Annotated in this window: 113 protein-coding genes, 1 tRNA gene and 1 pseudogene (2 of these 115 running past the window's edge); 55 read left to right on the forward strand and 60 right to left on the reverse strand. The window is 70.7% G+C overall.

Annotated elements, in window-relative coordinates; genetic code table 11:
- On the reverse strand, window positions 1–1,378 hold the 5' portion of the coding sequence (gene cdgB / locus ACH4SP_RS40775; protein ID WP_398423265.1) for a diguanylate cyclase CdgB. 281 nt of this gene lie to the left of the window's left edge; only the first 1,378 of its 1,659 coding nucleotides appear in the window; its start codon is at window positions 1,376–1,378; its stop codon lies beyond the left edge, outside the window.
- Between the two features lie 344 nt (window positions 1,379–1,722).
- Between cdgB and ACH4SP_RS40780 the strand changes: the two genes are divergently transcribed.
- Window positions 1,723–2,292 (forward strand): flavin reductase family protein, encoded by a 570-nt coding sequence (locus tag ACH4SP_RS40780; protein ID WP_398423267.1) that lies wholly within the window; start codon window positions 1,723–1,725, stop codon window positions 2,290–2,292.
- Window positions 2,293–2,433: 141 nt separating this feature from the next.
- Here ACH4SP_RS40780 and arfB read toward each other — a convergent pair whose 3' ends face one another.
- A complete protein-coding gene (gene arfB / locus ACH4SP_RS40785; RefSeq protein ID WP_398423269.1) occupies window positions 2,434–2,862 on the reverse strand; it encodes an alternative ribosome rescue aminoacyl-tRNA hydrolase ArfB in 429 nt (142 codons plus the stop codon).
- Window positions 2,863–2,972: 110 nt separating this feature from the next.
- Here arfB and ACH4SP_RS40790 point away from each other — a divergent pair, with 110 nt between their 5' ends.
- From ACH4SP_RS40790 to ACH4SP_RS40800, 3 genes are all read left to right on the forward strand, one after another.
- Window positions 2,973–3,650: a maleylpyruvate isomerase N-terminal domain-containing protein gene (locus ACH4SP_RS40790; protein ID WP_398423271.1), complete on the forward strand. Its 678-nt coding sequence runs from the start codon at window positions 2,973–2,975 to the stop codon at window positions 3,648–3,650.
- A 241-nt stretch (window positions 3,651–3,891) separates the two neighbouring features.
- Window positions 3,892–4,467, forward strand: a complete 576-nt coding sequence (locus tag ACH4SP_RS40795; protein WP_398423272.1) for a TerD family protein — start codon at window positions 3,892–3,894, stop codon at window positions 4,465–4,467.
- A gap of 458 nt (window positions 4,468–4,925) precedes the next feature.
- Window positions 4,926–6,509 (forward strand): M4 family metallopeptidase, encoded by a 1,584-nt coding sequence (locus ACH4SP_RS40800; protein ID WP_398423274.1) that lies wholly within the window; start codon window positions 4,926–4,928, stop codon window positions 6,507–6,509.
- Window positions 6,510–6,512: 3 nt separating this feature from the next.
- Here ACH4SP_RS40800 and ACH4SP_RS40805 read toward each other — a convergent pair whose 3' ends face one another.
- From ACH4SP_RS40805 to ACH4SP_RS40820, 4 genes are all read right to left on the reverse strand, one after another.
- Entirely contained in the window at window positions 6,513–7,994 is a 1,482-nt protein-coding gene (locus ACH4SP_RS40805) for a M1 family metallopeptidase (protein WP_398423276.1), read from the reverse strand.
- 79 nt (window positions 7,995–8,073) lie between these two features.
- Window positions 8,074–9,201: a hypothetical protein gene (locus ACH4SP_RS40810; protein ID WP_398423492.1), complete on the reverse strand. Its 1,128-nt coding sequence runs from the start codon at window positions 9,199–9,201 to the stop codon at window positions 8,074–8,076.
- A 14-nt stretch (window positions 9,202–9,215) separates the two neighbouring features.
- A complete protein-coding gene (locus tag ACH4SP_RS40815) occupies window positions 9,216–9,830 on the reverse strand; it encodes an ankyrin repeat domain-containing protein (protein ID WP_398423278.1) in 615 nt (204 codons plus the stop codon).
- A gap of 70 nt (window positions 9,831–9,900) precedes the next feature.
- Window positions 9,901–10,458, reverse strand: a complete 558-nt coding sequence (locus ACH4SP_RS40820; RefSeq protein ID WP_398423280.1) for a heme-binding protein — start codon at window positions 10,456–10,458, stop codon at window positions 9,901–9,903.
- Between the two features lie 466 nt (window positions 10,459–10,924).
- Between ACH4SP_RS40820 and ACH4SP_RS40825 the strand changes: the two genes are divergently transcribed.
- The 3 genes from ACH4SP_RS40825 (at window position 10,925) to ACH4SP_RS40835 (ending at window position 13,367) form a co-directional block, all read left to right on the forward strand.
- Complete coding sequence (locus ACH4SP_RS40825) at window positions 10,925–12,070, forward strand: sensor histidine kinase (RefSeq protein ID WP_398423494.1); 1,146 nt, start codon at window positions 10,925–10,927, stop codon at window positions 12,068–12,070.
- Window positions 12,067–12,705, forward strand: a complete 639-nt coding sequence (locus ACH4SP_RS40830) for a response regulator (protein ID WP_398423282.1) — start codon at window positions 12,067–12,069, stop codon at window positions 12,703–12,705. The genes ACH4SP_RS40825 and ACH4SP_RS40830 overlap by 4 nt, the downstream gene beginning before the upstream one ends.
- A gap of 158 nt (window positions 12,706–12,863) precedes the next feature.
- A complete protein-coding gene (locus ACH4SP_RS40835; RefSeq protein ID WP_398423283.1) occupies window positions 12,864–13,367 on the forward strand; it encodes a hypothetical protein in 504 nt (167 codons plus the stop codon).
- A 159-nt stretch (window positions 13,368–13,526) separates the two neighbouring features.
- Here the strand turns inward: ACH4SP_RS40835 and ACH4SP_RS40840 are convergent, their stop codons facing one another.
- A complete protein-coding gene (locus ACH4SP_RS40840) occupies window positions 13,527–14,204 on the reverse strand; it encodes a pentapeptide repeat-containing protein (protein WP_398423285.1) in 678 nt (225 codons plus the stop codon).
- Window positions 14,205–14,434: 230 nt separating this feature from the next.
- Here ACH4SP_RS40840 and ACH4SP_RS40845 point away from each other — a divergent pair, with 230 nt between their 5' ends.
- On the forward strand, window positions 14,435–15,448 hold the full coding sequence (locus ACH4SP_RS40845) for a zinc-binding dehydrogenase (protein ID WP_398423287.1): 1,014 nt from the start codon (window positions 14,435–14,437) through the stop codon (window positions 15,446–15,448).
- Window positions 15,449–15,457: 9 nt separating this feature from the next.
- Here ACH4SP_RS40845 and ACH4SP_RS40850 read toward each other — a convergent pair whose 3' ends face one another.
- Both ACH4SP_RS40850 and ACH4SP_RS40855 read right to left on the reverse strand, forming a co-directional pair.
- Window positions 15,458–15,928: a GNAT family N-acetyltransferase gene (locus tag ACH4SP_RS40850; RefSeq protein ID WP_398423289.1), complete on the reverse strand. Its 471-nt coding sequence runs from the start codon at window positions 15,926–15,928 to the stop codon at window positions 15,458–15,460.
- A complete protein-coding gene (locus ACH4SP_RS40855) occupies window positions 15,925–16,845 on the reverse strand; it encodes an aminoglycoside phosphotransferase family protein (RefSeq protein ID WP_398423291.1) in 921 nt (306 codons plus the stop codon). Before ACH4SP_RS40855 ends, ACH4SP_RS40850 begins: the two co-directional genes overlap by 4 nt.
- Before the next feature lie 321 nt (window positions 16,846–17,166).
- On the opposite strand from ACH4SP_RS40855, the gene ACH4SP_RS40860 reads away from it, so the two are divergent.
- The 3 genes from ACH4SP_RS40860 to ACH4SP_RS40870 all read left to right on the forward strand — a co-directional run bounded on the left by ACH4SP_RS40860 (window position 17,167) and on the right by ACH4SP_RS40870 (window position 23,397).
- Window positions 17,167–17,898, forward strand: a complete 732-nt coding sequence (locus tag ACH4SP_RS40860) for a rhomboid-like protein (protein WP_398423293.1) — start codon at window positions 17,167–17,169, stop codon at window positions 17,896–17,898.
- 1,322 nt (window positions 17,899–19,220) lie between these two features.
- Complete coding sequence (locus tag ACH4SP_RS40865) at window positions 19,221–20,624, forward strand: NAD(P)/FAD-dependent oxidoreductase (protein ID WP_398423295.1); 1,404 nt, start codon at window positions 19,221–19,223, stop codon at window positions 20,622–20,624.
- 250 nt (window positions 20,625–20,874) lie between these two features.
- Complete coding sequence (locus ACH4SP_RS40870) at window positions 20,875–23,397, forward strand: SdrD B-like domain-containing protein (protein ID WP_398423296.1); 2,523 nt, start codon at window positions 20,875–20,877, stop codon at window positions 23,395–23,397.
- 84 nt (window positions 23,398–23,481) lie between these two features.
- Here ACH4SP_RS40870 and ACH4SP_RS40875 read toward each other — a convergent pair.
- A tRNA-Thr gene (locus ACH4SP_RS40875) sits at window positions 23,482–23,555 on the reverse strand.
- Between the two features lie 204 nt (window positions 23,556–23,759).
- Here ACH4SP_RS40875 and ACH4SP_RS40880 point away from each other — a divergent pair.
- The 3 genes from ACH4SP_RS40880 (at window position 23,760) to ACH4SP_RS40890 (ending at window position 26,380) form a co-directional block, all read left to right on the forward strand.
- On the forward strand, window positions 23,760–24,899 hold the full coding sequence (locus ACH4SP_RS40880; RefSeq protein WP_398423298.1) for an ABC transporter ATP-binding protein: 1,140 nt from the start codon (window positions 23,760–23,762) through the stop codon (window positions 24,897–24,899).
- A 228-nt stretch (window positions 24,900–25,127) separates the two neighbouring features.
- Complete coding sequence (locus tag ACH4SP_RS40885) at window positions 25,128–25,544, forward strand: hypothetical protein (protein ID WP_362423401.1); 417 nt, start codon at window positions 25,128–25,130, stop codon at window positions 25,542–25,544.
- A 101-nt stretch (window positions 25,545–25,645) separates the two neighbouring features.
- Complete coding sequence (locus ACH4SP_RS40890) at window positions 25,646–26,380, forward strand: NDP-sugar synthase (RefSeq protein WP_398423300.1); 735 nt, start codon at window positions 25,646–25,648, stop codon at window positions 26,378–26,380.
- Window positions 26,381–26,487: 107 nt separating this feature from the next.
- On the opposite strand, the gene ACH4SP_RS40895 is transcribed toward ACH4SP_RS40890, so the two are convergent.
- From ACH4SP_RS40895 to ACH4SP_RS40930, 8 genes are all read right to left on the reverse strand, one after another.
- Window positions 26,488–28,158, reverse strand: a complete 1,671-nt coding sequence (locus ACH4SP_RS40895; RefSeq protein ID WP_398423301.1) for a DoxX family membrane protein — start codon at window positions 28,156–28,158, stop codon at window positions 26,488–26,490.
- 176 nt (window positions 28,159–28,334) lie between these two features.
- Window positions 28,335–29,291 (reverse strand): 23S rRNA (guanosine(2251)-2'-O)-methyltransferase RlmB, encoded by a 957-nt coding sequence (rlmB, locus tag ACH4SP_RS40900; protein ID WP_398423303.1) that lies wholly within the window; start codon window positions 29,289–29,291, stop codon window positions 28,335–28,337.
- A 130-nt stretch (window positions 29,292–29,421) separates the two neighbouring features.
- The gene (cysS, locus tag ACH4SP_RS40905; protein ID WP_398423305.1) at window positions 29,422–30,822 is read right to left on the reverse strand and encodes a cysteine--tRNA ligase; all 1,401 of its coding nucleotides are present in this window, start codon (window positions 30,820–30,822) and stop codon (window positions 29,422–29,424) included.
- A gap of 90 nt (window positions 30,823–30,912) precedes the next feature.
- Entirely contained in the window at window positions 30,913–31,317 is a 405-nt protein-coding gene (locus ACH4SP_RS40910; protein ID WP_398423307.1) for a PPOX class F420-dependent oxidoreductase, read from the reverse strand.
- 100 nt (window positions 31,318–31,417) lie between these two features.
- On the reverse strand, window positions 31,418–31,627 hold the full coding sequence (locus ACH4SP_RS40915; protein ID WP_398423309.1) for a hypothetical protein: 210 nt from the start codon (window positions 31,625–31,627) through the stop codon (window positions 31,418–31,420).
- A 23-nt stretch (window positions 31,628–31,650) separates the two neighbouring features.
- Complete coding sequence (gene ispF, locus ACH4SP_RS40920; RefSeq protein ID WP_398423311.1) at window positions 31,651–32,181, reverse strand: 2-C-methyl-D-erythritol 2,4-cyclodiphosphate synthase; 531 nt, start codon at window positions 32,179–32,181, stop codon at window positions 31,651–31,653.
- Window positions 32,171–32,950, reverse strand: a complete 780-nt coding sequence (gene ispD / locus ACH4SP_RS40925; RefSeq protein ID WP_398423313.1) for a 2-C-methyl-D-erythritol 4-phosphate cytidylyltransferase — start codon at window positions 32,948–32,950, stop codon at window positions 32,171–32,173. Before ispD ends, ispF begins: the two co-directional genes overlap by 11 nt.
- Before the next feature lie 270 nt (window positions 32,951–33,220).
- Complete coding sequence (locus ACH4SP_RS40930; RefSeq protein WP_003953493.1) at window positions 33,221–33,703, reverse strand: CarD family transcriptional regulator; 483 nt, start codon at window positions 33,701–33,703, stop codon at window positions 33,221–33,223.
- Between the two features lie 711 nt (window positions 33,704–34,414).
- On the opposite strand from ACH4SP_RS40930, the gene ACH4SP_RS40935 reads away from it, so the two are divergent.
- Window positions 34,415–35,146 carry a DUF461 domain-containing protein gene (locus tag ACH4SP_RS40935; protein WP_398423315.1) on the forward strand — a complete coding sequence of 244 codons (732 nt, stop codon included), beginning with the start codon at window positions 34,415–34,417 and terminating at the stop codon, window positions 35,144–35,146.
- Between the two features lie 80 nt (window positions 35,147–35,226).
- Here the strand turns inward: ACH4SP_RS40935 and ACH4SP_RS40940 are convergent, their stop codons facing one another.
- Window positions 35,227–35,907 (reverse strand): response regulator transcription factor, encoded by a 681-nt coding sequence (locus ACH4SP_RS40940; RefSeq protein WP_362423372.1) that lies wholly within the window; start codon window positions 35,905–35,907, stop codon window positions 35,227–35,229.
- Entirely contained in the window at window positions 35,904–37,238 is a 1,335-nt protein-coding gene (locus tag ACH4SP_RS40945; protein WP_398423317.1) for a sensor histidine kinase, read from the reverse strand. Before ACH4SP_RS40945 ends, ACH4SP_RS40940 begins: the two co-directional genes overlap by 4 nt.
- A gap of 227 nt (window positions 37,239–37,465) precedes the next feature.
- Here ACH4SP_RS40945 and phoU point away from each other — a divergent pair, with 227 nt between their 5' ends.
- Both phoU and ACH4SP_RS40955 read left to right on the forward strand, forming a co-directional pair.
- Window positions 37,466–38,137 (forward strand): phosphate signaling complex protein PhoU, encoded by a 672-nt coding sequence (phoU, locus tag ACH4SP_RS40950; protein ID WP_398423319.1) that lies wholly within the window; start codon window positions 37,466–37,468, stop codon window positions 38,135–38,137.
- Window positions 38,138–38,280: 143 nt separating this feature from the next.
- Window positions 38,281–38,427, forward strand: coding sequence for a hypothetical protein (locus ACH4SP_RS40955; RefSeq protein WP_398423321.1), 147 nt, complete (start codon window positions 38,281–38,283; stop codon window positions 38,425–38,427).
- Window positions 38,428–38,499: 72 nt separating this feature from the next.
- Here ACH4SP_RS40955 and ACH4SP_RS40960 read toward each other — a convergent pair whose 3' ends face one another.
- Window positions 38,500–39,261 carry a phosphoglyceromutase gene (locus ACH4SP_RS40960; protein ID WP_398423323.1) on the reverse strand — a complete coding sequence of 254 codons (762 nt, stop codon included), beginning with the start codon at window positions 39,259–39,261 and terminating at the stop codon, window positions 38,500–38,502.
- A gap of 203 nt (window positions 39,262–39,464) precedes the next feature.
- On the opposite strand from ACH4SP_RS40960, the gene ACH4SP_RS40965 reads away from it, so the two are divergent.
- Complete coding sequence (locus ACH4SP_RS40965) at window positions 39,465–40,811, forward strand: MDR family MFS transporter (protein WP_398423325.1); 1,347 nt, start codon at window positions 39,465–39,467, stop codon at window positions 40,809–40,811.
- Window positions 40,812–40,867: 56 nt separating this feature from the next.
- Here ACH4SP_RS40965 and ACH4SP_RS40970 read toward each other — a convergent pair whose 3' ends face one another.
- Both ACH4SP_RS40970 and mshA read right to left on the reverse strand, forming a co-directional pair.
- Window positions 40,868–41,374, reverse strand: coding sequence for a YbjN domain-containing protein (locus ACH4SP_RS40970; RefSeq protein ID WP_398423327.1), 507 nt, complete (start codon window positions 41,372–41,374; stop codon window positions 40,868–40,870).
- Window positions 41,367–42,716: a D-inositol-3-phosphate glycosyltransferase gene (gene mshA / locus ACH4SP_RS40975; RefSeq protein ID WP_398423329.1), complete on the reverse strand. Its 1,350-nt coding sequence runs from the start codon at window positions 42,714–42,716 to the stop codon at window positions 41,367–41,369. Before mshA ends, ACH4SP_RS40970 begins: the two co-directional genes overlap by 8 nt.
- A gap of 179 nt (window positions 42,717–42,895) precedes the next feature.
- On the opposite strand from mshA, the gene ACH4SP_RS40980 reads away from it, so the two are divergent.
- The 3 genes from ACH4SP_RS40980 to ACH4SP_RS40990 all read left to right on the forward strand — a co-directional run bounded on the left by ACH4SP_RS40980 (window position 42,896) and on the right by ACH4SP_RS40990 (window position 47,160).
- The gene (locus ACH4SP_RS40980) at window positions 42,896–43,744 is read left to right on the forward strand and encodes a class I SAM-dependent methyltransferase (RefSeq protein WP_398423331.1); all 849 of its coding nucleotides are present in this window, start codon (window positions 42,896–42,898) and stop codon (window positions 43,742–43,744) included.
- A 326-nt stretch (window positions 43,745–44,070) separates the two neighbouring features.
- Window positions 44,071–45,084 carry an NlpC/P60 family protein gene (locus ACH4SP_RS40985; RefSeq protein WP_398423333.1) on the forward strand — a complete coding sequence of 338 codons (1,014 nt, stop codon included), beginning with the start codon at window positions 44,071–44,073 and terminating at the stop codon, window positions 45,082–45,084.
- Window positions 45,085–45,645: 561 nt separating this feature from the next.
- Window positions 45,646–47,160, forward strand: coding sequence for a PP2C family protein-serine/threonine phosphatase (locus tag ACH4SP_RS40990; protein ID WP_398423335.1), 1,515 nt, complete (start codon window positions 45,646–45,648; stop codon window positions 47,158–47,160).
- On the opposite strand, the gene ACH4SP_RS40995 is transcribed toward ACH4SP_RS40990, so the two are convergent.
- The 3 genes from ACH4SP_RS40995 to ACH4SP_RS41005 all read right to left on the reverse strand — a co-directional run bounded on the left by ACH4SP_RS40995 (window position 47,142) and on the right by ACH4SP_RS41005 (window position 48,730).
- A complete protein-coding gene (locus ACH4SP_RS40995; protein WP_398423337.1) occupies window positions 47,142–47,483 on the reverse strand; it encodes a DUF2516 family protein in 342 nt (113 codons plus the stop codon). The two genes, ACH4SP_RS40990 and ACH4SP_RS40995, sit on opposite strands and share 19 nt — an antisense overlap.
- 126 nt (window positions 47,484–47,609) lie before the next feature.
- Window positions 47,610–48,233, reverse strand: coding sequence for a hypothetical protein (locus ACH4SP_RS41000; RefSeq protein ID WP_398423339.1), 624 nt, complete (start codon window positions 48,231–48,233; stop codon window positions 47,610–47,612).
- A 23-nt stretch (window positions 48,234–48,256) separates the two neighbouring features.
- Window positions 48,257–48,730: a helix-turn-helix domain-containing protein gene (locus ACH4SP_RS41005; protein ID WP_398423341.1), complete on the reverse strand. Its 474-nt coding sequence runs from the start codon at window positions 48,728–48,730 to the stop codon at window positions 48,257–48,259.
- 115 nt (window positions 48,731–48,845) lie between these two features.
- On the opposite strand from ACH4SP_RS41005, the gene ACH4SP_RS41010 reads away from it, so the two are divergent.
- The gene (locus tag ACH4SP_RS41010; protein ID WP_398423344.1) at window positions 48,846–49,589 is read left to right on the forward strand and encodes a hypothetical protein; all 744 of its coding nucleotides are present in this window, start codon (window positions 48,846–48,848) and stop codon (window positions 49,587–49,589) included.
- 73 nt (window positions 49,590–49,662) lie between these two features.
- Window positions 49,663–49,905 carry a hypothetical protein gene (locus ACH4SP_RS41015; RefSeq protein WP_398423346.1) on the forward strand — a complete coding sequence of 81 codons (243 nt, stop codon included), beginning with the start codon at window positions 49,663–49,665 and terminating at the stop codon, window positions 49,903–49,905.
- A gap of 107 nt (window positions 49,906–50,012) precedes the next feature.
- Here ACH4SP_RS41015 and rox read toward each other — a convergent pair whose 3' ends face one another.
- The 5 genes from rox to ACH4SP_RS41040 form a co-directional block, all read right to left on the reverse strand.
- The gene (gene rox / locus ACH4SP_RS41020; protein WP_398423348.1) at window positions 50,013–51,482 is read right to left on the reverse strand and encodes a rifampin monooxygenase; all 1,470 of its coding nucleotides are present in this window, start codon (window positions 51,480–51,482) and stop codon (window positions 50,013–50,015) included.
- 209 nt (window positions 51,483–51,691) lie between these two features.
- Window positions 51,692–53,053, reverse strand: coding sequence for an MFS transporter (locus tag ACH4SP_RS41025; RefSeq protein WP_398423496.1), 1,362 nt, complete (start codon window positions 53,051–53,053; stop codon window positions 51,692–51,694).
- A 301-nt stretch (window positions 53,054–53,354) separates the two neighbouring features.
- Window positions 53,355–53,900 carry a cupin domain-containing protein gene (locus ACH4SP_RS41030; protein WP_398423350.1) on the reverse strand — a complete coding sequence of 182 codons (546 nt, stop codon included), beginning with the start codon at window positions 53,898–53,900 and terminating at the stop codon, window positions 53,355–53,357.
- A 122-nt stretch (window positions 53,901–54,022) separates the two neighbouring features.
- Window positions 54,023–54,400, reverse strand: a complete 378-nt coding sequence (locus ACH4SP_RS41035; RefSeq protein ID WP_398423351.1) for a MerR family transcriptional regulator — start codon at window positions 54,398–54,400, stop codon at window positions 54,023–54,025.
- Window positions 54,401–54,604: 204 nt separating this feature from the next.
- A complete protein-coding gene (locus tag ACH4SP_RS41040) occupies window positions 54,605–54,952 on the reverse strand; it encodes a VOC family protein (protein ID WP_398423353.1) in 348 nt (115 codons plus the stop codon).
- 108 nt (window positions 54,953–55,060) lie between these two features.
- Between ACH4SP_RS41040 and ACH4SP_RS41045 the strand changes: the two genes are divergently transcribed.
- Entirely contained in the window at window positions 55,061–55,729 is a 669-nt protein-coding gene (locus ACH4SP_RS41045) for a histidine phosphatase family protein (protein WP_398423355.1), read from the forward strand.
- Window positions 55,730–55,753: 24 nt separating this feature from the next.
- On the opposite strand, the gene ACH4SP_RS41050 is transcribed toward ACH4SP_RS41045, so the two are convergent.
- A complete protein-coding gene (locus ACH4SP_RS41050) occupies window positions 55,754–56,392 on the reverse strand; it encodes a TetR family transcriptional regulator (protein ID WP_398423357.1) in 639 nt (212 codons plus the stop codon).
- On the reverse strand, window positions 56,389–57,168 hold the full coding sequence (locus tag ACH4SP_RS41055) for a TetR/AcrR family transcriptional regulator (protein ID WP_398423359.1): 780 nt from the start codon (window positions 57,166–57,168) through the stop codon (window positions 56,389–56,391). The genes ACH4SP_RS41050 and ACH4SP_RS41055 overlap by 4 nt, the downstream gene beginning before the upstream one ends.
- A 170-nt stretch (window positions 57,169–57,338) precedes the next feature.
- Between ACH4SP_RS41055 and ACH4SP_RS41060 the strand changes: the two genes are divergently transcribed.
- Window positions 57,339–58,337 carry an ATP-binding cassette domain-containing protein gene (locus tag ACH4SP_RS41060; protein WP_398423498.1) on the forward strand — a complete coding sequence of 333 codons (999 nt, stop codon included), beginning with the start codon at window positions 57,339–57,341 and terminating at the stop codon, window positions 58,335–58,337.
- Window positions 58,327–59,076, forward strand: coding sequence for an ABC transporter permease (locus ACH4SP_RS41065; RefSeq protein ID WP_398423361.1), 750 nt, complete (start codon window positions 58,327–58,329; stop codon window positions 59,074–59,076). Before ACH4SP_RS41060 ends, ACH4SP_RS41065 begins: the two co-directional genes overlap by 11 nt.
- Here the strand turns inward: ACH4SP_RS41065 and ACH4SP_RS41070 are convergent.
- The 4 genes from ACH4SP_RS41070 to ACH4SP_RS41085 form a co-directional block, all read right to left on the reverse strand.
- Entirely contained in the window at window positions 59,057–61,303 is a 2,247-nt protein-coding gene (locus tag ACH4SP_RS41070; protein WP_398423363.1) for a phosphotransferase, read from the reverse strand. The two genes, ACH4SP_RS41065 and ACH4SP_RS41070, sit on opposite strands and share 20 nt — an antisense overlap.
- Before the next feature lie 165 nt (window positions 61,304–61,468).
- Window positions 61,469–62,323: a winged helix-turn-helix domain-containing protein gene (locus tag ACH4SP_RS41075; protein WP_398423365.1), complete on the reverse strand. Its 855-nt coding sequence runs from the start codon at window positions 62,321–62,323 to the stop codon at window positions 61,469–61,471.
- A 313-nt stretch (window positions 62,324–62,636) separates the two neighbouring features.
- Window positions 62,637–63,389, reverse strand: a complete 753-nt coding sequence (locus ACH4SP_RS41080; RefSeq protein ID WP_398423367.1) for an HAD family hydrolase — start codon at window positions 63,387–63,389, stop codon at window positions 62,637–62,639.
- Window positions 63,389–64,276, reverse strand: coding sequence for a winged helix-turn-helix domain-containing protein (locus tag ACH4SP_RS41085; RefSeq protein WP_398423369.1), 888 nt, complete (start codon window positions 64,274–64,276; stop codon window positions 63,389–63,391). Before ACH4SP_RS41085 ends, ACH4SP_RS41080 begins: the two co-directional genes overlap by 1 nt.
- A gap of 186 nt (window positions 64,277–64,462) precedes the next feature.
- Here ACH4SP_RS41085 and ACH4SP_RS41090 point away from each other — a divergent pair, with 186 nt between their 5' ends.
- Window positions 64,463–64,654 carry a hypothetical protein gene (locus ACH4SP_RS41090; protein ID WP_398423370.1) on the forward strand — a complete coding sequence of 64 codons (192 nt, stop codon included), beginning with the start codon at window positions 64,463–64,465 and terminating at the stop codon, window positions 64,652–64,654.
- Between the two features lie 10 nt (window positions 64,655–64,664).
- Here the strand turns inward: ACH4SP_RS41090 and ACH4SP_RS41095 are convergent, their stop codons facing one another.
- Window positions 64,665–65,510: a winged helix-turn-helix domain-containing protein gene (locus ACH4SP_RS41095; protein ID WP_398423372.1), complete on the reverse strand. Its 846-nt coding sequence runs from the start codon at window positions 65,508–65,510 to the stop codon at window positions 64,665–64,667.
- 270 nt (window positions 65,511–65,780) lie between these two features.
- On the opposite strand from ACH4SP_RS41095, the gene ACH4SP_RS41100 reads away from it, so the two are divergent.
- Complete coding sequence (locus ACH4SP_RS41100; protein WP_398423374.1) at window positions 65,781–65,966, forward strand: hypothetical protein; 186 nt, start codon at window positions 65,781–65,783, stop codon at window positions 65,964–65,966.
- Window positions 65,967–66,132: 166 nt separating this feature from the next.
- On the opposite strand, the gene ACH4SP_RS41105 is transcribed toward ACH4SP_RS41100, so the two are convergent.
- From ACH4SP_RS41105 to ACH4SP_RS41115, 3 genes are all read right to left on the reverse strand, one after another.
- Complete coding sequence (locus tag ACH4SP_RS41105) at window positions 66,133–67,449, reverse strand: GNAT family N-acetyltransferase (protein ID WP_398423376.1); 1,317 nt, start codon at window positions 67,447–67,449, stop codon at window positions 66,133–66,135.
- Window positions 67,450–67,473: 24 nt separating this feature from the next.
- Entirely contained in the window at window positions 67,474–68,448 is a 975-nt protein-coding gene (locus tag ACH4SP_RS41110; protein ID WP_398423378.1) for an asparaginase, read from the reverse strand.
- 67 nt (window positions 68,449–68,515) lie between these two features.
- Window positions 68,516–69,136 carry an ABC transporter substrate-binding protein gene (locus tag ACH4SP_RS41115; protein WP_398423380.1) on the reverse strand — a complete coding sequence of 207 codons (621 nt, stop codon included), beginning with the start codon at window positions 69,134–69,136 and terminating at the stop codon, window positions 68,516–68,518.
- A gap of 147 nt (window positions 69,137–69,283) precedes the next feature.
- Here ACH4SP_RS41115 and dtd point away from each other — a divergent pair, with 147 nt between their 5' ends.
- Window positions 69,284–69,709 carry a D-aminoacyl-tRNA deacylase gene (dtd, locus tag ACH4SP_RS41120; protein ID WP_398423382.1) on the forward strand — a complete coding sequence of 142 codons (426 nt, stop codon included), beginning with the start codon at window positions 69,284–69,286 and terminating at the stop codon, window positions 69,707–69,709.
- A 48-nt stretch (window positions 69,710–69,757) separates the two neighbouring features.
- Window positions 69,758–70,471, forward strand: coding sequence for a hypothetical protein (locus ACH4SP_RS41125; protein ID WP_398423384.1), 714 nt, complete (start codon window positions 69,758–69,760; stop codon window positions 70,469–70,471).
- 23 nt (window positions 70,472–70,494) lie between these two features.
- Here ACH4SP_RS41125 and ACH4SP_RS41130 read toward each other — a convergent pair whose 3' ends face one another.
- From ACH4SP_RS41130 to ACH4SP_RS41140, 3 genes are read right to left on the reverse strand one after another with little or no spacing between them, the layout of a single operon-like run.
- Window positions 70,495–71,460 carry a YgfZ/GcvT domain-containing protein gene (locus tag ACH4SP_RS41130; RefSeq protein ID WP_398423386.1) on the reverse strand — a complete coding sequence of 322 codons (966 nt, stop codon included), beginning with the start codon at window positions 71,458–71,460 and terminating at the stop codon, window positions 70,495–70,497.
- Window positions 71,461–71,481: 21 nt separating this feature from the next.
- Window positions 71,482–71,922 (reverse strand): Fur family transcriptional regulator, encoded by a 441-nt coding sequence (locus tag ACH4SP_RS41135; RefSeq protein ID WP_398423387.1) that lies wholly within the window; start codon window positions 71,920–71,922, stop codon window positions 71,482–71,484.
- Window positions 71,923–71,968: 46 nt separating this feature from the next.
- Window positions 71,969–72,541 (reverse strand): FABP family protein, encoded by a 573-nt coding sequence (locus ACH4SP_RS41140; protein WP_398423389.1) that lies wholly within the window; start codon window positions 72,539–72,541, stop codon window positions 71,969–71,971.
- Between the two features lie 278 nt (window positions 72,542–72,819).
- On the opposite strand from ACH4SP_RS41140, the gene ACH4SP_RS41145 reads away from it, so the two are divergent.
- Window positions 72,820–73,182 carry a DsrE family protein gene (locus ACH4SP_RS41145; protein WP_398423391.1) on the forward strand — a complete coding sequence of 121 codons (363 nt, stop codon included), beginning with the start codon at window positions 72,820–72,822 and terminating at the stop codon, window positions 73,180–73,182.
- Window positions 73,183–73,197: 15 nt separating this feature from the next.
- Here the strand turns inward: ACH4SP_RS41145 and ACH4SP_RS41150 are convergent, their stop codons facing one another.
- From ACH4SP_RS41150 to ACH4SP_RS41185, 8 genes and pseudogenes are all read right to left on the reverse strand, one after another.
- A complete protein-coding gene (locus ACH4SP_RS41150) occupies window positions 73,198–73,458 on the reverse strand; it encodes a DUF3099 domain-containing protein (protein WP_398423393.1) in 261 nt (86 codons plus the stop codon).
- A 220-nt stretch (window positions 73,459–73,678) separates the two neighbouring features.
- Window positions 73,679–73,966: a DUF1416 domain-containing protein gene (locus ACH4SP_RS41155; protein ID WP_362423220.1), complete on the reverse strand. Its 288-nt coding sequence runs from the start codon at window positions 73,964–73,966 to the stop codon at window positions 73,679–73,681.
- Window positions 73,967–74,002: 36 nt separating this feature from the next.
- A complete protein-coding gene (locus ACH4SP_RS41160; RefSeq protein ID WP_398423395.1) occupies window positions 74,003–74,848 on the reverse strand; it encodes a sulfurtransferase in 846 nt (281 codons plus the stop codon).
- A gap of 217 nt (window positions 74,849–75,065) precedes the next feature.
- Entirely contained in the window at window positions 75,066–75,152 is an 87-nt protein-coding gene (locus ACH4SP_RS41165; protein WP_362423585.1) for a putative leader peptide, read from the reverse strand.
- A gap of 203 nt (window positions 75,153–75,355) precedes the next feature.
- Window positions 75,356–76,054 carry a DUF2993 domain-containing protein gene (locus ACH4SP_RS41170; protein ID WP_398423397.1) on the reverse strand — a complete coding sequence of 233 codons (699 nt, stop codon included), beginning with the start codon at window positions 76,052–76,054 and terminating at the stop codon, window positions 75,356–75,358.
- Window positions 76,055–76,171: 117 nt separating this feature from the next.
- A complete protein-coding gene (locus tag ACH4SP_RS41175; RefSeq protein ID WP_398423398.1) occupies window positions 76,172–77,542 on the reverse strand; it encodes a hypothetical protein in 1,371 nt (456 codons plus the stop codon).
- A gap of 8 nt (window positions 77,543–77,550) precedes the next feature.
- Window positions 77,551–77,805: a MoaD/ThiS family protein gene (locus ACH4SP_RS41180; protein ID WP_398423500.1), complete on the reverse strand. Its 255-nt coding sequence runs from the start codon at window positions 77,803–77,805 to the stop codon at window positions 77,551–77,553.
- 180 nt (window positions 77,806–77,985) lie between these two features.
- Window positions 77,986–78,873, reverse strand: a pseudogene (locus tag ACH4SP_RS41185) (alpha/beta hydrolase); the annotation flags it as partial.
- 295 nt (window positions 78,874–79,168) lie between these two features.
- Here ACH4SP_RS41185 and ACH4SP_RS41190 point away from each other — a divergent pair.
- From ACH4SP_RS41190 to ACH4SP_RS41215, 6 genes are all read left to right on the forward strand, one after another.
- Entirely contained in the window at window positions 79,169–79,972 is an 804-nt protein-coding gene (locus ACH4SP_RS41190; protein WP_398423400.1) for a winged-helix domain-containing protein, read from the forward strand.
- A 72-nt stretch (window positions 79,973–80,044) separates the two neighbouring features.
- On the forward strand, window positions 80,045–81,067 hold the full coding sequence (locus ACH4SP_RS41195; protein ID WP_398423402.1) for a LacI family DNA-binding transcriptional regulator: 1,023 nt from the start codon (window positions 80,045–80,047) through the stop codon (window positions 81,065–81,067).
- A 357-nt stretch (window positions 81,068–81,424) separates the two neighbouring features.
- A complete protein-coding gene (locus ACH4SP_RS41200; RefSeq protein WP_398423404.1) occupies window positions 81,425–82,495 on the forward strand; it encodes a S1C family serine protease in 1,071 nt (356 codons plus the stop codon).
- Between the two features lie 87 nt (window positions 82,496–82,582).
- Window positions 82,583–83,347 (forward strand): response regulator transcription factor, encoded by a 765-nt coding sequence (locus ACH4SP_RS41205; protein ID WP_398423406.1) that lies wholly within the window; start codon window positions 82,583–82,585, stop codon window positions 83,345–83,347.
- The gene (locus ACH4SP_RS41210; protein WP_398423408.1) at window positions 83,344–84,765 is read left to right on the forward strand and encodes an ATP-binding protein; all 1,422 of its coding nucleotides are present in this window, start codon (window positions 83,344–83,346) and stop codon (window positions 84,763–84,765) included. The genes ACH4SP_RS41205 and ACH4SP_RS41210 overlap by 4 nt, the downstream gene beginning before the upstream one ends.
- Window positions 84,766–84,960: 195 nt before the next feature.
- Entirely contained in the window at window positions 84,961–86,691 is a 1,731-nt protein-coding gene (locus tag ACH4SP_RS41215; RefSeq protein ID WP_398423409.1) for an SH3 domain-containing protein, read from the forward strand.
- A 105-nt stretch (window positions 86,692–86,796) separates the two neighbouring features.
- Here the strand turns inward: ACH4SP_RS41215 and ACH4SP_RS41220 are convergent, their stop codons facing one another.
- From ACH4SP_RS41220 to ACH4SP_RS41230, 3 genes are all read right to left on the reverse strand, one after another.
- Entirely contained in the window at window positions 86,797–87,162 is a 366-nt protein-coding gene (locus ACH4SP_RS41220) for a PH domain-containing protein (RefSeq protein ID WP_398423411.1), read from the reverse strand.
- Between the two features lie 103 nt (window positions 87,163–87,265).
- On the reverse strand, window positions 87,266–87,712 hold the full coding sequence (locus ACH4SP_RS41225; protein ID WP_398423413.1) for an ATP-binding protein: 447 nt from the start codon (window positions 87,710–87,712) through the stop codon (window positions 87,266–87,268).
- Window positions 87,709–88,005 (reverse strand): hypothetical protein, encoded by a 297-nt coding sequence (locus ACH4SP_RS41230; RefSeq protein WP_398423415.1) that lies wholly within the window; start codon window positions 88,003–88,005, stop codon window positions 87,709–87,711. Before ACH4SP_RS41230 ends, ACH4SP_RS41225 begins: the two co-directional genes overlap by 4 nt.
- Window positions 88,006–88,118: 113 nt before the next feature.
- On the opposite strand from ACH4SP_RS41230, the gene ACH4SP_RS41235 reads away from it, so the two are divergent.
- Genes ACH4SP_RS41235 through ACH4SP_RS41245 form a run of 3 tightly spaced genes read left to right on the forward strand, consistent with a single transcriptional unit; the run spans window position 88,119 to window position 89,349 of the window.
- Window positions 88,119–88,937 carry a Scr1 family TA system antitoxin-like transcriptional regulator gene (locus ACH4SP_RS41235; protein ID WP_398423417.1) on the forward strand — a complete coding sequence of 273 codons (819 nt, stop codon included), beginning with the start codon at window positions 88,119–88,121 and terminating at the stop codon, window positions 88,935–88,937.
- A complete protein-coding gene (locus ACH4SP_RS41240; protein WP_398423419.1) occupies window positions 88,934–89,122 on the forward strand; it encodes a DUF397 domain-containing protein in 189 nt (62 codons plus the stop codon). Before ACH4SP_RS41235 ends, ACH4SP_RS41240 begins: the two co-directional genes overlap by 4 nt.
- Before the next feature lie 32 nt (window positions 89,123–89,154).
- On the forward strand, window positions 89,155–89,349 hold the full coding sequence (locus tag ACH4SP_RS41245) for a DUF397 domain-containing protein (protein WP_398423421.1): 195 nt from the start codon (window positions 89,155–89,157) through the stop codon (window positions 89,347–89,349).
- Between the two features lie 65 nt (window positions 89,350–89,414).
- Here the strand turns inward: ACH4SP_RS41245 and ACH4SP_RS41250 are convergent, their stop codons facing one another.
- Window positions 89,415–91,250 carry a bifunctional metallophosphatase/5'-nucleotidase gene (locus tag ACH4SP_RS41250; RefSeq protein ID WP_398423423.1) on the reverse strand — a complete coding sequence of 612 codons (1,836 nt, stop codon included), beginning with the start codon at window positions 91,248–91,250 and terminating at the stop codon, window positions 89,415–89,417.
- A gap of 167 nt (window positions 91,251–91,417) precedes the next feature.
- On the opposite strand from ACH4SP_RS41250, the gene mshD reads away from it, so the two are divergent.
- The 13 genes from mshD (at window position 91,418) to pstB (ending at window position 105,805) form a co-directional block, all read left to right on the forward strand.
- Entirely contained in the window at window positions 91,418–92,365 is a 948-nt protein-coding gene (mshD, locus tag ACH4SP_RS41255; protein WP_398423425.1) for a mycothiol synthase, read from the forward strand.
- 97 nt (window positions 92,366–92,462) lie between these two features.
- A complete protein-coding gene (locus ACH4SP_RS41260; protein WP_398423503.1) occupies window positions 92,463–92,867 on the forward strand; it encodes a GntR family transcriptional regulator in 405 nt (134 codons plus the stop codon).
- Complete coding sequence (locus ACH4SP_RS41265; protein WP_398423427.1) at window positions 92,864–93,793, forward strand: ABC transporter ATP-binding protein; 930 nt, start codon at window positions 92,864–92,866, stop codon at window positions 93,791–93,793. The genes ACH4SP_RS41260 and ACH4SP_RS41265 overlap by 4 nt, the downstream gene beginning before the upstream one ends.
- Window positions 93,790–94,740, forward strand: a complete 951-nt coding sequence (locus ACH4SP_RS41270) for an ABC transporter permease (protein ID WP_398423429.1) — start codon at window positions 93,790–93,792, stop codon at window positions 94,738–94,740. Before ACH4SP_RS41265 ends, ACH4SP_RS41270 begins: the two co-directional genes overlap by 4 nt.
- A complete protein-coding gene (locus tag ACH4SP_RS41275; protein ID WP_398423431.1) occupies window positions 94,737–95,453 on the forward strand; it encodes a hypothetical protein in 717 nt (238 codons plus the stop codon). The genes ACH4SP_RS41270 and ACH4SP_RS41275 overlap by 4 nt, the downstream gene beginning before the upstream one ends.
- A complete protein-coding gene (locus tag ACH4SP_RS41280) occupies window positions 95,450–96,424 on the forward strand; it encodes an ABC transporter permease (protein ID WP_398423433.1) in 975 nt (324 codons plus the stop codon). The genes ACH4SP_RS41275 and ACH4SP_RS41280 overlap by 4 nt, the downstream gene beginning before the upstream one ends.
- 633 nt (window positions 96,425–97,057) lie before the next feature.
- Window positions 97,058–99,478: an RNA degradosome polyphosphate kinase gene (locus tag ACH4SP_RS41285; RefSeq protein WP_398423435.1), complete on the forward strand. Its 2,421-nt coding sequence runs from the start codon at window positions 97,058–97,060 to the stop codon at window positions 99,476–99,478.
- A gap of 100 nt (window positions 99,479–99,578) precedes the next feature.
- Complete coding sequence (locus ACH4SP_RS41290; RefSeq protein ID WP_398423437.1) at window positions 99,579–100,667, forward strand: CHAD domain-containing protein; 1,089 nt, start codon at window positions 99,579–99,581, stop codon at window positions 100,665–100,667.
- Entirely contained in the window at window positions 100,664–101,155 is a 492-nt protein-coding gene (locus ACH4SP_RS41295) for an NUDIX hydrolase (protein WP_398423439.1), read from the forward strand. The genes ACH4SP_RS41290 and ACH4SP_RS41295 overlap by 4 nt, the downstream gene beginning before the upstream one ends.
- Before the next feature lie 321 nt (window positions 101,156–101,476).
- Window positions 101,477–102,610, forward strand: coding sequence for a phosphate ABC transporter substrate-binding protein PstS (pstS, locus tag ACH4SP_RS41300; protein WP_398423505.1), 1,134 nt, complete (start codon window positions 101,477–101,479; stop codon window positions 102,608–102,610).
- A 312-nt stretch (window positions 102,611–102,922) separates the two neighbouring features.
- Window positions 102,923–103,924, forward strand: coding sequence for a phosphate ABC transporter permease subunit PstC (pstC, locus tag ACH4SP_RS41305; protein ID WP_398423441.1), 1,002 nt, complete (start codon window positions 102,923–102,925; stop codon window positions 103,922–103,924).
- Window positions 103,921–104,997, forward strand: a complete 1,077-nt coding sequence (gene pstA / locus ACH4SP_RS41310) for a phosphate ABC transporter permease PstA (protein ID WP_398423443.1) — start codon at window positions 103,921–103,923, stop codon at window positions 104,995–104,997. Before pstC ends, pstA begins: the two co-directional genes overlap by 4 nt.
- Before the next feature lie 31 nt (window positions 104,998–105,028).
- On the forward strand, window positions 105,029–105,805 hold the full coding sequence (gene pstB / locus ACH4SP_RS41315) for a phosphate ABC transporter ATP-binding protein PstB (protein ID WP_398423445.1): 777 nt from the start codon (window positions 105,029–105,031) through the stop codon (window positions 105,803–105,805).
- A 237-nt stretch (window positions 105,806–106,042) separates the two neighbouring features.
- On the opposite strand, the gene ACH4SP_RS41320 is transcribed toward pstB, so the two are convergent.
- Together ACH4SP_RS41320 and ACH4SP_RS41325 are read right to left on the reverse strand one after the other, a co-directional pair.
- Window positions 106,043–107,041 (reverse strand): anion permease, encoded by a 999-nt coding sequence (locus ACH4SP_RS41320; RefSeq protein WP_398423446.1) that lies wholly within the window; start codon window positions 107,039–107,041, stop codon window positions 106,043–106,045.
- 4 nt (window positions 107,042–107,045) lie between these two features.
- Window positions 107,046–107,666 (reverse strand): DUF47 domain-containing protein, encoded by a 621-nt coding sequence (locus tag ACH4SP_RS41325; protein WP_398423448.1) that lies wholly within the window; start codon window positions 107,664–107,666, stop codon window positions 107,046–107,048.
- 194 nt (window positions 107,667–107,860) lie between these two features.
- On the opposite strand from ACH4SP_RS41325, the gene ACH4SP_RS41330 reads away from it, so the two are divergent.
- Window positions 107,861–108,208, forward strand: coding sequence for a metal-sensitive transcriptional regulator (locus ACH4SP_RS41330; protein WP_398423450.1), 348 nt, complete (start codon window positions 107,861–107,863; stop codon window positions 108,206–108,208).
- An 86-nt stretch (window positions 108,209–108,294) separates the two neighbouring features.
- Here ACH4SP_RS41330 and ACH4SP_RS41335 read toward each other — a convergent pair whose 3' ends face one another.
- Together ACH4SP_RS41335 and ACH4SP_RS41340 are read right to left on the reverse strand one after the other, a co-directional pair.
- Entirely contained in the window at window positions 108,295–108,456 is a 162-nt protein-coding gene (locus tag ACH4SP_RS41335) for a hypothetical protein (protein ID WP_398423506.1), read from the reverse strand.
- A 171-nt stretch (window positions 108,457–108,627) separates the two neighbouring features.
- A complete protein-coding gene (locus tag ACH4SP_RS41340) occupies window positions 108,628–109,434 on the reverse strand; it encodes a hypothetical protein (RefSeq protein ID WP_398423452.1) in 807 nt (268 codons plus the stop codon).
- Between the two features lie 470 nt (window positions 109,435–109,904).
- On the opposite strand from ACH4SP_RS41340, the gene ACH4SP_RS41345 reads away from it, so the two are divergent.
- A protein-coding gene (locus ACH4SP_RS41345; protein WP_398423453.1) for an FAD-binding oxidoreductase crosses the window boundary here: on the forward strand, window positions 109,905–111,155 show its 5' portion. 360 nt of this gene lie beyond the right edge of the window; the window shows 1,251 of its 1,611 coding nt (coding positions 1–1,251); the start codon lies at window positions 109,905–109,907; its stop codon lies beyond the right edge, outside the window.

Below are 111,155 nucleotides of genomic sequence, written 5' to 3' on the forward strand. Positions count from 1 at the left end.
AAGTGGTCAGACGTCGTGCGACCTCGATCAGAACCTCATCACCAGCCTGATGTCCGAAGCGGTCATTGATGGACTTGAAGCCGTCGAGGTCGCAGAAGAGGACGGCGAGCCCCTTCGTTCCGTCGTCCTCCGCGCCCTCTTGAGGGGCAACCGTGTGCACGTGGTGGTCGTAGAAGCCGGGGTCGCCCTCGCCCATCGGATCCCCGAAGAACCCCTCGTCGTACGTCACGCCCTCGTCGTACGCCCCGTCGTACGCGGCGTCCAGCGCCTCCACGGCCGTCGCACGCACCGCGTGCGGACGGCGGCAGAGGCGGGCGCTGAGCCGGGCCCGCAGTTCGGCGCTGTTGGGCAGGCCGGTGAGGGAGTCGTGCGAGGCGCGGTGCGCGAGGTGGAGTTCGTGGCGCTTGCGCTCCTCGATGTCCTCGACGTGGGTGAGGAGGAAGCGGGGGCCGTCGGCGGTGTCGGCGACGACGGAGTTGCGGAGGTTGACCCAGACGAAGCTGCCGTCGCGGCGCTGGAGGCGGAGTTCGGCCCGGCCGCCCTCCGCCGACGTGCGCAGCAGGGTCCCGACGTCCTCGTGGTGGACGAGGTCGGCGAAGGAGTAGCGGCGCATCGCGGAGGCGGGGCGGCCGAGCAGGCGACAGAGCGCGTCGTTGGTGCGCAGGAGCCGGCCGTGCTGCTCGCCGCCCATCTCGGCGATGGCCATGCCGCTCGGCGCGTACTCGAAGGCCTGCCGGAAGGACTCCTCGCTGGCGCGCAGGGCCTGCTGCTCGCGCTCCAGGCGGACCAGGGCGCGCTGCATGTTGGAGCGGAGGCGGGCGTTGATGAGGGCGATGGAGGACTGGGAGGCGTACATCGTGAGCGCCTCCTGCCCCCATGCGCCGGGGCGGCGCCCGCCGCGCGGCCGGTCCACCGAGATCACGCCGATCAGCTCGCCGTCGCCGCCGGACGCGTACATCGGCGCGTACAGCCGGTCGCTCGGGTGCCACTCGTCGGCGAAGCGCGGCTCGGGCCCCTCGGTGTGCCACTGCGGTACGTCGTCCTCCATCAGCACCCAGCCCTCGGTGTGCGGAATGAAGTGGAGGTCGCCCCAGCGCTCGCCCATGGACAGGCGGCGTTCCCAGGAGGCTCGGGAGCCGACACGGCCGGCGATGAGGGCTTCGGCGGCGGTGTTGCCCGCGAAGGCGGCGACGACGAGGTCCCCGTCCGGGCGGACCAGGTTCACGCAGGCGAGTTCGTACCCGAGGCCGGCGACGATGCCGTCGGCGACGGCCTGCACGGTGTCCGACAGGCTGCGCGCGGTGTTGAGGTCAGCGACCACCCGGTGCAGTTGCCGCAGGGTCGCAAGACGGACGTACGGCTCCGACTCGGCCTCCATGACCCGCTCCCCGAGACCTCGACAGCAACGACAGCAACTCCAGGCTTCTCATCGTCCGATTGCCACCGCCACTGAATCACAGCGCGCTGCTCTCCCGGTACACAGGGTCAACAAATACTTCCCTCTGTGACTCAAGTCACAAGCGCGTACCGGAAGTTGATGTCTCTCCTGTGGGAGCGCTCCCGCGCTGCTCATGGCCTTGCGTGGCCGAAAACGGGCGGTGAGCGGAGGGTGGCGGGGAGGGTGCTGCGAGGGTTGTGCACGAGGAGACCTAGGTCTTCTCTGGTCCCTATGCCCGATGTGCCCGGGACATGTTCCCCCCTAGCGTTGATCATGTGTTCCAGATGACTGAAGCCACCCCGCAAAGCACCCTCCCGAAGCCTCGCCCTGTCGCGATCCCCCATCCTGAAGGGGTGAGCGATGACGAGTTCCGTGCCGCGATGGCCCGTTTCACTGCGGGAGTGACTCTGGTGACGGCCCATGACGCGGACGGCGGCCCGCGCGGCGAGGACGTCGGAATGACGGCGACGGCCTTCATGTCGGTGTCGCTGGAACCGCCGCTGGTGATGGTGAGCGTGCGCAACGGCTCCCGCATGGACGACCTCCTGGCCGAACAGCCCCTGTGGGCGGTCTCCCTCCTCTCCGAGAGCCAGCGGCACATCGCGGGCCGCTTCGCGATGAAGGGCCGCCTCAGCGACCGCCTCCTCTTTGAGGACATCGCGTGGAAGCGGGGAGAGGTGTCGGGGGCACCACTGGTGGGCGGCGCCCTGGCAGTCGTCGAGTGCCGCACCGAGCAGCGCGTCGAGGCGGGCGACCACACGCTGGTCATCGGCCGCGTACTGGCGGTCGACCTGCCCAGCGCGGACGGCGGCCCGCTGACCTACTTCCGCGGCAAGTACCGCCAGCTGAGCTGAGCGCAACAGGGGGCACTCACCAGGCGGCGCTCAGTAGGCGGCGCTCAGTAGGCAGCGCCCCATAGGGGCGCGGGGAACTGCGCGACCAGCCACACTCAACCCGCAGGCTAAGAACCGCCCCTCCCCGCCCGCGCACAGCGTTCAGTGCCAGTCCTTGCCCGACCGGCCGCCCTTCGTCTGGCTGCGCTGCTTCTTCTCGCGCAACCGCCGCTCGTTGATCCCGCGCGGGATCTTCGTCGCCCGGCGCGGCCGGGGCGGCGGCGCGCTCGCTTCGGCGAGCAGCGAGGCGAGCCGTACGGCCGCCGTCTCGCGGTTCCGCCACTGCGACCGGTGCTCGGACGCGTGCACGGACACGACGCCGTCGACCAGCCTCCCGGCCAGCCGCTCCAGCGCCCGCTCCTTCCACACCTCCGGCAGCGCATCGGTCCTGGCGAGGTCGAAGCGCAGCTCGACCCGCGTGTCCGAGGTGTTGACGTGCTGTCCACCCGGACCCGACGACCTGGAGAAACGCCACATGAGCTCGGCCTCCGGGAGGGAGACGGAGCCACGGATGATGTAGGGCCCGGACATGGGTCCATAATCCCTGCTCATCCCCTGCCCCGTCACACCGTTTTCGCAGGAGGCCGTCCACGACACGGACGCACCTCGCGCGACGATCTTGGCGCTGCCACGATGCACGCATGACTGACGACATGCGCGACGACATACGCGACGACGTGTGCGACGACATACGCGAGGCGTACCTGGAGGCCGCCGGAAGCGCGGTCCGGCTGCTGGCTTCGGAGCAGGTGGCCCGGGGCTGGAAGTCCGAGTCCGTGCTCCCCGGAATGACGGTCGGCGGACTGTCCGGTCACCTCGCGAACAGCGTTCTGCAGGTCGAGTGGTTCCTCGCGGGCACGGTGGCGGGCGCGGAGCCGGTGTCGCCCGTGCGGTACTACGCACGGCTCACCGGTACGGCGGTGCCGGACTCCGCGCTCAACGTCGGGGTGCGCGCCCGCAGCGAGGAGACGGCGGAGGCCGGCCCTACGACGGTGGCCGACCAGGCCCGGCAGGCATGGGAGCGGCTGTCGCAGCGGCTGCCGGCGGAGCCAGCCGACCGGCGGATCGAGGTCCTGCACCGTCCGGGGGAGGAGATGCTGCTCGACGGCTACCTCCAGACCCGTTGCGTCGAGCTGGCGGTCCACACCGAAGACCTCGCCCTCAGCGTCGGCAGCGAGGACCGGGCGCCGGACGCCGCGCTGAGCATCGCGGTCGACGTGCTGGTGGCGGCCGCCCGTGACCGGCACGGCGACCAGGCGGTGCTGCACGCGCTGGCCAGGCGCGAGCGCGACACGACGGACGCCCTGCGCGTCCTGTAGAAGCGCCCCCGAAGGCCTCCCCGGACGGCAGCGACGAACCTACCGAAGAACCCGCCGCCGAACCTGCCGACGAACCTGCCGACGAACCGCAGGCGACCCGCGGCGCCGACGCATCGGCAAAGAAAGTAAAGAGAACCGCCCGAACCTGGAACTTCCCGGGCCCCGGACCGCGTTAGATGGGGTGACGGTAGCTTCGGCACTTGTAACCGAAGCCCGCACACCACGATGAAAGGGACATCCCATGGCAGTAAGCCTCAGCAAGGGTGGCAATGTTTCGCTCTCCAAGGAGGCCCCGGGCCTGACCGCCGTCACGGTCGGCCTCGGTTGGGACGTCCGCACGACCACGGGCACGGAGTTCGACCTCGACGCGTCCGCCATCGCGGTGAACCCCGCTGGCAAGGTCTACTCGGACGGCCACTTCGTCTTCTTCAACAACAAGGCGACGCCGGACCAGACCATCGTGCACACCGGCGACAACCGCAGCGGTGAGGGCGAGGGCGACGACGAGCAGATCAACGTCAACCTGGCCGGCCTCCCCGCCGACGTCGAAAAGATTGTCTTCCCGGTCTCGATCTACGACGCGGAAGCCCGCTCGCAGAACTTCGGCCAGGTCCGTAACGCCTTCATCCGCATCATCAACCAGGCCGGCGGCGCCGAGATCGCCCGCTACGACCTGAGCGAGGACGCCGCCACCGAGACCGCGATGGTCTTCGGCGAGCTGTACCGCAACGGTGCGGAGTGGAAGTTCCGCGCGGTCGGCCAGGGCTACGCCTCGGGCCTGACCGGCATCGCCCAGGACTTCGGCGTCAACGTCTGACGTACGAGTACGGCATGACCTGACCGAGGGCCCCGGCCACCGCACCAGCTCAACGCGGCGACCGGGGCCCTCGCGGCTTGCGGTTCTCGTACCGGACGCGATCCGCTCTGCCGCGCACGACATCGGCGGGCAGCCCGCCGTCCGCACTGGACCGTGCGTGAATTTGAGCCATCATCGCTCTGTACGCCACCCGTTGTCCGCGAGCTGACCGAGCTCGGGCACGCGACGCAGCTTCCGTGCACGTACCACCGGTAACCACAACTCCCCTTCATCGCACACGCGTTGACCGGATATCGGGCAGACTCCACCACAAATGGACTCTCAACGGACGCCCAACGGGCAAGAGAAGGTCAAAAACTTGTGAGGCATTTGTTGGCACTGCGTCAACTCTTGTCATTTGGTGTCACTCTCACATCGCTCAACCTCTTACCCCCCACGGAACGAGTGATGGAGAGCGTATGAACCCCCACAAGAACTCTGTCCGCATGTCGAAGAACACCAAGCGTGCCGCCGCACTCGCCGCGGCCGCCGCCATGGTGGTCGTCGGAGTCCAGGCCGGCAGTGCGACCGCCGCGCCCGAGAAGGCGCAGGGCGCGCAGGCCTCCTCCACCGCGGCCGCCGCCACCCTGCGGGCCGGCGCCATCAAGTCCGCTCAGGTCAGCGCCGCTTCGGCCGCCAGAAGCCTGGGTCTCGGTGGCACCGAGAAGCTCTTCGTGCGCGACGTCATCAAGGACGCCGACGGCACCGTCCACACCCGTTACGAGCGTACGTACGCCGGTCTCCCCGTCCTCGGCGGCGACCTCGTCACGCACGTCGCCAAGGGCGGAAAGCTGAAGTCGGTCGACAAGGCCACCGACGCGAAGATAGCCGTGCCGTCCACGACGCCGAAGCTCAAGTCGGCCGCTGGCGCCCGCAAGGTGATCTTCGCCGTCGACGGCAAGCCCGTGCTCGCCTTCGAGACCGTGAAGTCCGGCGTCAAGAAGGACGGCACGCCCAGCCGGCTGCACACCGTCACCGACGCCACCACCGGCAAGAAGCTCTACTCGTACGACGAGATCGAGACCGGCACCGGTACCGGCATGTACAACGGCGAAGTCCCGCTGACCAGCACCAAGGGCGGCGCCGGCTTCGACCTGACCGACGGCGAGCGCGGCGGTCACAAGACGTACGACCTGAAGGGCGGCCAGTCCGGCACCGGCACGCTCTTCAACGACGCCGACGACAAGTGGGGCAACGGCAAGGCCGACGACCCGCAGACCGCCGCCGTCGACGCCGCCTACGGCGCCGCTGCGACCTGGGACTTCTACAAGGCGGAGCTGGGCAGGAACGGCATCGCGGGCGACGGCAAGGCCGCCTACTCCCGCGTCCACTACGGCAAGGCGTACGTCAACGCCTTCTGGGACGACAGCTGCTTCTGCATGACGTACGGCGACGGCGAGGGCGACGCCCACCCGCTGACGTCCATCGACGTCGCCGCGCACGAGATGAGCCACGGCCTCACCGCGGCCACCGCCAACCTGGAGTACCAGGGCGAGTCCGGCGGCCTCAACGAGGCGACCTCCGACATCTTCGGCGCAGCCGTGGAGTTCTTCTCGAAGAACAAGGCGGACGTCGGCGACTACCTCATCGGCGAGAAGATCGACATCAACGGCGACGGCACCCCGCTGCGCTACATGGACAAGCCCAGCAAGGACGGCCAGTCGCTCGACTACTGGGACGAGAAGGCGGGCGACGTCGACGTCCACTACTCCTCGGGCATCGCCAACCACTTCTTCTACCTGCTGGCCGAGGGCAGCGGCGCGAAGGAGATCAACGGCGTGAAGTACGACTCGCCGACCAAGGACGGCTCGAAGGTCACCGGCATCGGCCAGCAGAAGGCCTACAAGATCTGGTACAAGGCCCTCTCGACCTACATGACGTCGACGACCGACTACAAGGCCGCCCGTGAGGCGACCCTGAAGGCGGCCACGGACCTGCACGGCGCGGACAGCGTCGAGGCCAAGACGGTGGCTGCCGCCTGGGCCGGGGTCAACGTCAAGTAACGGTTACCCGTTGGGAGTTGCTGGCTTCTCGTCACCGTGGAGCCAGACCTCCCAGACCTCCGACAGATCCGCTTCCGTCTGTGCGTCGACGTATGCGGTGAAGTCGTCGGTGGAAGCGTTTCCGTGGCGGTGGGTGGCGGCCCAGCCTTGAATGATTTCAAGGAAGGGTTCGTCGCCCACCGCCTGTCGGATTTTGTGGATGACCATCGCGCCGCGCTGGTAGACGGGATTGTCCGAGATCCGGCTTGCGTCCGGCGGACTGGCGGGCGGGAAAGCCCAGTTGGGCTCGTACTTGAACGCCTCGTCGAAGGACTCCTGGGCCGTCCTGCCCTCCTGGTCCTCCTCCCACATCCACTCCGCGTACGTGGCGAAGCCCTCGCTCAGCCACATGTCGCGCCAGTTCTTCGGCGAGACCGAGTTGCCGAACCACTGGTGGGCGATCTCGTGCAATTGGGCCTCTTCGAGTGAGTTGTCCCCGCCCTTGACTCCCGCGTAGACCGGCTTGCCCTGGCTCTCCAGTGCGTACCCCACGTCGTCGGCGTTGCGGAGGACGACCGACCCGATGGAGTCGAAGGGGTACGGGCCGAAGTTGGTGACGCACCAGTCCATCAAGTCCGGGATTTCGGAGCGCAGTTGGGCGCTCGCCGCATCCACCGACTCCTCGGCCGCCGCGTACACCGGAACGGTTCGTACGGCCGTCACCCCGTCCTCGGCCAGCTTCGCCGGGGCCTTGCTCTCCCACACCTTGAACTTCCCCACGGCCAGCATCGCCAGATAGCTCGCCATCGGCTCGCGCATCTGCCATGCGAAGGTGGTACGGCCGGACCTCGTGACCGGCGGACTCTTCAACTCGCCGTTGGAGATGGCGGTTTGGCCGTCCGGGACGGTGACCTTGATGTCGTACGTCGCCTTGTCGGAGGGGTGGTTGTTGCCCGGGAACCATGCCATTGAGCCGCTCGGCTGCCCCACCGCGACCGACACCTTGCCGTCCTTGGAGCGGAGCCAGCCCTCCTCGTCGGTGTCTGCGTTGACGATCCGCTGCGGATCACCCGAGTACCGCACCACCGCCGTGAACGTCTCCCCCTTCCGCAGGTCCCGCTTCGGCCGCAGCGTCAGCTCGGTGCCCGCCTGGCTCGCTGCGGCTTTCTCGCCCTCCACCGTCGCGCTGTCGACCTTGAGCTTCGACAGGTCGAGGTTGAACGCGCTCAGGTCCTGCGTCGCTCTCGCCGTGATCTCCGCCGTGCCCTTGAGGTGGTGGGCGGCCGGGTCGTAGTCGAGGTCGAGGGCGTAGTGGGAGACGTCGTAGCCGCCGTTGCCCAGCTTGGGGAAGAGCGGGTCGCGCAGGCCGTGCGCGCCCGGGGTGCCCTCGACGATGCCGGGGCCTTCGGACGTACAGCCGGACGCCGCGACCGTCAGGAGGAGTGCGGTCGCGGCGGAGAGGGCGAGGCGGGGGCTGCGGGGGTGACGAGGGCTGCGGGAAGGCATCCGGCGATCCTATGCGGCGGGCCCTGCGGGGCCTGGGCCGTGCCACGGGAGTGGCCGGAAACCTCAGCCCGGCCACTCCTCAGCCCAGCACCGCCACCCCCAGCGGACGTACCCCCGCCGCCACCTTCCGCTTCGTACCGCTCTCCAGGTCGACGACCGTGATGCCGTCCCACGAGCCCTCCCGGGTGAAGCCCCCGGTGACGTACGCGGTGCGGCTGTCGCGGGAGACGGCGACGTCCTCGTGCGCCCCGTCGAGCGGAACGACGCGTTCCGAGCCGTCGGGCTTACGGATGGTGAGCGAGGCCTCCTCGTCGTCGCCGCCGATCGGGCCCGTACCGACGACGATGAGGGTGCCGTCGGGGGCGAGCGTGGTGCCGTGCTGATGGGTGTTGGCGGTCATCGGCTCGACGGTGACGCGGCCGGTGCGCGGATCGAGGACCGCGAGGCGCTCGCCCTCGAAGGGGAGCAGCAGCTTGCCGTCGGCGGGGCGGACTGCGGCGTAGTGCGGCTTGAGCCAGGAGCCCAGGCCGCCCTCCGTACCGTACGGGGCGACTTCGAGCCGACGGGCGCGCAGGGTGTCGGCGCGCACGGCGGTGACGTCGTACGAGTCGTGGCCGGTCGCGTAGACCTCGCTCCCGTCGGCCGAGACGTCCACGTCGAAGGGGCGGCGGCCGACCCCCACGGTGTCGACGACCTTGCGGGAAGCGGTATCGATGACCTCCAACACCCCTTTCTCATCCGGGACGTTGACCCCGACGTAGACCCGGCTGCCGTCCGGCGACAGGGCGATGCCCATGCCGCCCGCCCGGTACTCGCCCATCGTCGCGGGCCCGTCGGCCTTCGTCTCGTACGGGATCCGGCCGAGGCTCGTACGGGTGCGGGTGTCGACGACCGCGACGCCCTCGGCGGTCGCGACCCACGCCCGGCCGTCCGCGCCCACGGCGAGACCGTACGGAGCGGTGCCGACCCGCACCGAGCCGACGGGCCCGCGCGCCGGGTCGACGAAGGTGACGGTGTCGGCGTCGAAGTCGGCGACGAGGAGGGTGCCCGCGAGGGTGGCCGCGGAGGCGGGAGTGGGCGCGGTGGGGGTGACGGAGGCGGTACGGGGCCGGTCGGGGGCGCTCTCGCCGGCCCCGGCGCAACCGGTCGCCAGCAGGCCGACGGCCACGGCGGAGAGGAGGGCGCGGCGTGCGGCTGCCGCGTTCATGGTCACGGTCCGCTTCACTTCGCCTCCCTCAGAAGTGCCGCGATGCCGTCGAAGCCGCGCCGCAGCGCATGTTCCAGCGCGGTCGTCCCGTCCCCGTCCGGCAGGTCCGGGGTGGCACCGGCGGCGAGCAGGATCTCCACGATCTCCTGGTGCGGACGGCCGCCGTCGCCGAGGATCACGGCCTCCAACAGGGCGGTCCAGCCGAGCCTGTTGACGTGGTCGACGTCCATGCCGGTCTCGGCCAGCACCGCCCGTACGTACTCGACGTGACCGCGCTCGCTCGCCGGGATCAGGGACACTCCGCCGAAGCGGTTGCGCAGTGTCAGGTCGGGTCCTGCGGGCAGCAGGGTCCGCATCATCGCGACGCTGCCCGTCACGCCGGTCACGAGCCAGGCACTGTCCTCGCGCACGTCCTGTGCGTCCGGATCGGCCCCGGCCGCGACCAGCAGCCGGGCGGCCTCCACATGACTCCCGAGCGAGGCGAGCAGCAGCGGGGTGCGCAGCTCCTCGTCACGGGCGGTGACCCGGCCCCCCGCACCGAGGGCGGCACGGACACCGGCGGCGTCCCCGCCCTTGGCGGCGGCGAGCAGACGCCGGTCGGCGTCGGGCGAGGGGGTGGGGGCGGTCATGCGGAGGCCCTTCTGTGCGTACGTACGGAACGGCGTGCGGCGGGGACCGCTCCGCCGACTGCTTCGCCGGCTACTTCGCCAGAGCAGCGACACCGGCCTGCGCGAACTTCTCGTCGAGGTCGCCGCTGGGCGCGCCCGCGACACCGATGCCCGCGATCGGCGCGCCCTTGGCCTGGACCGGGGCGCCACCGGCGAGGAAGAGGGTGCCGGGGATGTCCTTCAGGTTCGGGGCCTGGGCGAGGCGCTTGACGAGCTCGGAGGTGGGGGCGTTCCAGGAGACGGCGGTGTAGCCCTTCTTCACGGCCGACTCGGGCGACTGCGGTCCTGCGCCGTCGCCGCGCAGGGTGACGACGGTGTTGCCGTTGCGGTCGACGACGGCGACGGAGACGCGCTGGTTCTCCTTCTTCGCGGCGTCGAGGGCGGCCTCGGCGGCCTTGGTCGCGGCGGCGACGGTGAGGTGGGTGGACTGCTGGAGGTTCTGGTTCGAGGTGTCGGCCTTGACGGCGGCCTTGGTCTCGGCGGCCGGGGCGGATGCGCTGGCGCTGACGGCGCCGAAGGTACCGGCCCCGAGGACGGCGACGACGGCGGAACCGGTGAGGACGCGGGTACGGAGGGAGAGCTTCTTCATGGGGTGCTCCAAGGCTGCGATACGGAAGGAGAAGGAGGGCCGGAGAGCGGCGGGGGAGCCGCTCTCCGACTGCTTCCAATCCTGGGTCCGCCCACCCCCACGCACGGTCGGTGCACCGGCTCCTCCCGACGACCCGGCCGGTCGATGCCCGGGTCGGCCGATCGGTTGATGCGGGGGTGGTCCGGGTGGGTGAGGATGGATGCGCACCCGCCCCGTCCGGGCACCCCTTTGGGGGCGCGGGGAACTGCGCGATCAGCCACGACGCGCCCGCGCGAAGACCACCCGCCCCGCGGCGAGCGGTTCAGGTGGAGGGGTGGGGAGGGGCCGGATCCGCGAAGCGGCCCACCCACCCGCACCGACCCCACGCACAAGCACAGAACACCCCGAGGACGCGGAGCACAAAGTGCACCAGAACAACACCCAGCTCCCCCCACTCGACCCCGACGCCCGCCTCCTCGCCCTCGTCATGGACGCCGCCTTCTTCCTCCTCCTCGGCGCCTCCCTGGCCCGCTTCCTCCTCCGCCACCCGGGTGAACCCCGCACCCCGTGGATCATCGCCCTCAGCATCACGCTCGCCGTACTGCACGTAGCGCTGTACGTAGCGGGCCCGGCCGGCCGGAACAGCACCCGGTCCACCGCCCAGAACGCCCTCCGCCTGGCCACCGTAGTGATCGTCTGGGCCGTCCTCGTCGTCCTCGCCCCCAGCTTCGCCTGGTGCGCCGTACCCCTCCTCTACACAGGGCTGCGCACCCTCCCCACCCGCACCGCCCTGGCCCTCGTCGCCCTCCTCACCACCTTCGTCGTGATCGCCCAACTCCGGCTCTCCACCGAGGGGTTCGACCCGAACCTCGTCCTGGCGCCGCCCGCCGTGGCAGCCGTCGCCGCCGGCACCTTCGTCTACATGCAGCGGCAGGCCGCCCGCCAGCGGACCCTCATCGACGACCTGATCCGCACCCGCCGCGAACTCGCCGCCACCGAACGCCGCGAAGGCACCCTCGCCGAACGCCAGCGCCTCTCCATGGAGATCCACGACTCCCTCGCGCAGGGCCTGTCCAGCCAGCAGATGCTGCTCCAGGCCGCCGACCGCACCTGGGACGCGGACCCGACGACCGCGCGCCGCCACGTCCGTACCGCCACCTCCATCGCGGAACGCAACCTCGCCGAGGCACGCCGCTTCGTCCATGACCTGGCCCCCGCGGACCTGGCAGCGGCAGGCACCGGCGGTCTCGAAGAAGCCCTCCGCGCGGTCGCCACCCGCGAGAACGCCCGCTTCCACATCGACGGGACCGCCCCGGCCGCCCCGCTCCCCGACCGGGTCCAGTCGGCCCTGCTCCGTATCGCACAGGGCGCCCTCGCGAACGTACGAGAGCACGCAGGGGCGACCACCACCGCGCTCACGCTCACCTACCTGGACGACCAGATCGTCCTCGACATCGCGGACGACGGCCGCGGCTTCACGCCCGGCGGGGAAATCACGGGCGGCGTACGCGGCCACGGCCTCCCCGCCATCCGCGCCCGGGTCCAACAGCTCGGCGGTACTCTCGCCGTCGAGTCCGCCCCCGGCGAGGGCACGGTCCTGTCCGCCGCGATCCCCCTGGAGCCCGCCCCGTGAGCACCCCTCCCCCCGCCCCCGTACGCATCCTGCTCTGCGACGACCACGTGGTCGTACGGGCCGGGCTCCTCGCCCTCCTCGCCAGCGAACCGGACATCGAGGTCGTCGGCGAGGCCGGCAACGGCGAGGAGGCGGTGGCGATGGCCGCCAAGCTCGCCCCCGACGTCGTACTGATGGACCTCCAGCTCGGCGCGGGCATCGACGGAGTCGAGGCGACCCGCCGGATCGCCGGGACGGGCCCGCACGTCCTCGTCCTCACCACGTACGACACGGACGCCGACATCACCCGCGCGATCGCCGCGGGCGCCACCGGCTACCTGCTGAAGGCCGAACGCCCCGAGGAACTCTTCGCCGCGATCCACTCCGCCGCCCAGGGCCGCACGATCCTCTCCCCGCCGGTCGCGAGCCGGGTGATGGCCCAGATGCGGGGCACCGGACGCCCCACCCTCACGGACCGCGAGTCGGACATCCTGGCGCAGCTGGCACACGGCCTGGGCAACCGGGAGATCGCCCGAGCCCTGTTCATCAGCGAAGCAACGGTAAAGACCCACCTGGGACGCATCTACGCCAAGCTCGGAGTGGACACGAGGGCGGGCGCGGTGGCGGTGGCGAAGGAGCAGCGACTGCTGCCGTGAACCCTTCTCGTACGGTCAGCCTCATGGCGGGCCTCCTTGCGCGACGCGACTCTCCCAGCGTCGGCCAGGCACCCACCCCTTCCACGCGCCCACTTCACCCGAACGTGTGAGCGGATACGTTTCTCCGCCCTGCCCCCGGCCGTGCGACCATCAGGTACGTGCTCGACATTGGCTACTCCCTCTCCCGCCGCTTCCCCGACCCCCCGCAGACGGACTACCGCCGTGCGGACGTCCGGTCGCTGCGGCACGACCTGTTCTGCGGCGACGTGTACCTCGCGGACACCAAGGCGGACCGGGAAGTATCCACAGCCTGGGGATGGGTGCCGGTGCTCGACTTCGCGTGGGCGCTGTGCGACATCGTGGAGCAGCTCGACCAGGACCCGCGCGGCAACCGTTCCGCGCTCCGGCAGTACGCGGAGATCGACTTCACCGAGTCGACGGACCGGATGCTGTTCGAGCGGCGCTTCGGGTGGGTGGACGTCGAGGCGGACTGGATGCCGGTCGAGGAGGCCCCCCTCACCTTCGGCCACCGCCTGCTCCGCCGGGAGGCCCGCGACTTCCTCCACGACCTGATCGCGGACCTCACGGACATGCACGACGGCCTGGCCGACAACCCGGCCCTGTGGACCCTCCAGGCAAAATTCCCCCGCGTATCCGACTGACCAGGACCGACCCCGGGCCCATAGCCCCCCCGGCAGCCCCCTAGCCCTCGTGGGCAGCGGGGCCGCCCTCCACCCCGAAGCCCCACCCTCCCGACCGCACACGCCCGCCACCGCCCCGCCCCACGCCCGTGTGCCGCGCCCCCGCGCAAGAGCCACCCTCTACACCCCCTCCACCCGCACCCCCATCTCCGCCGCGAAAACCGGCGCCAGATCCAGCAACTGCGAAGTGCTGATCACCGCCCCCCGCAACCTCTCCACCCCCCGCGCGATCTCCAGCGAAGCGACCGTCCGCAGGTCCACGTCCTTCAGCGTCGCCCCGCTCAGATCCGCCCCCTTCAGCACGCAGTCCCGGAACTCCACCCGCGTCAACTTCGCGTCCCCGAAGTCCGGTTCGACGAGCACGCAGCCCTCGAAGACCACATCCGTGAGCTTCGACTTCCGCAGGTTCAGGTAGTCGATCTTTCCGCCCCGGACCACCACCCGCTCCAGCACCGACCCGTGCAGCTGCGTCCCGCCCAGCCTCGCGTCGACGATCTCCACGTCCCGCAGGGACGCCTCCGCCAGGTCCGTACCGACCCCGCGCACCCCTTCCAGGACCGAGTCCATGAAGCGGACCCGGCCCAGCCGCGTCTCGTCCAGCGCCACCCCGTACAGCCCGCAGTCCATGAAGCGGGCGCCGCGCCCTTCCTGCCCGACGAAGTCCAGGTCCCTGAACTCCAGCCCGTCGTAGTCCCCCTCCGACTCCAGCTCCCCGTCCGCGAAGGGCAGCAGTTCCGGAAGCCGCACCTCCGGGCGTCGTACGGCGGGGACCTGGTTCTTCTTCGCGTCGCGTGCCATGCCGTCCATGCTGCACCACCCCACTGACAACGCGGCCGGGAAGGAATCCCGCACCGACGCCACCGGCAAAACCGTCTCACTGGCCCTGCGCATACAGGTCCTCAGCCGGTCACTCAATCCCCTTGACCTCAAGAGCGCTTGAGGTCAAAGAATGATCTACGAACCACCGGCGCCCGCCGCCCCGGGGGCACCCGACCGGCCCATGCAGCTGACTTTTACGGGAGTTGACCATGCACGCGATCCGCCTCCACGTCTTCGGCCCCGCCGAGAACCTCACGTACGAGAAGACCGAGGACCCCGTCCCCGGCCCCGGTCAGGTCCGGATAGCCGTCACCGCGTCCGGCGTGCACCTCTTGGACACCGCCCTGCGCCAGGGCATGACCGGCCCCTTCTCGGCCCCCGCCGAGCTCCCCACCATTCCCGGCCGCGAGGTCGCGGGCACCGTCGACGCCCTCGGCGAGAGCACGGACCCGTCCTGGCTGGGCAAGCGCGTGGTCGCCCACCTGGGCATGAACCCCGGCGGTTACGCGGAGCTGGCCGTCACGGACGCCGCCAAGCTGCACCCCGTCCCCGACACCCTCGACGACGCCGAGGCCATCGCCATGATCGGCACCGGCCGCACCACCCTCGGCATCCTGCTCTTCGCCGACATCACCGCCGACACCGTCGCGATCGTCCCGGCCGCCGCGGGCGGCATCGGCACACTCCTCGTGCAGTACGTGAAGAACGCGGGCGGCACCGTGATCGGCCTGGCCGGCGGCCCCGCCAAGACCGCCCTCGTCGAGGCGAACGGCGCCGACCTCGCCCTCGACTACAAGCAGCCCGACTGGCCGGAGAAGGTGACCGCCTTCCTCACCGAACGCGGCCTCGGCGGTGCCACGATCGTCTTCGACTCGGTCGGCGCCGACACCGCCCGCGCCGCCGTGGACCTCCTCGCCCCCGGCGGCAAGCACCTCGTCTTCGGCTGGTCCGGCGCAGGCCTGCAGGACGGCGAACCCCTCACCTACACCGAGGCCGAACTCGCCGAACGCGCCATCACCTCCGAGAGCGTCCTCGGCCCGGTCATGATGCAGAAGGCCGGCGGCGACAACCCGCTGCGGACCCTGGAAACCCGCTCCCTCGCCCTGGCCGCCTCGGGCGAACTCCGCCCCGCCGTCCAGCGCTACCCCCTCGCGGAGGCGGCAAAGGCCCACCACGACCTGGAGAACCGGGGCACGGTCGGCAAGGTCGTCCTCGTGCCGTAAGTCGGTGCGCTACGAACCGAGTTGCTTGAGCGCGTCGTCCGTCAGCCGGTACACGTCCCACTCCGCCTGCGGACGTGCGCCCACCGACTCGTAGAACTCGATCGAGGGCCGGTTCCACTTCAGCACCGACCACTCAAGGCGCTCGTACCCCCGCTCCACGCACGTCTGGGCGAGCGCGGTCAGGAGCGCCTTGCCGTGCCCGCCGCCGCGTGCGGTCGGCCGTACGTACAAGTCCTCCAGATAGATCCCGTGCACCCCGCGCCAGGTCGAGAAGTTCAGGAACCACAGCGCGAAACCGACAACCTCACCGTCCTCCCCCTCCGCCATGTGTGCGTACGCCGCCGGGCTCTCGCCGAAGAGCGCCTCCCGCAGCTGCCCCTCGCTCGCCCGTACCTCTTCCAACGCCTTCTCGTACTCCGCGAGTTCCCGCACCATCGCGCAAATCTCCGGAATGTCCTCGACCACCGCTCTGCGAATCATGTACGCAGCGTAAGCAGTGCTTCCGCGACGACCACGTGCGTGTCCGGCATCCGGTCCTCACCGTCCTCCAGCTCCCAGAGGCAGTCCTGCAGCACCCGCCCGAGCGTCCACGCGGCGGCCCGTTCCCGCTCCAGCCCCAGCACTTCGCTCATCAGGTCGAACCGCCGCAGCACCTGGTCGGCCTCGAACCGGTTCTTGATCGCGGGGAAGAGGTCGAAGCCGGGGTCGCCCGCGAGGGGCTTCGGGTCGATCACCACCCACGGCTCGCTCCTCGGGGAACCTTCGCGCGGGGCCAGGACGTTCTCCTCGTGCAGGTCCCAGTGCAGCAGCCGGTCGCCGGGCTCCCCGGCCACCTCGCGGACGGCCGCCGCACACCGCTCCAGCAGCCTGCGCTGCTCCGGATCCGCCAGCTCCGGGAGCAGTTCCGGTGCGTCGTCCAGCAGGCCGGCGGCGATGTCGCCGAGGCGGCGGATGCCGGGCGGGGCGGGGTCCGCGGTGAGCCGCGCCAGCGACTCGGCGATCACCTGCACGCCCGCCATCGCGTCCGGCAGCCCGCCGAGGGAGCGGCTCTCGTCGAGCCGTTCCAGGAGGAGGGTGCCGTCGCGGTCGTCCGCGTCCAGCAGGGCGACGACGCCCCGCCGCCCGGCCCAGGCGCGGAGCGCGGGCGCCTCGCCCTCGCTCTCCTCGTCCCGGAGCTGGAGCTTCAGCACGGCGGGGGTGCGGTCCTCCCGTACGACGGGGAGCACGAGAGCGGCGGCGCCGTGCAGGGCGGGGCCGTCGCGGCGCAGGTCCCAGCGGGCCAGGTAGTCGGCGGCCTGCGCGGGCAGCTGCTCGATCCAGGCACGGCCGGTGGACCCGTTCCAGCGGATCTGCTCCTCCACGAGCCTTGCGGGCACTTCGACTGCGTCCTGCTGCACGCTTCTCCCCTTCGTGGCCGACTGATCGTGTCGACTTCGTCATCGACGACCGAGTCTCCCCCGGATCCCACAGTGCGGGCACGTCGTGGCTGATCGCGCAGTTCCCCGCGCCCCTAAATACCTGCCCCCGTGGGCAGCTGCCGCCGCCGATACCGCCGCCTCCTTGGGCAGCGGGGCCGCCCCCCGGGGGCGGAACGGGTGGGCAAGGGGGCGGCCCCCACTGCGGCGCACCCCTCCGCGACCGCCCCACCCACCGCCCAGCGCCCAAGCGCCCGGCGCGGCCCAGCCCCCCACCCCACCCCAAACCCCCACAATCGCCCCATGTCCCCTTCCCCCCTCCCCGCCACCCGGCGCTACCTCCGCTCCACCCCCGGCACCCACCTCTGGCTGGCCGCCCTCTTCTTCACCACCGTCGCCATGCGCCGCATGGACCCCACCTTCGCCGACGAGTTCCTCCGGCAGCGGTCCACCAACATCCACCACCTCTCCCAGAACCCCGTCCGCGTCCTCGTCTCCTCCGCCTTCTGGATCGACGGCGGCGGCTGGCTCCTGTACGCCGTCCTCTACTCCCTCTTCCACGCCCCCGCCGAACGCTGGCTCGGCACCCTCCGCTGGCTCGCCGTCGTCGCCGCCGCGCACATCGGGGCGACGTACCTCAGCGAGGGCGTCCTCGGCTGGGCGATTCGGCACGGCCTCGCACCCGCCTCCGCCGTCAACACCCTTGATGTGGGCGTGAGTTACGCCCTCGCCGGTGTCGTCGCCGTCCTCACCTACCGCATCCCCACCCCCTGGCGGTACCTCTATCTCTTCGGCGTCCTCACCTTCTATGCCCTCCCCCTCGTCACCGGCCGCACCTTCACCGACGTCGGCCACTTCTCCGCCGTACTGATCGGCCTCGCCTGCTACCCGCTCACTCGAAGCCGGAGCCGGAGCCGGAGCCGAAGCCGGAGCCGGAGCCGGAGCCAGGGCCAGCGCCAGGGCCGGAACCGGGACCGGAGTCCGAAGGCGTCTCGTACGCCTCCATCAGCTCCGCCCAGAACCCCAGCTCCCTGACCGCCTCGTGCCTCAGCCGCCGCCCGTTCTCCCCCGTCGGCCGGAGCTCCTCGTACGCGTCCCGCAGCCCCACCGCCACCCCCTCCGTCAGCTCCGTCAGCCGCTCCCGCACCACCGCCTCCCAGTCGACCGCGCCCGGCCCCCGCCCCTCCCGGTGCAGCTCCACCACCGGCAGCTGCCGCCCCACCGCCCACACCACCAACTGCGGTACGTCCCGCCACAGATGGGAGTGGCCGTAACGCCTGCCGCGCCCCATCCGCCCCACCACTTCCCGTACGCCCCGGGCGATCTCCACCGCCCGCAGCACCCCCACCGCCTCCGTGTTCTCGTTGAACACCGTCCGGTACGCCGCCGAGTCCCGGTCCGCCCACAGCCGCTCCCGGCCCGCCGTGCCGTCCGCCGCGTGTGCCACCTCCAGCCGCGCCCCCGGCGCCAGGCACGCCAGCGCCGCCGTCGCCTCCTCGACCGAGACGCTCGTCCCGTACGGCTCCCGCACCTCGCCCCGCCGTACGGCGAACCGCATCCCGTCGCCCCTGAACTGCCGCATCACCCGCAGCAGATTCGGATCCCGCACCAGCTCGTCCTGCGCCGTGGCCACGTTCCGCCGCCGGTCCTCCGCGTCCAACTCGCCCCGTACGACCTCCACGGCGGGCCCCGTCACCACTTCGAGCCGCAGCACCGACTGCCGCAGCCACTCGTCCGGCGCCCCGTCGGCGACGGCCCGCCGCAGGATCCCCAACCGCTGTACTCCGTCCAGCACTTCGGCGTCCGAGATCCGCACCACGCCCCGGTTGCGCGACCCCTCCGCGTCCCACCGCACCAGCTGCGCGCCCAGGACGACCGACCCCACCACCCCGAAGTCCCACGGCCGTTCGCTCAGCAGCCCCGCCAGTTCCTCGTTGGCGGACGTACCCGCCAGGAACCCGCGCCGTCCCCCTTCCCACGCCCAGCCCGCCAGCCGGTCCGCGGTCACCCACATGAACCAGCGCTGATCACTGATCCGCTCCACCCTCTCCGGCCTCAGCACCAACCCCTCGAAACGGGACGGCACGGGCAACGACACAAGCTGCGGCGGCAAAAACAGAACATCGGTCACACCCCTCCAACGCCCGCACCGCCCCCGAGGTCGCGCCCGCCCCGACGAACCCCCGACCGAACAGGCCCCGACAGACTGTCGCCCCGCACCCCCGATTCCCCCACCCTCACCCGACACAGCGCCCATTGCCGCACCCCGCTCCCGCCCGCTAGCGTCCCGGCACCACCTCTGAGCAGCAAAGAAGCCGCCAGCCCCACCACCACACCGCCCCAGGACGAAGGTCAGCATGCGCGAGCCAAGGACCGACACCACCAACGGAGGAATCTCCTTCTGGTACGCCGACCAAGGCATACCCGCCCCCCGCGAGCCCCTCCCCGGCGACGCCACGGCCGACATCTGCATCGTCGGCGGCGGCTACACCGGCCTGTGGACGGCGTACTACCTCAAGAAGGCCGTCCCCTTCCTCAACATCACCGTCCTGGAAGCCAAGTTCTGCGGCTACGGCGCCTCGGGCCGCAACGGCGGCTGGCTCTACAACGGCATCGCGGGCCGCGACAGCTACGCCAAGCTCCACGGCCACGAGGCCGCCACCCGCCTCCAGCACGCCATGAACGACACCGTCACCGAGGTCATCGACACCGCCGCGGCCGAGGGCATCGACGCCGACATCCACCGCGGCGGCGTCCTCGAAGTCGCCTATACGCCCGCCCAGTTCGGCCGTCTGAAGTCCTTCCACGCCACCGAGGTCGCCTTCGGCGAGAAGGAGCGGGTGCTGCTCGGCGCCCGCGACACCGCCGCCCGCATCCACGTCACCGGAGCCGTCGGCTCCACCTGGACCCCGCACGGCGCCCGCCTGCACCCGGCGAAACTCGTCAAGGGGCTCGCCGACACCGTCGAAGCACTCGGCGTGACCATCCACGAGTCGACCCCGGTCACCGCCATCGAGCCCAAGCACGCCCGCACCCCGTACGGCACGGTCCGCGCCCCGTACATCCTGCGCTGTACGGAGGGATTCACCGCCTCCCTCGACTCGCAGCGCCGCACCTGGCTCCCGATGAACAGCTCGATGATCGTCACCGACCCGATCGATCCCCGCCTCTGGGACACCATCGGCTGGGAGGGCCGCGAGAACCTCGGCGACATGGCCCACGCGTACATGTACGCGCAGCGCACCGCCGACGACCGGATCGCGCTGGGCGGCCGGGGCGTCCCGTACCGCTTCGGCTCCCGCACCGACAACGACGGCCGCACCCGGAGCGCCACCGTCGACGCCCTCCGCGAGATCCTGGTCCGCTTCTTCCCGACCCTCGCCGGCACCCGCGTCGCGCACGCCTGGTCCGGTGTCCTCGGCGTCCCCCGCGACTGGTGCGCGACCGTCACCCTCGACCGTACGACCGGCCTCGGCTGGGCCGGCGGCTACGTCGGCTCCGGCGTCGCCACCACCAACCTGGCCGCCCGCACCCTCCGCGACCTCTTCCTCCAGGACTCGGGCCAGGGCGGCACCACCGACCTGACCACCCTCCCCTGGGTCAACCACAAGGTCCGCAAGTGGGAGCCGGAGCCCTTCCGCTGGCTCGGCGTCCAGGGCATGTACGCCGCCTACCGCGAGGCCGACCGGCGCGAACTCTCCGGCCGCACCGCCGCCACCCACCGCATCGCCCGCCTGGCCGACCGGATCGCGGGCCGGTAGGCCGGGCCCGGCCCCGGCCGTTCACGGACGCCGCGCGTACACCTGCCTGGAGCAATCTCGCTGCCATGCGGGTGTTCCCTCGTACGGCTTTCCGATACACGGGTAGTCCTGAATCCGACAGTGGCCCGTTTCCTGTGTGTTTGGGCGGGTTTCGACGATGACAGGAGTCGCTTTGCCAACGATCATTCCTGCCGCTCTTCGCGGCGGACAGTTGCCGCGAAGAATCGGTGCTCTGAGTGTGGTGCTACCGGTGCTGGCTTCCGGGGCGGTACTCAGCCTCCAGTCGGCCCACGCCGAAGCCGGAGACGGCGACGCCACGATCCGGGTGGTGCGCGAGGTCAACGCGAACGGCAAGTGGGACGAGGTGCTGGAGCCCGGCATGGCCGGGGTCACGGTCGTCCTGACCGACGCGGACGGCCGCAGCGTCACCGGCAAGACGGCTGCGGACGGCACGGTCAAGCTGAGCCCAGGTGCTCAGCTGAGTGGCGGCAAGTACCGCATCGAGGCCAAGAACCCCAAGCCGGGAGTGCTCTTCCCGGGGTTCGCCTCGCCCAAGGACGATCTGAGCGACCCGACCGTCCTGTCGTCGAACGTCGAGTTCGTCGACCTCAAGGGCGGCAGTTCCGCCGAGGTCACCACGTCGTTCTGGAACCCGGCCGACTACTGCCAGAAGAACGCCGAGCTGGTGACCGCCTGCATCGGCAAGGACATCGACGGCTTCTCCGAGCCGGACACCCGCCGCACGCTGGTGGGCTTCCCGTACAACGCCCGCGGCAACGACAACCAGACGACGGACCTGTCGGACAAGGGCACCACGGGTGCGCTGTACGGCATCGGCTGGAGCAAGCAGAAGAAGTGGGTCTTCTCCGGGGCGTTCGCACGCCGCGGTGCCAAGTACGGTCCCGGCGGTCCCGGGGCGATCTACCTCACCGACCGGCAGTCCCAGCAGACCACGCAGTTCACCACGGTTCCCAACGTCGGAACCACGGCGCACGACATGTCGATGCCCGACATGGACGTCGCCTTCAGCCCGAAGGTGACCAAGGAGTCGCTGGGCGACGTCGAGGTGAGCGAGGACGGCAAGGACCTCTACGTCGTCAACCTCAATGACCGCAAGCTGTACCGCTACGACGCCACGCAGAAGACCGCGGCGGCACCGAAGGCGTCGTACGCGATCCCCGACCCGGGGTGTGCGGCGGCCGGTGACTGGCGTCCGTTCGGTCTGGGCGTCCAGGACGGCACGGTCTACGTCGGCGGCGTCTGCTCGGCCGAGTCCAGCCAGAGCAAGACCGACATGCGGGCCGTCGTGCAGACGTTCGACCCCAAGGGCGGCACGTTCACCGGCAAGATCATGGACGAGAAGCTCGACTTCCCGCGCGGTACGGCCGACACGCTTCCCGGCACCTGCCGGGGCGCCGGCTGGTACCCGTGGGCCGACGGCTGGCGCGACGAGCAGGACGGGCAGAGATGTGGTCTGCGGTACGCCTACCCGCAGCCGATCCTCGGCGACATCGTGGTGGACACTGACGGGGAGCTGATCCTCGGTTTCCGTGACCGCCACGCCGACCAGGGCGGCCAGGGCATGCGCAACGAGGCTGGCGGCGGTCTGGCCGACCCGGCTTCGGGCGGCGACCTGAACCGGGCGTGCAAGAAGGGCGACATGTTCGTCCTGGACGGCAACGGCGGCTGCAAGAACAACGCCGAGACCAACCCCACCGGCGGGCAGCCCGACAACGTCAAGGAGTTCTACCCCGGCGAGTACCGGACCGGCTGGCACCAGGAGTCGGCGTTCTCCGGCATCGCACTGTCGAAGGTCGAGGACTACATCGCGTCCTCCGGCATCGACGTGATCGACACCACCTACAACAGCGGCACGATGTTCGTCAACCGTGACGGATCCCGTGACCCGAAGCTGGGCAACCAGCTCACCACGACCTTCGGCAAGGGCGGCTCCATGGCCGACCTGGAGGTCCTCTGCGACGAGGCTCCGTTCCAGATCGGCAACCGGGTCTGGTACGACAACGGCAAGCGCATGAAGAACGGCATCCAGGACCCGGACGAGAAGCCGGTCGTGGGCGCCACCGTGAACCTGTACGACAAGGACAACAAGAAGATCGGCACGACGACGACCAACGCCCGGGGCGAGTACTACTTCGACTCGACGCTGGTCAAGAACGTCGACCCGGCGGACTGGGTGTACGGCCGCAAGTACTTCGTGCGGATGGACAACCCGGCCGACTACGCCGCGGGCGGCGTGCTGGACGGCTACCAGCCCACCCAGTTCGGCAACGGCGGCAACATGGCCATCGACTCCAACGGCAAGCCGTACGGTGACGGCGGCCGCTTCTCCGCGACCGAAGTCGACATCGACGGGGCCGGCGAGAACGACCACGACATCGACTTCGGCTTCCTCAAGCCGACCCAGATCATCCTGAGCAAGGTCAACGCCAAGGACAACAAGCCCGTCCAGGGCGCGGTCTTCCAGCTGTGGGAGGAGTCCAACGGCACGGCCGGCCTGCAGCGCACCGGCGCCAAGAAGGACAAGTACCGCGACGAGTGCGCCAGCGACGCCCAGGGCAAGTGCACCTTCCCGAAGATCGGGATCGGCAGCTACTACCTGGTCGAGACGGCCGTCCCGGACGGCTTCGTCAAGCCCGTGGGCGACAAGGCCGTCACCGGCCCGCTCAAGGTGACCGACCGCAACTGTGAGAAGAACCCGGTCCGCGTCACCCTGAAGAACACCCCGGGTGAGGAAGAAAAGAAGAAGAAGTAGCACCACCTGCCCCCGGACAGCCGGGGGCAGCAACGGGAAACCCCAGGTCACGGGTATGTGACCTGGGGTTTCTCGGTTTCGCGGAGCCCCCTATCGGATTCGAACCGATGACCTACGCATTACAAGTGCGTTGCTCTGGCCAGCTGAGCTAAGGAGGCGTGTGCGAGCAGTCTAACCGGACGGCGCGCCCTCCCGGCCAGCGAATTCGCAGCCCCGGAGTCCAGCGAATTCACAGCCCCGGAGTACTGACAGAACGACGCTCCCCGGGTAGCGTCACGGGCAGTCCACCCACTGGACTAGACCCATTCTCCTTCCACTCGGATCGTCCGGCACGTTCCTGCCGGTAGAAGGGCAAGATCACCATGGCTACAGTCACTTTCGACAAGGCGACCCGGATCTACCCGGGCTCCACCAAGCCCGCCGTCGACCAGCTGGAGATCGACATCGAGGACGGCGAGTTCCTCGTCCTCGTCGGTCCCTCCGGCTGCGGCAAGTCGACCTCCCTGCGCATGCTCGCGGGTCTTGAGGACGTCAACGGCGGCGCCATCCGCATCGGTGACCGCGACGTCACGCACCTGCCGCCGAAGGACCGGGACATCGCCATGGTGTTCCAGAACTACGCGCTCTACCCGCACATGTCCGTCGCCGACAACATGGGCTTCGCCCTGAAGATCGCCGGTGTGAACAAGGCCGAGATCCGCAAGAAGGTCGAAGAGGCCGCCAAGATCCTCGACCTCACCGAGTACCTCGACCGCAAGCCCAAGGCCCTCTCCGGCGGTCAGCGCCAGCGTGTCGCGATGGGCCGCGCCATCGTGCGCGAGCCGCAGGTCTTCCTCATGGACGAGCCGCTGTCGAACCTCGACGCCAAGCTCCGCGTCTCGACCCGTACCCAGATCGCCTCCCTGCAGCGCCGCCTCGGCATCACCACGGTGTACGTCACCCACGACCAGGTCGAGGCCATGACCATGGGCGACCGGGTGGCCGTACTGAAGGACGGCCTGCTCCAGCAGGTCGACTCGCCGCGCAACATGTACGACCGCCCCGCCAACCTCTTCGTCGCCGGCTTCATCGGCTCCCCGGCCATGAACCTGGTCGAGGTCCCGATCACCGACGGCGGCGTGAAGTTCGGCAACAGCGTCGTCCCGGTCAGCCGCGAGGCGCTCTCCGCCGCCGCCGACAAGGGCGACACCACGGTCACCGTCGGTGTCCGTCCCGAGCACTTCGACATCGTCGAGCTCGGTGGCGGCGAGGCCGCGAAGTCGCTGTCGAAGGACACCCACGACGCCCCGGCCGGCCTGGCCGTCTCCGTCAACGTCGTCGAGGAGCTCGGCGCCGACGGCTACGTCTACGGCTCCGCCGACGTCAGCGGCGAGCACAAGGACCTCGTGGTCCGCGTCAACGGCCGCGCCGTCCCGGACAAGGGCGCCGAACTGCACGTCGTCCCGCGCCCGGGGGAGATGCACGTCTTCTCGACGAAGACGGGCGAGCGTCTCAGCGACTGAGGCGACTGAGGCGACCGAGGCAGCGCGACACGACAGTAAACGTGGTGGGGCCCCGCACTCCGGTGCGGGGCCCCACCACGTTTACGTACGGCTGTCGACAAATACCCCGGCACAGTGGGCATTTCGATACCTGTACGTCAACACCACATTCGAAAAGGAGGATCGAACCGTCCCCCATGAGGGTGACTGAATGTCGCCAAATCGTCACCTGGCGCTACGCTCACTCGCGTGACCCACACAGCCCGCCGCATCGGCCGAACTCTCGCCCTCGTACTGCCCGTCGTCCTGGTGCTCTCCGGGACCCTCGCCGTCACCCGCGTCCCGTGGGTGGCAGGCACCCCCGAGTCCCAGATCCTGACCGCGTCGGCCGAGGACGTCTCCACCAAGGCCAAGTCCCGTGCCCCGCAGGATATTCTGCGCGACCGCCTCCTGGAAGAACTTCAGGAAAAGGACCCGGGAGTCGCACTCACGCACCTCCAGCGCGAGGTCGAGCGCCGCCCGTCGCTCGCCAGGCACTGCATGCAGATCGCCCGTGCGCTCGGCCGCGCGGCCGTCACGCACTACGGTCCCACGCGCGCGCAGTCGTACTCGCGGCCCGTCTGCGACACGTCCTTCGCTTCCGGCGTCGCGCACTTCCACGACTGACCGGCACGAGCGACCGAAGGACACGACCGAGCCACCATCGACAGCGCCGACGATCCCGCCCCTCACCGGCGGCGCGCCCCGCGCCGCATATCGTCCCCCGCATGACCCCCACCCCGACAGCCACGCCCACGCAGGCCGTCGTCCTGGCCGGCGGCCAGGGCTCGCGGCTGCGTCCCTACACCGACGACCGCCCCAAGCCGATGGTCGAGATTCCCGGAACCGGGACCCCGATCATCGGCCATCAGCTTTCCTGGCTGGCCGCCGAGGGCGTCACTGACGCGGTCGTCTCCTGCGGCCACCTCGCCGAAGTCCTGCAGGACTGGCTGAGCGAGCACGCCGACCGACTCCCCCTGCACGTCACGACGGTCGTCGAGACGGAGCCACTGGGCCGCGGCGGCGGCCTGAAGTACGCCGCACGGCACCTGCCGCACCCCGAGCAGCCCTGGTACGCGACCAACGGCGACATCTGGACCCGGTTCTCGCTGCGCGAGATGGCCGCCTTCCACGCCGAGCGCGACGCGACCGCCACCCTCGCCCTGGCCCGCCCCCGCATCCCGTGGGGCGCCGTCGAGACGGACGCGTTCGGCCACATCACCGACTTCATCGAGTCGCCGCCGTCCCCGTACCTGATCAACGCGGGCGTGTACGTCTTCTCCGCGGCCTTCACGGCCCTCCTGCCGGACCTGGGCGACCACGAACGCACCACGTTCCCCGGTCTCGCCCGCTCGCGCCGCCTGGCCGGCTTCCCACTGCCGCAGGGTGCGTACTGGCGGGCCATCGACACCGCGAAGGACCTCACCGAGGCCGCCAAAGAGCTCGCCGCGCACCGGAGTTGACCGCTCCCCTCCGTACGTACGCACCCGGAAGGGCCCGGCACCGATGCCCACGGTGCCGGGCCCTTCCCCTTCGTGCGTACGGATTCGTACGTACGGACCAGTGGCGGCTAGCCGAGCAGCCCGCCGATCACCTTGTCGCTGCCGCCCGAGCCGCCGGAGCCGCCCGACCCGCCCGAGTCGCCGCCGCCCGAACCGGACCCGCCGGAGTCCGAACCGCCGCTGCCGCTCCCGTCGTTGCCCCCGGTCGTGCCGCCGCTGGACGTCGGTCCCGCGGTGGCCGTGGGGCCCGCCGTGGCCGTGGCCGGGCCCGTGCCCCGGGTGGGGGTGCGGCCGGTGGAGCCCTGGGTCTGGCTGGGGCCCGCGGTGGCGCCGGAAGTGGCGGAGGAGCGCGGGCTGCCGGTGGGGCTGGGCCGCGTCGACGGGGCGACGGAACCGCTCGCCGAGGGCTTCGGGGTACGCCGCTCGGGGCCCTGCGAAGTGCGCTTGGCGCCGGTCTCCTTGGGGAGCGGCTGTCCTGGCAGGTGGTTGGACGGGTCGTCGTCGGGACCCGGTACGACGACCTCGGCCGAGCGGACCGCCCCGCCGAGCACCGAGCCGACCAGCAGGGTCAGCCCGACGACCAGGGTGATCATCAGGAAGCCGCGCCGCAGCACCCGCCGCCGCAGCTCCCAGACCTCGCTGCGCGGACCCAGCGTGCGCCATGCCTCGCCCGCGAGCCGGGAGTCCATCGAGTACACCGGCGCACCGGCGATGATCAGCGGCGACCAGGCGGCGAGGTAGATGATGTCCGGCGCGTCGTACGCCGGGACGGTCTTCCAGCTCACCGTCAGCAGCAGCGCCGCCGACAGCAGCGTCCCGATCACTCCGGCGACCCGCTGCCACAGCCCGAGCACCGTGAGCACGCCCACGATGACCTGGAGGAACGCCACGCTGAGCCCTGCACCGACCGGGTGCTGCAGCGCGAAGTCGCGCAGCGGCTCGGCAAGCCCCCAAGGATGCAGCGAGTTGAGCCACTTGACCATGGAGCCGCGCTCGCCGCCGTCGAAGAAGACGGGGTCGCAGAGCTTGCCCATGCCCGCGTAGATGGAGATGAAGCCGAGGAAGACGCGGAGCGGCAGCAGCACCACTCCGAGATTCATCCGCCGGTCCGGGTAGAAGGTCTGCCGGGCGCGCCCGCCGCCCCTCGCCCGGCCGTCACGACAGTCCTGACTGTCCTGACCGTCCGTCAATTCCTCGTCGTCGTACGGCGGTTCATCGCTCTCGTACGTGTCGTACGCACCCTCGGCCTGCCGCATCCGGGGCAGCATCCGGGTGTGCGGCTCGCCGCCCTGCCCGCCGCCGACCACCGGGGTCTGCATGGTCTCGTCGGGTGCGGAGGAGCCGTCGACGCGCGGGATGAGCTGGGTCGCCCCCGCGTCGAGGTCGTCGAGGCCGCCTGGGCGGGGAGCGGTGGCGGTCGCGGTCGAGTTGCGCACGGCCTGGAGGAGTCCGCCCGCGCCGGGGTCGCCCGGCTCGGACTTCCCCGTCCACACGACGGGCCGGCGGCGCCCTGCGGCGGCCCCGGCTCCGGCCGCCACCCCCGCCCCGCTCAACGCCGGAATCATCGCCGTCCGGTCCAGAGCACCCCGCGCCACGGAGGGGCGCGCGCTCTGGCTCGGGGCGAGCTGCACGCGGAAACTGGCGTGGTTGACGATGACCTGCGCCGGGTCGCAGGGCACCTTGACCATGCTCAGTGCGGGCTGATCGTCGAACCCGGGTGTTCTGGTGTCCACACTCATCTAACCGAGTGATGTGTGTTTAGGACACTGCCTTGACGGCGCCGATCTGTCCGAGACCCGTCAAATCCACGCGTTCTCACGGACGTCGCAGGTCAACACAGGTGGACGAAAAAGGGCCCCGAATCAAATCCGGGGCCCCTCGTCACGCTCCGCGCTCCTTGGCGCAGAGGCACCGGCTACTTCCGGCGACGCGCCGTTTCGTACAGGACGATCCCCGCCGCGACGCCCGCGTTCAGCGACTCGGCGCCGCCCGGCATCGAGATCCGCACCCGGTAGTCGCAGGTCTCGCCGACGAGACGGCCGAGGCCCTTGCCCTCGCCGCCGATGACGATGACGACGGGACCGCCGAGCTGCTCCAGGTCCTCGACCTTGTGCTCACCGTCGGCGGCGAGGCCGACGACCGTGATGCCGGCCTTCTTGTACTCCTCCAGCGCGCGCGTCAGGTTGGTGACGCGCGAGACGGGCGTACGGGCGGCCGTACCTGCCGATGACTTCCACGCACCGGCGGTCATGCCGGCCGCGCGCCGCTCGGGCACGACCACGCCGTGGCCGCCGAAGGCGTTCACGGAGCGGATGATGGCGCCCAGGTTGCGCGGGTCCGTCACGCCGTCCAGCGCGACGATCATCGGGGTCTCGTGGTTGTCGTACGCGGCGGCGACCAGGTCCTCCGGGTGCGCGTACTCGTACGGCGGGACCTGGAGGACGATGCCCTGGTGGTTCAGGCCGTTGGTCATCCGGTCCAGCTCGGGGCGCGGCGCCTCCATCAGGTTGATCTTGCCGCGCTCGCCGGCGAGCTGGAGGATCTCGCGGACCCTCTCGTCGTTGTCGATGTACTGCTGCACGTAGAGGGTGATGGCGGGGACGCCGTCGCGCAGGGCCTCGTACACCGGGTTGCGGCCGACGACCATCTCGGACGTGCCCTTGACGCCGCCGCGGCGCGGGGCGGGGCGGCGGGTCTGGGCGTGCTTGGCCTTGGCGGTGGCGAGACGGTTCGCCTTGTGCTTCTTGCGGTCCTCGGCGCGCGGGGTCGGGCCCCTGCCCTCAAGCCCCTTGCGCCGCTGGCCGCCGCTGCCGACCTGCATGCCCTTCTTGTTGGACGTGCGGCGGTTCCTGCGTTGGCTGTTGCCGGCCATGACTACCTGTTTCCTGTGGATCCGGCGATCCACATGGTGATGCAGATCGTCTACGTACGTAAATGAAGTGTGCCGCCCGGTCGTCCGGGCGGCACATCGGAAGGCCCTGTGCAGGCCTCATGCGAAGCCCCTACCGGGGCCCGAGCGTCCACCTCGGTCCGGACGGGCTGTCCTCGATGACCAGCCCGGACTGCTGCAGCTGGTCGCGGATGGCATCGGCCGCCGCCCAGTCCTTGCGCTCGCGCGCGGACTGACGCTGGTCGAGTACGAGTCGTACGAGCGTGTCGACGACCCCGTGGAGGTCCTCGCCGCGGTCCGACTCGCCCGCCCAGTGCGCGTCGAGCGGGTCGAGACCCAGCACGCCGAGCATGGCACGGACCTCGGCCAGGCGCGCAATCGCCGCTTCCTTGTCGTCGGCGGCGAGGGCGGAATTCCCCTGCCTGACCGTGGTGTGGATGATCGCCAGGGCCTGCGGGACGCCGAGGTCGTCGTCCATGGCCTCGGCGAAGGCGGGCGGGACCTCGGCCGCGGGCTCGACGGGGCCCCCGGCCTTCTCCACGACGCGCTGCACGAAGCCCTCGATGCGGGCGAAGGCGGACTCCGCCTCGCGCAGGGCCTCCTCGCTGTACTCGATCGCGGAGCGGTAGTGCGGCGTACCGAGGTAGTAGCGCAGCACGATCGGCCGCCAGGCCTTGACCATCTCGCTGACGAGCACCGAGTTCCCGAGGGACTTCGACATCTTCTCGTCGGCCATCGTGACCCAGTGGTTGTGCACCCAGAAGTTCGCGAAGTCGTCGCCGAACGCCTTGGCCTGGGCGATCTCGTTCTCGTGGTGCGGGAAGATCAGGTCGATCCCGCCGCCGTGGATGTCGAAGGCCCTGCCCAGGTACTTGTGCGCCATCGCCGAGCACTCCAGGTGCCAGCCGGGCCGGCCGCGTCCCCACGGGGACTCCCAGCTGGGCTCGCCCGGCTTGACGGCCTTCCACATGGCGAAGTCGCGGGCGTCGCGCTTGCCGGTGATGCCTTCCTCGGCGGGCTGGCGGAGCTCGTCCAGGTCCTGGTTGGAGAGCTCCAGGTACCCGTCGTACGAACGGACGTCGAAGTAGACGCTGCCGTCCGCCTCGTACGCGTGACCGCGCTCGATGAGGCCCTGCATCATCTCGACCATCTCGGTGATGTGGCCGGTGGCGCGGGGCTCGTACGTGGGCGGGAGGCAACCGAGCGCGGTGTAGCCGTCGTTGAAGGCCCGCTCGTTCTCGTACCCGATGGACCACCACGGGCGGCCCTGTTCCGCGGACTTCGCGATGATCTTGTCGTCGATGTCCGTGACGTTGCGGATGAAGGTCACGTCGTAGCCGCGGTGGGCGAACCACCGCTGCATGATGTCGAAGTTGAGTCCCGACCGGATGTGCCCGATGTGCGGTGCGGCCTGCACGGTAGCGCCACACAGGTAGATCGAGACACAGCCCGGCACGAGCGGGATGAAGTCACGCGTCTGCCGGGCGCTGGTGTCGTACAGGCGAATAGTCACGACACAAGGGTACTGAGTGTTTGGCGTGGCATGGGCCCGTACCCCACACCGGAACAGGACCGGAACAGGAGGGGTACGGGACCCTCGCACTCAGATGTTGCCGACGATCTTGCGGGCCCGGACACGGACCACGAGACGCGGTCCGTCGTCCACCGACGACGGGTTGAACTCGATGTACTTCTTCCCCGTGTACTTCACGGCCAGCTCGTCGATGAGCTCCTGGCCGCCCTCCCTCGTCATCTCGACGCTGCCGCGGATCTCCGCGTACGTATAAGGGGCGTCGGCGGGCTGGACGAGGACGGTGACGCGGGGGTCACGGCTCAGGTTCTTCTCCTTGCGCCGCCCGACGGTGGTGGAGAAGAGGACGTCGTCGCCGTCGCGCTTCACCCAGACCGGGGAGACCTGGGGGCTGCCGTCGGGCTGGATCGTGGCCACGTTGATGAAGACGGGGCCGTCGAGGAGTTCCTTGAGGCCGTCACTGAGTTCTGCGCTCACGGGGGCCGGTCCTTCCGGGGGTACGAGGGATGGGGTGGTTACTACGTCTACCCCGCCACCCGCCCACCAAGGCGCAAGCAACGCGCCAGAAGTGCCCCCGTCAAAGCCACCACGGCGAGAACACTCCACAGGAGTACGCCCCCGGAAGCGCGCCGGGTGCCGATGAGCAGCCGGAGATACGAGGGAGGGTGCCGATCTCGGCACGGGCGCGCCCGCGCGAGGTGCTGACGTCCGCCTTGTAGGAGCGGACGTCCCGGGTTGAGCCGTGCCCCTTGCGGATGCACGCCTCCCGCTCCGGGCCGACGCTCACGCCCGTACTCCTGACGGGCCGGATCAGGCCCGGTAGACCAGGGCCGTGGCGATCGCCGCCAGCCCCTCGGCCCGGCCCGTCAGCCCCAGTCCGTCGCTCGTCGTCCCGGAGACCGACACCGGTGCCCCGACGGCCGCGCTCAGCACCTTCTGCGCCTCTTCGCGCCGCTTGCCGACCTTCGGGCGTACGCCGACGACCTGCACCGCCACGTTCCCGATCTCGAAGCCCTCGGCCCGTACGATCCGGGCCGCCTCGGTCAGCAGCGTCACCCCGGACGCCCCGGCCCACTCCGGCCGTCCCGTACCGAAGTGCGCGCCGAGGTCGCCGACCCCGGCGGCCGAGAACAGCGCATCGCACGCCGCGTGGGCGACGACGTCGGCGTCCGAGTGCCCGGCGAGCCCGAACTCCTCGCCCTCCCAGTGCAGCCCGGCACACCACAGCTCGCGCCCGCGCTCGAAGGCGTGGATGTCGGTACCGATCCCGACCAGCGGAATCACCGGCGCGGTCGGAACGGTCGGGGTCGTCGGGGCCGTCGGGGTCGTCTCAGAAGCCATCGTTGGCCCTCCTCCGTGCGAGTACCGCCTCGGCCAGCACCAGGTCCAGCGGCCGGGTCACCTTGAACGCCTCTTCGTGCCCGGGTACGACCACGACCGGCTCCCCCAGCCGCTCGACCATGCCCGCACAGTCCGTCGCACCCTCACCCGTCGCCGGTACGGTCGCGTGCGCGCGCACCAGGGTGGCCCGGTCGAAGCCCTGCGGCGTCTGCACGGCCCGCAGCAGCGCCCGCTCGGGCGTCGCCACGACCGGCTCGGGCCGCCCGCCGGTCTGCGGCTCGACCTGCTTGACGGTGTCGGCGAGCGGCAGCGCGGGCACCACCGCGGGCGCTCCGCCCCGTACCGCTTCGACGACCGCGTCGACGGTGTCCACCGGGACGAGCGGACGTGCCGCGTCGTGCACCAGTACGGCGGTGATGTCGTCCGGCAGTGCGTCGAGGCCGAGCCTCACGGACTCCTGGCGGGTGTCGCCGCCGGGGACGACCAGGAATTCGGTGCGCTCGGGCAGCGCGTGCTCGTACTCGTCGAGGAGGACCTTGACCTCGCCGGCCCCGTCGGCCGGGGCCACCACGACCACCAGGGAGACGGCCCGGGAGGCGGCCATCGCGCGGACGGCGTGGACCAGCATCGGGGTCCCGTTGAGGTGCCGCAGCGCCTTGGGCGCACCCGGTCCCAGGCGTATGCCGCGGCCTGCGGCGGGGATCACTGCGGCGGTACGGCCGCCGGACTCGGCGGGCGCGGGGGGCGTGGGGGGCTCTTCGGCTGCCATCGGCTTCTCCGGAGGTTTGTCGACTCGCCCGACATGGGTATGGCCTCAGCGAGCCGGGCGCGACGCCCTGACCGGACCCTTCCGTGACAGCCGGGCCGGGGTGGTGCATCGGCACTGAAGAACCACTGAAGAACACCGCACGCGGGAAATGATCTTCGAAGTTAAAAATGATGCCGCGGTCTCCACCGGCCGACTGCGGACACAGTCGACCGACGGACACCGCGGCATCACAACAAATCAACGCACACGCCGGGTGACCGGCATGTGGAGTTACGACGCGAGAACCTCGTCCAGCAGGGCCTCGGCCTTGTCCTCATTGGTGTTCTCCGCGAGGGCCAGCTCGCTCACCAGAATCTGGCGCGCCTTTGCGAGCATGCGCTTCTCGCCGGCGGAGAGACCGCGCTCGCGCTCACGACGCCACAGGTCACGCACCACTTCGGCGACCTTGATGACATCGCCAGAGGCGAGCTTCTCCAGATTTGCCTTGTAACGACGGGACCAGTTCGTCGGCTCTTCTGCATACGGTGCCCGCAGCACCTCGAAGACCCGGTCCAGACCGTCCTGCCCGACCACATCGCGAACGCCGACGAACTCCGCATTGTCCGCCGGTACACGAACCGTCAAGTCGCCCTGGGCGACCTTGAGCACCAAGTAGGTCTTGTCCACGCCTTTGATCTGGCGAGTCTCAATGGCCTCGATCAGCGCGGCCCCGTGATGGGGATAGACCACGGTGTCGCCAACCTTGAACGTCATGTGACAGGTACCCCTTCCGTGGCTATCCAGAGTAACACGGAAACCGCTTGTTCTGAATGGCGTTTCCGCAGGTCAGGGCGTATCTCGGGGCTTGACAACTGCAACAGGAACGTGCTGCGACAGGCTTCCGGAAGGCGGTATTCGCAGGTGGGAGCGGCTCTGCGGGCGAAGGGAAACGCGCACGTTACACACGCCACAGACCCTGAGACAGGGACGAGAAGTCCTGATTTGCCGGGTTCCACGAGGTGAACTTCGTCTACTCCGTTCGGAGATCGCTCACCCGTACGGCGGTAATCGGCGGCAATCCGGAATTGATCACGGGCACGCGGCGATCCACCCCGTGATCAATTCCGCGACGTGCCTCGCATTCCGCGGGCAATATCCCGTGAGCCCACCAGGCCCGAACGTTTCGCGCCATTGAACGCTGTACGAAATCGCGCCTTCGTACACCTCGGTGATCACCGCCGCACACCTCGGTGATCACCTCCGCGTTCACCTCCGCGAACGCTCCCGCACTCGCCGACGGCGCATCGTTGCACCGACGGCGCATGTGAGCGGGGCGCGAGCGGGGGCGGGTCGGGTGCGGAGGCCGGTCGGCGGCTCGGTAACCTAAGCGCGCATTAAGCATGCGGTCCTTGCACGCCCCGAGCGTGCGGTTCTCGCGAGCCGTGCAGTCCGCCCGTCCGTAACGTCCTAGGAGTTGCCGCCGCCGTGAGCCGCAGCCTTCGACGCGGCACTCTCGCCGCTACCGCCCTCGCGTTCTCGATCGTCTCGCTCGCCGCCTGCGGTGCAGGCAACGATGCCCAGACGCTGGCCGTCAAGCCCGACAACGCTGCGATCTCCGTCGACAACGGCAAGATCAAGATCCAGAACGCCGTGGTGATCACCCAGCCGCGCGAGAAGGCCAAGGGCAACGCCGTCGGCGTCGGTCCCGCGGTCGTCACCGCGACCGTCTTCAACAACGGCGACAAGCCGCAGACCATCGACGCCGTCAAGCTCGGCGGCACCAGCGCCGCGGTGAAGCTCACCCCGGCCAAGGGCAGCACCGGGAAGATCACCGTTCCGGCCGGCGGCTCCGTGGTCATCGGCGGCAAGGACAACGCCTCGGCCGTCGTGGCCGACGGCCGCGAGTCCGCCCAGAACGGCAACGCCCAGCCGGTCACCTTCAGCTTCAGCGAGACCGGCAACGTGACGCTGCGCGCGTTCGTCGTCCCGGCCGTCGGCCACTTCGAGGGCTACGGCCCGGAGAAGGTCCCGGCCGCCCCTTCGGGCACGCCGACCGCCCCGGCCACGGGCAACCCGGCCGGCACGCCGACGGGCGCCACCACCGGCGCTCCGGGCGGGAACCAGTCGGGCACCCCGGCGAAGAACACCCAGTCGGGCGCCCCGGCCAAGAACACGCCGGCGAGCGGGGCCACGGGCGCAGCCACCCCGGGTCACTGACGCACGAGATCGAACGAAGGGCCCCCGCCGGAATCCGGCGGGGGCCCTTCACCGTCCAATCACCGACCGACGGGTCCGGTTTACGGCTCGAACTTGTAGCCCAGGCCCCGCACCGTGACCAGGTAGCGCGGGGCGCCCGGGTCCGGTTCGATCTTGGCGCGCAGGCGCTTGACGTGAACGTCGAGGGTCTTGGTGTCGCCGACGTAGTCCGCGCCCCAGACCCGGTCGATGAGCTGCATCCGGGTCAGCACGCGGCCCGCGTTGCGCAGCAGCATCTCCAGGAGATCGAACTCCTTGAGGGGGAGGTCGATCTTGGCGCCGGAGACCGTGACGACGTGGCGGTCCACGTCCATCCGGACCGGGCCCGCCTCCAGGGCCGCCGGAGTGACCTCCTCCGGCTCCCCCCTGCGGCGCAGTACGGCGCGGATGCGGGCGATCAGCTCGCGGGAGGAGAAGGGCTTCGTGACGTAGTCGTCAGCCCCTATTTCCAGCCCGACGACCTTGTCGATCTCGCTGTCCTTGGCGGTCACCATGATCACCGGGACGTTGGAGCGGACGCGCAGCTGGCGGCAGACCTCCGTACCGGGCAGGCCGGGCAGCATCAGGTCGAGCAGGACGAGGTCGGCGCCGTTGCGCTCGAACTCGTCGAGGCCGTCGGGGCCGGTGGCCGCGATCGCCACCTCGAAGCCCTCCTTGCGGAGCATGTAGGACAGGGCGTCGCTGAAGGATTCCTCGTCCTCGACGACGAGCACTCGGGTCACGGAAGGACCTCCGGGGCAGGGGTGTTCTCACGGATGGGGGTCTTGGTGGTCTCGTACGTGGTCCTGTACGTGCCGTCGGCCGCCGGGTCTTCGTCGTCGAAGTCCTCGACCGCGTCGACGTCGTCGGGGCCGACGAGGGGCCGGCCTGGGGTGTGTTCCACCCTGGCCCCCCGGACGGAGCCCGCTTCGGGCAGCCGCAGGGTGAAGGTGGAGCCCTGTCCCTCGGAGCTCCAGACGGTGACCTCCCCGCCGTGCGAGGCGGCCACATGCTTGACGATGGCCAGGCCCAGGCCCGTACCTCCGGTGGCCCGGGAGCGGGCCGGGTCGACGCGGTAGAACCGCTCGAAGACGCGCTCGCGGTCCCGCTCGGAGATGCCGATCCCCTGGTCGGTGACGGCTATCTCTATGAGGTCGCCGCCCGGTGCGGGGACCCGGCGGGCGGCGACGCCCACGCGGGTGCGGGCGGAGCTGTAGTTGACGGCGTTCTCGACGAGGTTGCCGAGGGCGGCGGCGAGCTGGCCCCGGTTGCCCCAGACGTGCAGGCCCGAGGTACCGCCGGCCTGCATGGTGATCTGCTTGGTGGAGGCGGTGTGCCGGGAGCGGTCGATCGCCTCGGCGACCAGCTCGTCCACCCGGACCGGCTCGGAGTCCTCCAGGGGGTCGTCGTTCTGCACCCGGGAGAGGTCGATGAGCTCTTGGACCAGTGAGGTGAGGCGGGTCGCCTCTATCTGCATCCGGCCGGCGAAGCGGGTGACCGCCTCCGGGTCGTCGGAGGCGTCCATGACGGCCTCGGAGAGCAGCGAGAGCGCGCCCACCGGGGTCTTCAGCTCGTGGCTGACGTTGGCGACGAAGTCGCGTCGTACGGCTTCGATGCGCCGGGCCTCCGTCAGGTCCTCCACCAGGAGGAGTACGAGGCGGGAGCCCAGCGGCGCGACCCGGGCGGACACCGCGAGGGCCTCGCCCCGGCCGGTGCCCCGGCGTGGCAGGTCGAGTTCGACCTGGCGTATCTCGCCGTCCCTCCTGGTGTCGCGGGCCATGTGCATCATCGGCTCGACGGCCAGCTTTCCGCCTCGGACCAGTCCCAGCGCGTACGCCGCGGAGCTGGCCTTCACCACGTTGTCGCTCTCGTCGAGAACGACAGCGGACGAGCGGAGCACGGAGAGGACGGTGTCCACCCCGGGCGGCAGCGTGGCGCTCACCTCGGTCCGCAGCGCGGACCTGGTGGGACGCTTCTGGTCGCGCTCGCTCCAGCGGAACGCCAGCATGGCGATGATGCCGGTGCAGAGACCGGCCATCGCTGCTGCTGCGGCGACCGCCGCGTTCACGTCCATGTGCCCAAGGTTATGCCTGGTCACTGACATGGCCCCAAGCGAATGGGTGTCACCTCGAACGTTCGTCGCCCAGAGTTCACCGAGGGGACGGGGTTGGTTCACTTAGTCGGCCGGAACAGGACGCGTACCGGCCGAATGCTGGGAGCGTGGGGGCCGGAGCCCCGCCAGACCCCGGAATCAAGGCTGCGCCGTGTCGCAGCCCGCCGCACGAAGGAAGTAGGAACCCCATGCGGGACGCGTACCACGAGGAACTGGATTCGATCGGCGAGGACCTGGTCGAGATGGCCCGCCTCGTCGGCTCGGCCATCGGGCGCGCCACCACGGCCATGCTCGACGCCGACCTCAAGCTCGCCGAGAGCGTGATCGCCGCCGACCAGAAGGTCGACGATCTCCAGCACGACCTGGAGGCACGTGCGATCGCCCTGCTCGCGCGGCAGCAGCCGGTCGCCACCGACCTCCGTATCGTCGTCACCTCTTTGAGGATGAGTGCGGACCTGGAGCGCTCCGGCGACCTCGCCCAGCACGTGGCGAAGCTGGCCCGGCTGCGCTTCCCGGCCAAGGCCGTGCCGCACGACCTGCACGCGACCATCCTGGAGATGGGGCAGCTGGCGCAGCGCCTGATGGCGAAGGCGGCCGAGGTCATCATCACCAAGGACGTCGACCTCGCGCTCCAGCTGGAGCAGGACGACGACGAGATGGACCTCCTGCACCGCACGCTCTTCCAGCACCTGATGGACGACCGCTGGAAGCACGGCATCGAGACCGCCGTCGACGTCACCCTGCTCGGCCGCTACTACGAGCGCTTCGCGGACCACGCGGTGTCGGTGGCCAAGCGGGTCGTCTACCTGGTGACGGGCGAGCACGCGGACGAGATCCAGGCGGCACAGACGGAGTCCTGAGCCCGGGGACCTCTGTTGTGCTCAACTCCCGTGCTTCCGCGCGCTGTTGATGCGCCCACGGGATGGGCATGCAATGGGTGGGGGGAGACACCGCCCGTCTCCCCGCCGTGCCTACGAACCCTCAAACCCTTCGAGGAGATCCCATGGCTGACACACCCACGACAGAATCCCCCCAGGAGACTCCCGACGTGACGTTCCTGCCCCTGCTCGGCGCCTGCGGCTGCGGCCCGAGCTGCCAGTGCGGCTGCCAGGCCGGCGGCTCCTGCCAGTGCGGCGGCGGCTGCGGCTGACGGCGGCACACGGACGACAACAAGCCCCCTACCCGCGGAGAGTCCGCAGGTAGGGGGCTTGATCAGTGCTGCTTACTTCTTCTTGCCCTGGTTCTTGACGGCCTCGATGGCCGCGGCGGCCGCGTCCGGGTCGAGGTACTTGCCGCCCTTGGTGACGGGGCGGAAGTCGGCGTCGAGCTCGTAGTAGAGCGGGATGCCGGTCGGGATGTTCAGGCCGGAGATGTCCTCGTCGGAGATGCCGTCGAGGTGCTTGACCAGGCCGCGGAGGCTGTTGCCGTGGGCGGCGACCAGGACGGTCTTGCCGTCGAGGAGGTCCGGGACGATGCCGTCGTACCAGTACGGCAGCATGCGCTCGACGACGTCCTTGAGGCACTCGGTGCGCGGACGCAGCTCGCTGGGGATCGTCGCGTAGCGCGGGTCGTCCGACTGCGAGAACTCGGTGCCGTCCTCAAGGGCCGGCGGCGGGGTGTCGTACGAGCGGCGCCACAGCATGAACTGCTCCTCGCCGAACTCGGCGAGCGTCTGCGCCTTGTCCTTGCCCTGGAGGGCGCCGTAGTGGCGCTCGTTCAGCCGCCAGCTGCGGTGGACCGGGATCCAGTGGCGGTCCGCGGACTCCAGCGCGAGCTGGGCGGTGCGGATGGCGCGCTTCTGGAGCGAGGTGTGCAGCACGTCCGGGGCCAGGCCGGCGGCCGTGAGCAGCTCACCGCCGCGCACTGCCTCCTTCTCGCCCTTCTCGGTGAGGTTGACGTCCACCCAGCCGGTGAACAGGTTCTTCGCGTTCCATTCGCTCTCGCCGTGGCGGAGGAGGATCAGCTTGTACGGTGCGTCGGCCATGCGTACGAGCGTAATCGACACAAGGGGTGCCTCGCGCGCGCGTCCGCGGGCGGGGGCGGCGGCGGGCGAGCGGGCGGCGCGCGCGGTGGGGGCGCGCGGTGGGGGCGGATTGACGGGTGCCGTCAATCGGGTGGCGGGTGCGCCGCCCGCGTAAGTAACTTGCGGGCATTCGATGAGCCACTTACATCCCCCGGGGGAAGCCGATGTCCTCAGCAGGTCCCTCCGCAGGTCCGGCAGCAGGTCCGGCAGCAGGGCTGAGGCGCGCCGTGCGCGAGAGCGTCTCGGGGCTTCCCCGCGAGTTCTGGTGGCTCTGGACGAGCACGCTGGTCAACCGGCTCGGCGCGTTCGTCGCGACGTTCATGGCCTTGTACCTGACGCTCGACCGGGGCTATTCGGCGACGTACGCGGGTCTGGTGGCGGCGCTGCACGGGCTCGGCGGTGTCGTCTCCTCGCTCGGTGCGGGGGTGATGGCCGACCGCCTGGGGCGACGGCCCACGCTGCTGATCGCGCAGACGTCGACGGCGTTCTCGGTGGCGCTGCTGGGCTTCGTGCAGCAGCCGGTCGCGATCGCCGGTGTCGCCTTCCTGGTGGGCATGGCGAGCAACGCGTCGCGGCCGGCCGTGCAGGCGATGATGGCGGACATCGTGAAGCCCGAGGACCGGGTGCGGGCGTTCTCGCTCAACTACTGGGCGATCAACCTGGGGTTCGCGGTCTCGTCGGCCGGTGCCGGTTTCCTCGCCGAGTACAGCTATCGCGCAGGCTTCCTCATAGAGGCGGCGATGACGCTCGCCTGTGCGGTGGTGGTGTTCCTGAAGCTGCCGGAGTCGCGGCCCGAGCGGACGGTGGCCGAGAAGGCCGCCGATCCGGAGGTCGGGCTCGGGACGGTGCTGCGCGACGGGCGCTTCATGAGCGTGGTGGGGCTGTCGTTCCTGGTGGCGCTGATCTTCCAGCAGGGGTACGTGGCGCTGCCGGTGGCGATGGGGACGGACGGGTTCAGCAGCTCCGACTTCGGTACGGCGATCGCCGTCAACGGTGTGCTGATCGTGGCGCTCCAGATCCCGGTCACCCGGTTCATCGAGCACCGCGACCCGCGCCGGCTGCTGGTCGTCTCCTCGCTGCTCGCGGGGTACGGGTTCGGGCTGACGGCGTTCGCCGGATCGCTCGGGGTGTACGCCCTGACCGTGTGCGTGTGGACGCTGGCCGAGATCATCAACTCGCCGGTCCAGACGGGTCTTGTGGTGCGTCTGTCACCGACGCACGGGCGCGGCCGCTACCAGGGCATGTACACGATGTCGTGGGCGGTGGCGGCGCTGGCGGCACCGCTGCTGGGCGGCTATGTGATCGACCGGCTGGGAGCCGCGTGGCTGTGGGGCGCGTGCGCGGTGATCGGGACGGTCGCGGCGGGCGGGTACTGGCTGCTGATGCGGAACCTGCCGCGAGAGCCTCAAGAGGCGGCGGGCGGGCGGGGCTCCGTACCGGAGGAGACCCGGGCCTCCGTGGCGGAGTCTGCGAAGTCGGCGGAGTCGGCGGAGATCACGCCGGCCGCGTAGGCGCGTGCGGTGGGCGCGTGCGTGCCCCGGGCGCGTACGCGCCCCGGTCGCGTGCGTCAGTCGCGCGGCTTCGTCAGGTGTGCGAAGGCGTCCAGGTTGCGGGTGGATTCGCCGCGCGAGACGCGCCAGGCGTACTCCTTGCGGATGGCGGTGGCGAAGCCCAGTTCCAGGAGGGTGTTGAAGCTGCCGTCGGCGGCTTCGAGTACCGAGCCGAGGAGGCGGTCGATCTCGTCGGGGGTGACGGCCGCCAGCGGCAGCTTTCCGGCGAGGTAGACGTCGCCGAGGGAGTCGATCGCGTAACTCACCCCGTACAGGCGCAGGTTGCGCTCCAGGAGCCAGCGGTGGACCGCCTCGTGGTTCTCGTCGGGGTGGCGGATCACGAAGGCGTTCAGCGAGAGCGAGTGCTGTCCGAGGAGCAGGGAGACCGTGGTGGACAGCTTTCGGGTGCCGGGGAGCTTGACCACGTAGGAGCCGGGCCGGGGGCTCTCCCACTCCAGCTCGGCTTCCTTCAGGGTCGCTTCGAGGGTGTCCCGCGCCTCAGCCGTGCCCGCTTTCTCAGCCATGGTGCGAGCGTACGTGACGGCGGTGTTCGTGCATCGCCGCGGTGTAGACGTCCGCGGTGGCCGAGGCGGCGGTGTCCCAGCCGAAGGCCTGGGCGTGCCGGGCGGCTGCCGCGCCCATGCTGCTCACGAGTTCGGGGTGGTCGATGAAACGGCGCAGGGCGCATGCGTACGCGGCCGGGTCGTGCCCCTCTATGAGGAAGCCGGTCGACCCGTCCCGTACGGCGACGGGCAGGCCCCCGACGGCTGCGGCGATGACCGGCGTGCCGGTGGCCTCGGCCTCGATGGCGACGAGCCCGAAGGACTCGCTGTAGGACGGCATGACGAGGACGGACGCGGCGCGGAACCAGTCCGCGAGGCGGTCCTGTCCGACCGGCGGGCGGAAGCGGACGACGTCGGCGATGCCGAGCCGGGCGGCGAGCTTCTGGAGCTTCTCCGGCTTGGCCATCCCGGAGCCGCTGGGACCGCCGACGATCGGCACGACCAGCTTCGTGCGGAGCGAGGGGTCGTCGGCGAGGAGGACGGCGACGGCGCGCAGCAGGATGTCGGGGGCCTTGAGGGGCTGGATGCGTCCCGCGAAGAGCGGTACGAACGCCTCTTGAGGCAGGTCGAGGCGGTCGCGGGCGGCGGCGCGGCCATCGGCCGGACGGAAGCGTTCCAGGTTCACGCCGGGGTGGACGACGGCGACCCGGCCGGGGTCGGCCTCGTAGAAGCGGACCAGTTCGTCGGCCTCCTCGGCGGTGTTCGCGATGAGGCGGTCGGCGGCGCGGACGATCTGGGTCTCGCCGATGACGCGGGCGGCGGGCTCCGGGGTGTCGCCCTCGGCGAGCGCGGCGTTCTTGACCTTGGCCATGGTGTGCATGGCGTGGACGAGGGGGACGCCCCAGCGTTCGGCGGCGAGCCAGCCGACGTGGCCCGAGAGCCAGTAGTGGGAGTGGACCAGGTCGTAGTAGCCGGGGCGCTGCCCGGCCCAGGCCTGCATCACGCCGTGGGTGAAGGCGCAGAGCTGGGCGGGCAGCTCCTCCTTGGCGAGGCCCTCGTACGGTCCGGCGTCTATGTGGCGCACCAGGACGCCCGGGGCGAGCTCCACGCTCGGGGGCAGGCCGCCGGTGGTGGCCCTGGTGAAGATCTCCACCTCTATGTTGATCGCCGCGAGCCGCTTGGCGAGCTCGACGATGTAGACGTTCATGCCGCCCGCGTCGCCGGTGCCGGGCTGGTGCAGCGGTGAGGTGTGCACGCTGAGCATGGCGATACGGCGGGGCTTGCGGGCCGCACCGGGGAGGCGGAGGCGGGGCGGGGCCGCCGCGGCCAGTGTGCCGGTGAGTCGGGAGACGTACTGGCTCACGTCGACGGTCCTCCTCGACTGATGCGGAGATCTGCTTGCGGGCAGGTTCTGGGCAGGGCTGAGCGGGGGCGGTGCGGCCCTTCCGAAGGGGGAGAACAGTAGAATTCCGCGGTCCATTTCCGTTTTGCCAAATCATTGCATTGCGATCCGGTGCGCCCTCGGCCGCTTAGGCTCGTTCCATGGCCTCCCGCACGTCTCCCCCGCGCCCCGTCGGCGCCGTCACCCGCGGGACCACGAACCCGAACCGGCTGCGGCGGATGGACCGCTGGATCGCCGCCGTGCACGGTCCGGCGCTGCGCCGTACGGAGGGGGCGGTGGCCGTCGACCTGGGGTACGGGGCCGCGCCGTGGACGGCGGTGGAGCTGCTCGGCCGGCTGCGGACGGCCGCACCCGCCGTCGAGGTGACCGGTATCGAGATCGAGCCCGCGCGGGTGACCGGGGCGAAGCCGTACGAGCGGGAGGGGCTGACCTTCCGGCACGGGGGCTTCGAGGTGCCGCTGGAGGGCGGCCGGCGGCCGATGCTGATCCGGGCGGCGAACGTACTTCGACAGTACGACGAGGAGCAGGTGGCCGCCGTCTGGGAACGGCTGCGCGACCGGCTGGCGCCGGGCGGGCTCCTGGTGGAGGGGACCTGCGACGAGATCGGGCGGCGGCACGTGTGGGTGGCGCTGGGGGCGGAGGGGCCGCGGACGGTCACCTTCGCGACCCGGCTGGGGTCCCTCGACCGGCCGTCCGACCTGGCGGAGCGGCTGCCGAAGGCGCTGATCCACCGGAACGTGCCGGGCGAGCCGGTGCACGCGTTCCTGCGGGACTTCGACCGGGCGTGGGCGGCGGCCGCGCCGTACGCGTCGCTGGGCGCGCGGCAGCGGTGGATCAGGGCGGCCCGGGACCTGTCGGCGGACTGGCCGCTGACCGGGCCGCACTCCCCCACCGGGCACGCGGACGCCGACGGGGAACGGCGGTGGCGGCAGGGCGAGGTCACCGTGCGCTGGGAGGCGCTGGCCCCGCGGAACGCCTCGTACCGGTGACGGAAGGCCACGTACCGGTGAACAAAGCAGGTCATTGCCGGGATGGGCGGAATTCGGGGAACGGGAAATCGATCTCGTTCGTCGGAGGGGTGTGCAGGGAAGGGCCGGAAGGTTCTTGGGGGTTGTGAGGGGATGCCGTTTCCGCCTCTGTCGCTTTTGCGGGAGGCGTGGCAGCATCGCGCAAGCACCGCCAAGTTACTGACGGTAAATCAGATTCTGACTCGTTCCGGGGGGAGCTCGTGAACCGAAGCCGTAGTAACCGTAGTCACCACCAGGGCCGTAGCCGTGGCAGCAGCGTCACGACCGCCATAGCGCTGGTCTGCGCGTTGAGCGTGCTGGTGCTGCCGGGACAGGCGTCCGCCGACCCGGCACCGCCGCCCGCGGCCGGGGGCGATGCCGACAAGAGCCTGAACGACGTACGAAGAGAAATAGACGCGCTGTACCGCAAGGCGGCGGTCGCCACCGACGCCTACAACCTGGCGGAGGATCAGACACAGGACCAGTCCGGCGAGATCGTGAAGCTGGCCAAGTCGATCGTGGCGGGCGAGAACCGGATCAACAAGCTCAAGGACCGCCTGGGCGCGCAGGCCCGCGCGCAGTACCGGACGGGCGGGGTGCCGCAGAGCGCACAGCTGATGCTGAGCGGCGACCCGGACTTCTTCCTTCAGGGCGCCGGGCGGATGCAGCAGGGGCAGACCGCGGTCAAGGGGATGCTAGGCGAACTGACCAGGACCCAGGAAGACTTGCGGACGTACTCGCAGGACGCCAGCACCGAGTGGCAGAAGCTGGAGGCCAACCGCAAGCGCAAGGAGAAGGCGCAGACGGAGGTCAAGAAGCAGATCGCCGCGGCGGAGAAGCTGGAGGCCCGCCTGGAGCAGAAGGAGCGCACCCGGCTGCTGGAGCTGGAGCGCGAGGAGCAGTACCGCTCGCAGACGGCCTGGCTGGACTCCGGCGCGTTGAAGAACGGCGGCAAGGGCGGCGCGGCGTCCACGGCACAGGGCAAGCAGGCGGTGTCCTACGCGACGGACCAGATCGGCGATCCGTACGTATGGGGCGCGGAGGGACCCGACGCCTTCGACTGCTCGGGCCTCACACAGCAGGCGTGGGCATCGGCGGACCGGGCGATACCGCGGACGTCGCAGGAGCAGTGGCGGCTGCTCCCGAAGGTCTCGGTGGCTGACATGCAACCCGGGGACCTGATCATCTACTTCTCGGACGCGAGCCACGTGGGGATGTACGTGGGCGACGGCGCCATCGTGCACGCACCGAGGCCGGGGCGGACCGTGACGATCGCGGGGGCGGGGTCGATGCCGATATTGGGTGTGGTGCGGCCGGGATAGAGGCTGGGGCCGGGGCCGGGCCGAGCCCCTGGCCGGGGCCGAGCCGGGCCGGAGCTGAACCGGAGCCGGGGCTGAGCCGAGGCCGAAGCTGAGCCGGAGCCGAGCCGGGGGCCAAGGCAGGGCTGAGCCGGGATCGAGCCGGGGACCGGGGCAGAGGGCCAGGGAGGGGCTGAGCCACCCGGCCGGGCCGATGGCCGGGCGGAGCTGAGCCACAGGCCGGGCCGATGGTCGAACGGGGCTGAGCCACAGGCCGGGCCGATGGTCGGGCAGGGCTGGGCCGTGGGCCGGAGTATCGGGCGGGCGGGAGTGTGGCGGTCGCCTGGAGGTGGCCTCCGCATGGGGTGATCTTTGTCATGGCAAACGGTGCGGCGGGACCGTGCCGGATCCATGCCGGGACGCGGCTTATGCCTGGCCGGGAGCGGTGAAGACGGTCGGCATATGACCGAGGCGGATTCGTGAACGGCATTCCGTTGCGGCGCCCGGTACCGCTAAGGTCCCCGTTTGGCGGGGCGTCGTTCGGCGTCCCACCGTGCCCTCGGGGGGAGGGAAGGAACCGAACCGATGCCCGTACCCATACCGCGGCAGAGAGTAGTGCCCGCCGTGGAAAGCGGTCAGGCCGGCCCTCAGCACACCGCACCCCAGCAGCCGACCGACCTCACGCTGCTGGTGATCGAGAACGACCCGGCGGACGCCTTCGCCGTGCCGGACCTGCTCGAATCCGCAGGCGGCCCCCGTGTCCGCGTCCGCACCGCCCGCAACCTCACCGAGGCCGGCCGGCTGCTCACCGACGACGTGCACTGCATCCTGCTCGACCTGGCCCTGCCGGGCTGTGGCAGCTGCGCCGAATGCCGCGAGGACAACGAGCGCAGCGGGGACGGCGGGAGCGACGGGACCGGTGACGGCGGCAGTCCGCTGGGCGCGCTCCGCGACGTGCTGCGGATGGCGCCGCACCACGCCGTGCTGGCGCTGACCCCGCCCGACCGGGCCGAGCACGCCGCCGAGGCGGTCCGGGCAGGCGCCCAGGACTTCCTCTTCCGCGACGAGCTGGACGGACGGCTGCTGAGCCGCGCCATCCGGTACGCGGTGGAGCGCAAGCGCGCCGACACCGCCTCGTACAAACTGGCCGAGTCCCGGCTGCACGCCCAGGAGAACGCCCGGCTGGAGCGCGGCCTGCTCCCGACGCCGCTGCTGGACGGGTCGGACCTGAAGTTCGCGTCCCGCTACCGCCCCGGCCGCTCCCGCGCGCTGTTGGGCGGCGACTTCTACGACACCGTCCGCACCCCGGACGGCACCGTCCACGCGATGATCGGCGACGTTTGCGGCCACGGCCCCGACGAGGCCGCCCTCGGTGTGGAACTGCGCATCGCCTGGCGGGCGTTGACCTTCGCCGGCCTGTGCGGGGACGAACTGCTCTCCACCCTCCAGCGCGTCCTGGAGCACGAGCGGGAGAGCGAGGAGATCTTCGCGACGCTCTGCACGGTCGACATCGCACCGGACGGCCGCCGCGCCGGTCTGTGCCTGGCCGGCCATCCGGCGCCGCTGATCGCCCGCCAGGGACAGCTCGCCCAGCTCATGCCGTACGACGACGGGGGCCCGGCCCTCGGTCTGCTGCCGCGCGCCCGCTGGCCGCGCCAGCAGGTCGAACTGGGTGGCGCCTGGAGCCTGTTGATGTACACGGACGGTCTGATCGAGGGCCGGATCGCCGGAGCGGACGGCACCGGCCGCCCCGGCCGGCTGGGCCAGGACGGCATGGTCGCGATGATCAACCGTCAGCTGTCGGAGGGCCTGCGCGGCGAGGAGCTCCTGGAGGCCGCCGTCACGCGCGTACGCGAGCTGAACGGCGGCGAGCTGACGGACGACGTCGCCGTCCTCCTCCTCGACCGGGACGGCAGCAACCGGGACGGCAGCAGCCGGGACGGGAACAGCGGCAAGAACAAGGACCGCGGCAGGGCAGCCCGACCCTCCGTCAGCGGGCCCACCGTCCGTGGGACCTCCGTCAGCGGACCCACCACTGCTGGGCCAACCATGACTGGGCCCACCATGACTGGGCCCTCCGCTCAACGCCCGCCGTTGTAGGGACCGTACGGCCCGTCGCTGCTGCTGCCGCCGCGCCGGCCACCGCCGCCGCCGGAGACCTGACGCAGGGCGGGCCGTACGTCCACCAGGAAGACGATCGACGCGACCAGACCCGCGATCTGCAGGAACAGGACAGGCACCACCAGGTTCACGACGACCGTGATGCCGAGAATGACCAGCCAGAAGTTCTTGGACTGCTTGTCCGCGGCCCGGTACGCATCGGCACGCGCGGTCGCGGCCATGATCAGCGCGGCCACCGCCGTGACAAGGAAGACCAGCCCGACCACGAACATCAGCCCGACGTCGAATCCCTCACGCAACATACTGAGCACCGCCTCATCCGGTTCGACCGCCTCGTGACCGCCTTTGCCACGGTACCGAAACGACGGACCGGGCGCCCTCGCGGCGATCCGGCCCGTCGTGTCCCGCGCACCTTCGTACGCGCGTGACTACTTCTCCTCGGCGGCCGGCTCGGCGGCCGACGTCGTCTTCTTGGCGGCGGCCTTGCGCGCCGGGGCCTTCTTCGGCGCCGGGTCCGCCTCGGCCTCGGCAGACGTGGCCTCGGCGGCCGTGGGCTCGGCCGCCTTCGACTCGGCCGTCTTCGACTCCGCCGTCTTCGACTCCGCGGCCTTCGGCTCCGGGTCGGGCTCGACCGCGACCGCGATCTCGTTGATCTCCTCGGCGGCCTCGCCGCGCCAGACCTTCACGGCCTGCTCACCGTGCTCGGCGACCTTCTCGTACGTCTCACGGGCCTTGACCGCGTACTCGGCGGCCACGCCCACACCCCGCAGCGCGAGGTCCTGGGCGGTCTCGCCCAGCTTCTTCAGGTCGGTGTCGAAGGAGCCGATCACCTCGGCGAACTTCGCCTGCAGGGTGGCCTGCGCCTCCTTGGCCTGCGAAGTCACCTTCTCCTGTACGGCCTTGGGGTCCGCCTGACGCACCTTCTCGAAGCGCTCCGGCGCCTCGTCGGCGAACTTCTTGGCCTGCTGCACGGCGAGGTCCGCCGTACCGGCGACGAAGTAGAGGGGGGTCGGGTCGGTGAGGTTCTTGCGCAGGTCATCGCTGATGGCCATAACTGTGGTCCTCCCGGATCGCATCAGTGTGAGGGTGGGGTGGCATCACTGTCGGCGCCGGGCTCCGCGTCCGCGGAAGCCTCGCCGCTCGCGCGGCCTTCCGCGCGCTCTTCCGCGTTCCCCGCCGCGTTGCTCTCCGCCGTGCTGCTCTCCGCCGCGTTCTCCTTGCGGAAGGACTCGTAGATCTGGAGCAGCACCTGCTTCTGCCGCTCGTTGATCGACGGGTCGGCCAGGATGACGGCACGCGTCTCCAGCTCGTCCCGGTCCTTCTCGTCGAGGATTCCGGCCTGGACGTACAGCGTCTCCGCGGAGATCCGCAGCGCCTTGGCGAGCTGCTGCAGGATGTCCGCGCTCGGCTTGCGCAGACCGCGCTCGATCTGGCTGAGGTACGGGTTGGACACCCCGGCGGCCTCGGCGAGCTGACGCAGCGACAGCTGCGCGTTGCGCCGCTGCTCGCGCAGGTACTCCCCGAGATTGCCGACGTTCAGTGATGCCATGCCTCGATGGTGCACCCCCCTTGCTAACTTTTGCAAGCGCCTGCTTGCAAAAGTGCGCCACGCCACGTGCGGGCACCGATGCGGTGCAGAATGGCCGGACTCGACCGGGGGCCTGATGTCTCGTTCTCTGCGTACCGCCGCGGCAGCCCTGACGGTGACGGCCTGCCTGGCGGCCGTCACGTCCTGCGGATCCGGTTCGTCCGGGTCGCCCGGGGCATCCGGTTCGTCCGGGCCGCCGCGGGCCCAGCCGTTGACCGAGGCCGACCTGCGGTCCGTCCTGCCGTCCGGTGAGTCCTTGCGGGGTTTCGTCGCCAAGCCGGACGTACCGTCCGCGACCGAGACTCCGCCCGCCATCAGCGCGTCCAAGAGCTCGCCCCTCTACCCGGACAGTCCCAAGGCCTGCCGGGCCCTGGTCGATTTCGAGCTGGACCGCGTGCAGCACCGGCCCGCAGCGTCCGTCCGGGCCGACATGACGCCCCGGGGGCGCGAGGGCCAGGCAACCGACTTCTCGAAGCTCAACTCGGTCAGGCTGAGCAGTTACTCCGTCAAGGAGGCTTCGGCGGTGCTCGACTCGCTGAGGCAGGCCCTGCCGTCGTGCGACCAGTTCGGTGTCTACGCCCTGATCTACGGCGATCAGGACGCCCGGATCAACATCGGGCCATGGTCCGCTCCGGATGCCGGGGACGACGCGGTCGCCTTCACCTGGACCGTGTCGGGCATCGCGATGGACCAGACCGTGCCCCTCACTGTCGTACGCACCGGCGGCGTCCTCACCACCTACTCCGGCGCGGTACCCGCCGACATCCCCCGACAGCAGCACGAGAAGGTACGGGCCCTCATCGCCGGCGGCTCGGAGTGATCGTGCTCGGCCATCCGTGGCCCCGGGGCCGTCCCCGCGTGACGGTCCCGCTCCTCGGCTCGTTCCCCCTCACATGAGAAAGATCATTCTGCTGGCGGCCCTGCCCGCCCTCGCCCTCGCCATGGCCGCCCCCGCCCAGGCCGACGACCACGACAACAACTTCGGCACCGGAGTGAACCCCGCGAACAACTGGAACTTCACGGCCGCCGACGTCTGCATCCAGGAACTGGCCGTCGTTCCCGCCCTGTCCGACTGGACCGGCAACCACGCCAACAACTGCACGAACGGAAACGTCATCTCCCACGCCGGCGACTGACGCGACGTCGAGGCCGATCGCCCCGCCACACCCCGTCCCACCACGCTCCGCCCCGTCCGTCCCGTCCCAGGTGGCGCATCACCGCGGTGATGCGCCACCACGCGACGTCACACCGCCGCGGCGCCGAACCACTTGGGCAGGTGGTCGAGCAGGTCCTGCTGGTTCTCGCCGGCCCATGCCACGTGGCCGTCCGGACGCAGCAGCACCGCCGGTACGTCCAGTTCCTCGCTGACGTCGACGACGTGGTCGACCCGGTCCGCCCAGCCCTCCAGCGAGAGCCGGCCGGTCTGGTCGAGCAGCAGGCCGCGGCCGCCGTGCATCAGCTCGTACAGGCGCCCCTCCTGCTTCAGCGCCAGGTCCCGCATCCGCCGGCCGAGCAGGTCGTCCGCACCGGAGCCGGAGCCGGAACGGGACTCGTCCGAGCCGCTCCCGCCGAAGTCGTAGCGGATGTCGACCGCGGTGATGATCCCAGTGACGTACCGGTTCACCTCCTCGAAGTCCATCAGCTTCGCGAACAGCTCCCGCAGCGCGGTCGCGCCCGGGTCGGTGCCGAGCAGGGTGATCTGCGCGCGGGTGTTGTCCAGCACGCGGGCACCCACCGGGTGCCGCTCGGTGTGGTACGTGTCCAACAGCCCTTCCGGCGCCCAGCCGTTGACCGCGGCGGCCAGCTTCCAGCCGAGGTTGAACGCGTCCTGGAGGCCGAGGTTCATCCCCTGCCCGCCGGTCGGCGGGTGGATGTGCGCGGCATCCCCGGCCAGCAGCACGCGGCCGACCCGGTAGCGCTCCGCCTGCCGGGTGGCGTCGCCGAAGCGGGAGAGCCAGCGCGGCGAGTGCGCGCCGAAGTCGGTGCCCGCGAGCGCCCGCAGCTGCTTCTGGAAGTCCTCGATGACCGGCGGGGTCGTACGGTCATCGGACACGCCGTCGGCGGGCACGACGAGCCGGTACACCCCGTCTTCGAGCGGCTGCGCCCCGAACCGCAGTTGGGTCTTGCGGACCTCCTCGACCGTGGCGGCGATCACCTCCGGGTCCTCGGTCAGCACCATCTCGCCCAGCATCGTCTCGACCGTGGCGGGCTCGCCGGGGAAGTCGACGCCGATCTGCTTGCGCACCAGGCTGCGGCCGCCGTCGCACCCGACGAGGTAGCGCGCGCGCAGCTGCGTACCGTCCGTCAGGTCGACGGTCACCCCCTCGTCGTCCTGGCTCAGCCCGGCCACCTCGCAGCCGCGCCGGAGCTCGGCGCCGAGTTCGACGGCGCGCTCGCCCAGGATCCGCTCGCTGACCGGCTGCGGGGCGGCGACGCCGAACGGGTGCGCCGTGTCGAGCTGTTCGGGCCACGGCTTCATAATCCCGCCGAACAGACCGCCAACCTGGAACTTCTCACTGACCGCCAGGAACCGGTCCAGCAGACCGCGTTGGGCCATCACCTCGGCGCTGCGCGTGTGCAGGCCCTGCCCGCGGCCCTCCTTGGTGGGCTCGGTCAGCTTCTCCAGCACGACCACCTGTACGCCGTGCAGCCGCAGTTCGGCCGCCAGCATCAGGCCGGTCGGTCCGCCGCCGACCACGATCACGTCAATCATCAAAGCGCCCATCCAATGTGTCATTTCCGCAGGTCCAGGCCTTGGATCGCCCATGATGCGGTACGCCGGGGGCCTTGCCGCAAGCCCCCCGGTGGGCTATAAGTTAAGAGTGGCCAGGGGTGATCTGCTTCCCTCTCGGACCACCTTGACCTCCCTCTCGGGCCACCTCGGCCTCCCTCTCGGTGAATCCCTGCGCCACCGGACCCGACTCACGCGGGGTTCGCCCGCGCTCTCGCCGCCAGCAGCACCACAAGCCCCGTCGGTACGAGCAGCAGCGCGAACGCGGCGGTGTAGCCCGGGAGTTCGGAGGCTCCGGCGCCCAGGGCCGCGTTGAAGAGCGCCGAGGCGACGCCGAGGACGACGATCTGCCCCAGGTTCTGGGTGGTCTGCATCGCGCTGCTCGCATAGCCCTGCCGGTCGGGCGGGGTGTGGGAGAGCGAGAGCAGTGTGAGCGAGGGCGCGAGCAGGCCCATGCCGACCGCCGCGACGACCATGGCGGGGGCGGCGGTGAGCGGCGGTACGGACGGCAGTGTGCCGACGGCGGCGAGCGCGATCGCGGCCCCGAGCAGCAGCGCTCCGGCCACCACCACGTGGTGCCGGGGGATCCGCCCCAGCCAGCGGCTCTGCACCCAGGCGGCACCGGCCCAGCAGACGGCGGCCCCCGTGAAGGCAAGCCCGGTCTGCACCGGAGGCACCTCCCGCACGGTCACCAGCATCAGCGGAACGAACGCTTCCAGGGTGAAGAAGACCCCCGAGGCGAGCCCCCGCAGCAGCACCGAGGCGGGCAGCCCGCGCACGGCGCGCAGCGTGCCCGGTGGCAACAGGCGCGGTGCGAAGACCCCGAGCAGCGCGAGCGCGGCCACCGCGTACACCAGATGGGTCGTGTCCCAGCCGGAGGCCGCGTACTGCCCGAGCGCCGCCCCCACACTGACCGCCGCGGCGAGCAGCAGGCCGGGGCGGTGCGACACCGTCGCCGCCACCGTCACCGTTTCTTCGCTCAACTGCCGTTTCTCGTACGGGACTTCCTCCGCCGACTGCCGCTTTCGGTACGGGACTTCCTCCGCGCGGTCGCGCAGCATGAACACCACCGCGATCGCCGGGAGCGCGGTCAGTACGGCCAGCCCGAGGAACACTGTCCGCCAGGACGACCACTCGGCCACCAGGCCCGCCACCGGCGGCCCGACCAGCGACGGGACGATCCAGCAGGTGCTCAGCAGCGCCAGGGCGCGCGGGCGGAGGTGCTCGGGGTAGTTCTGGGCGATGGCGGCGTTGACGGCCACCGTGATCATTCCGGCGGCGAGGCCGTCCAGGAAGCGTCCGGCGGCGAGTTGCCAGACGGTGGTGCTCAGGCCGGAGACGACGAGGGTGGCCACCGCGAGCACCGTGCCCGCCATGATCGGCCTGCGGGCGCCCGACCGGTCGGCCCAGTCGCCGCCGAGTACCCCGCCCAACAGGCTCGCGGCCACGAAGCAGCCCGCGACGAGGGGGAAGAGCGCGACCCCGTCCAGCTCCTGCGCGGCCACGGGGAGGGTGGGGACGACGGCCAGCGCGGCGAATCCGGTCAGGAACATCACGGCGGTGATGCCGAGGGTCAGGGCGGCGTACGGACGGGAGAAGAGGCCGGGCCCGTCCGCGGTCCCCTCGGGGGCGGGGGCCCGGGAACGTACTGGCGCATCAGCAGCATCATCCGTCACGAGCGCACAAGCTATGCGGGGCGACCGGCCGCGTGCCACTCGATTTCGTCGGTCGGCCACTCGTTTTCGTCGGTCGGCCACTCGTCTTCGTCAGCCGGACCCGCGCCCTCGTTCGTCAGCCGGACCCGCGTCCTCGCCAGCCGGTCCCGCGTCGCTCGACACGATCAACCCGCCCTGCCTACTTGGCCGTTGCGAGCGCCGCCTGCCAGACCGGGCTGTCGACGTAGTGGTTGTCGTAGAGCTCGGAGGAGTCCTTGATCTCCTGCGGGCTCGCCTCGCCGCGCATCACCCGGCCGAGCAGCCGCAGGTAGTCGAAGCGGGGCATGCCGGGGGTGAAGACGAAGAGGACGTCGGCCACGGAGCCGGGGGCGGCGGCGAAAGCGTGCGGGGTGTGCGGCGGCACGAGGAGGAAGTCACCGGTGTTCAGGGTCTGGACCTCGTCGTCGATGAGGACCTGGAGGGAGCCGCCGATGACGAAGAAGAGCTCCGACGCGCGGGTGTGGAAGTGGGCGGGCGCGCCCACCGCGCCCTCCGCGAAGGTGGAGCGGTAGCTGGTGACCGTGGAGCCGTCGGTGCCGCAGTCGGCGAGGAGGGTCATGACGCTGCTGGGGTCGCTGGTGGTCTCGGCAGTGGCGGCGCGGGTGAGGACCGGCTTGGCAGCGACGGGGGCGGGGACGACGGCGGTGGCGGCGGCGCTGGTCACGGTGGTGTCGTTGCTGCTCATGGTGGGTGACTCCCTGCTTGCGGGTGGTGGTTCCGGCTGCTTGCCGTTGCCTTGTGATCACCACTCTAGGCAGCGGAAAGACCCCGCACAGGGTGCATTCTGGTGCTGGTTGGATGGGTCAATTACCCGGCCGTCGTCGACATTTCCGGCCGCACCGCCGCCAGGTACTCCGCGATCGCGTCCCTGTTCCGCCGCAGGCACTCCACGCGGGCCGACATGCGGTCCAGCTCCTGCTCAAGGGTGGCGAGCATCTCCGGGGTCGCGTCCGGGAAGTGGATGGCGCGGGGCTTGTCGAGGCACGGCAGGATCTGCTTGATGATCCGGGTCGGCAGCCCGGCGTCGAGCAGGCCGCGGATCTGGGCGACGCGGTCCACGAAGCGTTCGTCGTACTCGCGGTAGCCGTTCGCGGCCCGTTCGGCGGCGATGAGACCCTGCTCCTCGTAGTAACGCAGCATCCTGCGCGGCGTGTCGGTCCGCTCCGAGAGCTCACCGATGCGCATACGACCTCCCCCTGAAATCCCCTGTGCGACCCACCCCGCGGAGAGCTGCGTCGGCCTTCACACGCATGTGAGGGTACGACCCTACCGTCGTGCGAACTCGAAGCCCGGAAGCCCCGGTTGAAGTCCGGCCCCTCGTCCTCTTCACCGACGTGTCGGCACCGCTGGCCCGGCACTGCTGGTGGTTCTGGCCGCCCGGTCAGCGGTTCAGAGCGCGTGGGCCCTCTCATGGCGCGGTTCGTACAGCCCCACGTCGCCGCCACCGGGCAGCCGCAGCACGGTCATCAGTCCCCAGCCCTCGTCGCTGACGGGCCGGGTGAACTCGACGCCCTGCGCCAACAGCTCCTCCCTGGTGGCGTTCACGTCGTCGCACATCAGGAAGAACTCGTGCGAGGACCCCGGCCCCGGATGCACGGCGATCTCGGCCGGCGGCAGCTTGAAGATGAGCCAACCACCGCCGGCGTCGACGTGCTTGTACCCGAGAACGTCCCGGAAGAAGGCCCTGTCGGCCTCCGCGTCCCGGCTGTGGATCACCACGTGAGCACCATTGATCATGCGCGGACCGTACCGAACCGGACCCGCGCCTCCGACGAACCGTGGAACCACCGGCCCCGACCCCACCCCTCTGGGCTACCGTCGGCGCTCGGACGTATCGTCCGCCCCATGACCACCACGCACACCACCCGCCCCCGCCACCTCTACATAGCCCGCCACGCCGAGGCCGCCGAGGACGAGTCCGGCCTCACCGATGCGGGCCGCCGCCAGGCCGTACTCCTCGGACAGCGGCTGCGCGGCGTGCCGCTGAGCGCGATCCACCACGGGCCGCTGTCCCGGACCACCGAGACCGCGCGGCTGGTCGCGGAGCAGCTGGGGCAGGACGTACGCCCGCGGATGAGCGAGGCCGCCGGGGACTACGTACCGTACGAGCCGGTACGGGAGGAGCTGCCCGCCGGGATCGACGCCGACCGGTATCTCGGCTTCGTCGCGGGCCAGCCTGCGGAGGACCGCGAGAAGGGTCCCCGGCTCGCCGCCCTCGCCATGGAGCTGTTCACGGGCCCGGCGGATGTCCCGGCAGTGCCGACCGGGGGCGCGGACGCCACGGCCGTCCAGCACGAGCTCGTCGTCACCCACAACTTCCTCGCCGCCTGGTTCGTACGCGCCGCCCACGAGGCTCCGGCCTGGCGGTGGATCGGCCTCAATCTGGCCAACGCCGCGCTGACGGTGATCCGATACGCACCCGGCCGCCCCGCCTCCGTGCTCGTCCTCAACGACATGGGCCACCTGCCCGCCGAGCTGCGCTGGACCGGATACCCGCCGGAACTGCACGTCTGACACGAACCGGATCGCCCGGCCCCGCTACCCCCTGAGCGTGTCCTCGATCCCGTGCCGCAGTTGCCGGAAGGCGAGCCCGGCCGCCGTCACCGCCCCCTCGTACACGGCGTCGGCGCTCTCGCCGTCCTCGTCGATCCGCCGCCAGTTCTCCAGGGCGAGCACCCGGAGCACGACCCCGATCTGCCCGGCGGCGAGCCGCGCCGGGACGCCGTCCCCGAGGACTTCCCCGAGCGCGGTGGCCAGCGCCTCCTCCGAGCGCCGCATGTACGTGTGCAGCCGGGTCTCCAGGCTCGGCGTCCCGTACAACAGCCGCTGGTACGCCAGCACTTGGGGGTCGTCGCAGAGCCCGGTGATCGGGTCCCGGTCCGCCAGCCCGGCCAGGAAGTGCCGCTCCAGCGCGTCCAGCGGCGCGACCCCGGCCTCCCGCCCGGCGCGGACCACCCGCGCCGACTCGTCCTCGTGGTCGGCGAACCGGTGCAGCGCGAGGTCCTCCTTCGCCGGGAAGTACCGGAACAGCGTCGGCTTCGACACCTCGGCGGCGGCCGCCACCTCCGCCACGGACACGGCGTCGAAGCCGCGCTCCAGGAAGAGCGCGATCGCCGCGTCGGAGATCGCCTCGTACGTCCGCCGCTTCTTCAGCTCCCGCAGCCCGGTCCCGTTCACCGCGCACCCCCCTGCTCGCCCTTGCGCACCAATGCCTCGATCCCGTCCAGCAGCCGTTCCATCCCGAAGACGAACTCGTAGTCGGGGTCGTCGGGCAGGTCCAGCACGCCCGACTCCAGCATCCGGGTGACCGCCGGATAGCGCTCGGCGTCGGCGAACCTGGCCAGCAGCCGCCCGTACCGCACGAGCGACTCCTCGGCCGTGGTGCCGGCCTTGGCGCGGGCCTCGGCGAGGTCGGCCATCATGCCGACCTCGCTCCGTACGAATCCGCTGACCAGCATGATCACCGAGATCCGGTGCCCGTCGTCGAGCCCGGAACCGTCGAGCGCCGACAGTCCGCGCTCCATCCAGGCGACGGACTTGGGCGTCGTGGGCGGCCCTCCCACCGGGATGCGCATGGCCCACAGGTGCTGCCGCGAGCCGTCCCGCAGGGCCCGCGCCCATGCGGTCAGCGCCTCGCGCCAGGGGGTGCCGGGGGCGGGCGGCGCGGGCGGCAGCCCCATCGCCGCCTCCTGCATCAGTACGTACAGCTCGTCCTTGGCGGCGACGTACCGGTAGAGCGACATGGTGGAGACGCCGAGCTCCTTGGCGACCCGCCCCATGGAGACGGCCGCGAGCCCCTCCCCCGAGGCGATCCGCACGGCGGCGTCGACGATCCGGTCGAGGTCGAGCCCGGGGCGCGGCCCCTTCCCCGGGCGCTCCCGCAGCCCCCAGGCGACCTCGATGCTCGCGGGCAGATCACCCTTCTGCCCGCCCGCCTGCTGCTCGCCTGCCACAACCGCCTCCTTCCGCCCGCTCACCCTTGACGGCCATCCTAGTTATGCGTAAGCCTCACACAGTGATGCGTATGTCATACGCAGAAGACTGCGAGAGGTGTCCCGTGCCAGCAACCGAGCCAGCAACCGAGCCAGCAATCGAAGCAGTGGCCGAAGCAGCAACCGGAGCAGTGGCCGAACCGGCGATCCGAGCGACCGGCCTCACCAAGTCCTACGGAACCCACCACGTCCTGAAGGGAGTTGACCTCTCCGTCCCGCGGGGCAGCGTCTTCGCCCTGCTCGGCCCGAACGGCGCGGGCAAGACGACAGCGGTACGCATCCTCACCACGCTCACCACCGCCGACGCGGGCACCGCCAGGGTCGGCGGCCACGACGTCCGGGCCGACCGGCGCAAGGTCCGCGCGACCATCAGCCTGACCGGCCAGTCCGCCGCGGTGGACGAACGCCAGACCGGCGCCGAGAACCTCCGCATGATGGCCCGCCTGAGCCGTCTCCCGCGCGCCGCGGCCCGCCGCCGCGCCGACGAACTGCTCGACCGCTTCGGCCTGACCGACGCGGCGGACCGGCTGGTCGTCACGTACTCCGGCGGCATGCGCCGCAGGCTCGACCTGGCGGCGGGCCTGGTCGCCGCCCCCACCGTCCTCTTCCTCGACGAACCGACGACAGGCCTGGACCCGCGCAGCCGCCGCTCCCTCTGGCAGTCCGTCCGCGAACTCTCCACCGCGGGCGCCACGGTCTTCCTGACCACCCAATACCTCGAAGAGGCCGACGAGTTGGCGCACCGCATCGCCGTGCTCCACGAAGGCCGGGTGGCCGCACAGGGCACCCCGGCCGACCTCAAGTCACGCGTCCCGGGACACCGGCTGGACCTCACGCTGACCACCGAGGCCGCCTACACGGCCCTCGCACCCCGCGCCGTCCACCACGCCCCGCACACCCGCACGCTCGGCCTGCCCACGGACGGCTCGGCCGCGCACGTCCGCGCGCTCCTCGACGCGCTGGACCCCACCCGCGCGGACATCGCCTCGTTCACGGTCCGCACGGCCACCCTGGACGACGTCTTCCTCGCCCTGACCGACACCGACACCCACGCCGACACCCACGCCGACGCCCCCACCCACCCCCGCAGCGGCGCCCGCACCGGCCAGGAGGTCACCCATGTCCGCTGACACCGCCCTGGTCCTCACCGCCCGCGGCATCCGCCTCAGCCGCCGCAACACCGACGCCCTCATCACCTCCCTCATGCTCCCGGTCATGCTGATGCTGATCTTCGTCTACTTCTTCGGCGGAGCGATCAACACCGGTACGCAGTACGTCACTTACGTCACGCCCGGCGTCCTCATCCTCTGCGCGGGCTTCGGCGCGGCCACCACCGCGAGCACGGTCACCGAGGACATGAAGGGCGGCATCATCGACCGGTTCCGCTCCCTCGACGTGGGCGGCGCCGCGATCCTCGCGGGCCACGTCGCGGCCAGCGTCCTGCGCAACTCCCTCTCCACCGCCCTGGTGCTCGCGGTGGCCGTCGCGATCGGCTTCCGCCCCGCCACCACCCCGCTCCGCGCCCTGGCCGCCGCCGCGGTCCTGCTCGCCTACCTCCTCGCCCTCTCCTGGTTCTCCGCCGCGGTCGGCCTCCTCGCCAGATCCCCGGAAGCGGCGGGCGGCTTCACCTTCTTCGTCGGCTTCCTCCCCTACCCGAGCAGCGCCTTCGTCCCCACCGACACCATGCCCTCCTGGCTCCACGCCTTCGCCGCCCACCAACCCGTCACCCCGGTCATCGAGTCCCTCCGGGGCCTGCTCCTCGGCACGGACGTGGGCAGCACGCCGTGGGTGGCACTGGCGTGGTGCGCGGGGATCCTGGGGGTGTCCGCGGCGGCTTCGGGGGTGCTGTTCAGGTGGCGGGCGGCGTGAGCCCGGGGCCCGGACCCAGCCCCCGGGGAAGCGCCAGGGCGAGGTACTGGTTCTGGACCCGGGAGCCGCGCAGTCCCAGTGAGGCGGTGGCCGCCTGGAGCGTCATCGCGTACGAGTCCACGGCGCGGCGCACGTTGGGGGCGTCCAGGCTCGCGCCCGTCACCAGCCGGTCGAGGTCGATGTAGGCGGAGCGGACGATCTCGATCCACCGGTACGTGTGCACGTCGTGCGCCCAGCCCCGCACGAAGTCCTCGTCGCACCTGCCCAGCACGGTCTCCCAGCGCGAGAGCATCCGCTGCCGGATCTCGGCGCTGTGCGGGGTCAGGTGGAGGTGGCGCACGAGGTCGTAGAGCGGGTCGCCGACCAGGGCCATCTCCCAGTCGATGATGGTCAGTTGACCGCGGACGGACCCTCGGATGAGGTTCCAGGGGTTGAGGTCGCCGTGCAGCAGGACCGGGGTTCGGGGACGCACGGTCCGCTGGGCCAGGATCTCCTTCAGCCGCCGTGCGTTGGGCAGGCCGAGCACCCCGGCCAGCTGGAGCGACTCCTTGGGCAGCGTGCCGACCAGTTCCACCAGCCGTTCGCACAGCCAGTGGTAGAAGCCCGCCGGCCCCGTCGTCGGATCGAGCCGGGCGAGCCCCGCGTCGGCCAGCGCCCCGAGCTGGTCGACCAGGTCGTCGGCCTCGCACGGCAGCAGCCCGTCCACCGGATGCCGAGGGGGGCCGCCGGCGGGCCCTTCGTACGAGTGGATGGCGAACCAGTCCTCGGGCCAGCTCTCGCCCAGTGCGAGCACCCGGGGGACCCGGACCCCGGCACCCCGCATCCGCCGCCCGTTCGCCTCCTCCAGGGCCAGGAGCACCTCGTGCTCCACCAGGAAGCGGGGCTCGCGACGGGTGTGCGAGTTCAGTTTGCGCCGCACCACCACGGTCCGGTCCGCGCTCCGTGCGTGGACCACCGTGTTGAGGTGCCCGGTCCCCTTGAAGACCTGGCACGACGGCGCGGCCCCCTCCGCCGCCAGGACCTCGTCCACGGCCGGTGCGTCGAACCCCGGGGGCTGGACGAACCCGGGGTCCGTCACCCGCCAGTGGTTGGGCGGCACCTTGCGCGGCCCGCCGCCCTGGCCGCCGGCCCACGCCATGTGCCACCGGCAGAGGATCCGCTCGATCTCGGCACGGTCCGGCACACCGGCCAGCCGCAGCGGTCCACTCGCCGCTTCGAGGGCCCGGCGCACCGACTCCGTGGCTTCCTCAAGACCGACGGGCTCCCGGCCGGCCCCGAGCGAGCGGGCCGCCCGCATCACGTCCGGGTAGACCGACTGCGCCCGCTCGAAGTCGAGGTAGTGGCGCAGGTCGACCTCCATCCCGTTGGCGGCCTCGGGTCTGCTCCGGCGCATGGCGTGGAACCAGGCCGCCTTGACCTCCTCCTGCTGGTGCACCGGGTACTTCATCCGCACCAGATGGGTGGCCAGATCGTGCAACGGGTCGCCGTAGGTGGCCAGTTCCCAGTCGACGCAGATCAGCGGCGGGGCCCCGTGGTACGAGAAGATCACGTTGTCGCGGTGCAGATCGGTGTGCAGCAGGCTGAACGGGCGGCGCACCATCAGCGGCACCCGCTCCGCGAACTCCAGCAGCGCGTTCTCCGGAATGCCGAGCGCCGCGAAGAGCCCGCCGAACTCGGTCCAATTGGCCTGCCGTACGTCCCGGTCGGTGAGCTCGGCCAACGTGCGCAGGAACGTGCGGCAGTGCCCGTCGCGCGGCCACCGGTCCGGCAGCGGGGGCAGGTCCTCGCGGCGCACCGCGACCATCTGCGCCAGCAGACCCGCCAGAGCGTCGATGAGCCGGCTGTCGAGGGGTTTGCCGTTGGGGCAGATGGTGGAGAGGGGAACGCCCTCCACATAGCTGTGGACCGCGGAGTGGCCCTGCTTGGCCAGGCACTGCGGCACATGGGGCAGCACGCCCCTGAGCGCGTCGAGGATCTGCGGCTCGTCCTGCCAGGTCCTGACGACCACCGGGAGCGCCTCGGGAGCCCGCAGCCGCACGGTCACCGAGGTCCCCGGGGAGCGGTCCACCAGCCGGGCCATGGGCTCGCTCAGCGGCACCCGGAAGTTCCGGTTGTGAAAGCCGCGGGTCATCTCACCCGTACGGATCGCCTGCGCCACGAACGCGTCGTAGACGTGCACCGAAGTCGGCTTCAGTGCCCGCCGCACGGCCACGGGAAGTTCTCCCACGAAAAGCTCCCGCTGGATCACGCGCTCGACGGCAGGAATAGGAGGGTCACCCTAGCGGCCGCCGGGAAGTGCCCGTGGGCCTTCGAAGCGGTGATCTTCCCGCCGGTGGGTACGGAGCCCGATTCTGCGGCACATCCGCACGACTGGCCAACGGCCGTACGAGCGCTACACCGCCAGGAGGTCCCAGACGGAGTCGAACCATTCCTGGGACTCGGCCACGAAGAGCGAGCCCAGGGAGCGTATGTCCGCGTCCTTCACGTAGCTGAAGAGCGCCGCCTTGAGTCCGAGGACGTCGATGGTGTCCAACTGCTCGCCCTCGGGCAGCTCGATCCGTCTTTCAACGATTTTGTAGTAGCCCTGGAGCGCGATCGTCCCGTTGAAGAGATAGAGCTTGAAGTGCGGAGCCATCGGCACCCGTTTGATCTCGACCGACACCTCGGGAACCAGTCGCTCCCTGCGCAGGCCCTCCATGTTGAAGACGATCAACTGGCTGTGCAGCGAACTGAGTTCGTGCATGCGACGGGCCAGCCGTTCGTCCTCGGAGCCGTCCTTGGGGCTCGGATACGGCAGCTTCATCCCCTCGTCGGGCAGCAGCAGCCGAATCGCGATGCGGCGGGGCCGGATCTCCGCCTCCCGCACCCGCTTGACCTGTGCGCTGAGGTGCGTGCTCAGCGTCTCCGCGGTCAGGCTGAAGACGTCGAGGGTGACCTCCTCCGCCACGAAGGCCTGATTGACGACCGTCTGCAACAGGCCGGGCCCCGGCTTCGCCGAGTGGATCCGCTGCACCATCACGACCTTGGTGCCGCTCCCCTGCCTCGTCTCGATCCAGCCCTCGCTGACGAGTTCCCTCAGGACGCGCTGAATGGTGTCCCGGGACACCTCGAACCGCTCGGCCAGCTCCCGCTGGGGAGGGAGCAGGGAGCCGACGGTGTACGTGCCGTCGGACATGGCGGTGCGCAGCGCCGCCGCCACGCGCTGGAACGCCTCGCCGCCACCCTCACTGCCCGCCGCACTCGTCACAGCAAGAACGTACCTCTTTGACGGCCTTCGCAATCCAATTGCGGTCCGCTGACAGGAAGTTGGAATGATTCGGTTAGTCGATCTGCCCTGCAGGGGACCAACTCACCAAGCCAATCAGCCCAATTGGAAGGCTGATTGCCTCAGGGAGGGAACAATCTCATGCAACTCATCGGCCTCTTGTCCGACACACTGGCCCAGTCCCGCGAGGTCCAGCTCTTCGCCCTCGGCCTCTTCTTCGGGGGCTACTGGTACGCCCGGAGGGCCCGCTGAGGGCCCGGGACCCCGCTCGTTCGGGATTGCGGACCCGGCCCGTTCACGCCTGCGACCCCGGCCCGGCGACCAGCAGCAGGACTTCTTCCAGCGAGTCCACGACCGCCCGCGCACCCGCGTCCCGCAGCCTTGCCGCCCGGTGATCATCCTTCGCGTAGCCCAGGAAAGGGACGCCCGCCCGGCGGGCCGCGTACAGGTCGGAGGGGGTGTCGCCGATCATCAGGGACTTGGCGGGGTCGGCGTCCAGGGCGCGCAGGGCCCGGTTGAGGCAGTCCGGGTCCGGCTTGAGGCGGTCGAGGTCGGGGGTGCGGCCGTAGATGTGGCGCTCGAAGCAGCCGTCGAGGCCGCGGGCGGACACGTAACGGGCCGCCGCCCTCGGTGAGTTGTTGGTCGCTATGGCCAGGGGGACGCCGCGCGCCGACCACTCCCGTATCAGCTCGTCGACGTACGGGGTCGGGGCGGCGGACCTGGTGGCCCGCAACTCCTCCTCGGTGAGGGCCTGTTCGAGGTCCCGGACGAGCGGGCTCTCGGGGTGTGCCGCGCCGATCGCGCGCAGCACCGCGTGCGGGTCCTGCCGGTCCTCCTCGCCCAGCGGCACCTGGAAGCCCCTTCCGTCCAGCCAGCCGATCAGCCGGTCGGCGATGTAGTGCGCCCGGTGCCCGGCGAAGAGTCCGCAGATCGGGCCGTCGAAGTCGAAGAGGACGCAGGTGGCGCCGGTGACCGAGTGTGCTGCCTGCTCGATCACCGGCGCCACCTGTTCGAGGTCTGTGGTCAGGTCAGTCGTTTCTGAGGTCACTAGGAGAGTGTCAGGTCCGACGTAATGGTGTTCCAGAGTGCGTCGAACCAATTTGCGGATTGCTCGACGAATGCCTGGTCACGCGGGCCCGCCACCGCTTCGAAGTCGAAGAGGACGGACTCCGTGCCCAGCGCGTCGTACATCTCCAGGTTGATCTCCTCGATCTCCTCCCGCCGCTTGGCGACCGTGTAGTACCCGAAGAGCGCCTCGGCCCCGTTGAGGACGTACAGCTTCAGGGGCGGGGTGAAGGGGAGCGCCCGGAAGGTCACGTGGACGTCGACGCCGTGCGAGCGGCGGATGTTGTGGAGGTTGTTCCGCAGGACCTGGCCCTGTGCGTTGCGCTGGGTCAGCCAGCGCTGGTGGACCAGGCCCGCCTCGCCGGGCCCCACCCCCTTGGGGAAGGCCAGCTCGATGTTGCGTGCGGGCAGCAGGACGCGCACGGTCACGCTGTTCGGCTTGATGCGGTTCTCGTGGATCAGGCGGAGCGGATCCGTCATCGCCAGCATCAGCGATTCCGAGGTCAGGCTCAGTGCGTCGATGCGTACGTCGTCGGCCGAGAACGCCTGTGTCAGGCGCGGGCCCAGCGCACTGAGGGTCTGCTGCGGACGGCCGCCCGCCGGGCCCTCGTCCGCCGTCGGCGGGGCCGTCGCCGCCACCCGGGCCGGGGCGCCCCTCGTGGCCTCCGTCAGCAGGCCCTCGTCGTGCAGGATGTGCAGGGCCTGACGGACCGTGCCGCGTTCCACGCCGAACTCTTCGGCCAGCCGGGACTGGGTCGGCATGGGGTCGCCGGCCTTGATGTCTCCTCTTCGGATGCGGTCGCGCAGGGTGTCGGCCACTTCCCTGTGCGAGCGCTTTCTGCCGTTCCCTGAACTGTTCTCGTCGCTCACGGCACAACGCTACAACTAGCAGCCATCTAAAGGGAGTTGTCGCGATGTTGTTTATGGATCGCAACCAAGTGGGGACAACTTGGGTGTAGTTGGTTGCCACTTGGCAAACCTGGTTGGCAACCCCGGCAGAGGCAGCGTCGCCTCCCCCGCCACCCGCTCCAGCGCTGCTCCCGAGGGAGGGACCCCATGCCTGCTCTGCTGCTGCTCTCCGCCGTCGTCGTCATCGGATTCGAGAAGTTCGTCGAGTGGCGGTACGGGGCCCCGGGCGCCGTCGGACTGCTGCTGCTCGGCATCGGCGCCAAGGCCAAGAGCCCCGCCTGCGCCGGGGTCGGGGCGACCGTGCTCACCCTGCAGGTGGTCGGACCCGCCGCCGCCTAGCGCCCTGGATCTACGCCTCGGCGGCCAGCGTCAGGTCCTGACTGATCGTGTTCCAGATCGCGTCGAACCACAGCTGCGACTGCTCCACGAACGTCGAGTCCCGCTGGCCGCCCGCGTCCCGGTCGAAGGGGAACAGCATCGACCGCGTGCCCACCGTGTCGTACATCTCCAGTGGCTCGCGGTCGTCGAACTGCTCCTCCTGCTTCGTGATCATGTAGTACGCGAAGAGCGCTTCCGAGCCATTCAGCAGGTACAGCTTGACCGGCGGCGTGAACGGGAGCGCGCGGAAGGTGATGTTCACGTCGATGCCGTGCGTACGGCGCAGATTGCGGAGGTTGTGCTGCAGGACCTGGCCCTGCGCGTTGCGCTGCGAGAGCCAGCGCCGGTGCAGCCGGGCGTCGTTGCCGTCCGCGACCGGCGTCGGGAAGGCGAGGTCGATGTCGCGGCTCGGCAGCAGTACCCGCACGGTCACCTTGGCCGGTTTGATGCGGCCCTCGTGGATCAGCCGCAGCGGCTCGCCGAAGGCGAGGGTGAGCGAGACGGCCGTCAGACAGAGCGCGTCGATCTCCACGTGGTCCGACTGGAAGGCCTCCGTGATCCGCGAGGCCAGCGCCACCATCGTCGGCTGCGGCGGCGCCGAGTGCGGGGCCAGGGCGGCGGGCGCGTCGTCCGCGACCGTCGCCGGGGACCCCTTGGTCACATTGATGAGCAGGTTCTCCTCCTGGAGGATGCGGAGCGCCTGGCGGACCGCGCCCCGCTCCACCTCGAACTCCCTGGACAGCTCGGCCTGCGTCGGCATGCGGTCGCCCGGACGCAGCTGCCCGGCCCTGATCCGGGCCCGCAGCGCATCGGCCACTTCTCGGTGCGACCTTTTCCGACCGTTCACGGCAGCGCCAGCTGTGCTCACAACCAGAACACTACAACTTCACGCCATCTAACGGGAGTTGTAGGGGAACCTGGTTAAAAGTTCTTGAGCCGTGGGGACAACTTCATCAGAGTTGGTCACCAACTCCCTCCAGATGGCTCAACTAGGAGTCACGGCAGGGATGTTGGCGTACGACTCGCCAACCTCTCCACCCGCTCGGCCACCGCTCGGCCACCGCTGAGCAATCAGGGAGTGATCACCATGCCGCTCGTCGCACTCCTCGCCCTCGCCGTCTACTTCGTCGGCGAAATGATCCAGGACAAGTTCGGCCTGCTCGGGGTCGCCGCCGTCGGCTTCCTGACCGTCGGCGTCAAGACGAAGAACACCGCCTGCCTCAGCATCGGCACCGTCGCCCTCGTCATCCTCGGCCAGTCGGCCGTCAGCTGAGCCGGCGCCCCCGCCCCTCGCCGGGGGCCGGACCGGGGGCGCCAGGTGCGTCGGCGCACTGGGGGAGCGCCGGCGCACCAACCCTTCCGCCAGGACCACCCTCCCGCGGGAGCCCTTCCACCGGAATCACAGGACGTCGCAGGACATCAGAAGACGTCACACGGCATCAGAAGATGTCCGGGCACCACGGCTCGCGCACCGTCCGGAACAGCCCGTCCACCCGCGCCGCCACCCCGTCCCGCTCCTCCGTCACCAGGCCCAGCGCCGCCATCCGCACCGCCGACCCGCCGCCGAGATAGAGCGCACCCAACTCCCGTACGTCCAGGGTTAGTTCGACGCTCTCCTCGGTCGGCACACAGACCCCCGTCCCGTCCGCCGAGACCTCAAGGCGGAACCGGCCCGCGGCAAGCCCCAGCCGGTCCCGCACCTCCAGCACCACCGCGCCGCCGCCCTCGTACGGCCTGGCGTACGTCCGTGCCTCCAGCGCCCGTACGACGTCCAGCACCCGCACCCACAGCCAGTCCGCCGCCGTCACGACCCTCGCCGCACGAGGGTCGGGCAGCAGGTCCGGCAGCAGGTCGTCCGGTGCGCGGTAGCCGGTCCGCACCGTCGCCACCCAGTCGATCGAGCAGAGGAAGTGCCACAGGGCGCGCTCGGCCGCCGGGGTCGTGGCGATCAGGTCGGTCACCCGCACCGTGTTCAGCGGCTGCTTGCCGTCGCCCCACTTGTCGTCGGCGCGGTAGCCGACCAGCCCCTCCACCTGACCGCCCTGCTCGGCCGGCGCCCGGTACACGGCGAAGAAGGTCGGCTTGTACGGGTCGAACGAGTACTCCGTGAGTCCCGTCCGCGCGTCCCACCAGCCCGCGCTCCGGTCGATCACCCCGGGCTTGCCCGCCCGCAACCGCTCGTGCAGCTCGGGGCCGATCTTCCGGACGTCCGCCGGGTCCACCAGGTCGATCCGCCCGCCGCACTCCGGGCCCGCCCACCGCGGGTCGAGTCCCGTGCGGTGCACGTCGACCTCCCACTCGTTGATCGAGGTCGCGGGCCCGAAGCCGTACCGCCCGTAGATCGGGTACTCGGCGGCGATCAGCGTCGCGATCGCGTCGCCGCGCTCCTTCGCCTCGGCGAGGTCCGCGCGCATCATCCGGCTGAGGATTCCGCGCCGCCGGTGGGTGGGCATGACGGTGACGCTGGTGACCGCGTTCGCCTGCACGAACCGCCCCCCGGGCAGGGTGAGTTGCTGCGGGAAGGAACGGTACGACGCCACGCACCGCCCCGCGTCGAAGGCACCCCACGCGCGGGAGAGGTCGGTGCGCGGCAGCCGCAGCCCGATGTCCTCGGCCGTGTACTCCTGGGCCATCAGGAACCCGGTGTTGTTGGCCCGCGCCCAGCCCGCGAACTCGGCCTCGGTGATGGGACGTACTTCCAGGGAATCAGCGGACGAATCGTCGGGGCCCGGGGCAGGGGCAGCGTGAGCGGTCATCCGCCCACGCTAGGCACCTCCGCCTCAGAATGTCGCGCGTATTTCGCCGACCCTGACCGGGCCCCCGAGCAGCGGTGCGTCCGCCATCCTGGCCACCACTTCGCCCTGTACGCCCAGCTGTTCCAGCGCCCTGGCCAGCACCGGACCGAGCGCCCGCCCGGCCCCGTCGTCGATCTTGAACGCGAGGGCCCGGCCGTCCGGCAGCGCCACCGCCTGCACGGCCTCGGCGCCCATCTTCGACAGCACGCCCGGCACCTCCCGCATCAGCCAGGTGTCGGGACGCCGGGTGCCCGCCACGTACTCAGGGTGGGCCCGCATCGCGTCCGCGACCCGGCGCTCGGGGGTGCCGTCCGCCGCGAGCACGAAGTGCCGGAAGGCGCGGGCGAGACCGGTGAGGCTGATCGCCATCAGCGGGGCCCCGCAGCCGTCCGTGCCGACCGCGGTGACCTGCTCCCCGCTCGCCCGCTCCACGCACTCCAGGACCAGCTGCTGGAGCGGGTGGGACTGCTCCAGGTACGTCGCGGTGTCCCACCCGTTGAGCCGGCACGCGGCGATCATCGCGGCGTGCTTGCCCGAGCAGTTCATCGTGACCCGCTCGCGGACCTTCCCCGCCGCCAGGTACTGCTCGGCCTCGACGGGGTCCAGCGGCAGGTCCGGCGGCGTCTGGAGATCGCCCTCGGTCAGCCCGTACTCGCTGAGCATCTTCCGTACGAGATCGATCTGGAAGCCCTCGCCCGAGTGGCTCGCCGCGGCCAGCGCCAGCCGCTCCCCCGAGAGGTCGAGCCCGGCCCGCAGCACGGCCGCGGCCTGCATCGGCTTGTTGCTGGAGCGGGGGAAGACGGGAGCGACCACGTCGCCGAGGGCGTGCTCCACGCTTCCGTCGGCCGCCAGGACCACCAGCGAGCCCCTGTGACGGCCCTCGACGAAGCCGGATCGGACGACTTCGGCGAGAACCGGGGATATGGCGGGGGCGGGGGCAGTGGCGGTGGGGGGAGTCATCGTCGGCTCGGCCTTCCGGACGGGGATCCGCCCCGGAACCGGCCGCCCGGGATCGCCGGCGGTGGGCTCAGTGGAGCAGATCGTCTACTTGCGCTTCGCCCTCACGGTACCTGCGGGCGATCTCCGCGCTGCAATCGTCCGCGGTCCGCTGGAGCCGCTGCCGCTGCCGGGAAACCTGCTGCTCATAGCCCACGAGCCGGCCCATGCCCGCATGCAGCTCCTGGTCCGTTCGGGCGTCGAGGTCGGACAGCTCGACCTCCGCGAGCATGTCGCAGGCGAGCCGCCGGTACTCCTCGCTGCGCGGCGTGGACAGCGTGACGTGCCGGGCGGACGACCGGTGCGTGGGCGGGCTGTCCGCGAGGATCTCCGAGAGCCGCTCCACCACGGGCGACTGCGGCCCGCCCCGGCGGCCCAGCTCGGCCCGCAGGATGTCGATACGGCCGTGCAGCAGCCGCCGTACGTAACTCAGATCGGCCTCGTCGCGCTGCGCGCCCTGGCGCAGCGTCCGCAGCTCGGGCAGGCCGAGGACACCGAAATCGGGCTGCGGGACGGTGGGCAGACCGTCCTGGACACGGTGCCCGGAACGCGGCGCGGGTGTCCGTACCGCCTCCACCGCCCCTGCCCCTGCTGCACTCGCCAGCTGCATCGGTACGGGACCGGACGGCTGCCCGGTGCCAGAAGTGCTCATGGATTTCCGTCCCCTCGAACGGTGCGGCGCACCGCCTTGACCCGCATCGTGCCACTCCTTCCCGCACCGACGCAGGCACACTGCACCCGTATGGCCCTTGCATCGGAGAAATCGGAGAAGGGGCCGGAGGAAGGCATCATGGGCGTCATGCGAGCTGTGGTGCAGAGAGTGGACGGCGCGAGCGTCGTCGTCGGGGGCGAGACGGTCGGCGAGATCGTGGGCGAGGGCCTGTGTGTCCTGGTGGGAGTGGGCCACGAGGACACTCCGGACAAGGCGGCGCAACTCGCGCGCAAGCTGTGGTCGGTGCGCATCCTCGAATCCGAGAAGTCCTGCTCCGACGTAAATGCCCCCCTTCTCGTCATCTCGCAATTCACCCTGTACGGGGACGCCCGCAAGGGCCGCCGCCCCACCTGGAACGCCGCGGCGCCCGGCGACGTCGCCGAACCGCTGGTCGACGAGGTGGTGGCCCAACTGCGGGCGCTGGGAGCGACGGTGGAGACGGGCAGGTTCGGTGCGGACATGCGGATTTCCCTGACGAACAACGGGCCGTTCACGGTATTGATCGAGATCTGACGACCGTCCGCGGGGGACGGTGCGGCACCACCGAGGGGGACCTGCACGATGCGCACGCGCGCGCTTTTCTCGTACGTACTGATAGCTGCCGGCGTGACTGTCGGCCTGAGCGCCTGCGGTTCCGGCGGACCCGAGTCGTACTCCGAGGCAACGGAGGCGATGACCGAACGGGACCTGCATGACGCGATGCTGCGGAACAAGGAGGTGCCCGGCTACGCGGTGGGCCCCGTCCAGCGCACCGAGCACGCCAACCTGCCCGCCTGGCGCACCGGGGACGCCAAGTGCGCGCCGCTGCTCGACGCGCTGGGCCCCGGCACCCTGGGTGCGGTCCGCTCGGCGTACGTCACGGTCGGCTCGCGGACCGGCGGCGTGCAGCCCATGGGCCTGAAGCTGGGGACGTACGACAGCGACGGCGCCCGGCGGGCCATGGACAAGCTCTCCGGCGCCCTCGGCTCGTGCCGCACCTTCGACCTCACGGGCCCGCTGAACCGCGCCTACCGGGTGAGCGTCGAGCTCCCCTCGGGACCGGGGAGCGACACGGGGACCACCTACGTCCTGAACGCACAGCCCGTGGACGCCCGCAACGGGCCCGTCCGGCACGAGGTGCACGCCGTACGCACCGGAAGTCTGACCTCGGTCGCCACCGTGGACGACACACTCCGGGCGCTGCCGGGTTCGCCGCCCGTGCTGGGCGCGGACCAGGTGAAGTCGATCCTCGACCGGCAGGTGGCGAAGCTGAAGCGACCCGTCGACGAGATCTGACCCACGGGCAGTGCTTACGGCACTTACGGCTCGACGACGACTTCCTGAGCCGCAGCCGTGTCCCCGGCCAGCAGCTCGGCGTCCACCGCCACGTTCCGCTTGACGAGGGCGAGGGCGATGGGGCCGAGCTCGTGGTGCCGGGCGGAGGTCGTCACGAACCCGATCTGCCGCCCCTCGGGCCCGTCGGCGGCGAGCCGCACCGGCGTGCCCGAAGGCGGCAGGTGCACCTCGCTGCCGTCCAGGTGCAGGAAGACCAGCCGGCGCGGCGGCTTCCCGAGGTTCTGGACGCGGGCGACGGTCTCCTGCCCCCGGTAGCAGCCCTTCTGCAGGTGCACCGCGCTCCCGATCCACCCCAGCTCGTGCGGGATGGTCCGGTGGTCGGTCTCGAAGCCGAGCCGCGGCCGGTGTCCCTCGACGCGCAGCGCCTCGTACGCGAGGACCCCGATCGCGGGCCCGTGGGCGGCGGCGAACGCCTCCAGCTCCTTGCGCGGCAGGAACAGGTCACGCCCGTACGCCGTCTCCCGCACCACCACGCCCTCGGGCACCGCGGTGATGGACCCGGCCGGCAGCCAGACCACCCCGAACTCGTCCGTCCGGTCGGCGACTTCCACCCGGTAGAAGAACTTCATGCTCTCCAGGTACGCGATCAACTCCCCCTGCGTACCCGGCTCGACGTGGATCCACGTCGTCTCCCCGTCGTCCACCAGGTACAGCGCGTGCTCCACGTGCCCGTTGGCGGTCAGCACCAGTGCCTCGGTCGCCTGGCCCACGGGCAGTTCGGTCACGTGCTGGGTGATCAGCAGATGCAGCCAGCTCAGCCGGTCGGACCCGGTGACGGCGATGACCCCCCGGTGCGAGAGGTCAACGAAGCCGGACCCGTCGGCCAGCGCACGCTGCTCGCGGAACAGATCGCCGTAGTGCGCGGCGACGCCTTCGTCACGCCCCTCGGCGGGAACGGCACCGGGCAGGGAAAGAAGGGGGCTCGTCATGGTCCCCAGCGTACGACTCGGCTACGACTCGGTGTCCTTCGCCGCCTGCGCCGTGCAGTCCGCGCACCGCCCGAAGATCGCAAAGTGCTTCATATCGGTCTCGAACCCGAATTCGCCCCGCAGCTTGGCGATGAAGTCACCGGCCACGGCCACGTCGGCCTCGATGACGTTCGAACAGTCCCGGCAGACCAGATGGAGGTGGTGGTGCCGGTCGGCGAGGTGATAGGTCGGCGCCCCGTGCCCCAGATGGGCATGGCTGACAAGACCGAGCTCTTCCAGCAGCTCAAGGGTCCGGTAGACGGTCGAGATATTGATCCCCGAGGCGGTCTTCCGGACCTGCACCAGAATGTCGTCGGGCGTCGCGTGCTCCAGCACGTCCACCGCTTGCAGCACGAGCTCCCGCTGCGGCGTCAGCCGGTAGCCGCGCTGCCGCAGGTCACTTTTCCAGTCGGTGCTCACCACGCCGCCCAGTGTAGGCAGCGCGGCGAGCATTCGGCCTGCCTCCGGCTCAGCGGAAGAAGGCGATCCCGTCGTCCGGCAGGTCGCCGAGGTTCTTCGCCATCTCCTCGACCTCCTCCGGCGTGACGGTCTTCTTCAGGTGCGCCGACATGTACGGGCGCAGCTCGACCTCGGGGGTGGCCTTCTCGCCGACCCACATCAGGTCGCTCTTCACGTACCCGTAGAGGCGCTTTCCGCCGGTGTACGGGCCCGAGGCGGCGGTACGCGCCACAGCGTCGGTCACGAGGTCGATCTGCGGCTTCTGCGCGGCCAGCTCGCCGTACCAGATCTCGACGACACCGGTGTCGCGGACCATGACGACCTCGACCTTGCGGTCCTTGTCGATCCGCCAGAAGCCGGACTCGGTCTCCAGCGGCTTCACCTTGTTGCCCTCGGCGTCGAGGATCCAGGAGTGCGAGACGTACTCCAGGAAGTCGCGGCCGTCGTGGCTGAAGGTGACTTCCTGGCCGAAGTTGGCCTTCTCCTGGCCGGGGAAGTCGGTGACGCCCGCACCCGTCCACTTCCCGAGGAGGAAGACGAGGGGGACGAGGTCCGGGTGGAGGTCGGACGGGATCTCGATCATGAGGGGCTCAGGCGATCTGTGTGAGGGGGTGGCGGCGGCCGGCTGCGCGAGGGGCTGGGAGCCTGTGGCTAGCGCTGGCCCTGGTAGAGCTTCTTCACGGCCAGACCGGCGAAGGCGAGGACGCCGACGCAGACCAGGACCAGCAGGGCGGAGAAGACTGCCTCAAGCACGGGGTGCTCCTTGGGACGATCGAGGTGCGGGATACGGGCCGGGCCCCAGCTTAGTCCGCCGGGGCCCGGCGCTCTCGGTGAGGTGGGCGACGGGCTTACAGTGCCCGCATGTCGAAGAAGCTCGTGATCAAGGTGACCGCCGGGGCCGATGCGCCCGAGCGGTGCTCGCAGGCGTTCACGGTGGCGGCGGTGGCCGTGGCCAGTGGGGTCGAGGTGTCGTTGTGGCTGACCGGGGAGTCGGCGTGGTTCGCGCTGCCGGGAAAGGCCGCCGAATTCGAGCTTCCGCACTCGGCGCCGCTGCCGGACCTGATCGAGTCGATCGGATCATCCGGCCAGATCACCCTGTGCACACAGTGCGCGGTACGGCGGGACATCGGCGAGGGCGATGTGCTGGAGGGCGTACGGATCGCGGGGGCGCAGGTTTTCGTGAGCGAGATCATGGCCGACGGAGTACAGGCACTCGTCTACTGAGCCCCGCACTACTGCTCACTGACGCTTCTTGCGGCCGTCCAGCTCGTCCCACCAGTCGTCGGAGCGGGGGTCGCCCGTCGTCTCGTCCCACCAGCGGTCCTCGGGCCCCTTGCGGTTGGCGATCATCGCCGCGAAGGGCGGAATGAGCGCGGCGACCACACACATCCCGACCGCCACGGGAACCGACCACAGCCGCACGAGTGCGCACGCGGAAACGAAAAGGACGAGGCAGGTCCCCATCATCACGAAGTAGCCGCGACGGCGACGCGCGTACATAACTCCACCGTACGACCGGAGACCGGAGACCGGAGAAACGGCAAGGCAAAAGGGCCGCACCCTCGTCACAGGCAAGCGTCCAACCCCCTGTGGGTGCGGCCCTTCGGCCGGTCCGAGTGTCCCGGACCTGCGCCGGACCCCGACGGACGGAGTCCGGCGCAGCGCCCCGAAGCCCGGGAGGCGCCCCCGGCGCCGAACGGTACGAGGGGCGCGTGAAGAATCAGACGGCGATGGCGACCTCTGCCAGGCCGCCCGTCTGGGCGACGACCGTGCGGTCCGCCGTGCCGCCCGGGACCAGGGCGCGCAGCGTCCAGGTGCCCTCGGCCGCGTAGAAGCGGAACTGGCCGGTGGCGGAGGTGGGGACCTCGGCCGTGAACTCGCCGGTCGAGTCGAGGAGGCGGACGTAGCCCGTCACCGGCTCGCCGTTCTTGGTGATGCTGCCCTGGATGGTGGTCTCACCGGGCTTGATGGTCGAGGCGTCGGGGCCGCCGGCCTTTGCTCCACACATGTGCGTACTCCAGAGGTCCGAGAAGAGGGGGAGGGGTTACTTGTTGGCGCCGAGCTCGATCGGCACGCCGACCAGGGAGCCGTACTCGGTCCACGAGCCGTCGTAGTTCTTGACGTTCTCGACGCCGAGCAGCTCGTGCAGGACGAACCAGGTCAGGGCCGAGCGCTCGCCGATGCGGCAGTACGCGATGGTGTCGCGGGCCAGGTCGACCTGCTCGGCCTCGTAGAGGGCCTTCAGCTCTTCGTCGGACTTGAAGGTGCCGTCGTCGTTGGCGTTCTTCGACCACGGGATGTTGCGGGCGGACGGGACGTGGCCCGGACGCTGGGACTGCTCCTGCGGGAGGTGCGCGGGGGCGAGGAGCTTGCCGCTGAACTCGTCGGGCGAGCGGACGTCGACCAGGTTCTGGTTGTCGATGGCCGCCACGACGTCGTCGCGGTAGGCGCGGATCGACTCGTCCTGCGGCTGGGCCTTGTAGGACGTGGCCTCGCGCTGCGGGATCTGCGCGCCGTCGACCAGGTCGCGGGAGTCCAGCTCCCACTTCTTGCGGCCGCCGTCGAGCAGGCGGACGTCGCCGTGGCCGTAGAGCTTGAAGTACCAGAAGGCGTACGACGCGAACCAGTTGTTGTTGCCGCCGTAGAGGACGACGGTCGTGTCGTTGCCGATGCCCTTCGCGGAGAGGAGCTTCTCGAAGCCGGCCTGGTCGATGAAGTCGCGGCGGACCGGGTCCTGGAGGTCCTTGGTCCAGTCGATCCGGATCGCGTTGCGGATGTGGTTCTTCTCGTAGGCCGAGGTGTCCTCGTCGACCTCGACGAGGGCCACCTTCGGGTCGTCCAGGTGGGCCTCGACCCAGTCGGCGTCGACCAGTACGTCGGTGCGGCTCATGTGTTTCTCCTCCGGGGCAGTTTCGGGGGGATACGAAGTGCGGGTTCGCGGTGCGCGGTTCGCGGTGCGAGCCCACGGTGCGGGCTCGAAGTGCGGGTTCGGGGTGCGTGCCGGTACGGCGGCGGGGCCGTGCGTACGGCGGCGCGGTGCGGTGGGAGCAGGCGCAAGTCGCCCTGGGGAAGCGGGAGTTCGGGGCGTCGGGCCCAGCGGTTCCCGCTCAGACGGCGCGGCGACAGAGCATGGCGGCGACGCGGCACAGGTCTACTGCCCGCCGCTTCGTGAGGTCCGCCTGTCGCTGCTGCATGGGACCGATCGTAGGGACGTGCGGGGGCGCGTGTCACCGGTGTGTCGGATGGTGAGACGAGATCGTCCGGTGTGTGAGATGCAGAGAGGGGCCGGGGCGTCGGTCCCGGCCCCTCGTCACACCTGTGTGTCCCTCTGTCCTGCGGAGTGGACCCTTCCGTCTCGTTATCCGGCCGGGCTCACGTCATCCGGCCACGGGCCCGGTTAGCCGGCCAGATGCACGCTGGTGCCCGTGACGCCGATCTGCATGCCGGTCTCGACCGGGGTGATCTTGTCCAGGACCAGGCCGTTCGGCAGGCCGCCGATCGGGCGCTCGAAGTCGATCTTCTTGCGGATCATGCCTTCGAGCCCGGGGATGCCCTGCCCCGGCACCTCGTCGGCGCGCACCGCGACCGACTTGCCGCTGTTCTTGAGGCTGACGCTGGACAGGACGCTGCGCTGGATCTCCCGGCCGAGGACGGAGACGGTGCCGGTGACCTTGACCTTGCCGTTCCCGCCGTAGGCGAGCTTCACGTCCTTGTCGCCCGCCGCACGCGTGAGGTCGTCGTACGAGATCACGGCCGTGCCGGTGGCACGGGCCGCGGTCGCGGAGGAGAAGTTGTTCGAGAGGGTCACGTCGTGGAGCTCGGCGGTCATCCGGCCGACCTTCAGATTGCGGCCCTGGGTGGTGCTCGCCTCGACGCCGTCCATCGTGACGTCGACCTGGTCGAGCTTCTTGCCGAGGATCTGGGTGAGGAAGGGGAAGCCCTTGATGTCGATCTGCGGGTCCGCCGACAGCCCCTGGCTGGTGCGGACCTTGGCCGCGACCTCGCCCTCGGCGTAGTTCACCGCGAAGCGGTCCGCGGCGACGAAGATGCCGCCGAAGATCACCACCAGGATCAGAAGTATGCGTAGTGCGCGCATTGTCGGTGTTTCCCCCACCTTGCGATCGTTGGCCCCCGTACTGACGGTGAGCCTAACCGGTGGGGTTCGCACCAACCTCGGAGATCACAAGTCGGGTCTCGGAGATCACACGTCGGGTCAGGCGAAGGCCCGGCCCAGCAGGTAGACGGCGGGGGCGGCCAGTGCGAGCGGCAGTGCGACGCCTGCCGTCATGTGCACGAACTTCGACGGGTAGTCGTAGCTCGCCACCCGGTGCCCCACCAGCGCGCACACCCCGGCGCCGAGACCGATCAGCGCACCGCCCGCGCCGAGGCCGGTGGCCCCGCCCGCCGCGATTCCGGCGCCCGCCGCCGCGAGCAGCGCGACACCGACCGAGGCGGGTACGGGCAGCGGCAGCGCGCGGGCGACGATCGCGGCGGCGACCGCGAGTCCGCCGACCGTCATGGCCTTGGAGTCGGCTGCCAGGTGCCCGGCGGCGACGACGGTCAGCGCGGCCGTGGTGACCCCGGCCGTCAGCGCGTACATCCGCTCGTCGGCGGGCATCCGGTTGCGCAGGTGCAGGACGACGGTGAGCAGGACCCACACGCCGAGCGTGCCCAGGATCGCGGCGGGCGCCTGCGCGGCGTCGACGGCGAGGAGCGCGACATCCGCGACCAGACCGCCGAGGAAGGCGAGCGCGATGCCCTGCCTGGCAGGCCACATCCCGTTCAGCCGGAACCAGCCGGCGGCCGTCACCGCCTGCAACAGCACCACCGGCACGACCAGTGCGAACTGCCCGAACACGGCCGCCCCTGCGAGCAGCGCCGCCAGTGCCGCGGTCAGCAGGGCGGGCTTCATGCCGGGCTCTATGATCGGCGACCGCCCTTCGGCGCGGGCCCGCTGGGCGTCGGTGATCCGGGTGTTGCCGCGGGTCGCAGGGGAGCTGTAGGCGGGGGCGGGGGGCGGGGTCGGGTTCTCGGTCTGGGGGGACGGGCCCGGGGTGCCCGCGTAGGAGGGCTCGGGGGTCTGGAGCGGGCTCTGCATGGGGACCTCGGGCGGCAGGGGGTACGAGCCGGAGGGGCTGCCGGGGGTTCCGGTGGGACCGGCGTGGCCGTTGTGGCCGTTGGGACCGGTGTGGCCGTTCTGCGGCGGGAGGTAGGCGGTGTCGGCCGCGGCCGGGGCCTGGTGCTGCGGAGCCTGGTGCTGCGGGGGCTGGCTCCGGAGCTGCTGGACCGGCTGGTACTGGGTGTCCCAGGTCTGCCCCTGCCAGGTCTGCGTCGCGTACGGGTCCTGGGCGGCGGGCGCCGGGTACGGCTCCTGCGGCTGCGGCTGCTGGTATTGCTGCGGCTCCGGGTACTGCTGGTCACCGTACGAAGGCTGCTGGGCCTGCTGACCGTACGCATCCTGCGCGTACGGATCCTGCCCGTTCCCGTACTGGCCCTGCCCGAACTGGTCCTGCCCGAACTGGTCCTGCCCGTACTGATCACGCCCGTACTGCGGCGGATACTGCTGTTCGTTGCTGCTGCTCATGGTCCCGGTCACCCTCCTGCGAACGGCGGGAGCACCTCGACCGTGCCGCCTTCGGCCAGCCGTACCGTCCCGTGGTCACGTGTCCCGACGGGGTCGCCGTCGATCAGGAACGAGCACCGCTGGAGCACCCGCACCAGCTCCCCGGGGTGCTGTGCGCGCACCGCGTCCAGCGCCTCGGCGAGCGTCTCGGCCGCGTACGGCTCCTCGCCGGTTCCGGCAGCGGCCTTGGCCGCCGCCCAAAAGCGGATGGTTCCCGCTGCCACAGCGGCGCTCCTCTCGCGCGAACTCCCACAGCCCTCAAGTCCCTCAGGGCTCCTCGGGCTCCTCAGCTGTCCATGATGGGCCATCCGGCCGCCCGCTCCGGCGAACGCTCCCCGGCCCGTTCCCGCGAACGCGCCCCCGCCCTTCCCCAAGTTCTCGGCTTCGCTCGAACAGGGGAGACCCCATCGCCCGATGCGGGCCAGGAGCTCTGCGTCCGCCGCGTTCTCCGCATGCCCATCCCCGGCTCGATCCACAGCTCGGAGCCGGGCGCGGCCGCGGCGAGCGCGCGCGGGTGGTCCAGCGGGAAGTAGGGATCAAGCTCGCCGTGCACGACGAGCAGCGGTGTCGGCGCCAGATGCGGTACGGCCTCCACCGGCGACAGCGGTACGGGGTCCCACGCCCCGGGGTGAATCCGGGTACGGAATCCGGCCCTCCCCACCAGGCGCCCGGCCGGCCGCGTCACCACCCAGTGCAACCGCCGCATCGGAGCAGTCCCCCGGTAGAACCACCGGGCCGGAGCACTGACCGCCACCACGGCGTCCACCTTGGCGTCCGTCCCGGCATCCCACTCTGCGCCGTCCCCCGCGCCCGAGCGCGCTTCCGTGCGCCCCCTCTGCAACGCCTCGTACGAAGGTCCGTACAGCGCCCCCTGCCGCAGCACCACGGACCCGCCCTCCCCCATGCCTTAAGGGCATGGGAGGTGCCCCCCTGAACCCGACGGTGGTCACGTGCCGGTGTCCCAGCGCTCTCCCCCAGGCGACCGCGGCGGCCAGGTCCAGCACCTCCCGGTCCCCGACCGTCGAGCGCCCGCCCGACCTCCCGTGCCCGCGGAACGAGAACGTGATCACGGCCCCGTACTGCGCGAACGCCCGAGCTGCCCGCCGCACGGCCGGCCGCTCGGCGGACCCGGTGAAGCCGTGCGCGAGGACGAAGAGCGGGACGGCCGAGGGGTCCGCGGAGGGGCTCGGACCGGGCTCGTACACCGCCTCGACGGCCACCGAATCGTCCGTACGGAGCGTGGTGCGCCGGACCGTAGGAGTGATCAAGGGAACAGCGGGAGCACCTCTCATGTGGGCTATTCTGCTGGGCAGAGGACTCGGGCACCGTTGCCCCCGGGTCCTTTTGTGCTTTCCGGGAGACCTAAAGGGCTCGGAAAGAACAGGGCAAGAGAGCAGGAAAACGGGCACGTCGGACCCCTGGGCGCGGGGGTCTTCGACCTACCTGGAAGTACGAAGCAGTACGAAGCAGAAGCAGTACGAAGCAGTGCCGTAAACGTCCTCGCAGGGACCGAGGAGGAACCGACGTTATGGGCGAGCGAACCGTGCACCAACCGAAAACGACGATCAGGCGAGCAGGTGGAGCGCGATGAGCTCTCTGCTGCTCCTCACCAATGCCCTCCAGCCGTCGACGGAGGTGCTTCCCGCCCTCGGCCTGCTGCTGCACAGCGTGCGGGTGGCCCCCGCCGAGGGCCCCGCACTCGTGGACACCCCCGGTGCCGACACCATCCTGATCGACGGCCGGCGCGACCTCCCGCAGGTCAGGTCTCTGTGCCAGCTGCTGCGCTCCACCGGTCCCGGCTGCCCGCTGATACTGGTCGTCACGGAGGGCGGTCTGGCCGCCGTCACCGCCGACTGGGGCATCGACGACGTACTCCTGGACACGGCGGGCCCCGCGGAGGTCGAGGCGCGGCTGCGCCTGGCGATGGGCCGCCAGCACCTGGCCGCCGACGACATCCCCACCGAGATCCGCAACGGCGACCTGACGGTGGACGAGGCGACGTACAGCGCGAAGCTCAAGGGGCGGGTCCTGGACCTGACCTTCAAGGAGTTCGAGCTGCTGAAGTACCTGGCGCAGCACCCGGGCCGGGTCTTCACCCGGGCGCAGCTCCTCCAGGAGGTGTGGGGGTACGACTACTTCGGCGGTACGCGGACGGTGGACGTGCACGTCAGGCGGTTGCGCGCGAAGCTCGGCGTCGAGAACGAGTCGCTGATCGGGACCGTCCGGAACGTCGGCTACCGCTTCGTGGTGCCGGAGAAGCCGGAGAAGCCGGAGCCGAAGCAGGACCAGGAGAAGGTCGCGGGCCGGGACGCGGAGAAGGCACGTGCGCGGGCCTCTGCCTCGGTCGCCCGGTCGGTAGGCCAGTCGGCGGAATCGCCCGTACCGGAGTGAGAAGGTCTCAACTCGGCATGATCCTTGCGACGACCGGCCTGTGACCTGGTCCATCCGCGTAGACTGCCGCGCGTGGCCAAGGTGACGCGGGACGATGTGGCACGACTGGCGGGTACGTCGACCGCGGTCGTCAGTTACGTCATCAACAACGGACCCCGGCCGGTCGCCCCGGCCACGCGCGAGCGTGTCCTCGCCGCGATCAAGGAACTCGGCTACCGGCCGGACCGGGTCGCGCAGGCGATGGCGTCCCGGCGCACCGATCTCATAGGCATGATCGTGCCGGACGCCAGGCAGCCGTTCTTCGCGGAGATGACGCACGCGGTCGAACAGGCCGCCGCCGAACGCGGAAAAATGGTGCTGGTCGGCAACTCCGACTACCGCAACGAGCGCGAGATCCACTATCTCCGCGCCTTCCTGGGCATGCGGGTCTCGGGCCTCATCCTGGTCAGCCAGGGCATGAGCGAGAGCGCGGCGGCCGAGATCGACGCGTGGGACGCGCGGGTCGTGCTCCTCCACGAGCGGCCCGAGGCGATCGACGACGTCGCGGTCGTCACGGACGACGTGGGCGGTGCGCAGCTGGCCACGCGGCACCTGCTGGAACACGGCCACGAGTACGTGGTGTGCTTCGGCGGCGTCGAGTCCACCCCTTCGGTGGGCGACCCGGTGGCCGACCACATCGAGGGCTGGCGGCGGGCGATGCGGGAGTCCGGACGGCCGACGGAGGGCCGGCTGGTCCAAGCGCCGTACGACCGGTACGCGGCGTACGAGGTGGCGCTCGGGCTCCTCTCGGGGCCGAATCGCCCCCCTGCCATCTTCTGCTCCACCGACGACCAGGCGATCGGCGTGCTGCGGGCGGCGCGGGAGCTGCGCATCGACGTGCCGGGGGAGCTTGCGGTGGCGGGCTTCGACGACGTCAAGGAAGCGGCCCTGACCGACCCGCCCCTGACGACCGTCTCCTCGGACCGGCCGGCGATGGCGCGGGCGGCGGTGGATCTGGTCCTCGACGACGGGTTGCGGGTGGTGGGGTCGCGGCGCGAGCGCGTAAAACAATTCCCCTCGGCCCTCATAGTCCGCCGCTCCTGCGGCTGCGGCTAGGCGTCCGCGGCGGGTGGGGTTCGTTGTCGTCGTGCGGGTGCGTCGTGGCTGATCGCGCAGTTCCCCGCGCCCCTAAAAGCCTGCCCCCTCCCCCCCGAGCCTCCTTGGGCAGCGGGGCCGCCCCCCGGGGGCGGGACGGGTGGGCAAGGGGGCGGCCCCCACGCGGAGCGCCCCCTCCCCCGACCGCACGCCCTCGCGACCGCACCCCCGCTCCCGCGTCCCGTGCGGGTGCGTCGTGGCTGATCGCGCAGTTCCCCGCGCCCCTAAATGCCTGCCCGCCCTTATGTCCGGCATACGGGAATCTGCCGGGCTTCTTAACCGCCCCTCAGACAGTTCTCATGCACCGGCCCCAAGCTCATGAGCATGACGACCGAGACCCCGCGCCCCAGCGGCGAGCAGCCCGAGCAGCCCCTGCAGCAGTCCTCGTACTCGTACGCCGGGTTCCCTCCGCCCCCGGCCCACGCTCCCGCCCCGCACCGGTCCCGCCGGGCCGGGCGGCCCGTCGCCCTGCTCGCCGCCGTCGCGGTCGTCGCGGCGACCTTCGGCGGCGGGGCCGCGTACCTCACCCAGCGGTACGCCGGTGACAGCGAAGGCGGCAGCAGCGTCGGCGCCGCCGGCAGCAACGTCTCCCAGTCGAGCATGGGCACCGTCGCCGGAGTCGCCCAGGCCGTCGGCCCCGCCATCGTCGAGATCAGCGCGAAGTCGAGCGCCGGTGCCTCCACCGGTTCGGGCGTGATCATCACCGCCGACGGCGAGATCGTCACGAACAACCACGTCGTGGCCGGGGCCGACACCGTCAAGGTCACCCTCTCCACCGGCAAGACGTACACCGCGAAGGTCGTCGGGACCGACCCCGACAAGGACCTCGCCCTGATCAAGGTGCAGGGGGCCGACAAGCTCCCCACCGCCAAGCTCGGCAGCAGCTCCGGCGTCAAGGTCGGCGAGCAGGTCGTGGCGATCGGCTCGCCCGAGGGCCTCTCCGGCACCGTCACCAGCGGCATCGTCTCCGCCCTCGACCGCGATGTGACCGTCTCGAAGGACGAGCCGCAGCAGCAACAGCAGGGCGGCGGCAGCGGCGGCTGGCCGTTCGAGTTCGGCGGCGAGCAGTTCAACGGCGACACGGGTCAGTCCAAGACCACGTACAAGGCCATCCAGACCGACGCCTCCCTCAACCCCGGCAACTCCGGCGGCGCCCTCATCAACATGCGGGGCGAGATCATCGGCATCAACTCCGCGATGTACGCCCCGAGTTCGGGCGGCGGCAGCGGATCGGGCAGCGTAGGCCTCGGGTTCGCCATCCCCGTCGACACCGTGAAGGCCGACCTCGACAGCCTCCGCAAGGGCGGGTCCGGGGGCCAGGACCAGCAGCAGGACCAGCAGCGACAGGACCAGCGGGGCGGCGGACTCATCGGCGGGCTCGGCGTGTAGGGCCCCAGGGCCCGTCGCTGCGTAGAGCGCCGTGCAAAGCTGGGTGCGCCCCCGCCCCGTACCGGAGAAGAGCAGGACAGAAGCGACATGACCCCCGCAGCCACACCCCCCGAGGACCGGCCCGCCACCGAGCGCATCCTCGTCGTCGACGACGAGCCCGCCGTGCGCGAGGCGCTCCAGCGCAGTCTGGCCTTCGAGGGGTACGGGACGGAGGTCGCCGTCGACGGCATCGAGGCCGTGACGAAGACGGCCACGTACGCACCCGACCTGATCATCCTCGACATCCAGATGCCCCGGATGGACGGCCTGACCGCCGCCCGCCGCTTGCGGCACGCCGGGGACACCACCCCGATCCTGATGCTGACGGCCCGCGACACGGTCGGCGACCGCGTGTCGGGGCTCGACGCCGGCGCCGACGACTACCTCGTCAAGCCCTTCGAGCTCGACGAACTCTTCGCCCGGGTGCGGGCGTTGCTCCGGCGCAGCTCGTACGCCCAGCAGGCGGGGCTGCCCGCGGCCCCCGGCGACGTGCTCACCTTCGACGACCTGCGCATGGACATGGTGACGCGCGAGGTCACCCGTGGCGAGCGCCAGGTCGAGCTGACCCGCACCGAGTTCACCCTGCTTGAGATGTTCCTGGCGCACCCCCGCCAGGTCCTCACCCGCGAGCAGATCCTCAAGTCGGTCTGGGGCTTCGACTTCGAGCCCTCCTCCAACTCCCTCGACGTGTACGTGATGTATCTGCGCCGCAAGACCGAGGCGGGCGGCGAACCCCGCCTGGTGCACACGGTGCGGGGCGTCGGCTACGTCCTGCGCGCCGACTCCGGTACGCACCCGGGCGGCACGGCGTGACCTCGCTCGCCCACCGTCTGCGCACCCTCCGCATCCGCACCCGGCTCGCCCTCCTCGTCGCAACGGCGGTGGCCGTCGCGGTGGCCCTGTCGGCGGCGGCCTGCTGGCTTCTGACGCGGGATCAGCTCCACTCGCAGCTGGACAACACCCTCCAGACGACACAGGCCGATTCCGGCTACCTGCGCGAGACGTACAACTCCTGCCGCTCCGGCGTGCCGACCACCGGGCACTCGCCGTCCGCCGACAAGACCAACGTCCAGATCGTGCTGCCGGACGGCAGCCGTTGCGTGGGTCCCGGCTCGACCCCGGTCACGGTCGAACGCTCCGACGTGGCGGTCTCCCTCAACCTCGCTTCCGAGGTCCTGCACGACGGGCTCGACGAGCACGGCAAAGAGGTCCGCGTGGTGACCAGCCGCGACCGGAACACCAACCTCACCGTGTCCATCTCCCGCCCCCTCTACGAGATCGACAACTCCCTCAACCGTCTCGCCCTCGCCCTGCTCGCCGTAGCGGGACTGGGCGTGCTCGGCGCGGGAGCGGCCGGCCTCTGGGTGGCCCGCACCGCCCTGCGCCCGGTGGACCGTCTCACCGAGACGGTCGAACACGTCGCCCGCACCGAGGACTTGACCGTCCGCATCCCGCCGTCCGGCGCCGCCGACGACGAGATCGCCCGCCTCTCCGCCTCCTTCAACGCGATGACCGCCGCCCTCGCCTCCTCCCGCGACCTCCAGTCCCAGCTCATCGCGGACGCGGGCCACGAGCTCCGCACCCCCCTGACCTCCCTCCGCACCAACATCGAACTCCTCTCCCGCAGCGAGGACACCGGCCGCCCGATCCCCCCGGCCGACCGCAAGGCCCTCCTCACCTCGGTCAAGGCCCAGATGACCGAACTGGCCGCCCTCATCACGGACTTGCAGGAACTCGCCCGCCCGGAGTCCACCCCGGGCAACACCTCCCCCCAGGTCGTCTCCTGGCACGACCTGACCCGCATCGCCCTGGACCGGGCCCGCCTGCGCGGCCCCGAGCTGAACTTCGACGTCTCGCTGGCCCCCTGGTACGTACGTGCCGAACCGGCCGCCCTCGAACGCGCCCTGGTCAACGTCCTCGACAACGCGGTGAAGTTCAGCCCGCCGGGCGGCACGATCTCCGTCCGCCTCCACCTGGGCGTCCTCACCGTCCGCGACCACGGCCCCGGCATCCCGCCCGCCGACCTCCCGCACGTCTTCGAACGCTTCTGGCGCTCCCCGTCCGCCCGCGCCCTCCCCGGCTCGGGCCTCGGCCTCTCGATCGTGGCCCGCACGGTCCGCGAGGCGGGCGGCGAGGTCTCCCTCCGCGCGCCGGAGGACGGCGGGCCGGGCACGGAGGCGGTCGTACGGCTGCCGGGGGCGCCGACGCCGCCGCCGAGCGAGGTTCCCTAGCCGAACGGTCCTGATCTCGCCGTACGACTCGCGCACGGTGCGGCCATTCGGTGGGTTCTTCACCCGTGATGCTGGTCCGGTCGAATGACAAAAGGGCATGGTTCTCGCGTGGTTGTTGGGGAGGGCGGCATCGCTCTGGACAGCATCGGCGCAGGTGTCATGACGGCACCGATCTCTTTGTGAGAAGGAGTTCCTGTGCTGTCCTCCCCCCATCGGACCGGTCAGACCCATCAGGCCCGCCTGCCCCGCCGCGCGGTGCAGGGTGCGGTGACCCTGGGCGTGACACTCGCGCTGACGGCCCCTGCGGTTGCGCAGGCGGCGTCGTTCGCGGCCCCGCCGGCAACGGGCAAGGTCACCTCCCGGATCGGCCAGTTCGTCCGGGCGACACCGTCCACGTCGGCCCGCAAGCTCGGCGAGTACCGCTCGGGCGCCCGTGTCTCGCTCAAGTGCAAGGTCCGTTCGCAGAACGTGGCGGGGAACGCGATCTGGTACAAGCTGTACGACCGCACGGGGTGGATGAGCGCCCGCTACGTCGCCAGCTCCGGCTCCGTGCCGTGGTGTCCCACGCCCGACACGGGCAGGCCCGGCCCGAAGGGCGACAAGGGCGACCCGGGCGCTGCCGGCCCCGCCGGACCGCAGGGTCCCGCAGGCCCCAAGGGCGAATCCGGGCCGAAGGGCGAGCCGGGGCCGGCAGGCCCACGCGGCCAGGTGGGGCCCCGCATCAGTCCGACGGAGTGGACCGACGCGGAGAAGGCCGAGATGAAGGGGGAGAAGGGCGACCCGGGAACACCGGGCGGTCCGAAGGGCGACCCGGGCCCTGCGGGAGCGAAGGGCGACACCGGCGCGACTGGTCCCGCTGGTCCAGCGGGGCCCGCTGGTCCCGCTGGTCCCGCTGGCGCGGACGGAGCCAAGGGGGAGAAGGGCGACCCGGGCCCGGCAGGCGCCAAGGGCGACTCCGGCCCGGCAGGTGCGGCGGGCACGGACGGTCCCAAGGGCGAGACCGGCGCGCCTGGCCCAGCAGGTGCGGACGGGGCCAAGGGAGAGACCGGCCCGGCAGGCCCGGACGGAGCCAAGGGCGCAACCGGCCCCGCGGGGGCAGACGGCGCGGACGGAGCCAAGGGCGAGAAGGGCGACCCGGGCCCGGCGGGTGCGGACGGAGCCAAGGGCGACACCGGCCCGGCAGGCGCGGCAGGCGCCAAGGGAGAGACTGGCCCGGCGGGCGCGGCGGGCGCGGCAGGCGCGGACGGCGCCAAGGGCGCAACCGGCGCGACCGGCCCAGCAGGCGCGGACGGAGCGGACGGCGCCAAGGGCGAGAAGGGCGACCCGGGTCCGGCAGGCGCCAAGGGAGACACCGGCCCGGCAGGTGCGGCGGGCACAGACGGCCCTAAGGGCGAGACCGGCCCAGCAGGCCCAGCAGGAGCCAAGGGCGACACCGGCCCGGCAGGCCCGGCAGGCGCCAAGGGAGAGACCGGCCCGGCAGGCGCGGACGGCGCCAAGGGCGCAACCGGCGCGACCGGCCCAGCAGGCGCGGACGGCGCCAAGGGCGCAACCGGCGCGACCGGCCCAGCAGGCGCGGACGGCGCCAAAGGCGCGACCGGTGCGACCGGCCCGGCAGGCGCCAAGGGTGACCCTGGGCCGAACAAGCTGCCGACGATCACCGAAGTCGCGGGAACCCCGGTGACGCTGCCTGCCGCCTCCTCGGGGCAGATCACCGCGACCGCCACGTGCCCCAGCGGTACACAGGTGGTGGGCGGCGGGTTCGCCCACGGCAACCGGACCAACGCCAGCGGGAGTCTCAACAACTGGTTCTGGCAGAGCAAGGCCGACCTGGCGACCAACTCGTGGAAGGTGTCCTGGCAGCAGATGGATTCCTCAGCCACCACCTTCCCGATCACTGCGTACGCCTACTGCGCCTCGTACAACTAGCCGAGCGTTTGAGGTAACTGGTCGTCTGTGACCGGGAGAACCAGCCACCGCCACCCCGGGTGCGGTCCCCGCCGGGGCCCGCACCCGGGGCCGTTCGTCACCGTGTCAGCGGGCCACGAACTGCGTGAGGATCGCCTGGACCTCGTAGATGTCGACGCCCTTCGTGAACGTCTTCTGCATCGGCGTCGGGTTGCCGGAGATCCAGATCTTCAACTCCGCATCGAGGTCGAAGTGCCCGGCCGTCTCCACGGCGAAGTGCGTGATGGTGCGGTACGGCACCGAGTGGTACTCGACCTTCTTACCGGTGATCCCCTGCTTGTCGACCATGATCAGCCGACGGTCCGTGAACAGCATGGTGTCGCGTATCAGCACGTACGCGGCGTGCACCTGCTCGCCGTGCCCGAGCAGCCGCGCGTACTCGTTCTGCGCCTTCGCCGGGTCTACGGTGTGCGCGTTTCCGAACAGTGCCATGTCAGGCCCCCCACTCAGTGGATCTACAGCCCCCGCATCCCGGGTGGAATGCGGGATCTTGCCACTGTACGGGGGGTGACCAGGGAGAGCCGAAGGTCAGTGCTCAGGCGGGCGCCCCCGTGCGACTCGTGCCGCACTCCGCCCAGACGCACTTCCCCGGCCCGTCGCGGTCCGTGACGCCCCACCGGTCGGCGAGCGCGTCCACCAGGTGCAGGCCGCGCCCGTCGCAGTCGTACGTGTCGCCTCCGGCGCGGGGCTGGGGCAGTCTGTCGTCCGCGTCGTACACCTCCAGCCGCACGCCGTCGGACCTGACCCTGCTGAACCGGGTCTCGATCTCCCACCCATGTGAAGTGCGGGCGTGCTGCTGTGAGTTGGTGAGCAGCTCGGAGAGTACGAGGGTCGCCGTGTCCTCCACGGCCGTACGCCCCCACCCGGCCAGCACCTTGCGCAACTCGGCACGGGCGCGGCCGACGGCGCGAGGGTCGCGGCTCCAGCGCAGCACGACGACCTCGCCACCCCCTTCCCCTGCCGCCTCCTCACTGCGGCTCATGGCTGCCTCGCCGCCCGCCAGTGATCCAGGGCCTGCGGCCTGTCGAACTCGGCTTCCAGCGACAGCAGGAAGTTGATCCGGCGGGCCAGGCCCAGACAGTCGGCTGCGCCGAGGCGACCGAGGTCGAGCGGTACGCCCGGCTCGTCGAGGCACAGGCTCAGGTGGGGGAGGGTGGTGCCCGCCTTGACCAGGGCGGCGAACAGTTCGTTGAAGGCGATGGTCGACACCTGGTTCTGCTTCTCCAGCGCGCTGTCGCGCTGATGCGCGGTGCGCGGTCTGATCGTGGGGGGCATGCGGCTTCTTCCTGCTCGTGCTGCCGAACTCCGTTGTTCCTCCTCCAGATTGGCTACTCCTCGTTACGATCGGTAGGAGTTCGGTACCGGAGTGCGATCGAGGTATAGGGCATATGCCAAAAGCACGGGAGCCAGACCCCAGTCAGAACATCGAGCAGTACATCGGCGATACGGTCCAGGAAGCCCGGCTGGCCAAGGCGAGGGCAAAGATTCCGGGCGAAGACTGGTCGCAGGCGTTCCTCGGAAAGCGGGTCTTCGTCAGTCAGTCCCGGATCTCCGAGGTGGAGACGGGAGATGTTCCACCGGACGTCGACCTGGCGAGGAAGCTCGAATCGGCGCTCGGGCTGCGGCCCGACTCATTGGTGAACCTGATCAGGATTCTGGAGCAGGACATCATCAGCGACTACGCGAAGCCATTCCTGCGCCGCCAGGCGGTGGCGGAGATGATGCACACCTCCAGCTTCCTGGTACCCGGACTGCTCCAAACATCGGACTACGCCCGGGAGTTGATGCTCACCGGCCAAGCAGCGGACCCGAGAAACGTCGACGCCCTGGTGGAGCACCGCATGACGCGTCAGGCCGTCTGGGAGCGCGAAGACCCACCATGGATGTCCTGCATCCTGGCCGAAGCCGCCTTGCACGGATCCACTGGGCCGCAGCTCGAAAGGCTTCTCAACGCCCAGGAGATGCCCAACATCAGCATCCGGGTACTCCCCAGCAGGGCCGGACACGTCCTCGGCACCATGACGATCCTCACGCTCCCCGGAGGCGTTCGAGGCGCATACCACGAAGGCTTCGACAGCGGCCGCTACAGCGAAGACGCGGACCAAGTCCTGTTTCTCCAAAAGGTCTATGATCGGCTCGCCGACCACGCGTTGACGGTCGATGCGTCCACGGCGGCAATCCACGACGCACTGAAGAGGTTGCATTGAGCGGCGAGGCCCTGAACTGGCACAAGTCCTCCTACAGCGGTGGGACGGGCAACGACTGCGTGGAGGTCGCCGACAACACCCCTGGCCACACGATGTTCCGCGACACCAAACTCGCCGACGACAGCCCGGTGATCACCGTCGACGACAGCACCTGGAACACGTTCCTGACCTTCGCCAAGCAGTAGGTGCACAAACACCCAGAAGGCCGGTGTATCGAGTGCAGCACAGTTCACCCAAATCACGCTGGCGCACCAGTAGTTACAGCAGCGGAAACGGTCAGTGCGTCGAGGTCGGTGACGGCTTCCCGGGCACCGTGCCCGTACGGGACAGCAAGCGCGCCGACAGCCCCGTCCTGAGCTTCAGCCACCACGCGTGGGCCGACTTCGTACATGTCGTGAAGCACGGCGCGTGAACGATTGAGGGCGGTGGCCCCGGGGAATCCCCGGGACCACCGCCCCAACTACGTACCCATACCGCTTACTTGACGACCGTGATCCGGTCCGCCGCCGGCGGTGCGATCGGCTTGTCGGCGGTGGAGTTCGCGGCCAGGTAGGCGTTGAAGACGTCCAGGTCGGAGGCCGCGTTCAGCTTGTTCTTGCCGAGGGCGAGGGCGGGGAAGTTGTCGCCACCGCCCGCCAGGAACTCGTTCATCGCGACGCGGTAGGTCTTCGCCGGGTCGATGGCCGTGCCGTTGAGCTTGATGGTCGCGGCGTCGACGCGGTCGGCGCCCTTCTTCGTCAGGTCGAGCGTGTAGGTGAGGCCCTTGGAGATCTGGAGGATCTTCGGGGAGGCCTCGTTCGCGCCGCTGACCTGCTGCTTCAGGGCTGCGATGAGGTCGGCGCCGGTCAGGTCGACGACGTTCATGAGGTTGGTGAAGGGCTGGACGGTGAAGGCTTCACCGTACGTCACGACCCCGTCGCCTTCGGCGCCTGACGCCTTGAAGACGAGGTCGGAGCGGATGCCGCCCGGGTTCATCAGGGCAAGCTGGGCGCCGCCCTTGTCGGCGGCGGACAGGCCCTGCTGCTGCGCGTCGGCTATCAGGTCGCCGAGCGGCTTCTCGTACGCCGTCGAGCCACGCCCGTTGATGTCGGCGGAGATGTAGCCCTGGGGGCGGTTGGCGATCGGCGCGGCGAGGACGTTCCAGCGCTCGATCAGGTCCCGCATGTCCTTGCCCAGCTTCTTCCGCTCGGGCTGGTCACGGGTGACGATGTAGTTGCGCGAGGCCGGCGACTTGGCCGTCGTACGGACGATGTCCTTGGTACGGCGGTCGTAGGTGAGCGTCGTCTCCGTGTAGACCTTGCCGAAGGAGGCGGCGGAGGTCACCAGGCGGGGGTTGCCCGCCGGGTCGGGGATGGTGCAGACGTACGACTGGTGGGTGTGGCCGGTGACCAGCGCGTCGACCTTGGGGCTGATGCCCTTGGCGATGGCGGTGATCGGACCCGAGATGCCGTCGCCGGGGCCGGGGCTGTCGCAGTTGTAGTCGTACGCGCTGGAGGCGGGGGCGCCGCCCTCGTGGATGAGCGCGACGATGGACTTCACGCCCTGCCGGTCGAGCTCCTTGGCGTACTTGTTGACGGTCTCTATCTCGTCGTGGAACTTGAGGCCCTTGACGCCGTTGGCCGTGACGACGCCCGGGGTGTTCTCCAGCGTGACGCCGATGAAGCCGATCTTGACGCCGTTCTTCTTCCAGACCGTGTACGGCTTGAGGAGCGGCTTGCCGGTCTTCTCCTTGGTGACGTTCGCGGAGAGGTACGGGAAGTCGGCGCCCTTGAACTTCTTGGGCTTGCCCTTCTTGTCCTTCTCGTAGCAGCCCTCGGTGGGGTGGCAGCCGCCGTTCTGGATGCGGAGGAGCTCGGCGGAGCCCTCGTCGAACTCGTGGTTGCCGACGGACGTCACGTCGAGCTTCATCTTGTTCAGGGCTTCGACGGTGGGCTCGTCGTGGAAGAGCCCGGAGAGCATGGGGCTGCCGCCGATCATGTCGCCCGCGGCGGCCGTGACCGAGTACTTCTTGCCCGCGCGAGCCTTGCGGAGGCTGGTCGCGAGGTGCTCGGCGCCGCCGGCGTCGACGGTGCCGACCTTGCCCGAGGAACCGGCCGGGGGCTCCAGGTTGCCGTGCAGGTCGTTGAAGGAGAGGAGCTGCACGTCGACGGTGCGGGAGGACGGCTTCGGGTGGCCGGGGCCGTTCCCGTTGCCGCCGCCGTGGCCGTTCGCGGACGCGGGCATCGCGGCGACGAGGGCGCCGACGGTGGTGAGACCTGCTGCGGCGACGAGGAACCGCCGGGCGGTGCGGTTCGGACGAGGGTTCGCTGACATCTGTCCCCTTGTGAGTTCAGCGTGAAGGTGGGGCTGCGTTCGGCAGCCTAAAGTCAACGCGCGTAGCGCAACAGGGGGTGACGGGTTACGAGGTGGTTTCCGTTGGCTGCACGTCAGTGTTTGTGCAGAAGCCACCCGTTCGATCCCGCCCCCGTACCCTCGACCCCATGACGAGCGACGCACCCCTCCCCACCCCCGGCCACCGCCTGACGGTCCTCGACGCCCTCACCGAGGAACAGGCCGCGCAGGTACTCGATCTCCTTGCCCATGCCGCCCGCTCCGACGGCGTGCAGGCCGTTTCCGAGCAGGGGCGGCTTCAGCTGCGGGGCGGCAGGCGGGAGGGCGTACGGCACTTCCTGCTCAGCGATCCCGAATCCGGTGGCCTCCTCGGGTACGCCCAGCTGGAGGACACCGATCCCGTCGAGGCGCCGGCCGCCGAGCTCGTCGTACATCCCGAGAAGCGCGGGAAGGGGCACGGGCGGGCCCTCGGTGACGCACTGCTTGAGGCTTCCGGTCGGCGGCTGCGGGTCTGGGCGCACGGCGGGAAGTCGGCGGCGCGCCACCTCGCGCAGGTGCTGGGGCTGACGATGTTCCGTGAACTGCGGCAGCTGCGGCGGCCGTTGAGCCCGCTGGACGTTCCCGAGCCGACCTACCCCGAGGGCGTCACCGTCCGGACCTTCGTGCCAGGACAGGACGACGCCGCCTGGCTGGCCGTGAACGCGGCCGCCTTCGCGCACCACCCCGAGCAGGGTTCGCTGACGCAGCGCGACCTCGACGACCGGATGGGCGAGGACTGGTTCGACCCGAAGGGGTTCTTCCTCGCCGAGAAGGGCGGGGAGAGCGGGGAGGGCCGGGAGCTCGTCGGCTTCCACTGGACCAAGGTGCACCGCGCCGAACAGCTCGGTGAGGTGTACGTCGTCGGGATCGCGCCCGGCGCGCAGGGCGGCGGCCTCGGCAAGGCGCTCACCGCGACCGGGCTCCGGCACCTCGCCGCCGAGGGCCTGCCGACCGCCTCGCTGTACGTCGACGCCGACAACATCGCGGCCGTCACCGTCTACGAGCGCCTCGGCTTCACCACGTACGAAACGGACTTGATGTACCGAACCGAGTCGTAACACCCTCGGATTCACCCGAAGGGCCGGTGTCGATTGACACCGGCCCTTCTTTGGATCACCCTTTCACTACTTGATTAGTGAAAGGGGGGTGAGCGTGATGGTCGATTACCGCATCGACCGGCGCAGTGGCGTCGCCACCTACCTCCAGATCGTGCAGCAGACCAAGCACGCCCTGCGGCTCGGACTGCTGGAGCCCGGCGACCAACTCCCCACCGCCCGCGCGGTGGTGGAGGCCACGGCCATCAACCCGAACACCGTGCTCAAGGCCTACCGCGAGCTGGAACGGGAGGGCCTGGTGGAGGCCAGGCGCGGGATGGGGACCTTCGTGACCCGGTCCCTGGGGGCCGTGCAGCCCGCCGAATCGGGGCCACTGCGCGACGAGCTGAAGGAGTGGGGGAAGCGCGCCCGTACCTCCGGGATGGACCGGGAGGACGTGTCCGCGCTCATCACTTCCGTACTGGACGAGATCTACCGCACCGCAAGCGAAGGGGAGCAGGCATGACGACGACTGCCGCGATCGAGGCCGTCGGCCTCGGCAAGAGGTACGGACGACTGGGGAAGCGGGCGGTGCAGGACTGCTCGTTCCGGCTGCCGCAGGGCCGGATCTGTGCGCTCGTCGGGCCCAACGGGGCAGGAAAGTCAACGCTGTTGGGGCAGCTCGCCGGTCTTGTCCGGCCCAGCGAGGGCGAGGTGCGGGTGATGGGGAAGGTCCCGGGCGAGGCCCGTGAGCACATCGCCTTCCTCGCACAGGAGAAGCCGCTGTACCCGCAGTTCACCATCGGGGAGACCCTGCGCATGGGGCGCGAGCTGAACCCGGGGCGGTGGAACGACGCGCGTGCGGAACGGATCGTCGCGGACGGCAATCTCGACCTCTCCGCCAAGGTCCGCGAGCTCTCCGGCGGCCAGCGCACCCGCGTCGCCCTCGCCCTCTGCCTCGGCAAGCAGCCCGACCTGCTGCTCCTCGACGAGCCGATGGCCGACCTGGACCCGCTCGCCCGCCACCAGCTGATGGGCAACCTGCTCGCCGAGGCCGGCGAGAGCGGCACCACCGTCGTCATCTCGTCCCACATCCTGGCCGAACTCGAAGGCGCCTGCGACTACTTGTTCCTCATGGAGCACGGCCGGGTGCGCCTCGGCGGCGAGACCGAAGAGCTGCTGTCCGCGCATGCGCTGCTGTCGGGCCCCGTGGCCGAGCTCGACGCCGACCTGACCGTCGTCGAGTCCAAGGTGACCGGCCGTCACATGACCGCGCTGGTACGGCGCGAGGGGCCCATCAGGGGTGACTGGGAGGTCATCGAGCCGACGCTCGAAGAGCTGCTGCTCGCCCACATGCGGTCGCCCGAGGTGCCCCCGCTGCTCACGCCGAGCGCCGAGCCGCGCGACCTCACCTCCGCGAAGGCCGTCCGCACCACGGGAGCCGCCGCGTGAGCGCCCTGACGATCCTCCCTCCGCTGCGCGGCCCGCACTGGGTCGCCGCACGCCAACACCGCACCACGGCAAAGGTGTTCACGATCGTGGTGCTGGTGTCCGCACTGCTCGTGACCGGCCTGCTGATCGCCCTGGGCACCGACCCGAAGGGCTCCGTCTCCCAGGGCGCCGACACCGGCCTGTCCATGCTGCTCCACCGTGCCATCACACCACTGGCGCTGCTGCCCGCCCTGGTCGGCGCGTTCGTCGCGGGCCCGCTGGTGGCCCGTGAGCTGGAGACGGGGACGTACTCCTGGCTGTGGACCCAGTCCGTCTCCCCGGCCCGCTGGCTGGCCGCCAGGCTGACTCTCGCCACCGCGGTGACGCTGACCGGGACGACCGTCCTGGTGATGGCGTTCCGTACGGCCAGGAACAGCCTGGAAAAGGGCGCCATGATCTTCAGCTGGCACGACAGCGCCTACGAGATGCTCGGCCCGGTCGCGGTCGCCCAGTGCGCACTGGGCATCGGCGTCGGCACGCTCGTGGGGCTGCTGGTGCGCCGGACGGTGCCCGCGATGATGGTGACCGTTCTGATCGTCTTCGTCGTCCAGTCGGCCTTCGTGCTCTGGCTGCGGGAGCTGCTGTGGCCGGTGCAGTCCCTCGTGTCGAAGACGCCGATCGATGTGGTGAACACCGTCGGCGTGTGGGACTTCGCGGAGGGGATGCTCACCTCGGACGGGACCCGCATCCTCAGCGAGACGTGCTGGGGTCCCGAGGGCGTCGGCATGACGTTCGAGCAGTGCATGGCGGGCAAGGGCGGGGTGACGTACTTCGCGGACGTCCACCCGCCGTCCCACTTCTGGCCGATCCAGCTCGTCGAGACGGGCATCCTGCTGGTGCTCGCCGGCCTCGCGGTCGCGGTCGCCTTCCGGGTGCTGGGCAAGCGGCACGCGGGCAGTGCGTCATGAGCGCGCCGGCTGCCGCACGGCAGTGGACCGCGTCAGGTGCCGTACCGGGCGGCGCACCGCGCCGGTTCGTCCCGTACCGGCACGTGCTGCACCAGCACCGGGCGGCGCTGCGGGTCGCCGTGATCCTGACCGTCCTCGTCACAGTGCTGGCGGTCGGCGCGCTGGTGTGGTCGGGGCCGCAACAGGCGGACCACAGCTGGGCGTTCACCGCCGCCGAAGCGATGCGCATCGCACTTCCGCCGCTCGGCGGGGTGCTGGTGGCGGGGCCGATGGTCGCGGACGAGCTGGTGTCGGGCACGTACAAGATGGCCTGGACGCAGTCGGTGACCCCGGCCCGCTGGCTGACGGCGAAGCTGGTCGTGGCGGCTGGAGTACTGCTCGGGCTGACGGTCCCGCTGTCCGTACTGCTGTGGTGGGTGGGGGCGGAGGGGACGAGGGCCGGTGAACCGGTCTTCGCGACGGCGCCGTACGCCTACGCCCTGCTGGCCGTCGCCGTCGGTGCGCTGGCCGGGCTGCTGGTGCGGCACACGAGCGGCGCGATGACGGTGACGGCACTCGCCCTCGCCTTCACCCTGGTGCTGATGCGGTCCCAGCCGACGAGCACGTTGAGGGATCAACTCACCCTGACCGTGCCCCTGTTGGTGTGCTCGGTCATGGCGGTGGCTGTCGCCTTTCTGCTCCTTCGGCGCATCTCCCGGGGGGATGCTCCATGAGCGGATCGACGAGAACGGTGCTCCTGCCCGCTCCCGTCCAGGTGGTACTGCGGCAGAACCGGCGGGCGGTGTGGACCGCCGGAGCACTGGTCGCGCTGGCGGCCCTGGTGACGGTCGGCGCGCGCGGGTGGCGGGGGAACACGCCGCCTGCCCCGTCCGGGCCCGACTCGGCCTCCTTCGAGCGGGCCAACGCCTTCCTCATGGAGCTCGCCGACCACGGCAGCATCGTCCTCCTGCTCGTCCCGTTCGCCGTCGGCATGTTCGTCGCGGGGCCGCTCGTGGCCCGCGAGCTGGAGACGGGAACGTACAAGACCGCCTGGACGCAGTCCGTCTCCCCGGCCCGCTGGCTGACGGCGAGGCTCGCGCCGCCGCTGGTGGGGGCGGTGGCGGCGACCGTGGTGCTCGGAGTCCTCTACCGGGTGCTGCGGGAGCCGTTCGCCGGGGGCGGCCACGACCGCTTCCCCTGGTACGACCCGACCGTGTTCGTGCCGCTGGGCCCGGCCCTCGTCGGGTACGCGGTCCTGAGCATCGCACTCGGCGCGCTGGCCGGTCTGCTGGTGCGGCGCACGGCGCTCGCCATGGGGGCGGCGGGCCTCGCCACGGGTGCGGTGATGCTGGCCGTCAGCAGCGTGCGCGGGTACCTGTGGCCGGCCGTGACCCGCCTCGGACCGGCCGACATCGGGGTGGACCTGAGCGTCGACGCGCACGCCATGGAGATCGGCGCGGGCTGGCAGACGGCGTCCGGCGAGCGGCTCGATGCGGAGACGTGCTTCCGGGCCATCGAGAAGTCCCCTCAGCAGACGACCTTCCAGGACTGCATGACGGGGCGCGGGGCGACGCAGCGGTACGTGGACTTCCATCCCGAGTCGCACTTCTGGGTGCTTCAGGTGGTGGAGACGGGGATCCTGGTGGTGCTGGCGGCGGGGGCGGTGTGGGTGTCGTTCCGGGTGCTGCGGAGGATGCACGGGTAGGCGGCAGCCGGGGCGCGGGGCGCGGGGCGCGGCGCTTGGCGCGGGGCGCGGCGCTTGGCGCGGGGCGCTTGGCGCGGGGCGCGGGGCAGGGCGCTTGGCGCGGGGCGGGACGCTTGGCGCGGGGCAGGACGCTTGGCGCGGGGCGCTTGGCGCGGGGCAGGACGCTTGGCGCGGGGCGGGACGCTTGGCGCGGGACGCTTGGCGCGGGACGCTTGGCGCGGGACGCTTGGCGCGGGGCGCGGGGCGCTTGGCGCGGGGCGCTTGGCGCGGGGCGCGGGGCAGGGCGATGAGTGGTGTGGGACGGTGGGTAGTGCGGGTTGCCTGCGGCGCTGCCCCTCCCCGCCCCTTCACCTAAACCGCTCGCCGCGGGGCTGGGGGGCGGCACGGCCGGCGCCGGTGGGGGTGGGCCTCCCGGGCTTCGCCCGGTGCACGGCTGCGCCGCGCGTCCTCAAACGCCGGACGGGCTGAGGTTGCCCGCGCGTCCTCAAGCTCCCCCAAGGTCCTAAGGACCAGGGGGTACCCCCTCGACGGGCTGAGTGGATGCGGTCCGGCTGAGATGTCTGCAAGCCCCCGATCCCCCAGGCGCCACCTCCCCGTAACCCCCGATTCAGACACGCTTGCGACCCTCGCTCAATGCGACCCCCCGTGCACTCTCCGCCCGCCGCCCTCTATTTCGGCGCGCCCGCCGAGGGTCCCGCGCGGAAGAATGGGGCCATGAGCCAGCAGTCGCAGCCCAGCAGCAGCGCCCACAGCACCGGCAGTGTCGGCGGTGCCGGTGGCGGACCCGGCGCAGACGTCCCCGTGCAGCACTCCCAGCCCGCCCAGGCCGCGCAGCCCTCCGTCGCTTCCATAGCCGCGCACCGCACGCACAGCCTCGCGGCGGCGCCCTCCCCCGGGCTCGACCCCGACCTCGACTCGGACCTCGACACGTATGTGGAGGAGGAGAGGGAGGGGGACGGCGAGGAGGAGTACGGCGACGGTACGCGGGTGCCCCTGCCCCAGGGCCGCTTCCTCGACCGGGAGCGCAGCTGGCTCGCCTTCAACGAGCGGGTGCTGGAGCTGGCCGAGGATCCGGCGACGCCCCTCCTCGAACGGGCTAATTTCCTGGCGATCTTCGCCAGCAACCTCGACGAGTTCTTCATGGTGCGCGTGGCCGGCCTGAAGCGGCGGATCGCGACCGGGGTGGCGACGCGCTCCGCGTCCGGGCTGCAGCCGCGCGAGGTGCTGGATCTGATCTGGACGCGCTCCCGCGAGCTCATGGCCCGGCACGCCGCCTGTTTCCAGCAGGACGTCTCGCCCGCCCTCGCCGACGAGGGGGTGCACCTCATCCGCTGGCCGGATCTGACCGAGAAGGAGCAGGCTCGCCTCTTCACGCTCTTCCGGCAGCAGATCTTCCCGGTGCTGACGCCGCTGGCCGTCGACCCGGCGCACCCCTTCCCGTACATCTCCGGCCTGTCCCTGAACCTGGCCGTCGTCGTGCGCAATCCGGTCAGCGGTCACCGCCACTTCGCCCGGGTGAAGGTGCCGCCGCTGCTGTCGCGCTTCCTGGAGGCCTCGCCCGAGCGGTACGTACCGCTCGAAGACGTCATCGCCGCCCACCTCGAAGAGCTCTTCCCCGGTATGGAGGTGCTGGCGCACCACATGTTCCGGGTCACCCGCAACGAGGACCTGGAGGTGGAGGAGGACGACGCCGAGAACCTCCTCAAGGCGCTGGAGAAGGAGCTGATGCGGCGGCGCTTCGGGCCGCCGGTGCGCCTTGAGGTCGAGGAGTCCATCGATCCGTACGTACTCGACCTGCTCGTACGGGAGTTGAAGGTCTCGGACGCGGAGGTGTATCCGCTCCCCGGACCGCTGGACCTCACCGGGCTCTTCGGCATCGCGCGCCTCGACCGGCCCGAGCTGAAGTTCCCGCGCTTCATCGCGGGCACGCACCGGGACCTCGCCGAGGTCGAGTCGGCGTCCGCGCCGGACATCTTCGCCGCCCTGCGCGAGCGCGACGTGCTCCTGCACCACCCGTACGACTCCTTCTCGACGTCCGTGCAGCTCTTCCTCGAACAGGCGGCCGCCGACCCCGACGTACTCGCCATCAAGCAGACGCTGTACCGGACTTCGGGCGACTCGCCGATAGTGGACGCGCTGATCGACGCGGCCGAGTCCGGCAAGCAGGTCCTCGTCCTGGTCGAGATCAAGGCCCGCTTCGACGAGCAGGCCAACATCAAGTGGGCGCGGAAGCTGGAGGAGGCGGGCTGCCACGTCGTCTACGGGCTCGTCGGGCTGAAGACGCACTGCAAGCTGTCGCTCGTCGTACGGCAGGAGGGCGAACTCCTGCGCCGTTACAGCCACGTGGGGACGGGGAACTACCACCCCAAGACCGCCCGGCTGTACGAGGACCTGGGCCTGCTGACCACCGACCCGCAGGTCGGCGCGGACCTCTCCGACCTCTTCAACCGGCTCTCCGGGTACTCGCGCCGCGAGACCTACCGCCGACTGCTCGTCGCCCCCAAGTCCCTTCGCGACGGCCTGGTCTCACGCATCAACAAAGAGGTCACCCACCATCTGGCGGGCCGCCCCGCGTACGTCCGCGTCAAGGTCAACTCGATGGTCGACGAAGCCGTCATCGACGCGCTGTACCGGGCGTCCCAGGCCGGTGTGCCGGTGGACGTGTGGGTGCGCGGGATCTGTGCCGTACGGCCCGGGGTCCCCGGACTCTCCGAGAACATCCGGGTCCGCTCGATCCTCGGCCGCTTCCTCGAACACTCCCGGGTCTTCTCCTTCGGCAACGGCGGCGAGCCCGAAGTCTGGTTCGGCAGCGCCGACATGATGCACCGCAATCTCGACCGCCGCATAGAGGCGCTGGTACGGGTCACCGACCCGGCGCACCGCGCGGCACTGAGCCGAATGCTGGAGACCGGGATGTCGGACACCACGGCCTCCTGGCACCTCGGCCCGGACGGCAACTGGACCCGCCACTCCACGGATGCGGACGGACACCCCTTGCGCCACGTACAGGAAATGCTGATCGACGCCCGGAGGCGCCGACGTGCCACGCCATGAGCCACTCACGACACACCACCACCCCGCACCTCTTACGAGGGGAGAGGGCGCCCCGCTCACCGAGGGCGGCTCTCTCATGAGGACAGAGGGCACACCGCCCATGAGAGGGGAGGGCGCTCCCCCCACGAGGGCGGAGGGCGACCTCCTCGCCTCCTATCTGCACACGCAGGCCGCCGAGTTCCTGCGGGCGCTGCGCCGCCACCGGGAGAGCTCGGACGCCACCGACCAGGACCGGTCGGCGCGCTCCACGCTCGACATGCGGCGTTCGGCGCGGCGGATCGGCGGCGCGCTGCACACCTTCCGGCCCCTGACCGACCGCGGCTGGGCGGACCCGCTGCGGGCCGAACTCGCCTGGCTCTCGGGGACGTTGGCGCGCGAGCACGCGTACACCGAGCGGTTGGAACGGCTGCTGGACGCGCTGCAGCGACTGGGCGCACCGACCGTCCTGCCGACGGCGAGGGGGAACGGGGCCCTCCCGCCCCGCGAAACCGCCTCCGCCCAGACGCCCGCGCAGGCCTCGGCCCAGGCTCCCCCACAGGCCTCCGCCCAGGCCACTGCCCAGGCCCCCTCACAGGCTTCCGCCCCCGCTCCCTCCCACGAGGCCGCCCTCGGCATCGCCCGTGCCGGGGCCCTCCTGGAGCGGCAGCTCACCCTGGCCAGGACCCGCGCCCACTCCGCGGCCCTCCAGGCCCTCGGTTCCTCCCGCTTCCACGCGATCGCCGACGCCGTCGCCCTGCTCGCATCCGACGCGCCGGTCGAACCGGGCGACCCCGCCCCGTACGCGGCCCTCGCCGAACACCGGCTGACCGAAGCGGTGGCCGCCCTTCCGCTGGGGCGCGCGGCCCGCCCGTACAACTCGGAGGCCGTCCACGAGGGCCAGGACTCCCCCTGGCACCAGGTCCGTCTCCTGCTGCGCCTGCACCGGTACGCCCAGGAGGTCACCGGCCGCGACACCACCGCACTCGCCGAGGCGAGCCGCACCCTGGACCTGCACCGCGACGCGGCGGAAGCGGCATCGGCGGCAGCGGCCTCGGCCCGTACCGCCCGCATCGCACCCGCTACGGCGTACGCGCTCGGGGTACTCCACTCCGAACAGCGCCACGAGGTGGAAGCGGCCCGCTTCGCCTTCCAGCGGCAGTGGCGGCGCACGGTGGAGGCGACGGAGACGACGGGGGTGGTCCGCGGATGAGCGAACCGACAGGCAGCCGCACGGGCAGCCGCACAGGCAGCCGTACGAGCAAGGGCGGCACGATCCTCGCCGCCGGCTGCGTCCTCTGGCGCCGCGCCCCGTACGACGGTGAGATCGAGGTCTGTCTCGTCCACCGGCCGCGGTACGACGACTGGTCGCACCCCAAGGGCAAGCTCAAGCGCGGCGAGGACCCGCTGACCGGTGCGCTGCGCGAGGTGCTGGAGGAGACCGGGCACCACTGCCGGCCGGGGGCCAGGCTCCCCTCCGTGCGATACGTCGTGGGCGGCCGCCCCAAGAAGGTCGACTACTGGGCGGCCGAGTCCACCGGCGGCGCCTTCGTCCCCGGCGACGAGGTGGACCGGATCCTCTGGCTGCCCCCGGTCGCGGCCGGAAACCGCCTCACCGAACGCCGCGACCGCGAGCTGATACCCGCCCTGCTGGGCGTGCTGCGCAGCAGCCCGTCGAGGGGGCACCTCCCTGGTCTTTAAGACCTTGGGGGAGTCTGAGGACGCACGGACGCAGTCCGTGCACCGGGCGCAGCCCGGAACACCAGCCCCCACCGGCGCGAGCCGTGCGGCGCCCGCTCCCCGACGCGCGCTCCCCGGCGTGCGCTGACACTCCACCGCCCGCCACGGTTCACCTCGCGTTCACTCTCCCCCGTAGGCCGCTTCACCTGATCTGCCTAATTTCGTACTTACAAGGTGTCCGGCGAGCAGCCGGGAACCTGCCGTACTCACGTACACCCAAAGACTCCACGCACGCCGCCCGCCCAAGGGACAGGCGGCATCCGGAAGGAAACCCAGAGAGTGATGAAGCTCCAGCGCAAGAACCGGCTCCGCGCCACCGCAGTCGGCGCCCTCGCCGTCTCCGGCGCCCTGCTCCTCACGGCGTGCGGCTCGGACAACAACAGCGGTGGCAGCACCGGAGGCAACGGCAACAGCTCCGCCGCCAAGAACGTCAAGTGCGACGGCGCCAAGGGCAAGCTGCTCGCCTCCGGTTCCTCGGCGCAGAAGAACGCCATGGACCTCTGGGTCAAGAACTACATGGCCGCCTGCACGGGCGTGGAGATCAACTACAAGTCCTCCTCCTCCGGCGACGGCATCTCGAACTTCACCACCGGCACGGTCGGCTTCGCCGGTACGGACTCCGCGCTGAAGCCCGACGAGGTCGAGGCGTCGAAGAAGGTCTGCAAGTCCGGCCAGGGCATCAACCTGCCGATGGTCGGCGGCCCGATCGCGATCGGCTACAACCTGCCGAACGTCGACAACCTCGTCCTCGACGCCTCCACCACCGCCAAGATCTTCAACAGCCAGATCAAGAAGTGGAACGACCCGGCGATCGTCAAGCTGAACCCGGGCGCCAAGCTCCCGGACTCGGCGATCCAGTCGGTGCACCGCTCCGGCGACTCGGGCACCACCCAGAACCTCGGCAAGTACCTGGGCAAGGCCGCCCCCGCCGACTGGAAGTACGAGGCCGAGAAGAAGTGGCCCGCCCCCGGCGGCCAGGGTGCGAACGGCTCCGCCGGTGTCGCGGCCCAGGTGAAGCAGGTGGAGGGCTCCATCGGCTACTTCGAGCTGAGCTACGCGACCTCGCAGTCCATCCCGACCGTCAAGGTCAACACGGGCGCGGCGGCCCCGGTCGCCGCCAACTCGGAGAACGCCTCCAAGGCCATCGCCGCCGCCAAGATCAAGGGCACCGGCAAGGACCTGGCGCTCGACCTGGACTACACGACCAAGGCCGAGGGCGCTTACCCGCTGGTCCTGGTCACGTACGAGGTCGTCTGCGACTCCGGCAACAAGGCCGACTCGCTCGGCAACGTGAAGTCCTTCCTCGGCTACACCGCGTCCGACGAGGGCCAGAAGATCCTCTCCGAGAACGGCTACGCCCCGATCCCCACCGAGATCAACACCAAGGTCCGCGAAACCATCGCCGGCCTGAAGTAACCCGGGCGGCGTGGCGGCCCCACCGGGCCGCCACCCCACCCTTAGCCCCCAACCCCCTTGGGCAACGGGGCCGCCCGCCGCCGCCCCCTCGGGCAGCGGGGCCGCCCGCCCCAGCCCCCTTGGGCAGCGGGGCCGCCCCCCGGGGGCGGAACGGGTGGGCAAGGGGGCGGCCCCCACGCGGAGCCCCACCCCGACACCGCCCCACCGCAATCCCGCCCCACCGCAATCCCGCTCCATCCGGTGCACCGCCGCCCGGGAGCCGCACCCCCACCCGGGGCGCCCCGCTCCCTCCCCAGACCGGAAAGATCAGCCATGCCAACCACCGCAGCACCCACAGACTCCCCACCCGCACCGCCCCCACCCCCGCCCGCCGCCAAGGCGAAGAGCACCACCCGCCCCGGCGACAAGATCTTCCGCGGCCTCTCCCGCGGCTCCGGCATCCTCCTGCTGGTCGTCATGGCGTCCATCGCCACCTTCCTGACGGTCCGCTCGGTAGTGGCCATCTCGGGCAACGAGGGCAACTTCCTCACCACGTTCGACTGGAACCCCTCCGGAGACCCCCCGGTCTTCGGCATCGCCGTGCTCCTCTACGGCACCGTGGTCAGCTCGGTCATCGCCATGCTGATCGCCGTTCCGATCGCCGTCGGCATCGCGCTCTTCATCTCGCACTACGCGCCGCGCAAGCTGGCCTCGCCCCTCGCCTACGTGGTCGACCTGCTGGCCGCCGTGCCGTCGATCATCTACGGCATCTGGGGCGCGCTCTTCCTCGTCCCGTACCTCGGCGGGCTGAACTCCTGGCTGGACGAGTACCTCGGCTGGACGCTCATCTTCGAGAAGACCGAGATCGGCCCCGCCCGCAACCTGTTCACCGTCGGGATCCTGCTCGCGATCATGATCCTGCCGATCGTGACCAGCGTGAGCCGCGAGGTCTTCCTCCAGGTCCCGAAGATGAACGAAGAGGCCGCCCTCGCCCTCGGCGCCACCCGCTGGGAGGTCATCCGCCTCTCGGTCCTGCCCTTCGGCCGCTCCGGTGTGATCAGCGCCTCGATGCTGGGTCTGGGCCGCGCGCTCGGCGAGACGATGGCCGTGGCCACCGTCCTCTCCCCCAACTTCCTCTTCTCCGGCCACCTGCTCGACGCGGGCGGCGGCACCTTCGCGCAGAACATCGCGGCGAAGTTCGACGAGGCGAACGAGTACGGGCGTGACGCGCTCATCGCCTCCGGTCTCGTCCTCTTCGTCCTCACCCTCCTCGTCAACGGTGCGGCCCGGCTGATCATCGCCCGCCGCAAGGAGTACTCGGGGGCCAACGCATGAGCCAGGCAACGATGACCCAGGACACGATCCCCGCCCCCGTCGCCCGTACGAACTCCCTCTCCGGCAAGAGCCTCCCGCGCTGGTCCCCGGTCGCCTTCGCCGTCGTCGCCCTCGCCGTCGCGGTCGGCCTCGGTACGGCCCTGAACTGGCAGAGCAAGGTCCAGTGGGGCCTGCTGGCCGCCCTCTTCTTCGTCGTACTGACCTACACGGCCAGCGCCGTCGTCGAGGGCAAGCGCCAGGCCAAGGACCGCGTCGCCACCAGCGTCGTCTGGGTCTGCTTCCTGCTCGCGATCATCCCGCTGGCCTCCCTCCTGTGGGTGACGGTCAGCCGCGGCATCAAGGCCCTCGACGGCTACTTCCTCACCCACTCGATGGCCGGCGTGCCCGGCTTCGAGGCGGGCGGCGGCGTCTACCACGCCCTGATCGGCACCGTGGAGCAGGTCGGCATCGCCACCCTCGTGGCCGCGCCGATCGGCCTGCTGACGGCCGTCTACCTGGTCGAGTACGGCAAGGGCGCGCTGGCGAAGGCGGTCACGTTCTTCGTGGACGTCATGACCGGCATCCCGTCCATCGTCGCGGGCCTCTTCCTCCTCTCGATCATGCTGATGTTCGAGCTCCAGCCCTCCGGCTTCATGGGCGCCCTGGCGCTCGCGATCCTGATGGTCCCGGTGGTCGTACGGTCCACCGAAGAGATGCTGAAGCTGGTGCCGAACGAGCTGCGCGAGGCCTCCCTCGCCCTCGGCGTACCGAAGTGGCGCACGATCCTCAAGGTGGTCCTGCCGACCGCCGTCGGCGGCATCACCACCGGCGTCATGCTGGCCATCGCCCGCATCGCGGGCGAGACCGCCCCGATCATGCTCCTCGTCTTCGGCTCCCAGCTGATCAACTCGAACCCCTTCGACGGCGCCCAGTCCTCGCTCCCCTTCTACATCTGGGAGCAGTACCGGGTGGGCAGCGAGGCGAGTTACGACCGCGCGTGGGCAGCCGCCCTGGTCCTGATCGCCTTCGTCATGATCCTCAACCTGGTGGCCCGCGGCATCGCCCGCTGGAAGGCCCCCAAGACCGGTCGCTGACGCGACACCCTGAAAGCGAAGTGACCACATCATGGCAAAGCGAATCGACGTATCCGGCCTCTCGGCCTTCTACGGCACCCACAAGGCCATCGACGACATCTCGATGACCGTCGAGCCCCGCTCCGTGACCGCCTTCATCGGCCCGTCCGGCTGCGGCAAGTCCACCTTCCTGCGCACCCTCAACCGGATGCACGAGGTCACCCCGGGCGGCCGCGTCGAGGGCAAGGTCCTCCTGGACGACGAGAACCTGTACGCGTCCAGCGTCGACCCGGTCTCCGTACGCCGCACCGTCGGCATGGTCTTCCAGCGCCCCAACCCCTTCCCCACCATGTCGATCTTCGACAACGTGGCGGCGGGCCTGCGCCTGAACGGCTCGTACAAGAAGTCCGAGCTGGCCGACATCGTCGAGAAGTCCCTCAAGGGCGCCAACCTCTGGAACGAGGTCAAGGACCGCCTCAACAAGCCCGGCTCCGGCCTCTCCGGCGGCCAGCAGCAGCGCCTCTGCATCGCCCGCGCCATCGCGGTCGAGCCCCAGGTCCTGCTGATGGACGAGCCCTGCTCCGCCCTGGACCCGATCTCCACCCTCGCCATCGAGGACCTGATCGGCGAGCTCAAGGAGCGCTTCACGATCGTCATCGTGACGCACAACATGCAGCAGGCCGCCCGTGTCTCCGACCGCACGGCCTTCTTCAACCTGGCCGCGGTCGGCCAGCCCGGCAAGCTGATCGAGCTCGACGACACGGAGCGGATCTTCTCCAACCCGTCCGTCCAGGCCACCGAGGACTACATCTCGGGCCGCTTCGGCTAGACCCCACGAACGGTACGAGGCCCTGCTGGGCCTCCCCACACACTTGCGGTGCTGCATGGCGGTGCCACCGCAAGGCGAAAGGGCCCGCTCCCCGGTGCGAACCGGGGGGCGGGCCCTTCCTTCACATCTCTCGTACGCGGTTCGGCAGCGCCCCATAGGGGCGCGGGGAACTGCGCGACCAGCCACGACGGTGCCGCAGATGAGCGACGGCACCTCGCAGCACATCCAGCGGAGCGCTTAGCCGAAGGCCAGCTGCACGGCCCAGAAGCTGACCGCGGCGACCACGGCCGCCGCCGGCATCGTGATGAACCAGCCCATCACGATGTTCTTGGCGACGCCCCAGCGCACGGCCCGCGACCCCTTCGTCGAGCCGACGCCCATGATCGCCGAGGTGATGACATGCGTCGTCGAGATCGGCGCGTGGAACATGAACGAAGCCGTGTACATCACCGAGGCAGCGGTCGTCTCCGCCGCGAATCCCTGCGGCGGGTCCAGCTCGATGATCCGTCGGCCCAGCGTGCGCATGATGCGCCAGCCGCCCGCGTACGTACCGAGCGAGAGCGTCACCGCACAGGCGATCTTGACCCAGACCGGAATCGCGTCGTCCTGACCCTCGACATCGGCGATGACCAGCGCCATCACCACGATGCCCATGGTCTTCTGCGCGTCCTGGAGACCGTGTCCGAGCGCCATGCCCGCGGCCGAGACCGTCTGGGCGATACGGAAGCCCCGCTTCGCCTTGTGCGGGTTGGCCTTCCGGAACATCCACATGATCGCGACCATCACCAGATAGCCGATGATCAGGCCGACGAAGGGCGACAGGAACATCGGAATGACGACCTTGGACAGCACACCGCCCCAGATCACCTCCGTCCCGCCGGCCAGCGCCGCGCCGACCATGCCGCCGAACAGCGCGTGCGAGGACGAGGACGGCAGCCCGAAGTACCAGGTGACGAGGTTCCAGACGATCGCGCCGACGAGCGCGGCGAACAGGATCCCCATGCCCTTCTGACCGTGCGGGGTCTCGATCAGGCCCTCACTCACCGTCTTGGCGACGCCCTGCCCGAGAAAGGCACCGGCGAGGTTCATGACGGCGGCCATGGCGAGCGCGGCCCGCGGCGTCAGCGCGCGGGTCGACACCGAGGTGGCGATCGCGTTGGCCGAGTCGTGGAAGCCGTTGGTGTACGTAAAACCGAGCGCGACCCCGATGGTCACGATCAGCGCAAAGGTGTCCACGAAGTCAGGACTCCTTGACGGCGATGGTCTCCACCGTGTTCGCCACGTGCTCGAAGGCGTCGGCTGCTTCTTCCAGCACGTCCACGATCTGCTTGAGCTTCAGCACCTCCATGGCGTCGTACTTGCCGTTGAAGAGCTGGGCGAGCAGCTTGCGGTGGATCTGGTCGGCCTGGTTCTCCAGCCGGTTGACCTCGATCCAGTACTCGGTGAGGTTGCTCATCGTGCGCAGCCCCGGCATGGCCTCGGCGGTCAGCACGGCCGCCCGCGCCAGCACCTCGATCTGCTGCTCGACGCCCTTCGGCAGCTCCTCCACCTGGTACAGGACGACCAGGTCGACGGCCTCCTCCATGAAGTCCATGATGTCGTCGAGCGACGACGCGAGGTTGTAGATGTCCTCGCGGTCGAACGGCGTGATGAAGGAGGAATTCAGCTGGTGGAAGATCGCGTGAGTGGCGTCGTCGCCCGCGTGCTCCGCTGCCCGCATCCGCTCCGCGATCTCGGCCCGGGCGGAGGAGTCCGCTCCAAGCAGTTCCATGAGGAGCTTGGAGCCCGTGACGATGTTGTCCGCTGAAGCGGAGAACATGTCGTAGAAGCTCGTCTCCCGGGGGGTCAGACGAAAGCGCACGTGGGGTCCTCGGGGTGCATTGGATTCGGTCAGGCTGATGCTAGGCGCATCATCCGGCCACGGCTAACCGGCGTTCCTCAGTGTCGCCCATCGGGCAGAGTGGCGGGCACGGACCCCCGCGGCCCGCTCCAAAGCCCCGTAGAATATACCCACGAGGGGTATTTCACCCCGCTGAGCTTCCCCAGGAGGACGCGATGACGACCACCGAAGAGGCGGCCGACGTGGCCACGACGGACGCGGCATCGCCGGCCCCTGCCACGACCCACGGCTACCACAAGCAGAAGGACGAACACCTCAAGCGCCTGCGCCGCATCGAGGGCCAGATCCGCGGCCTCCAACGGCTCGTCGACGAGGACGTCTACTGCATCGACATACTCACCCAGGTCTCGGCCTCCACGAAGGCCCTCCAGTCCTTCGCCCTCCAGCTCCTGGAGGAACACCTGCGGCACTGCGTCGCGGACGCGGCGGTCAAGGGCGGGACCGAGATCGACGACAAGGTCGCGGAGGCGACGAAGGCGATCGCCCGCCTGCTGCGCACCTGACCCGGGGCCTTCTTCGTACGTACGGGGAGGGGGAGCGGCCGGTGCCGCTTCCCCTCCCCGCCTCATTTCGGCCAGTGGCTCAGCCGCTACTCGAACTCCTTCGCCGCAAGCATCAGCACCTCGTCGATCCGGTCCGGACTGAGCCGTTCCCCGTCCGTCGAGGACGCCGCGATCATCAACTCACCGCACAGCTCGATCTCGGCGAGGGCAACGCGGTCCTGTACGGCCGCACCACGCATCGGAACCACCTGCATCACCTCTTCCCGACCTCTTCCGCCGCGGGCCGACTCCCCAGCGTGCGCCTTCCTAGCGTAGGGAGGACGACACGTACCGCGCATGGCACGGACGGACCATTTCGCCCCCACCCGCCCTCGCCATGCGCCGGGGCGCGCCGGGGTGACCTCCCCGTGAGCCGCCGCCTACTGACGGATCTTCCCGACGTAGATGTCCTTCGCGGGCGGCAGCACGATGCGCACCGGCCTCCCGAACCCCTCCAGTGCGGTCGTGGACATCACGGCCACCGCCTTCCCCGCGTTCACGAAGCTGAACCGGTGCCGCACCTTCCGCACCCGCCCCCGCTCGTCCAGATACGCGTCGAACGCCACGCCCTTCCTGGAGAACCCTTTCGCCGCCGCCGCGAGCGGGCCGCGCACTTCCGCGGTCGCGGTCCGCGCGGCCTGCCCAAGGTCGGCGACGCCGCGGTAGTGCCGCAGCCCGCCCTCCTCCCCCACGTACGAAACGTCCCGCGCGCCCCGCAGCAACTCCACGGCCGCCAACGGGTCGGTGGCCCCGCCCGTCACCAGGTTCCCGTCCGCGAGCGACGCGGTCTCGATCCGCACCCACTTGTCGGCGGGCACCCCGGCGCCGCGGTTCTTCATGAACAACGCCCCGGGCGCGAACACCTCCATCATCGGCCGGTGCTCCTGCCGCCCCGCGGGCCCGGTCGGCAGCAGCACCTTCAACTGCCCGCTCCGCCCCCGGAAGTCGTAGTTCCCGGTGCCCCGAATGGTGACCCGGGTCCCCCCGGCCGCCATCTCCATCGCCGTCCGCACATCGCCCGCGCTCCCCGCCCGCAGCACCACGTCGGCGGCCCTGCGCACGGCCCCACCGGGATCGGCTCCCCGCCGGTCATCGGCGACAGCCCCACCCCCGCCGCACCCTGCCGTGGTCCCCACCAGCCCGGTCACGACGGCCAGTGCGACCGCCCCACCGCTCACCCTGTCCATCCGTACGCCTCCGGATTACGAGCCTTCTGCTCGCCCCGTTCAACGAGCCCTCGCGCAACTTCGTCACGCCGTACCGTGGACCTGTGCCCGAGAACGAGCCCTCCACAGGCCCCGAGCCCCACCGCACGACCACCACCGAACGAGGCTCCTTCTGCCACGCCCACTGCACCTGCGGCTGGCGCGGCCCCTCCCGCCGAAGCAGAGACAGAGCCCGCACGGACGCAACAGAACACGCACAGCAGCTCTAGGGGCGCGGGAAACTGCGCGAAGCAGCAGTCTTAGGGGCGCGGGGAACTGCGCGACCAGCCACGACGCACCCGCACGAAGAACCCCCAGCCCCGCGGCAGCGGTTTCGGGAAGGGGCGGGTAGGGGAAAGGGCCCCGCGCAGCGGCCCCACCCGCACACGCCCCACACCCCACCCGGGGGAACCCCACCTCCCACCCCACCGTCCTCTCCCCCGGGAGGCCCCATGACACTGCACCGCCGCACCCTGCTCACCACCGCCGCGACCCTCACCCTGGCCACTGCCACTGCCACAGCCACGGCCTGCCGCGGCGGCCCAGACCCCACCCCGCCCGGCCGGGCGCCAAGCCCATCCCCCACCCCCACCCCCACTCCCACAAAGCCGACCCCCAAACCCAAACCCACCCCCCAGGACTGGCCCGCCCTCACCCGCTCCCTGGAAGGCCCCCTGGTCCGCCCCGGCGACCCCGCCTACCCCACCGCCCGCCAGCTCTACAACCCCCGCTTCGACGACCAGAAGCCCGCCGCCGTCGCCTACGTCGCGCACGAGGCCGACATCCGCGAGGCCCTCGCGTTCGCCCGCGCGACCCGCACCCCCGTCTCGATCCGCAACGGCGGCCACTCGTACACCGGCTGGTCCAGCGGCACGGACCACCTGGTCATCGACGTGTCGAAGCTCGCCACCATCGACACCCCCACCGCCCACACCGCCACCATCGGTGCCGGCGCGAAGCTCCTCGACGTCTACCGCACCCTGACCTCCTCAAGAGGCCGTACGATCCCGGGCGGCTCCTGCCCCACCGTGGGAATCTCCGGCCTCACCCTCGGCGGCGGCCACGGCGTCGTCTCGCGCGCGTACGGCCTGACCTGCGACAGCCTCACCGCCGCGACCCTCATCACCGCCGACGGCAAGTCCGTCCGCTGCGACGCAACGACGCACCCCGACCTCTTCTGGGCCCTACGGGGCGCGGGCAACGGCCAGTTCGGCGTCGTCACCGAGCTGGAGTTCCGCACCCACCCGGCGCCCCGGGCCGTCACCGGGTACCTCACCTGGCCCTGGTCCAAGGCCGCAGCCGTACTCACCGCCTGGCAGGACTGGGGCCCCGGCCAGCCCGACGAGATCTGGTCCTCCCTGCACCTCTCCGCAGGGGCGGCGGGCGGCAACCCCACCCTCTCCCTCGCCGCGTTCTCCATCGGCACCCGGTCCGGCCTGGCCAACGCGCTGGACCGGCTCACCGCGAGAACCGGAGCCCCCCGCTCCACCACGCTCCGCGCGCGCGGCTTCCAGGACTCGATGCTCCTGTACGCGGGCTGCGCGGACCTCTCCGATGCCCAGTGCCATCTCCCGGGAAGCACCCCCGGCCGCACCCCCGAGGGCGCGCTCAACCGTGAGACGTACGCCTCCCGTTCGGACTTCTTCGCCCGCGCGCTGACTCCCGCGGGGGTACGGACCCTCCTCGCGGGGGTCGAGAACTTC

Source organism: Streptomyces sp. NPDC021093, from assembly GCF_044333135.1.
GTDB lineage: Bacteria > Actinomycetota > Actinomycetes > Streptomycetales > Streptomycetaceae > Streptomyces.

Coding starts and splice junctions, on each gene's coding strand:
- ACH4SP_RS41025 (WP_398423496.1), bottom strand. CDS start 53,053: ATGTTCCTGACCGGATTCGCCGCGCTGGCCGTCGTCCCCACCCTCCCC.
- dtd (WP_398423382.1), top strand. CDS start 69,284: ATGCGAGCTGTGGTGCAGAGAGTGGACGGCGCGAGCGTCGTCGTCGGG.
- pstC (WP_398423441.1), top strand. CDS start 102,923: ATGCCAACCACCGCAGCACCCACAGACTCCCCACCCGCACCGCCCCCA.
- rox (WP_398423348.1), bottom strand. CDS start 51,482: ATGATTGACGTGATCGTGGTCGGCGGCGGACCGACCGGCCTGATGCTG.
- ACH4SP_RS41230 (WP_398423415.1), bottom strand. CDS start 88,005: ATGCCCCCCACGATCAGACCGCGCACCGCGCATCAGCGCGACAGCGCG.
- ACH4SP_RS41045 (WP_398423355.1), top strand. CDS start 55,061: ATGACCACCACGCACACCACCCGCCCCCGCCACCTCTACATAGCCCGC.
- ACH4SP_RS41100 (WP_398423374.1), top strand. CDS start 65,781: ATGCCGCTCGTCGCACTCCTCGCCCTCGCCGTCTACTTCGTCGGCGAA.
- ACH4SP_RS41145 (WP_398423391.1), top strand. CDS start 72,820: ATGTCGAAGAAGCTCGTGATCAAGGTGACCGCCGGGGCCGATGCGCCC.
- ACH4SP_RS40895 (WP_398423301.1), bottom strand. CDS start 28,158: ATGAGTGTGGACACCAGAACACCCGGGTTCGACGATCAGCCCGCACTG.
- ACH4SP_RS41205 (WP_398423406.1), top strand. CDS start 82,583: ATGACCCCCGCAGCCACACCCCCCGAGGACCGGCCCGCCACCGAGCGC.
- ACH4SP_RS40825 (WP_398423494.1), top strand. CDS start 10,925: ATGGACGCCGCCTTCTTCCTCCTCCTCGGCGCCTCCCTGGCCCGCTTC.
- ACH4SP_RS40810 (WP_398423492.1), bottom strand. CDS start 9,201: ATGAACGCGGCAGCCGCACGCCGCGCCCTCCTCTCCGCCGTGGCCGTC.
- pstS (WP_398423505.1), top strand. CDS start 101,477: ATGAAGCTCCAGCGCAAGAACCGGCTCCGCGCCACCGCAGTCGGCGCC.
- ACH4SP_RS41275 (WP_398423431.1), top strand. CDS start 94,737: ATGAGCGCGCCGGCTGCCGCACGGCAGTGGACCGCGTCAGGTGCCGTA.
- ACH4SP_RS41115 (WP_398423380.1), bottom strand. CDS start 69,136: ATGAGCACTTCTGGCACCGGGCAGCCGTCCGGTCCCGTACCGATGCAG.
- ACH4SP_RS41190 (WP_398423400.1), top strand. CDS start 79,169: ATGAGCTCTCTGCTGCTCCTCACCAATGCCCTCCAGCCGTCGACGGAG.
- ACH4SP_RS41015 (WP_398423346.1), top strand. CDS start 49,663: ATGAGAAAGATCATTCTGCTGGCGGCCCTGCCCGCCCTCGCCCTCGCC.
- ACH4SP_RS41065 (WP_398423361.1), top strand. CDS start 58,327: ATGTCCGCTGACACCGCCCTGGTCCTCACCGCCCGCGGCATCCGCCTC.
- ACH4SP_RS41290 (WP_398423437.1), top strand. CDS start 99,579: ATGAGAGGGGAGGGCGCTCCCCCCACGAGGGCGGAGGGCGACCTCCTC.
- ACH4SP_RS41160 (WP_398423395.1), bottom strand. CDS start 74,848: ATGAGCCGCACCGACGTACTGGTCGACGCCGACTGGGTCGAGGCCCAC.
- ACH4SP_RS40850 (WP_398423289.1), bottom strand. CDS start 15,928: ATGATTCGCAGAGCGGTGGTCGAGGACATTCCGGAGATTTGCGCGATG.
- ispF (WP_398423311.1), bottom strand. CDS start 32,181: ATGGCTTCTGAGACGACCCCGACGGCCCCGACGACCCCGACCGTTCCG.
- ACH4SP_RS40990 (WP_398423335.1), top strand. CDS start 45,646: ATGCCCGTACCCATACCGCGGCAGAGAGTAGTGCCCGCCGTGGAAAGC.
- ACH4SP_RS41265 (WP_398423427.1), top strand. CDS start 92,864: ATGACGACGACTGCCGCGATCGAGGCCGTCGGCCTCGGCAAGAGGTAC.
- ACH4SP_RS41250 (WP_398423423.1), bottom strand. CDS start 91,250: ATGTCAGCGAACCCTCGTCCGAACCGCACCGCCCGGCGGTTCCTCGTC.
- ACH4SP_RS41220 (WP_398423411.1), bottom strand. CDS start 87,162: ATGGCACTGTTCGGAAACGCGCACACCGTAGACCCGGCGAAGGCGCAG.
- ACH4SP_RS41105 (WP_398423376.1), bottom strand. CDS start 67,449: ATGACCGCTCACGCTGCCCCTGCCCCGGGCCCCGACGATTCGTCCGCT.
- ACH4SP_RS40970 (WP_398423327.1), bottom strand. CDS start 41,374: ATGGCTGAGAAAGCGGGCACGGCTGAGGCGCGGGACACCCTCGAAGCG.
- ACH4SP_RS41000 (WP_398423339.1), bottom strand. CDS start 48,233: ATGGCCATCAGCGATGACCTGCGCAAGAACCTCACCGACCCGACCCCC.
- ACH4SP_RS40955 (WP_398423321.1), top strand. CDS start 38,281: ATGGCTGACACACCCACGACAGAATCCCCCCAGGAGACTCCCGACGTG.
- ACH4SP_RS41330 (WP_398423450.1), top strand. CDS start 107,861: ATGACGACCACCGAAGAGGCGGCCGACGTGGCCACGACGGACGCGGCA.
- ACH4SP_RS40890 (WP_398423300.1), top strand. CDS start 25,646: ATGACCCCCACCCCGACAGCCACGCCCACGCAGGCCGTCGTCCTGGCC.
- ACH4SP_RS41005 (WP_398423341.1), bottom strand. CDS start 48,730: ATGGCATCACTGAACGTCGGCAATCTCGGGGAGTACCTGCGCGAGCAG.
- ACH4SP_RS40800 (WP_398423274.1), top strand. CDS start 4,926: ATGAACCCCCACAAGAACTCTGTCCGCATGTCGAAGAACACCAAGCGT.
- ACH4SP_RS41035 (WP_398423351.1), bottom strand. CDS start 54,400: ATGCGCATCGGTGAGCTCTCGGAGCGGACCGACACGCCGCGCAGGATG.
- ACH4SP_RS41285 (WP_398423435.1), top strand. CDS start 97,058: ATGCGACCCCCCGTGCACTCTCCGCCCGCCGCCCTCTATTTCGGCGCG.
- ACH4SP_RS40815 (WP_398423278.1), bottom strand. CDS start 9,830: ATGACCGCCCCCACCCCCTCGCCCGACGCCGACCGGCGTCTGCTCGCC.
- rlmB (WP_398423303.1), bottom strand. CDS start 29,291: ATGGCCGGCAACAGCCAACGCAGGAACCGCCGCACGTCCAACAAGAAG.
- ACH4SP_RS40820 (WP_398423280.1), bottom strand. CDS start 10,458: ATGAAGAAGCTCTCCCTCCGTACCCGCGTCCTCACCGGTTCCGCCGTC.
- ispD (WP_398423313.1), bottom strand. CDS start 32,950: ATGGCAGCCGAAGAGCCCCCCACGCCCCCCGCGCCCGCCGAGTCCGGC.
- ACH4SP_RS41010 (WP_398423344.1), top strand. CDS start 48,846: ATGTCTCGTTCTCTGCGTACCGCCGCGGCAGCCCTGACGGTGACGGCC.
- ACH4SP_RS40965 (WP_398423325.1), top strand. CDS start 39,465: ATGTCCTCAGCAGGTCCCTCCGCAGGTCCGGCAGCAGGTCCGGCAGCA.
- ACH4SP_RS41340 (WP_398423452.1), bottom strand. CDS start 109,434: ATGGACAGGGTGAGCGGTGGGGCGGTCGCACTGGCCGTCGTGACCGGG.
- ACH4SP_RS40930 (WP_003953493.1), bottom strand. CDS start 33,703: ATGACGTTCAAGGTTGGCGACACCGTGGTCTATCCCCATCACGGGGCC.
- ACH4SP_RS41175 (WP_398423398.1), bottom strand. CDS start 77,542: ATGAGCAGCAGCAACGAACAGCAGTATCCGCCGCAGTACGGGCGTGAT.
- phoU (WP_398423319.1), top strand. CDS start 37,466: ATGCGGGACGCGTACCACGAGGAACTGGATTCGATCGGCGAGGACCTG.
- ACH4SP_RS41110 (WP_398423378.1), bottom strand. CDS start 68,448: ATGACTCCCCCCACCGCCACTGCCCCCGCCCCCGCCATATCCCCGGTT.
- ACH4SP_RS40780 (WP_398423267.1), top strand. CDS start 1,723: ATGACTGAAGCCACCCCGCAAAGCACCCTCCCGAAGCCTCGCCCTGTC.
- ACH4SP_RS41090 (WP_398423370.1), top strand. CDS start 64,463: ATGCCTGCTCTGCTGCTGCTCTCCGCCGTCGTCGTCATCGGATTCGAG.
- ACH4SP_RS41295 (WP_398423439.1), top strand. CDS start 100,664: ATGAGCGAACCGACAGGCAGCCGCACGGGCAGCCGCACAGGCAGCCGT.
- ACH4SP_RS40865 (WP_398423295.1), top strand. CDS start 19,221: ATGCGCGAGCCAAGGACCGACACCACCAACGGAGGAATCTCCTTCTGG.
- ACH4SP_RS40790 (WP_398423271.1), top strand. CDS start 2,973: ATGACTGACGACATGCGCGACGACATACGCGACGACGTGTGCGACGAC.
- ACH4SP_RS40840 (WP_398423285.1), bottom strand. CDS start 14,204: ATGGCACGCGACGCGAAGAAGAACCAGGTCCCCGCCGTACGACGCCCG.
- ACH4SP_RS41170 (WP_398423397.1), bottom strand. CDS start 76,054: ATGCGCGCACTACGCATACTTCTGATCCTGGTGGTGATCTTCGGCGGC.
- ACH4SP_RS41165 (WP_362423585.1), bottom strand. CDS start 75,152: ATGCAGCAGCGACAGGCGGACCTCACGAAGCGGCGGGCAGTAGACCTG.
- ACH4SP_RS40880 (WP_398423298.1), top strand. CDS start 23,760: ATGGCTACAGTCACTTTCGACAAGGCGACCCGGATCTACCCGGGCTCC.
- ACH4SP_RS40860 (WP_398423293.1), top strand. CDS start 17,167: ATGTCCCCTTCCCCCCTCCCCGCCACCCGGCGCTACCTCCGCTCCACC.
- ACH4SP_RS40960 (WP_398423323.1), bottom strand. CDS start 39,261: ATGGCCGACGCACCGTACAAGCTGATCCTCCTCCGCCACGGCGAGAGC.
- pstA (WP_398423443.1), top strand. CDS start 103,921: ATGAGCCAGGCAACGATGACCCAGGACACGATCCCCGCCCCCGTCGCC.
- arfB (WP_398423269.1), bottom strand. CDS start 2,862: ATGTCCGGGCCCTACATCATCCGTGGCTCCGTCTCCCTCCCGGAGGCC.
- ACH4SP_RS41280 (WP_398423433.1), top strand. CDS start 95,450: ATGAGCGGATCGACGAGAACGGTGCTCCTGCCCGCTCCCGTCCAGGTG.
- ACH4SP_RS41140 (WP_398423389.1), bottom strand. CDS start 72,541: ATGATCGAGATCCCGTCCGACCTCCACCCGGACCTCGTCCCCCTCGTC.
- ACH4SP_RS40945 (WP_398423317.1), bottom strand. CDS start 37,238: ATGGACGTGAACGCGGCGGTCGCCGCAGCAGCAGCGATGGCCGGTCTC.
- ACH4SP_RS40805 (WP_398423276.1), bottom strand. CDS start 7,994: ATGCCTTCCCGCAGCCCTCGTCACCCCCGCAGCCCCCGCCTCGCCCTC.
- ACH4SP_RS41235 (WP_398423417.1), top strand. CDS start 88,119: ATGCCAAAAGCACGGGAGCCAGACCCCAGTCAGAACATCGAGCAGTAC.
- ACH4SP_RS40995 (WP_398423337.1), bottom strand. CDS start 47,483: ATGTTGCGTGAGGGATTCGACGTCGGGCTGATGTTCGTGGTCGGGCTG.
- mshD (WP_398423425.1), top strand. CDS start 91,418: ATGACGAGCGACGCACCCCTCCCCACCCCCGGCCACCGCCTGACGGTC.
- pstB (WP_398423445.1), top strand. CDS start 105,029: ATGGCAAAGCGAATCGACGTATCCGGCCTCTCGGCCTTCTACGGCACC.
- ACH4SP_RS41130 (WP_398423386.1), bottom strand. CDS start 71,460: ATGACGAGCCCCCTTCTTTCCCTGCCCGGTGCCGTTCCCGCCGAGGGG.
- ACH4SP_RS41125 (WP_398423384.1), top strand. CDS start 69,758: ATGCGCACGCGCGCGCTTTTCTCGTACGTACTGATAGCTGCCGGCGTG.
- ACH4SP_RS40845 (WP_398423287.1), top strand. CDS start 14,435: ATGCACGCGATCCGCCTCCACGTCTTCGGCCCCGCCGAGAACCTCACG.
- ACH4SP_RS41150 (WP_398423393.1), bottom strand. CDS start 73,458: ATGTACGCGCGTCGCCGTCGCGGCTACTTCGTGATGATGGGGACCTGC.
- ACH4SP_RS41200 (WP_398423404.1), top strand. CDS start 81,425: ATGAGCATGACGACCGAGACCCCGCGCCCCAGCGGCGAGCAGCCCGAG.
- ACH4SP_RS41040 (WP_398423353.1), bottom strand. CDS start 54,952: ATGATCAATGGTGCTCACGTGGTGATCCACAGCCGGGACGCGGAGGCC.
- ACH4SP_RS41260 (WP_398423503.1), top strand. CDS start 92,463: ATGGTCGATTACCGCATCGACCGGCGCAGTGGCGTCGCCACCTACCTC.
- ACH4SP_RS41030 (WP_398423350.1), bottom strand. CDS start 53,900: ATGAGCAGCAACGACACCACCGTGACCAGCGCCGCCGCCACCGCCGTC.
- ACH4SP_RS40795 (WP_398423272.1), top strand. CDS start 3,892: ATGGCAGTAAGCCTCAGCAAGGGTGGCAATGTTTCGCTCTCCAAGGAG.
- ACH4SP_RS41225 (WP_398423413.1), bottom strand. CDS start 87,712: ATGAGCCGCAGTGAGGAGGCGGCAGGGGAAGGGGGTGGCGAGGTCGTC.
- ACH4SP_RS41155 (WP_362423220.1), bottom strand. CDS start 73,966: ATGTGTGGAGCAAAGGCCGGCGGCCCCGACGCCTCGACCATCAAGCCC.
- ACH4SP_RS40980 (WP_398423331.1), top strand. CDS start 42,896: ATGGCCTCCCGCACGTCTCCCCCGCGCCCCGTCGGCGCCGTCACCCGC.